Source organism: Methylomonas sp. AM2-LC (assembly GCF_039904985.1).
Classification (GTDB): Bacteria; Pseudomonadota; Gammaproteobacteria; order Methylococcales; family Methylomonadaceae; genus Methylomonas.
In genome coordinates this window covers 1,672,472-1,787,814 of the sequence record NZ_CP157005.1, presented here as the reverse complement: position 1 = coordinate 1,787,814, position 115,343 = coordinate 1,672,472, and the positions used below count along the sequence as shown (strand labels likewise).

Genomic DNA, 115,343 nt, shown 5'->3' with positions numbered 1-115,343 from the left:
TGTAGATCAACCATAATTTGCGGTTGTGGTGGTATACAAATTCCTTTCAGCAATTTATTTGCGGTTTCTTCTTCAATAACTTGGGCCATATAAATGATGGATGATGCTTACGAAAACTCACTTTCTATTATGTTATAAGTCAGTGAAACTGGAAACCTACGCACATTGGTTGATTCGATATTAAGTATAATTGTTAAATATTATTTTGTATGTGAATTGGCAAGAACTTTACATTTATGCAGACATTTTTTTGTGTCAATTAGGCGTCGCTGAATTCAAGCTTGAATGGACAGTTCTATGCCATTTTTGGGAACAGAGTGGTTCAAGTGATCCGCTTTACTCTTGTACAAACTACTAGCCAATGTCTCGAATCTGATACCGAATTAAAAATCCACGCAATCACTCTGAAAACTGCTAATACACTGTTCAGCTTTAAGGTTATTTACCCCATTCAAGTAGCCTTCATCAGCAATGCGTACCAAATCCAAGGTTTTAACTATGCCCAGTTTATCCATAGCACGCTTGCGATAGAGCTTTACCGTTCGCAACGCAATTCCAATTTCAGCAGCAATTGACGGATTAGTTTGTCCAGCCGCCACGCGCTGGGCAATATCAAGTTCACGTGTTGTCAGGGTCTTAATGCGAGCGGCGAAGAAATATTTCTTTTTATCAAGTATTTGCCGTTCATTGCTAATCTGTAAGGCATTGGTCACGGCAGCCAACAACCTGTCTGTGTCTACGGGTTTAATCAAAAAATCCAGCGCACCCGCATGAAAAGCGCTAACCACTTCCTGTGCACCACTACCTCCGCTCATCAACAACATGGGTGTGTCGTTCAGTTTTGCCAAACGCTGTTGTAATTGCAAACCATCCATTTCTGGCATTCTTACATCACAAAGCACGCAACGTGGACCGGGTAACACGTGTCGATTTTCATTTAATACTTGCAGATAAGTCAACGCTGAGGTGTAAGTTTTGCATGCATAGCCTTCAAATTTAATCAAAGCGGCCAGCGCAGAAAGAATCTCATAATCGTCATCAATGATCACCACCAATCCTAGCGCACAACGTTCTGCAAATTCCAGCTCAAAAGGTGTTAAAAAATGACGACTGGCTTTAGGCATGGTCATATTTATCCTTACGCACAGCGGGTAAATTAAGTACAAAAATTGCACCATTGCCATCCCGCGCCTCCACATTGGCAAAACTTAGCTTACCGCCCATCTGCTTTGCTATCCCTATTGAAATTGACAGCCCCACACCTAAGCCATTGACTTTAGTGGTAAAAAAAGGCGTTCCTATTTTAGCCAGCGTCTCAGCAGTCATTCCTGAACCACTATCTTGAATGCGTAACATGGCATGCTCATTTTCATAACTACAAAACACTCTAATCTCTCGTTTTGAAACATGCGATAAAGCCTGAATGGCATTGCGAAATAGATTAAATACAATTTGTGACAGCAGTATAGGGTCGCCATTGATAAGAATAGGTTCAGCAGCACTTGAAAGAATTAAACTGATATTCATTCTTCTTAAATCGGCACTAACCAACTCAGCGACTTCTCTAACCACCCGGTTAACATCGACTGTTTCGTTTCTTACTGGCATGGGGCGAATAAAATCGCGAATCCGATCAATGATCTTATCAGCCCGCTGAGTGTTGTAAATAATTTTTTCAAAACAGTCTACAATCTGGTGTTGTGTAAACCGTCCGGTATGGATACCTCGTTTTGCTAATTGTGCATTGGTCAAAATCGCCGTGAGCGGTTGATTTAACTCATGGCTCAGTGAAGCTGACAACTCACCTAAACTGCGTTGACGATCAAGTTGCGCAATCTGCAAACCCAGACGCTGATTTTCTTCATCTCTCGCCAATTCCGCCGCTGCTTTAACTTCACGCCGCATGGAACGATCCAAAGCCAAACCTATATAACTAAAATGGCTTACCACTGCGGCCAGCAAGCTGCTCATCATCACCAAGTTAGCTATAAGCCCTTCTTGATAAACAACAGCATCACCCGTCTTACCTATCAAAAAACACACCCGGATTAATAGTACTATTGCAACAAGTACAAACACCCGTCCTATCCATAATGCATTTTCACTCTTTTCATTACGTCCGATACGCCAGACTAATGAAACTAGATAAAAAAGCAAAGCAGATACAACAACACTGTTAAATTGCGCACGTAGCACATAGTTTTCTAAAATATAATGCAGCCAATAAACGATCAGACTGTAAACGACTACAGCAAGTAGCATTAGATTTAAAGGTATGGGCTTATCGATATCAAGTCGAAAAGTTTGGATGCGGAAGAGTTGGGCTATGAAAAACATTACTGAACTGACAAAAACAGTGACCCAGTTAGGAATAATGCCATTGAGTGCCCCCAGAATCATACTACTACCCACCAGTACCCCCCCGCCGCACCAATAGGCAACTTGGACGTTACGGAGTTTTGACAAGACTATCCAGGTAAAACTTGGCAGTAATAGATATAAGGTGCCTACAATCAAAAAAGCAGTTCGTGAATCAAAGATGTACATGGATTAACAAAAAATAAATTAAGTAAACACTTGCTGCGTTTTTTTGCATCAGAGAGTATAAAAACAAGACTATTTAATCAATTTACCTTGAGAAGCTGTAGCTTGAGGGTTTTTTAAAAGCCACATTTCTGTATTTCAGAAATCATTTTATTTCAAAATTTGCTTGCCATTATTACTTATCCCTCCCAACTTGGGAACCTGTTTTGGCACATAATTTAGGGCTGTTAATTATTTACCAGTAAGCTTTGTTGCAAACTCAGCATTAATACAATTTTGAGAGTCTTGAATAGTATTTTCATGGCATTTCTGAACTATTTGTTGCGCTTCAACAGTATGGTTAAGATACCAATTTACATCCGTTGGGTTGTCAGCGTCACTCTGGTTTAATCTATTGGCAGTCGCTTCAACATGGTTAGTAGCGTTGCTAGTTATTAAAGTTAGCATACCAACAATCACCAAAACCAAAATAATTAATATGTTTTTTTGGACAGACGTTTTTAGCATTACTGATACCTCTTTACCCTCAGTTATAAATTCCCATATTTTTAACCTGATCTTTCGAAAGGTATTAAAAACAGTTCTTTGATCAATTAAGTATCCACAAAGCCCAGACTAGTCAGTCTGTTATTGGTAAACACCGAGCCCATAGAAACTCTAAACATAGAATTTCAAGCATCCAAGATGTAATACAACTTATAACAAGAATGTTAGTTTTATCTTGAAAAGAAACAATATCCCCATGGGGCAACAGCTGGGATTAGCTCTTGGGGTACGCCTGTGTTGCACAGGCTAAGAGGATGATTTGATTTATGTAGGTACGTGCGTCAATAGCCTTTAATCTAAGAGTTTATTTCATTAGAATCTTGTTTAACTGAAGTGATTTTTAGGGAAATTTTTGACCTAAAAAATCCTTGCGAAAGCCTTGTAGTCAGTTGATTATGTGGAGTAGTGACTAAAATTCTTGCATAAAAGGATTGATAAGGTGTAAGGTTGGCGGAGCAGCATAGAAAAGTGAAATTTAAGTGTGGGGTATAAAGCGAAGCTTTTGTATAAAAAGCATCAGTATTTGTAAAAAACCCACAACAAATTCACATTATTGGTGGTTACTTTATTTAACTGCCGCACTGTGATGTGGAGCGACAGCGCAACGACTCAGCGCCTGTTTATAACTAAAAAAGCCTTACCTAAAGGGTATTACTATGGCAACTTTTCCCATTGATCTAAGCGCTTATCAGCGTATTAGTTTAAATCCAGGCAATCCAACATTAACTGCCGAACAACGCACAGCTTTACAAGCGAATATTCAACTTTGCCGCGATGCTATTGTATTTTTCACTGCGACGGGTGCTGCGCGTGGTGTAGGTGGTCATACCGGCGGCCCCTATGATACCGTACCAGAAGTAGTCATTATGGATGCCTTGTTTCGCGGAGCAGCCGAACAATTCGTACCCATTTTCTTCGACGAAGCTGGACATCGGGTTGCTACTCAATATTTAATGTCTACCCTTAATGGTGACTTACCTGCCGAACGTTTGACTCAATACCGTGCGGCACACTCACACTTACCGGGTCATCCAGAATTAGGCTTTACTCCTGGTGTTAAATTTAGCTCGGGTCGTTTAGGCCATATGTGGCCATATGTTAACGGTGTAGCCATTGCCAACCCTAATAAAATATTGTTTTGTTTAGGTTCGGATGGTTCGCAGCAGGAAGGTAATGATGCAGAAGCTGCCCGCTTGGCAGTTGCACAAAACCTGAATGTTAAACTGATTATCGACGATAACGATGTCACCATAGCTGGACACCCTTCAAAATACTTAGGTGGTTGCTCTACCGCAAAAACGCTGGCGGGACATGGACTAACTGTATTAGAAGGCAATGGCGAAGATATTGATGACCTTTACCAACGCATCGTAACCGCCATCAATACCCCAGGTCCAGTTGCGGTAATCAATCACCGCCCTATGTGTCCTGGCATAGCTGGCCTTGAAGGTTCTACCCACGGCCACGATGTTGTGTCAGTAAAAGTGGCACTGGAGTATCTGGAAGCCAAAGGCAGAACAGAGGCTGTTGAATTTCTTAAGGGCGTTAAAGCACCTAAAAATGACGCAGTTTTCCTTGGTTCCAGTGATAAATGGGATGCAAACCGCAATGTGTTTGGTGATGCTGCTGTGGCTATATTGAGCCGTCTTAGCCCAGCAGAACGTTTGGAAAAAGTTCGGGTAATTGACAGCGATTTGGAAGGTTCTTGTGGTTTAAAGAAAATTCACGATGCTTTCCCAGAAATTTTTATTGCTTCTGGCATCATGGAACGCGGAAATTTCTCAGCTGCTGCCGGTTTTGGTATGGAAAAAGGCAAGCAAGGTATTTTTGGTACCTTTAGTGCGTTTCTGGAAATGACACTTTCCGAAATTACTATGGCCAGATTGAACAATTCCAATGTATTAAGTCATTACTCGCATTCCGGTATTGATGATATGGCAGACAATACCTGTCACTTTGGCTTAAATAACTTTTTCGCCGACAATGGTTTGAGTGATGGTTATGCTACCAATCTGTATTTCCCAGCAGATCCATTGCAAATGAAAGCGTGTCTGGAATCAATATTTTTTGATCCAGGTTTACGCTTTGTGTTTTCCACCCGCTCTAAAGTCCCCACTATTCTGGATAGTAAAGGTCAGGAGTTTTTTGGTGGCGATTACAAATTTGTCCCTGGTAAAGATGAAGTAATCCGCGAAGGTACCCAAGGTTATATTGTTAGCTTCGGTGACGCTTTATATCGCTCATTGGATGCCGTTGAACGTTTAAAACAACAAGGTATCGATGTAGGTCTAATCAATAAACCAACATTGAATGTGGTTGATGAAGAAATGCTGGCTAAAATTGGTAACTCTCCACGCGTGTTAGTGGTTGAAGCATTTAATCGCAAAACCGGATTGGGTAGTCGTATGGGTACTTGGTTATTGGAAAGAGGATATGCGCCTAAATACACTCATATAGGCACACATAAAGAAGGCTGTGGTGGTCTGTGGGAACAATATCCTCACCAAGGAATTGATCCAGAAGGCATTATGGCAAGCTTCTTAAAAGGTTGAGCCTCCTCCTCAACTGAGGGCACAAGGACGTGCCCATTTTTTTATTTATTACCCTGCCTGATACGCATTATTTTGCAGGTATCGAGTCACTAATAATAGCTACATCAAGATAATCAATAGCGGTTTTTATATACGAAGGTCGCAAATGATTATTGTCTTTATAAATAGGCACATTATTTTCTAATAAAAACAAACACTCATCATTTTTACAAAGCTCCGCAATCGGATCAATAGCGATAACATTGGTACGATGGGCTATCTCCAACAATTTATATCTAAGTTGATTTTGTTTATCATCCAGTTTTATTTTGGTAGTCGGAAATTTAACTTGAATTTCATTTATACGCGAACCTGACCAATAGTTTTTCGGATTAAATGATTCACCAGCCGGATTATCAAGTAATAGATAAACCTTTTTATGTGCGCTTAAGTGTAACAAAAAATTCTCTAACGATTTTAACCCAAGATCGGCACCACCCACTTCGTTAAAATAAACTTTATTATCTGCGTTTAAATAATATAAATCCTTATAATCCAGCCCTTCAATAAAATAACAATTCCAACATGCCGTTACCACGACAGACTGTATATCATCGCTTAATATATAGTTTAAACTTTCTTCACGAAATTTGACACACTCACCAAAATCCAACGCGACCTGGCTATAGACATCGGGCATTGGCGGGCAACCTGGTTTTGTAACAAATACGGCAGTTTTACTGCCTTGTTGATGATCATCAAGTAGTTTAACAACTCTGGGAATATATTGTTCCATATGAGAATCACCATACATAACGACTTTTTCATTGCCCGCCATTTTGGTATAAAAGACCTGACTTTCAAACTTAATTGGCATTAAATCACGTTTTGACACCCCTTCATTCGTCGCATTTACTATGGACTCAATGCCACTCTGACTGTTACGGGGCTTTAGATTAAGTTCATAACTTGTTATGCCAAGCAAAAGCAAAGCTACATTACTGACAAACAAGATAACAGATGATTGATACGTGATTTTTTTAAACTTTTTTTCTATAAAAATATACGTAAAATAGGCCAATACGATACTACTAACAATTAACATTAGCCGAAACTGAATATTGAATTGAATTTCAGTTCCAAAAATATGCGCGTAGGCAATTAATGGCCAGTGCCATAAATAGATAGGATAGCTAATTAGCCCAATACTGACTAAGCCTGTATGTCCTAAAACATATTTATTTATCCATGCGTTCTTGCCAGCAGCAATAATAAAAAAAGCACCTAGAGTCGGTAATAATGCCCACCAACCAGGAAACTCCCTGCGTTGATTGATAAAGAAAAAGCCTAAAACTATCAGAAGCAGACCAATACCCGAATACCAATTATTTTTGCTAGTCAGATAGTGGGGTTTGTGGATCGTTATCCAGGCTAATATCCCGCCTATCATCAGCTCCCAAAATCGATTAAAGGGAGAGTAATAGGCAGCTGTACTGTGCTCGGACACTGCGTATAAATTGAACAAAAACGATGCACAAGCAATAATGAGGGTTATAGCCAGAAAATGGAATTTTTTATTCCAAAAAACGCCTAATAATAAGGGCTAAAAGATATAAAATTGTTCTTCAATCGCTAATGACCAAAGATGTAACAATGGTTTTTTATCAGCCTCAGTGTCAAAATACCCCGCTTCTTCCCACAATATAAAGTTAGATATAAACCCTGCCCCTCCAGCAGTATGTTTGTTTAATTGCTTGTACTCATCAGACATCAATACAAACCAACCAAAGGCCAAGCTTATGCCCATTACTAAAATTAAGGCCGGGAAAATTCTGTTTATTCTGCGCGCATAAAACTCTTTATAGCTGAAGTTTTCATTTTCAAAGCTTCTTATTAAAATGCCACTTATTAAAAAGCCTGAGATTACAAAAAAAATATCTACACCAATAAAGCCACCTGGAATAGCGCCAGGAAAAACATGAAAAGCAACCACGGCAAGAACGGCTATGGCTCTTAACCCATCGATATCTGCACGATACTGGTGATGAAACATTGGATTCTCCAATTCCTTAGATTTATGAGCTAATAAACAGCAAAAGACTAAAATGTTAGCAGTTTTACATGAGGCTGAAACTATTATTTTTGATTAGTCTCTTTTAAAAAACCAGAGCTAAGACAAATGCCCTGCTGTACAACATTAATTGTAGCAATCGGCATTCTCATAAACTAAGTAAACATACCTATATTAAACACGAAACTTGCCTTGTTAACATAGCCGCCAGCTAAGCAGACCATAAAAACCTAGTTAACAAGATACGCCGCCAAACGCCTTGGCTGCACAAAAGTGGATCTGTTGCTATAACCCGGCCTTTGCTGCTGGTGCTATTAGTTTTAACGGAACCTCAAATGATAGTCTTGTCAACTATAACGGCAACACGTTAGCCCTAAGCTTAGGTGGTTTGGCATATCAAAACGCGAGTACAAGTGGATGATAAATATCAATTTTTTGACCTAAATGGTAAGTTTTCGGGCTGTAATGCGCCGTATTTTTCTAACAATGTCATCACTCCAACCATTACCTCTTTTTATCCTGCGGCATCACACACCAGAGGCTGAACAATGGTTAATGCTCTTGTTAGGATTATCTGAACTCATGTTAAAGCTGCGTAGCAACAAACTAAACGCTGAACCGATTTCAGCTTAATTTTGCCTCAAATATCAAGCGCCCCATTCATGTTAATTGTCGGGTCCTGGCTTAGTAAATAGGGGTTAATTACTTTAATTTAATCATACTTTCCTGTTAAAAAACCTGTATGCATTTCGTCAATATGCATTTTGGGAGGAGTAGGGTCTGATCTTATGACTTCTGTTAACTGTATTTGCATTGCTTCAAGAAATTGATACCTTCGCCGATAAAGTGCCCGTTTTCTTGCAGGTATGTCCCTTTCATTACGCTTTTCTATCCCCGTACCCATGGAAAAAAAACCACTTTTGTTTCTGAAACCATTCTGTTCCTGCCACATTGAATCATAGATAGCGATTTTTTTTGCTCTGGAAAACCAGTGACTATTTCGATGGGCTTTATCAGAAACGCCAAGGATTTCATTACGATTTAAAATACCACCTACTATTTTCAGCACTTGTATCAGAAAATCCCGAGGACGCATGCCATGAAAATTTTTAGTCAGTTTTTTGTATACATTGGCTCTATCCCTACAATCACCCTGAATGTTACCAACCAGAATCTTCATATTGGCCGCATCGCCAGCAAATATAAACATGACCGTATATATCCGATCAATTCCCCAAAAAAAACTAAGACCTAGCTCCCCTTCCCGTCTCATCCATTCTGGTCGATCAATAATCACGCGCAGTACACCATCACTTTCTTTAAAATACGCAAGTTCCATGCACTCAACAGAGGCTAAATCCAAAAAGGGGATATTTTTAGCAATCAGTCGGTAATGATTTTCAATAGCACTTAGTCTCTCCTCAAGCGTCCAGTACCGATTTAGATAAGGTCGATAAATAAATTCCCGTATTTTAGGTCTCTGAGCAAGTTCACGAAATAATATTGGATTATCTACGGCCTGCAGCCAAAGACTGACGCGAGGAAAAACAGGTAAACAATACAGAACAAATATCCATCGTTGCACAAAATAGATAAATCTATTTTCTGGAAACAGGGCAATGGACTCATGGTAAAGTTTTTTTAGCATTTACGGTGTTGAGTGGTTTTTTGCTAGGCGTACTAACATCATAACTTTCTACCCTATTCAATTTGCAAACCCAATGAAATAAAATGGGATTATTAGGTACTCATGTAAACGCAATGCTATTGTATAAAAGCACAAAGCGCGTAATTTTTTACATCAATGGATAAGCCGATCCCACTGGTCTATAGAATGTATCCTTAAAGGGCTCAACTATCATATTGTCTGCAGTTTCTAAAATGGCATTGTGTGGCGGTAATAATGTAACCAGTAAAGCACCCGGCGAAGTGGCAATAAACGCGCTGGTTCCAAGTAAGGTTAATAATGTACCACCTGGCCTATAGATAAAAATATCGGTTAAATATTGTGTAGTCGTATAGTCATCACACATGACAGGATTAGCATTACCGACCAAGAAAACAAGCAGTAGGTATTTTATTTTCATAAAAAGATTTTGACCGTTAATTTGTTCGTTATAGTTTGTACTACAAAACCGTTAGACTTGTATAGTTAATAATTTGATTACCACAATTTAACTTTAACTACTATACATTTTCGATACAGCCAAATTTTAACGGTTGGACAGTTTTTCTCAGCAAATTCGCGGCAACTGCTCCCCAACCGGCCAATCAATAATACGCCGACCACCAAAAGCAGTCTTCATTTGCACAAACCGCTGTGCGTCCCCTTGTACTGTACCGATTTGCATTGCCTCTTTACCAAGTGGGTGTTGGCGCATGGCCGTTAACAATGGTTGTGCGGCAGCAGCAGAACAGATACAAACTAATTTACCTTCATTAGCGATATACAAGGGGTCTAAACCCAGTATTTCACAAGCTGCTTTAACATCGTTTTTAACAGGAATACAATTTTCGTCAATTAACATCCCTACACCCGATTGTTGCGCTAATTCATTCAAGACTGCTGCCAAACCACCTCGGGTAGGATCGCGTAAACAATAGACATCTGTCTGTGCAGCATCCAACATAACAGACACCAAAGTATGTAAAGGCGCAGAATCCGAACGCAGTTGCGTGCCAAATTGCAGATTTTCTGCGACTAGCCATAACGGCGACACCATGATCACCAATAGAACCACTGAGTAAAATAACACAGCCGGGGTGTGCTCGATTGGCGGAGATAGTAACCCCAAATGGAACAACCCCTACCCCCGTAGTCGTAATAAACACACCATCTGCTTTACCACGTTCAACCACTTTGGTATCGCTTGTAATAATCGGAGTTCCTGTTTGGCGAGCGGCAGCAGCCATACTGATCACTATTTTTTCCAGATCAGCTAAAGGAAATCCCTCTTCCAGAATAAAGCCAGCAGCCAGATAAAGCGGCTTGGCTCCAGACATGGCAATGTCATTCACAGTACCGTAAACAGACAAGCAGCCAATATCGCCACCCGGAAAAAACAGTGGCGAACATCGGTACTTATTACCATACGTCCTTGTTGCGTGGCAAACAATGCCTGATCGTTGGCTTGCCGTAGCTACTCGTTATCAAAATGTTTGACGAACAGACCGTCAATTAACTGTGTCATTGCCCTACCACCAGCACCAGCACCATGACTTAAGTCTATATTACCGCTAGTGATATTTAAGGTTGAAGGGTAGCGATTTTTCACAATCTAATGTCTCTGCACGAAAAAGGGACGATTTATGGCAATCATGCCCAAACCGCGCCATTCAAACTGTGGCCGTACTGCGAAAACTTGGCTCATTAGAGCTTGTGCTTTAAGGTTGCCAGCCGGGGTTACGGCACGGGTATATTCATTCTCCACTTCATTGCGACCACTATTCAATTGACGAATCAGCATCAGCACGGATTGCATGACATCCAGCGGTTCAAAGCCGGCAATCACTATCGGTTTGCCATACCGATTAGCAAACTCTTGGTAAGGTTGACTACCGATGACACTACTCACATGCGAGGGCCCGAGAAAGCCATCAATAGCAATTGGTTGCGGTGCATCGAGAATAGCGTGCGTGGCAGCGGGTGTTAAGACATGATTACAAAATACCGAAAAATTTGTCAGCCTTAATGCTTTGGCCTGTTCTAAGGCGACTGCAGTAGCTGGCGTGGTGGTTTCAAAGCCTATGGCGAAAAAAACAACTTGCTTATGCGGATTTTGACTGGCAATTTTTAAAGCATCTTGAGTAGAATACACCATGCGTATATCCGCCCCTGCTGCTTTAGCTTTGAGCAGGGTGTTACGACCACTGGCTGGCACTCGCATTAAATCAGCGTAGGTACAGAGAATAACCTCGTGTTCCTGTAACAGTTGTAGTGCGTTATCAATGCGTCCGATAGGTAAAACGCGCACCGGACAACCTGGCCCGTGAATGAATTCTACATTGGCTGGCATCATATCCTGCACACCATATCGAAAGATAGCGTGAGTGTGTCCACCACAAAATTCCATTAAACGATATTGGCGTTGTGGATTTACAGTTTGAACAATAGTTTTCGCCAGTTGTTTCGCCAAATCTTGCTGACGAAATTCACTGATGTATTTCATCCCCGGCTTCCAGACCCGCCTCGGCAAATAAAGCCAAGGTTTTTAATGCTTCCTGCTCATCGATTTTTTGTAATGCATAACCGACATGTATCAGCACGTAATCACCTAGCAGCACTTCGTCTAACAAAGCCAGAGAGACTTCTATTTCAACACCTTCTACAGCGGCAATAGCACTATTTTTCTCAATATCGATACTGATAATTTGCGCAGGAATGGCTAGACACATAGTACTTGCCTTAACAGGGCGGCAAATTGGAAATTAAGCATTAGATATCCCTTGTTGCACTCTTTCATCCTCTAGCCATTTTATCCAGTCTTGCATGCCCTCCCCTGTTTTAGCCGACACAGAGATCACTTGTATACTAGGGTTTACTTGCCTTGCAAACTGTATACATTGCTCCACATCGAAATCCAGATAAGGTAATAAATCGATTTTATTCAACAGCATGAGATCTGCTGCATAAAACATATCGGGGTATTTGATGGGTTTATCTTCTCCCTCTGTGACCGAAAGTATCACTACTTTATGTGCCTCGCCTAGATCAAACGCAGAAGGACAGACCAGATTACCGACATTTTCGATAAACAATAGGCTAGCCGTTTGCATTGGCAGTTGTTTCAGAGCAGTCCCCACCCTCTGCGCATCCAGATGGCAGCCTTTACCGGTATTTATTTGCAGGGCTGGAACACCTGTGGCACGAATACGTTCGGCATCACGACTGGTTTGTTGATCGCCCTCAATAACAGCCATATCAACTTGTCCGACTAATCGATGGATAGTTTCCGTCAGTAGAGAAGTTTTACCAGAACCAGGACTAGACACCAAGTTTAAAACCAGCATGGCTCGTTCAGAAAAAAACTGACGGTTTTCTTGAGCATATTGATTATTTTTCGTCAGGATGTCCTGCTCAATTTGCACCATACGTGCCTGAGTTAATCCTGAAACATGTGCATGTTGCGCCAGCGGTGTAAACACATAAGGGTGAACTGGCTGATGATCATCCAGAGCGTGCTCAGCAGAGTGGCTATGTCCTAATGTTCCGCAACCACATACGCTACACATTATTCCACCTCCAACTCTTTGATTCGCATTTATTGACCATTACTCACCTGTAGTTGATGACTGCCACACAGGGGACACAGATCATAGAGCTGTACTATAGCGACTGTCTGTTTGCAGAGCATACACCACGCTTCAGCAGGAATTTGAATAATTTCCAACCGGGCTTTATCGGCCAGTGAACCCTACATAACGACATCAAAACCAAAGCGTAACGCATCAATATCAATACCTGACAAAATGCCTATCTCTAACCAGACAGTTTTGACCTTTTGATAATTTTGTACGGGCGCTTGTTGTTCCAACACCTGTAAAACACTTTCGCACAGAGAGATTTCGTGCATGCCATTTTCTTAAAAGCAATGTGTATGGATTAGCGACCATTGTACACAAAGATAGTCAGCTTTGAACGGTTATCGTGTCAAGCTTGCATTAATTTGTGAACTGCATTACGCATTTTAAAGATTAATAAGCTTAAACATGGCCAAAAATAAAAAAACAACGCAAAAATCGATTTTAAAATTAAAGTTATTTTAACAGCCGCCGATAGTGATAGTGTACCAGCATAAAACTAACATTAAAAATGCTTACTCATTATCATCCTTTATAATTTAAGGGGAAAATTATGTCAATCTCATCCATTGGTTCAGCAAGCCTTGAGACCTATCAGTTTAGTGTCACGACCACGTCTAGCATCTCGATAGAAACTACTAACAGTAGTGCTTCGGGTATTGGTAAGCATGGCCACCATCAAGATAGCAACAGTTTCTTACAAAACGTTTTGCAATCTCTGGGTAGCTTAGGATTAAATTTATCAGCTTTATCCAATAATAGCAGCACAAGCAATAATAATTCTGATAGTGGTTCTAATTCTGTTCAAGGTTTAAACACTTCTTCGACCACCACTACCCCGAACGACGCTCAACAGGCTTTGTATACCTTTTTACATGACTTACATCAAGTTCTAGGGCAGCAAGGCACTCAATCGACCAACAGCTCTACGGGTACTGATAGCGATGGCGATAGTGATAACAGTAGTTCTTCAGTATCTGCTACGTCATCGGCTTATAGCAGTTTTGATAGCAATTTATCCAACCTGATCAGTTCACTCGGTAACAATAGCAATGGTAATAGCAGCAACAGTTCATTGACAACTCTACAAAATGACTTTTCTAACCTTGTGCATGCATTAGGTGGAACAATCAGCAGCACAGCCACTAATGGTTCGTCGGCAACTGATACTACCACCCAAAGTTCAGCACCGGGCAGTATACCTGTCACTTTGCAAAGTTTTTTACAGCAAATTCAATCGGACTTAGCCCAAGGCAATAGCTCTGTATCTGCGACCAATAATATTTTGCAAACACAGGTTTAAAAAAAGTGAGTGGGCACAAAACTGTGCTCACTCAAAACTTGAACCGTAGTTTTGCATCGTTAAATTCATCAGCTTATGTTTCGAATATCAGGCATTCTAAAATGCCTAATCCAATGATATGTAGATATCGGTACTATCGAGCCCAACTAATACAGAATACAATAGCCAACTAAATAATCTGATTAACACATCAGATAACCCAATCGGCTGTCCGGCATTCGGCTACGGGTTGGGGTATCGTTCGATGGCTCTACGCGTCCGGGTCGGTTGCCAACCAACTGTTCAGCCACCAAAAGGAGCAGACCCGAGATGGAATCCAGTTCACCCGTTTGCTTCCGTGTTTTCCTTTGCACCCACTACGATTCATATAGAGCCAATTTCACTTTGCCTGTGGGCTAATTTGAGTCGCCGACACAAAAAAATCGATAATATCCTGACTTCGCTCGGGCCAATGTGAATGGATTTTATCACCTTCACAGTACAACGTTTTTACGCCCCCGGCACACCCTGAATAAGAGGAGCAACCATTTGCGATTTTATCTGGAATAGGATCACATTTATTACAAGCCGCCCACCAACCCACCGCTTGCTGACCATAACCAGGAAACAGGCGATCCTTACTGCTGTGCATAACCATAACCGACAAGGGTTCAGGGCATCTGCGGTCGCGTAAATCATCATATGCAATCCCTGCGGCGCTCGGCGCAATAGCACGTAGGATATGTCGTGTGCCAGTCATAAACGCTAATGCCATCGCCGTAGTCCCTCCATCGGAATGTCCTGTAACATAGACTTGTTTTTTATCAATACACCACTTTTTAGCCATTAAACTGGGAATAGTGCCTAATTCTACGGTAGTGCTGGGTGATAATTCTGGATGATCCGCATAGGCCACGATGAAACCGGCTTGGGTAGCAGGAAAAGTGAACCCAGTTGTTTTTTCTGTTTTAGCCCGATTCGATCCCGCCGGTGAAAATACCAGTAATAGTGGGTGGGCAACGGATGCATCATAATTGGCTGGAGTGCGGACATTGTATTTGATACCGTTTTCGGTTTCTTCGCCATAAGTCTCTCCAGCGTCTCCACTTAGTTGATCAGCTTTGCAAAGACGTTGCAGTATCTCAGGCCGATACACAGCTTGCCCCAATTCTACCGAGTCGCCACTGTGATCCATCAAAAGCATGACAACTATTACTAATATCGGTAACCCTAATAGCACTTTCTGCCAAGAATTAATTCTTAAAAGATAAACCTTTAATTGAGTCATATTCATAGTCATATTCCCCCTAAGTTCGTTTGACTCGCCTGTACCATTCGATCATGCCTCAGGTGAGTGATTGGGCGCTTCTTTATTCGCTAACTTCAGTAATATATAAGCCAGTAACAACAAGCTCCCGATCATCACAATTTGCAGCATATAGCTTTTTCCAGGAACCGATTCCAGACCAACAGAGAACGGAATATGAGTGTCAAGACGCTTATCCTTGTCGACAATAGCGATGTGAGCCAAATAATTCCCAGCACCAAACTGACTAAAATCGACCAAACTATTGAAAGTGCCGTTTTTAACTTTTTTCGGCTGCTGATAAAAAACCCTTTGTCCTTCATGTTCTTTGGTGATTTCGAATTCCACGCTGACATCGCGCAGTCTTTTACCTTCGTAGTCGAACACCAAATTAGTTGGGCCGATTTCGGGAATGATGCTGCAATATTCCCGATTCCCTGACAGAGTCGGGGTATAGGCCGTAAAATGGACTCGTTCAAAACCAACCCTCGTAACGCAAGCATCGGCCTCGTCGGGCGCACCGCGATGCGCTTGGACAATAGTCGGCATTAATCCGACCAAAAAGATAACAGACAGCAGACTCAGCCAGCGAATGCGCTTATAAGCCAACTTATTTAGTTTGTTGATAGAGTTAGACATTGATTTGCTCCCTCTGTGATTATGTTAATTCAGATGGTCGGTTTAGAAATCAAAGGTTTCCACCTCGGAGATTAGAAACAACGGCTCACCACCGCTAGAAATCTCAACGGCATGTTGAGCTGCTTCTTGACCGCCAGATGAATTCAGACAAGCCTTTAATTCATCGATCGATGGAAAATAAACCTCGGCAATCCGATGAAATTGCGCTGCAGATTTGTCTACATTGGAAAGTATCAATGAGGCGACAACTCGTGTTTTGCCAGCCAGCTTTTCGACAGCCATAGGTACATGCTCATCAGCATAACGATGTTCAAAAGTTTTTAAATCTGTTGGCGTAGGGTACATTACGTTTATTTTTCAGATTTCATATGAATATCATATATTTATGTTACTGAGTGTTTATATTAAACAATGAATTAGGCCAATTGTAAAATACCATTTTTCTATAGAATAATAGGTTTTTCCTATTTATAAAAGAAGGCAAGCTGTGGAAATACAACAAATTCGCTATTTTCTGGCCGTCTGCGATAAAGGGTCGTTCACTCGCGCTGCACAATCAACTTATGTGACCCAACCCTCACTGACGCAAGCAATTAAGAAATTGGCGGTGAGCTATTTAGCCGAGACCGCAGGGGATGTCGGTTGACGGCTTTAGGACGTTTGATCGAATCTTCTATACGCGAAATAGTACGTAAGACACAGGCTGTCAAATCAGAGGCTGTGCGTTTCAGCCGCTTAAATACTGTGCCACTTTGCATCGGAGTGATGACGACAATCGTCGCACACCATTTAAGTCCATTCTTCGCTGAATTTCAGCAAGAACGACCACAGATAGAACTGGAATTAGTCGGCGACAGTGAATGCAATCGATTGAATCAACTTGATGAAGATGGCTTGGATTTAGTTATCAGCGCACCAACATCCTTACAGGCAGGGCGTTACCAGTACAAAGTCGGTGTTAGATTTTGTGCAGAAAACGGACATTCAATTTCTATAATTTTTAGGGTATTCAGTGACAAGAAAGTGGCCATTTGTGTGAGGTCGCCAACGGCTGCTTTGTAGCCCTCCATTTTCAGAATCTGGCTTGGCTGACTAGCCGGTTTGGAGAAAGTGACAGTCAAGAATGGGTCCAGGCTGTGTAAAAACGTAAAATCCAAAAACATGGTGGAAAAATAAATCTATTTATCTGATTATTTTTATGTCTGGATGGAGATTTATCTTGCTTGAGAGAATTAAATAACCAGTCAAGTGGTGAATAATTTAATTTTTGTATTATATTTTTACGTTTTTATACAGCCTAGGTCGAACTTTGCCCTTCACTGTAAGATAAAATTGAAACTGATATACTAAATTTCCAGATAGAATATAGTATATAGAATTTACAATTTATTCTTACCCCCACCCTATCTATGCAGCATGCCTTGCAATATAACGTTTTAATGTTTCTGCTGTTAAGTTTAATTCTCCCTGCTTGCTCTAACACTCACAACACTCCAGCAACTGCAACTTTACCCCGTTCTAATACCAATACAGAAACACCATTTAAATTGGGAACTGCCATCAATCTTAGTGGTAGTGAAACAATACAACTTTATGCGACTGAATTTAATAATCTGCCAGGCTGGGAGCTAGATAATCACAATCAGGCTTACAATGCATTCCAACATTCTTGTGCCAGTTGGCAACTACAGGCGAACGATAAAGTGCTTAGCCCTTTATTGCCCTTAGGTCGTTTGGGTGACTGGAAACGGTTGTGTTCAATCAATGTGCCTAAAGGTAAAGAAAAACAATTTTTCGAAACTTGGTTTAAGCCCTTTGCGGTATCTGAGCATAACAATTTTGAAGGTTTATTTACCGGTTATTATCTACCTGAGCTGCACGGTTCATTTCAAAAAAGCCGTCGTTATCATGTTCCCATTTACGGCATACCGCATGATTTAGTCAAGAAGGGTGAAATGGTGGGGCGTATGCAAAATGGCCAGTTGCTGCCTTATTATGACCGTGCCGAAATTTCTGCTGGCGCGTTGCTGGGCAAAAATGCTGAACTTTTATGGGTAGATAATGAAATTGATGCCTTTTTCATGGAAATACAAGGGTCAGGAAAAGTCATTTTGGAGGACGGGCGTGTACAAGCGCTAAGCTTCGCCGCTAAAAATGGTCGTCAATATTATGCAATTGGCCGTTGGCTGGTCGAAAAGGGTTATATCCCTCTCGAACAAATATCCATGCAAAGCATACGCGAGTGGATTATTCATCACCCAGAACAAGCACAAAGCCTGATGCAGAAAAATCAGTCCGTAATTTTTTTTCGTCTCAGTGAGACCTTACCGAACGATGGCCCAGTAGGCAGCATGAATACGCCTTTAACAGCCGGCTACAGTTTGGCTGTGGACAATAGCTTTTTACCTTTAGGTCTACCACTATGGATCGATTTATCACCCATCAGTGGACAGCAACGCATTCAGCGTCTGGTCATGGCCCAAGATACTGGAAGTGCTATAAAAGGACTGATACGCGGGGATGTGTTTTGGGGACAAGGGCTACAAGCTGGCGAAATGGCCGGACAGATGAAATCCACAGGCCGTTTTTTTATGCTGGTACCTAAAAGTTTAGGCTTAAAGTAAGGATTAAACCTTGGTTAACCGTGGCTAAAGCTTTATGGGAAGGCAGATAACTGTAACAATAACGTAACAAACGCTTAGTACAATTCAGGGTCTATTTTGAATTGGAGTTTTTTTATGAGCTATAGTAGCAGTACAGCCTCATCTTTATCGAACACACGCCCGGAACTGGATCATAAGCCCAGCACCATGACTGCTATCCTGTTTGTTGTTATGCTGATTATTGGTATAGGCTTTGCAGCCTTTAGTTTAGTCAGCGACATCACTGACTCAGGTGATAGAGCCATCACCTGGCTGCCTTACTTTTTATTGGGTGTTGCGCTAATAATTGCCTTAGGCTTTGAATTCGTAAACGGTTTTCACGATACCGCCAACGCAGTTGCCACTGTCATATATACCCATTCATTACCCGCTAATTTCGCCGTATTATGGTCTGGATTTTTTAATTTTCTAGGCGTCTTAGTTTCCAGTGGCACCGTTGCTTTTGGCATCATATCCTTACTTCCTGTTGAATTGATTTTACAAGTAGGCTCCAGCGCTGGTTTTGCGATGGTTTTTGCGCTACTAATCGCCGCTATTCTCTGGAATTTAGGTACTTGGTTGCTGGGTTTACCCGCGTCATCTTCACATACCTTAATTGGCTCAATTATCGGCGTGGGTGTTGCGAATGCTTTAATGCATGGCCGTGATGGCACCACAGGCGTAGACTGGGCTCAAGCCACTAAAGTCGGCTACTCTTTACTGCTTTCACCTATGATCGGTTTTGGTTTTGCCGCCTTACTGTTATTGTTACTAAAGGCGTTAGTAAAAAATCGCGAATTATACGAAGAACCCAAAGGCAACACCCCGCCCCCTATCTGGATACGCGGATTACTAATTTTGACCTGTACGGGTGTTTCTTTCGCCCATGGCTCTAATGATGGTCAAAAGGGTATGGGACTTATTATGTTGATTTTAGTAGGTACAGTTCCCATGGCTTACGCCTTAAATCGGGCTATGCCGATTGATCACATGACACAGTTTGCAGCAGTTGCTCATGTTACTCAGGAATCTATATTGAAAAATGTAAGCATTACGGCACCTAGTGACCCACGTAAAGTGCTTTCTGAGTTTGTACGCACCAAAAATTATCAACCGGAAGTGTTAGCAGGACTGGCCAGTATGGTTGGCAATATAGGCGATCAGGTTAAACAGTATGGCAGTTTGGCGCATGTACCGATGGAAGCTGTATCGAATGTTCGGAATGATATGTATCTTGCTTCTGAAACTTTGCGGATTTTTGAAAAAACACAGCCCATCAAATTTGATGACGACACTAAAGCCAACATTAAAGCGTTTAAAAAGGATATAGACGATTCTACTAAATTCATACCCATATGGGTAAAAGTCACCGTTGCCATCGCCTTGGGCTTAGGTACTATGGTAGGCTGGAAAAGAATTGTGGTAACTGTTGGTGAAAAAATAGGTAAAACTCATCTTACTTATGCGCAAGGCGCCTCAGCTGAACTAGTGGCAATGACGACTATTGGTGCTGCTGATATGTTTGGTTTGCCAGTATCAACTACACACGTATTATCATCGGGAGTAGCGGGTGCTATGACCGCTAACAAATCGGGTTTACAACTCAGTACGGTGCGTAACTTAGCGATGGCTTGGGTATTAACATTACCCTCTGCCATGTTGCTATCTGGTTCATTATATTGGTTATTTACCAAAATATTTTAAATTGAACAGCGTTTAGCATAATCACTTACTTAGTGATTCAAAAGCCCGCTTTAACTCAACAATGTTAAAGCGGGCTTTTTTTAGTTTAGAAAATAATATTTAATAAAGAATTTGTCTAACAACTAACATAGTCTAATCAAGTTAAATACATTTTTTCGAAAGCCAACAACCCAGTTATTTTTAATATGGCCAAGTCCAATTATCCACCTCTGGGAGATCTATACCATATTCGTAAGCGTAACTACGACATTCAATTTGAATATCACGCATTTTTTCTTTAACGTGCGCACCCGCGACATGTAAAGCTGGAATGCGATCAATCACGTCAATCACCAGACTAAAGCGATCAATTTCGTTTTGAATTGCCAACTCTAAAGGCGTATTAATACTACCCTTTTCTTTATAGCCCCGCACATGCAAATTCTTATGATTATGACGTCGATAAGCCAAACGGTGTATTAGCCAGGGATAACCATGAAAATTAAATAATATGGGTTTATCCAGTGTAAACAAACTATCGAAATCTTTATCCGATAATCCATGCGGATGTTCGGTTGCAGGCGTCAGCTTGTAAAGATCAACAACATTAATAAAACGAACTTTCAATTGCGGAAAGTGTTCGCGCAAAATCACAACGGCCGCCAAGGCTTCCTTGGTAGGAATATCGCCAGCACTGGCAATCACCAAATCCGGTTCGGAGCCAATATCACTACTCGCCCACTCCCAGATGCCTATACCCTTGGTACAGTGTTTAATGGCGGCATCCATATCCAGATATTGTAAGTGTTTTTGTTTATCACAGACGATGACATTGATGTAATCGGTACTACGTAAACAATGATCACTAACCACCAACAGCGTATTGACATCAGGCGGTAGATAGATACGTGTAACGGCAGGACTTTTATTGACGACCACATCCAGAAAACCGGGGTCCTGATGGGTAAATCCATTATGATCTTGACGCCAAACAGTTGAAGTAATCAATAAATTAAGAGAAGAGACTGCTGACCTCCAGGGTACAGCTTTCGACATTGCCAGCCATTTAGCATGTTGGTTAAACATGGAATCTATGACATGTACAAATGCTTCGTAGGTGGAAAAAAAACCGTGGCGTCCGGTGAGCAAATAGCCTTCCAGCCAGCCTTCTAAAGTATGTTCGGACAGCATTTCCATGACACGACCATCTACAGACAGTTCGCCTCCATCACTATCTTCTGGCAAATAGTCAGCTAACCAGGTTTTTTTACTGACCGTATAAATGGCATCCAGTTTGTTAGACGTATTTTCGTCAGGACCAAATACCCGAAAATTTTGCATATTGGCAGACATAATGTCGCGCAGAAATTTACCTAAGGGTGGCGTATTTTCGGCGCTACTTACGGCAGGCTTTTCCAGAGCTATCTGATATTCACGAAAGTCTGGCATACGTAGAGCCTTGCGCAATCGACCACCATTGGCATGCAAATTGGCACTCATACGCCGTTCCCCCTGGGGAGCCAGTTTTTTAAGTTCTGGAATTAAGCGACCCTGAGCATCAAACAAGGTTTCAGGCTTATAACTTTTTAACCATGTCTCTAATTGTTGCAAATGCTCGGGATGCTCACGTACACCACCAAGCGGTACCTGATGCGCACGCCAGAAACCTTCCACCTTATGTCCATCGACTTCTTTAGGTCCAGTCCAACCTTTAGGTGACCGCAGTACAATCATTGGCCAACGCGGACGGACAGCTTTTCCAGAACTGCGTGCTTCTGTCTGGATCTGCTGAATTTCTAACACACATGCTTCCATCACCTCAGCCATTTTGGCATGCATAGTGAGTATATCACTACCCTCCACAAAATAAGGCTTCCACCCATAGCCCAGAAACAGATGTTCCAGCTCTGTATGACTAATACGTGATAACAAGCTGGGATTATTGATCTTGTAGCCGTTCAAATGCAAAATCGGCAATACTGCTCCATCGCGAAGCGGATTGAGAAATTTATTGGAATGCCAAGAAGTGGCCAGAGGTGCCGTTTCTGCTTCGCCATCCCCCACCACGACAGCAACTATTAAATCGGGGTTATCATAGGCTGCACCAAAAGCATGGGATATACTATAACCCAACTCCCCTCCCTCATGAATTGAGCCAGGTGTTTCCGGTGTGCAGTGACTGCCAATACCACCGGGAAAAGAAAACTCCTTAAAGAAATTAAGCATACCTTCTTTATCTTCACCTTTATTGGGGTAAACTTCGCTGTAAGTTCCCTCCAAATATACCGGTGCCAACACGCCTGGCGCGCCATGCCCAGGACCTGCCAAAAAGATACAATTCAAATCGTATTTATTAATCAGGCGATTAAGATGGATATAAACAAAACTCAAACCAGGACTCGATCCCCAGTGTCCTAGTAATCTGCGTTTTATATGTTCTGGCTGTAAAGGTTCTTCCAGTAATGGGTTATCACGCAAATAGATCATACCGGCTGCCAGATAATTGCAGGCGCGCCAATAAGCATTAATATTTTCCAGTTCCTGAGCTGTGACGGGAAGTACGTTCATAATTAGCATCCTGTTTTAATAGCAAAAACGATTTAGATCAACTTTAGCCAACGGCCTAGTTACTATCAATACACATTAGCACACCTACTTATTTTACTAGCAAATATAAGGTTATTTATTCATAACACGTCTTTAGCAGTGCAATAATCTACTCACTAGTTTTGCTGGGTTGCGAAAAAGCAAAACGACTAGTCAAAGCCATGATAGGCAATGCACACACCACCACCCCTAATAATGTGGTTAAGGTGTTAAAGCTGGCACTGGCATCCCATAGTGTTAATGAACTATTCAAGGAACGATTGGATGGCAACAAAAAGGGAAACATGGAGACAGCCAGCGTTAACACTGTGGCGGTAACAGCAACACTAGCGGCTATAAACGCCCAGTAATAAAGCTGTCGCTTTGCAGAAAAATAAAGTGTAGCTATTGTCGAACTGAACACTAATCCTGGTAACAACCATAACACGGGTAGATGTTCATAATTATCCAGCCACAAACCTTCACTGCGTTTAACAAATTTATGTAGTGGATTTGAATCGGCATTAGTCATTATTTCCGAATTAATATGATAGCCCTCCAGATGCATCAACCATAATCCGGCCAAAGCGAATAGCAGCATAAACGCCACGCCTGCCTTTAAAATCCAAGGTTGACAGTGTTTAGAAATATCTTCACCTACTTTTAGTTGCAGAAAACTGGCTGCATAAAACAGTAATAATGTCAGATTAATTAATGCTACCAATAATGCAAAGGGATTAAGCAAACCCCACACATCTCCCAGAAAAAAAATCCGCATATCACTATCAAGATGAAAAGGAATGCCTTTAAGTAAATTGCCAGCAATAACCCCTAAGATGGCGGTGATTAAAAAGCTACTGACACTGAGAACCTTATCCCAATTGTTCTGCCAAGCGGCTTTGTCACTCGCATCTCTAAATAAAAAACCGACTGGTCTAGGTAGCCAAGCCAATAGCATAATGAGCAACAACCAAGGTAAACAGGAGAAAATCACCGCATAGACTATGGGCCAGGTTGCAAATAATACTGCAATGACCGCCATTAACCAGGCAAGTTGTAATAATGAAGTCGGCGCAACACTGGCAATGGCAACTTTAGCCACCTCAGTATTTTTTCCGAGTAGATACACTAACATACCAACACCCAGATTGATGCCTTCGCATAATACAAAGCCGAGGATGCTTAGTACCAGAACTCCCCAATAAATGATACGTAACGTTTCGTAATCATAATTCATGGATGAACTCCTGATTGCCAATATTCGAATTTTGCATCTGGATCGACTGCCGGATTAGAAAAAATCCTACCGCCAATAAGCCCAAAAAAGCTAGGTATTGTGTAAACAGACTAATGACTAAATCGGGGATCGATAATGACGAGACACTTAAAAAAGTCGGTAACACGCCCGCAATTGCCCAAGGCTGGATACCCGCTTCAGCAATATACCAACCGGCTATACACGCCAGCCAACTTAAAGGAGCTAGATAGACACTTAGTTTTAATGACCACATAACGTACTTACTTTTAGTGTAACTGTTCCATAATGCGACGCTAAATATACCAATATTGAGAATGCCAACCGTCATCATCAGCCAATTTAACCAATGTAATCGGTTGGCTGCAGCAGGCAAACAAAACTTAACTGCATCTGCGATTTGCTGATCGGTAGCTGCTGTCACATGCTCCGTCCAGTGTTTCAGCAATAAGGCATACCCCAGATCGGCATTAAAATGTTGAAAATCCACCTGTAATTGCGGATCGGTTTTCTCGTCGCGCAGTTCTTCTAAAACGGCATAGGCTTTTATGCCATTGCGAATATGCATTTCGATAGAGGGTAATTGTTGGCTAATATCACTACTGTTAAGAGCGGATAGCTTAAGGTTTTGCACTGGAGTACCTAATTCAGGCGTGCTGTCGCCAACACACACCAGTAATGAAGAGACTAATCCGACTAGTGCTGCCAGTTTAAAACTACAACGCGCCACCTGATTATCTGCCTGTTTTAATAACAAACTGGCACTGATTGCCATCACGGTGGCCGCTGCCGTTACATAACAGGCGGAAATGCTATGTAATGCTTTGCTATAAATAATGGGATTATGCAGAAATTGTGAGAGATCAGACAGTTCGATACGAAAGGATTGATAATTGAAAGTGGCACCCACCGGATTTTGCATCCAGGCACTGGCTGTCAGTATGGAAATTGCTGACAAATTAACGGCTAACACGAGTAACCAGGTAGTCATCAGGTGTTGTGATTTGCTCAAGCGTTCCCATCCATACCAGTAGGGGCCACAAAGCAAGCATGTCAAAAAGAATACAGTGAGGATTTCAACCGCTAACGGTAATGCAAACACATCACCGACATAATAGGAAAAATAAGAGCCATGACTGCCAAATTGAAACATCAGAGCTAAACGTGTAACAACACCTAAAGCAAAATTGATGACAAATATCCGCCCCCAAAACCTGCATGCATCGAGATAATAACTTTTAGTCGTGATGACATACAGTGATTCCAGACCAGCCAGCATCAGAGCTAAACCTAATGTCAGAGGGACAAATAAAAAGTGACACATTGCTGTGATGGCAAATTGCCAACGTGACAACTCCACCAGAGTTTCAGAAATCATTATCACCTCTTACATCAATCAGAAAAACCTACAATTATAGGCTCTGACTTACATTTATCATATTTATGTAGTAGATATATTTCCAAACTATCAACACAGAAGGCCGTTAAATATAATATAAACTGGCGCTATAAGCACTGTCGACTGAGTGGAAACACACAACGAAAGCGACTCCCTCTACCTAATTGACTTTCTATTTCCAGCTTGGCTTCGTGCCTGACCAAAACATGCTTAACAATAGCCAAACCTAAACCGGTACCATTTATTTTACGGTTTCGTTTAACTTCTGCCCGATAAAAGCGTTCAGTGATACGCGGAATATCAGTGCTGGATATGCCTTCACCAAAATCTTCGACTTCCAGATTGGCATTAGACCCCTCAGATTTATACCAACGCACTTTAACGGGTTTATCAGCTGGTGAATATTTAAGTGCATTGACCAATAAGTTGGTAAAACCACTGCGCAGCTCTTCTTCATCGCCACGCAGCCTAACATCTGTTTCCAGAGTTAGCTCAACCCGACGTTCGTTGGTTTCTAACAAATCACTCTCTCGGCAAATTTGCTTTAAAAGTTCAGTGATATTAACGCAATCTGATTTTTTGGCTTTGGTTTCCAAGCGTGCCAACAGTAGTAAATCATCTATCAAAGCTTGCATGCGCAGCGCTTGAGTAGACATATTCTGAAATGATCGGAAATACACAGGTGGCAAGTTCTCCATCCCTTGCAAGGTTTCCAGATAACCTTTAATTACTGTTAAAGGTGTACGCAATTCATGGGATACATTCACCACAAAATCAGTACGCATACGTTCTATATTTTTTAGATGGGTAATATCCTGAGCCAGTAATAAACGCAAATTGGCACCATAGGGAACGATACTGATTTGCAAAATCATATTTTCGTTTACCGGCGAGGGAATACTAATTTTCTGAGCGTAGTCGTTCGATTTTAAGAACAGGATAAACAGTGGATTGCGAACCAGATTATCTATGCGATAACCTTTATCAGACTTTTTTAATCCCAACACTTCACGAGCAGCCTTGTTGGTCCAATCAATTTCTCCAAAACTACCCAATACCACTGCTGCATCGGGCAATGCATCGGTAGAGGTACGAAAACGGTCTATCATGCGCGTTAATTTCTTTTTACGCTTTTTATCGATTTTCCGGATTTTTAATACGTGATAATAAATATCCCGCCAAATACCTTTATGCTGATTTTTGTCACCATATGCACCGCGGCTTAACCATTTTTCCAGCTCATCCACATATAGGGTTTGCCGTATCAACAAATAGCTGGTAACCAACAGCAAAAAAAAAGAAAAATGTCCAAAGAAAGCGCCTAAGCTTAAAGCGGGGACCAACAAGAACAACAGCAGACTTATTTCTTTACTCCAACGACCCATCTTTACATCAACCGACTATAGAAAAACGATAACCGAAACCTCTTACTGTTTGGATAAGCTCTTCCCGTCCGTATTCGGCAAGGATTTTTCGTAAGCGGCGAATATGCACATCCACCGTACGTTCTTCAATGTAGACACTGCGCCCCCAAACTTGATCCAGTAAATGGGTGCGACTGTAGACTTTATCGGGGTTAGTCATGAAAAACTGCATCAACCTGAATTCGGTAGGACTGACATCGAGTGTTTGACCGGAAATAGTTAAACGGTGTTGTTCTGCATCAAGCGTCAGATCGCCCACATTTAAATGTCCGGATTCTGATAACTTACCACTTCTGCGCATGACTGCTTTAATGCGAGCAATCATTTCTTTGGGGGAGAACGGCTTGGTGATGTAGTCATCTGCACCAATTTCCAAACCGCGTATTTTGTCTTCCTCTTCGCCACGCGCGGTCAATAGAATAATCGGCATATCTTTGTAACCGGAGTCGTTTTTTAAGCGTCTTGCCAATTCTATACCACTAATACCAGGCAACATCCAGTCCAGAAGGATTAAATCCATCATGTTTTCTGCAAGGGCTTGTTGTGCTTGTTCTGCACTGGAAACCGCCATCACTGACAACCCTGCTTGCTCAAGAGCTAATACCAGCATCTCCCGAATGGCTTCTTCATCTTCTACGACCAGAATATTTAAATTCGACATAATCATTTCGTGTTGGCCCAATCAGATATACAGTATAAAGGCTATATATTACTCCTTTATGACAAAAAGTCGTTCAAAGACCAACACACAATGCATGAATTACGCCTGCAAGCCTATCCTTCGATTAACTGTTTTCAGATTCCAGAAGATAAGTCAGCCACAATGACGACAATTTCTCTTGTACTGTGTTCTGCCGCAAGCGAGCACGCAGATTGTCGAAATCCACATAATCTAAAGCTTGATCCTGGTTATAACAAGAATACATAAAGCTGGCTTCGCCTGTATCTGGATCAACATGCTTACACAGACACTGAGCGCAAACACCTTTCATCATACACTGCATAGGCGAGTTGATAGAACCAATGGCCTCATGCCCTTCTTTTAAATAGGGCTTCAGAACACCATAACGCGCTTCTTTGACAGCAGCCATCATTCTGTCGGAACCAATCACCACCAAATGCTCAACATCTTGCAATTTTAAAGTCGTTTCGCCAAGCTCACCCTTAGCAAAGGCTAACATGGCTTCGACAATATTACCCACAAAGGTTTTATCTTGCGGACGGGTAATAGGTATAGCATCATTACCCGGACGCTTATCAACAGCCCAAACAATGAGATCAGACGCGTCTTCAATGTCTGGCACTTTAAACAAATCTTCACGATTACGGTAACCTGCAAAATAAATCACTTTATTACCCGCCATACGCAAAGCCTTGCCAATAGAAAACAAGACAGCATTACCCAAACCGCCACCTAGCAACAAAATAGTTTGATTGCTTGGAATTTCGGTTGGCGCACCGGTAACCCCCATCACCACCAATGGATCGCCGGCTTTCCAGGTGGAACATAGTCGAGTTGAACTACCCATTTCCAAGGCTATTAATGACACCAGACCTTGCTCTTTATCTACCCACGCCCCCGTTAATGCAATACCTTCAGCCGCTAAAGCCGTACCCTGTATAACGGGTGCCAGCGATTCAAAATTTTGTACCCGGTAGAATTGACCGGGATTAAAGTTTTTGGCTGCAGCAGGTGCCTTAACCACTACTTCGATAATAGTCGATGTTAAACGAGTAACAGAGACAACATGAGCAAGGAAAGTAGCATCCAGATTTTGTTGAAATGCGAGTAGTTGTGCATCACGTTGTACTTGCTGTGAAGCATCCAAATTGGCAAGCTGTCCAGCAAACAACTTAACAATATAAGGATATCCGTCTTTAGCACTGGCCATAGCCTTAACCACATTACCGGCATAGACTGGATGATTATCGCCGTAAAAACTGATATAACGCCCATTACTGTGGTAAGAAGTAAAAGGAGCAGGTTTCCCTACTTTCACTTGCTTTTCATCATCCGTAGCGGTCAATTGCAGTTGGCCATCCGCCCAAATCGGCTCATATCGTTTGTAGAATTTTTGATCCATGACAAACGTACTAGGATGTTCTGACTGGTAGATAGTGTTGGGAGCTGTTCCTGCAGCAACAAATAACCCGCGTAATTTAACTTCAACCTCGTCAGTTTTACGCCATTTACCTTCCTGTTCACTGAGTTTTTCGAAACGTACCGCCTGCAAATGTCCGTATTGATCCTCAATAGCTTCTAAAGGACTCATGCCTTCTGCCAACCAGATACCCTCTGTCAAGGCTTCATGGATTTCTTCATGATTTTGCCGATAAGCAGGTGAGTCTTTAATGCCTTTACGATAAAACAGTGTTACCCCACCCCATTGTTCAAGGAATGGCAAGAAATTGGGTGCTTCGCCAGCTGATGCAGCGCGTTGACGTTCTTGCTCAATAACGCGACCATGCGCCAAAAATTCTTCTAGTATTTCCAGCTCTTCGGTATCGTACCGTTCGCGCACATTGTTTTCGCCATATTGGCTGACCAGCGCATCATATCGATTAACAATTTTACTGACTTGCAAAGGATAATATGCCAATAATTCCGTAGCGGTATCAATAGCTGTTAAACCGCCACCAATAACACCCGCCGGTAATCGCACTTGCAAATTTGCTAGCGAAGAAGCTTTCGCTGCTCCGGTCAATTGCAATCCCATTAAAAAGTCCGATGCTTTACGAATACCCCGAATCAAATTGTTTTTCAGATCAATAACGGTTGGTTTTCCGGCTCCACTCGCAATGGCAATATGATCAAAACCCAAATCCCAAGCCTCATCAATACTGATAGTGCCCCCAAAGCGAACCCCACCGTAACATTTGAAGGCGCTACGACGTAATAAGGTTAGATAAATCACTTTCAAAAAGTTCTTATCCCAACGTACGGTAATGCCATATTCAGCAACACCACCAAAACCCAACATCACCCGTTTATCCAGATCTTCGTATAAACTGCGAAAATCGGCAATCGGCAGTGGCGCATGCTCACTATCTCCGGTTAAGTGCAGGGGTAATGGCTCAATTTTCAGCGCATCGATACCCACTACACCAAAACCTTCGTTTAACAAATAATGCGCTAGTGTGTAGCCAGCTGGCCCCATACCGGCTACCAATACATTTTTACCGTTATAAGGCAGAGCCGTTGAACGTTTGATGTTCAACGGGTTCCAGCGAGTAAGCAGACTGTATATTTCAAAACCCCAGGGCATGAACAATACATCCGTCAACACATTGGTTTCAATTTGTGGAATATTGACCGCTTCGGTTTTTTGGTAAATACAACCGCGCATACAATCATTGCAGATCCGGTGCCCAGTACCTGGACACATGGGATTATCAATAATGATCATGGCCAGCGCGCCAATATTATCACCCTGACGTTTGACCACATGCATCTCAGAAATTTTTTCTTCCAAAGGACAACCCGTCATCAAAGCCCCTAAATGATTGGCCTTGAAGGTTGCGTCTTTTTTGTTTTTAATACCCTTGGAACAGGAATCGTTATTCCGATCATGGCAATAGATACAATGATCTACTTCATATAAAGTCTGACGTTGTGAAAAGCGTTTGTCTGTCAAAGCAAAACCATCGCGTCGACGCTGATGCTCTTTGCCCGCCGCCCAAACTTGATGTGTATCATGATCCAGACTGTCATGTGCCACCAGATTTTCTAAATTGGTTTTGGCAGGAACCTTAAAACTCAACCACTTTTTAACTATGGCTTTTAGTTCTGGCGCATTTTGCGCGGCAAAACTCCAGCGATAGATAATATCTAACACTGCGGCTAGAAAACCAGAAGGTGTTTCATCATCCATACCCAATTCAGCAGCAACCGCCACTTGCCCTCTAAGCAAGCTGACGTCAGCAGCGCTGATTTCAGCCTGTTGTGACAATTGCCATAAAGAGGCCGCTAACTGACTCACCGCCAGTTCTGGATCAGAGACAAACAATTCTTGTTTACCAGTAACCAGTAACAAAGCCTGTAATTGCGCATTTAATGCAGCAATATCCCAACCTTCAATGCTTTGGCCTTTGAAACGCGCAGCCAGTTTGCCAACAATTTCGGTACGGTACACAAAAGTTGCAGAAAACTCACCACGTATGGTTTCGATTTGCTGATCACGATTAGCACTAACATTAAATAACCGTGCCACAAAACTACCCACTAATGGCGCCGTTTTAACCAATACTTCCGAAATTTGCTCAGGAGCCATGCCCTGACCTTGGCAGGCACGATAGTCCGCTATTTCGGCAAACAAGGCTGGATCGTGCTGTTTAACTGACTGATCAAATACCTGTAAAAGATCATTTAAACGTTGCGGATTATAAAGATCGGGGTAAGCAAAACCTGGGATACCCAAGGTCAATTCGCTCTGGCGGTGAGTGTTAAGCTGTTGTGTCATCAAGTTGTTCCGTGAATGTACGCTTGAAGTAGTAAAAAGATAAATTAAAAAATAATAGTCATTGCACAGCGTTAAGCTTAGTCTTACTCGGCTGTATATGCATCAAGCGTGACAGACGTGTTCCGCACATCTTATAGCCTATTGATTTTAAATTATAAAAACTTCGCTGAATAGTTACAAATAAAAAATACTAATAAAGTGCAATACTTTTGTGTTCGGCCAAACAATACCCAACTAATACCTTTAAGGATTAGTTGAGATATTGTATAGGGCTTAAATTGGCTGAGCCTGGGGTTAAGGCAACTCATTCAGAGACTGATCTTTTTTAACCTGCATCAGGTCTTCGCGCTTTAGTCCAAAAGACAAGGCCAGCGCACTACCGATATAAATAGATGAATAAGTACCTTTGACCACACCAATTAACATGGCGATTGCAAAACCATGGATAATTTTGCCACCCAGAAACACCAAGGCCAGCAATGTTAACAGTACCGTAAAGGACACCAGGATAGTACGACTTAATGTTTCATTAACCGCAACGTTAACAATCTCCTCCATAGACTGAATACGACTACCGCGAGTAATTTCACGAATACGATCATAAATTACAATTTTATCATTGGTGGAATATCCAACCAACGCCAAAATGGCTGATAAAACTGTCAAATCGAATTCCCAGCCAAACACTGAAAAGAAACCCATGGTAATCACAGCGTCGTGGAACAAAGCGATAATGGCCGCTACAGAAAGTTTCCATTCAAAACGGATACTGACATAAATCATAACGCCTATAAAGGCAAAAAACATCGCCAAACCACCATCGTCAATCAAGTCTTCACCCACTTGTGGACCCACGAATTCGACTCGACGCATTTCGCCCGGCTGTGCCTGACTACCATTCACAACGCTCAGCACTTTTTCGGTAAGATCTTTCTGACTAATATCTTGCACGGGCTTAAGGCGTAATAATACTTCTTCAGAACTACCAAAATTTTGCAGGTTGGCATCCCCAAAACCTTGCTGTTCCAGAGAACTGCGCATTTTATCCAAATCAACCGCTTGGTTGTAGTGTATCTCGTAGACACTACCACCCGTAAAATCAATGCCCAACTCCAGGCCTTTAACAAAAAATGAAACAATGGAAATTAAAAACAAGCTTCCAGAAAAAATAAAGGCCCATTTTTTTTTGCCAAGAAAATCAATATGTCGAACGGTTGTCATACCCTAAGTCCTGATAATAATTATAGTTTGTTATCGGTATCCGCACAGATCTGGCGATTAGCGATGGAAAGCAATCGAGAAAACAGAATATTGTACTATCTTCTCCAAAAAGCTGGCGTAAAAAGCATCAGCAATGTAAAAACTTCGAATCGCCCCAATAACATGGCGATGATACAAATCCAGGTTTGAAAATCTGTTAACCCCTGATAATTACTTGCCGAAGCCACCATACTCAAGCCTGGACCCGCATTATTAAGGCAAGCAAGCACAGCGCTTAGCGATGAGACAGGATCGAGACCAGAAAATAACAGCGAAAAAGTTAAAGCTACAACTGCTATAAAATACAAAAAGATAAAAGCCAAAACAGAAAAAATAATCTTATTCGCGATGATCAAATTACCCATGCGTATGGGATTAATGGCATGAGGATGCAAAATACTAAACATTTCTCGACCCGCCTGCTTCCAAAGCAACAGGGCACGAAACATTTTGATGCCCCCACCCGTGGAACCTGTACAGGCGGTAATACATGTAAGATACAGCATCCACCAGCTTAAAAAAGGCGGCCAACTGCTAAAATCGGCACTAACAAAACCACCTGAAGTACCAATTGAAATTAAATTAAACGTTACATGCCGAAAGGTACTAAACCAATCCGCATACACATTGTAATAAAGCATATAAAGAAAACAAACCAATACACTACCGACCAACAAACCCAACATGGGTATTGCTTCAGGATCTTGCAGATAGGGCTTTATGCTTTTACGATGCAATGCTTGATAGTGTACAGCAAAATTCATAGCCGAAATCAGCATAAAAACCATTAATACCGCTTCGATGTCAGGCGAGTTGAAATAGGCAATATTAGCATCATGCGTAGATACCCCCCCTAAGCTCATGGTTGATAAGGCATGGCAAATAGCATCAAACCAGCCCATGCCTGCCTGTTTTAAGGCCAACATACAAACAATAGTTAATGCGGCATAAACCAGCCATAACAAACGAGCAGTTTCGTTGATACGCGGCGTAATTTTACTGTCTTTGATGGGGCCAGCAATTTCGACTTTATATAATTGCATTCCACCTATGCCCAGTAAGGGTAGAATGGCCACTGCGAGTACGATAATACCTAAACCCCCTATCCAACTCAGCTCATGCCGCCAAAGATTCAGTGATGGGGCCAGTTGATCCAACCCCACAAATACCGTGGCACCTGTTGTCGTTAAACCCGAAGTGGTTTCAAAAAAGGCATCTGTAAAACTCAGCTCCGGCACCCCCCACAGGAAAGGTAAGGTAGCCGCTGAAGCCATTAATATCCAGAAACAAGGCACTAACAAATAACCATCACGGGTTTTCACATCACCTCGAAAACGCATGGTTAAACCCGCTAGAATACCGCCGCAACCAATATTCAGTGACATTCCGTGCAGAAAATGTTCTGTCATACCATCACCAAAATACAAAGAAGCCGCTATAGGTAATGCATAGGTAAGCCCGAATATCATTAGAATCAGGCCCAGAACAAAGGCGATGGTACAAAAACGTTGCATGGCGAAAGCCTAAAGTAAAACAGGACGTTAATCATGTGGGTATCATAAACCAGCTATTGCTGATAATGACCGTTACATAAATTTCGTTAATTGTAGCAAAAAACTGTCTCTGTCTTAATATCGTTTATAGAAGTGAGGACAATTTTGGAATAAAGCGTTATTTAATAATTAGTACCATCATCCGGCTTTGTCAGCGAATAGACATTTTCTACGTCCGAGTTTTCGGCTAACCAGCTACAAAATGCAGTTCTTTCCGCCTGTGTCCAAACGGTGCGGTTACGATTGTGAGCATCATTATCGTACCAATTAACCACACAACGCTCTAATTGTGACAAACGCAGATCAACTGAACCAATCTGCTGACTTAATTCAACCACTGCCATTTGTAACTGACCAATACTCGAATTAATCTGTTTAAGTTGTTCTAAAACCAAATCATTTACATTTTCAACCATTTGCCCTCCCCTTTAACGATGGCTACCAATAACTTGGCACTATAATGTAGATAGTCTTAACAAAGCAATGTATAAGCTGCACTAGCTAAAATTTACACAGTAATACTTTTAAAAACATACTTTATAATAATCTAAAGCAATAGAGTTGATGGAATCATCACCCCACGTACGCTTGATAACCACTTATCCTGTATAAATTTGGCTGCAATCATTGTTTCTTATCATGATTTTCGGCACTCAACCAAAACCGCAACGATAACACTCTTCTGACGGCTTTTGGTTAGGTGCTGACTGACAAATTCTGATTAACACAAAATATTCAGGCATTTTTCCTGGATAATATGACGATAAAATATAACAACTGGGAACTTCGAAAAACCTGGCTTTTGTGCTTCAGCAGGCTCAACACGAATGGTAAACTATTGATATATTAACACAATAGCTCACAATGTGCCCTTCGAAACAACTTAGGAAAGCCATGTCGAAGGGTGGTTTTTCGAAGCTTCCAACTATGATAATTTTGATTCATAAAGGCTTTATTAATGCTTTACTCCCTTAAATGTAAGCGGTTTTTACCCACATTACTACTCTTGACTTTAGTATCAAAAGTTTCTGCCGACACAGACGTAAAGACCACTAGCCAAACTACACCTTTAAATCATCTGTTGCCGCCAACGAATACCGCCGATGCCAACAACAATGACACCAATAATGACGATAACTCTAAAAATGTATTTGTAACAAATCCGGTTGATGCGTTTGAATTACCTGAAGTAGAAGTGGTAAGCACTACCCCCGTAGGTGCAACCGGTTTGGCTCTGAAAAAAATACCAGGTAATGTGCAATCCGTGGAGGATGAAGAAATTAACCGCCACGAGTCACTATCTGTTTCGGACTTCATGAATCGCCGTATGCAAAGTGTTAATATTAATGACACGCAGAATAATCCTTACCAGCCAGATATTACTTATCGGGGCTTTAATGGCTCACCCTTATTAGGTACCCCCATTGGCATTTCTGCGTATCAAGATGGTGTGCGCATTAACGAAGCTTTTGGAGATACCATCAACTGGGACTTAATTCCACAAATCGCCATTTCCAGCATGGAAATGATGCCTGGCTCCAACCCTATTTTCGGTTTAAATACATTAGGCGGGGCCATGTCTATTAAGACCAAAAGTGGTTTTAGCCACCCTGGATTAAACGCTCAAGCTTATGGCGGCTCTTATGCACGCCAAGGTTATCAAGCAGAGTATGGTGGTTCGCACGGTAATTTCGACTGGTATGTGGCGGGTAATATCTTTCAGGATGCTGGCTGGCGTCCCTACTCGCCCACTAACGTTAACCAAGGTTTTGGCAAAGTGGGTTGGGAAAATGAAAAAACCGACCTTGATTTATCCTTTACATTTGCCAATAACACCCTACACGGCGTTGGCCCTACCCCACAAGCGTCATTACAGCAAAATTGGAGTTCAATTTATACTTCTCCAGATGTTAACCAAAATGCACTCTATTTTGTAACACTCAAAGCCAGCCACAAAATAACGGATGCTTTACAACTTAGTGGCAATACTTATGAGCGTAGCAGTAATTTATTTACTCTAAATAGCAACACCAATAATAACTGTTCTGCTTACACAGCTCTTAACAATCTTCCGCTAAATGCGGCAACAACCTGTACTGATACCAATACAAGCAATCAAGACCCGATTGGGGCTTTTCAAGCCAGCAGAGCCAACCAAAACGGCACTGGCGTCAATCTGCAACTGACCTCTGATTACAAAATTGATAATCATGAAAATCAATTAGTCATTGGCGGTGGCTATAATTACGCTAAAACCCATTACACAGTTGGTTCTCAGACTGCGACCTTTAACTCGGCTTTTTATGAAACAGCCAGCAACGGCCTAAGCAACGACGTTAACATCACTGGTCAAAATGCCTATTCCAACTTGTTTGTCACTGACACATTCTCGGTATTCGACTGGATGCATATCAACTCTTCTGTGAACTGGGCACAAGCCCAAGTCCGCACCTTTGACAGCATCAATGCACCTACCGATACGGCAAATTATTTGGGGAATAATATACATTTTCAGCGCGTGAATCCCTCAGCAGGTCTCACCTTAAATCCGCTTGATGCACTAAAGCTTGATAGCTTTATGAAAGACTTTACAACTTACTTTAATTACAACGAAGGTTTTCGGGCACCAACCACAGTAGAGCTTAGTTGCGCCTCTGCTAGCGCACCGTGTAGCTTACCCAACAGCTTTGTTGCTGATCCACCCACATTAAAACCAGTGGTTTCACACACATTAGAAACGGGTATGCGCGGTAAATTTTCCAAAGCATTAAAATGGAATTTTGCGCTTTATCAGACCATCAACAGTAACGACATTCTTTTTTTGAATCAAACTTCCAGCGGTCAGGGTTATTTTGCCAATGTGGGCACTACACAACGCCAGGGCTTGGAATTGGGACTTAACGGCATCGTGCTGGACAGCCTTAACTGGTATATCAGCTATGGTTATGTCAATGCCACCTACCAATCGTCGACTTCACTCAGCAACGGTTTGACATTAAGTAATGGCAATGCTGCCAGCGATAATGTCTCGCCGGGCAGCCATATCCCCAGTATTCCGCAAAACACGTTTAAGTTCGGTTCTGAATACGAGTTTTTTCATAACTTTTACTTTGGCGGCGATTTACAGTATGTCTCCAGCCAGTATGCACGTGGCGATGATCAGAATTCCTATCCGCAAATACCGGGTTATACTGTCGTCAATCTTAATGGTCGCTATACTCTAACCAAAAATATAGAACTGTTTGCTATGGGGCGCAATATTTTCGATGTACATTATGCATCGGTAGCACAGATGTCGAACAATCTATTTAACAACAATAGTATTAGCCAATTTCAAGGACCGGGCGCACCCGCTACCGGTTATGCCGGTGTGCGCATTCATTGGGATTAATAGCCTCATTATTTAATTAAGTCTCAATGAATCAACAATACCCGATTAGCTATCGAATCCTGATCACCGCCTTATACCTGTTAGCGGTAGCATCTGCGTGGCTAGTTAATCTGCCGACAAAGTGGCCAATGCATGTATCACATTGAAATGGAAAATAAAATCAGGATTGTTCTGGTCGATGATCATGCTGTGGTACGGGCCGGTTTTCGAATGTTGCTAGCCACACAGGATGCTTTTGAAGTGATTGGCGAAGCTTCTCGCGGCGAACAGGCTATACAGCAATATTTGGAACTACAGCCCGATATAATGGTAATGGATTTATCCATGCCAGGTATCGGAGGATTGGAAACCATACGCCGCATCAAGCATCGCGATAATGCGGCATTGATTTTGGTATTCAGCGTCCATCATGAACAAGTTTACGTGCATCGAGCTTTAGCGGCAGGCGCGAAAGGCTACATCACCAAAAATAGTGCACCTGAAATTCTGCCTGAGGCAATTATCGCTATCATGCAGGGCGATAATTATGTGGAGCAAGGCTTAATAAAAACCCAAGGTAAATCAAACACCACAGACAATATGCATGCCATTATCAATGGGTTTTCGCAGCGAGAGTTTGACGTATTCACCCTGCTCGCTCAAGGCTTGAGTGTGCATAAAATTGCTGACGAGTTATGTCTGGGTTACAAAACGGTTGCCAATTATGCCACCCAAATCAAAAAAAAATTGCAAGTGGATAGTTTAATTGCACTAGCGCAGCTAGCCAATGAATGGGGTATTGGACAGCGTTGAATTTATCCGCATAAACTTACACCTCTATTTTAGTCAGGCATACCCTTTGCCGATAATAGTGGGTAACACCAACACTAGACCGTTTCACAAAGTTCATGTTGTAATACACGGCTGTTAAGCCTGTTATGAGGGTCAATCATGAGTGAAGAGTTTGAAGTAAAAGGACCTCACGAAGAAGTTTTAGAAGCCGGAGAGGACCATGAATCGAGTGGTGAAAGCAAAAAATTCAACGCGACTTTAGCCGTAATGACCGCCATTATGGCATCAATTGGTGCCTTACTTTCTTATCAGGCTAATGTCACCTTAGGCGAAGCAATTATCTTCAAAAATGAAGCTTCCATTCTGAAAACCGAAGCCTCTGATCAGTGGAATTTCTTTCAGGCAAAAAGTAGTAAACAAAATATTGCAGAGCTTGCCAGCAAACTAACCACAGGTAAAGATAGGGAGGACAGCCTACAGGATGTGTCTCGCTACGAAGTTGAAAAGGAGAGTATTAAAATAAAAGCTGAAGACATTGAAAAGCGTGCACATGAAGCCGATCAGCTCTCTGAACAATCCTTACACCATCACCATCGCTGGGCTACTGGCACAACCGCATTACAAATTGCTATTTCACTTGCGGCAATAGCGCTATTAACTCGGCGAAAATGGTTAGAATATGTCAGTTTATTTTGCGCCTTGGTGGGTATAGGCTTTGGTGTGTTTGCCTGGCTAGGACTCTAAGAAACTACTTATAAAAAAAACAGGTCACAATTTAGAAATAGATACGTTTATTAAAGATGTAGCAACGCCATGAGGCGCATCACTCTATTTAATACTTCCTAAATTTACATGATCAAAAACTTACACTATAGCGTTACAAAAACAGAAACAATCGGAATTTATACACATGAGTGAAATAGGTAATTTTTTTTGGTTTATTTTGGGTGGTGGCTTTATGGGGCTTGCATGGTGGCTAAGCGGCTTTTTGGCTATTATCACCATTTATGGTATTCCCTGGGCTAAATCCTGCTTCGTGATCGGTTACTTTTCGTTTCTACCGTTCGGAAAAGAAGCCATTAATCGCAAATTACTCACAGAACAAGATGATATTGGCACTGGCAGCCTAGGCAAAGCAGGTAACCTGATATGGTTAATTTTTGCGGGAATCTGGCTGGCATTAGGTCATGTTATGTTTGCTGCTGTGTGTTTTATCTCCATACTGGGCATTCCGTTTGGCATACAGCATTTAAAGCTGGCAGGACTGGCATTGGCACCCATCGGCCAAACTATTGTGGCAAAAGAAGTGGCTGTTGCAGCACGAAATCGTCACGCCCAAACAAAGTTATCTAAATAATAAAGCGTTAGCTGCATTGCAAACGTAACTAACGGGGGGTTAAATAAAGACGTTCCCCCCTGCCAACACTGGAAACAATGCTTTTAAACCTTTTACAATAAATTCGATAGCAATAGAGGCCAATAACAATCCCATCACTCTAGTTACCACATTCATACCGGTATTTCCCATCACTCTCGCAATGCGCTGTGCTGCCATTAAGGCAGTCAACACAATACCCGCCACCGACAAGATGACCGCGCTCATTAACAGATAATGTGCAACAGCTTGTTGACCATGAGCGTATACGATAACGGTACTGATAGCACCGGGACCACTGAGCAAAGGTATAGCCAATGGCACAACAGCTACTGAATCTTTCTCAAATGATTCCGCACGCTCTTCTGGGGTATGTCGCGATCTGTCATCATTGACATGCAACATGGACATACCCATCCATAACACCAGCAATCCCCCTGCCACGCGAAATGCAGCCAGACTAATACCCAAAAAATGCAATATGGGCTCTCCCGCCACTAATGCAATCAATAACACCATAGCGACTGATAGTGCAGTAATTTGAGCAATTCTCCGACGCTCTCTAGGTGATCGCTGCACGGTAAGACTAATAAAAATAGGAATGGCGCCGATAGGATTTACCACTGACACCAGCCCAGCTAACAGCTGTAGATACTCGTTCCAATTTAACATTATTGATTAAGTGTACGTATAAATTTGGCAAAAAATACAGGAATGAATAAACGTCTAGCTATACTTGTTTGATTCACTCTTAACGGCAATATGCTCTAAAAAAATTCCCTATTCAGCACTTAACAATTAGTCTGTATTTAAGCAGAATCGCTCAGTTAGTTTAGGTATTTAAACGGCTCACCCACTGCGAACACAGCGACACTGAGAATAGTGACTTTTATAATTTGTCAAATTCTCTATAAAACAGGAACTTAATATAAATACAAAAGTCATATTAACGGAGATAGTTACTTGTCGGTGCTTGGTTTTTTATGCGCGCCGCACCGACAATTTTTTCCGGCAAAACGACTAGCAGATTACCCCTTCCACTATAAGCACTCTTCTTTAATGCGCCCAGTAACAATGACAGTTACCGTGCAGTGTTTTGCAATTGTTTTAAGCGCTCTGAAACCCGTTGTGCATCTAAAGCAGGATCCACATCATCATCAATGTGCCTAATCACTAACTCAGGATCAACTATAAATGTCCAGCGCTTTGCCATAGTCAGAACCGGCATTTTTACACCATAGGCACTAGTCACTTTAGCCTCTGGATCGGACAACAAAGTAAAGCTGAGTTTATGCTGTTGATGAAACACCTGCAATGCTTTTATTTCATCTGTACTGATACCATATACTTCGGTGTTTTGCTGACGTATAACTTGTAAAGCGTCCCGAAATGCACAGGCCTGAGCTGTACAACCCGGCGTGCCTGCCTTGGGATAAAAGTATAGCACCGTCCAGCCAACACCCTGACGCGAGGCCAAGCTCACTTCAGAACCATCTTGAGCTTTTAATTGGAAATCGGGTGCTGTTTGCCCAACTTGTAAAGGCTCAGCATGTGCCAATGACATAAAAAATAGCCAAACAATAAAAGCGCCAAGAGTTTTATACAGAAAAATATTTTTTTGCATAAGCCACCATGAAAAGGATGAATTAGTATAGCCTACCGCCATGATGAATCGCATTTTCCTTAATGTTTTAATCTTTAAAAAACAAACACACCGACTTTATTTTTTGTGTGATGTCATAAAGCATTAATAAAAACCTGATATTTTACGAATCAGCCTTTTAAATTTAGCAGCAATATTTTTCAAAACAATTTTATGGTATTCATACAATTAATTGCTATTTGAAAATGTTAAGGAATAATAAATTTTTATAGCTCCTGATTTTCGTTGATTACATCATAGAAAAATCAGGCTTAACCACTTTATTTATATGGTTTATACACCCATAGAAGCTGATTTTAGCCTTAAGTTAAAATCTGTGATAGGATAAACCAGCATTAAATAAAAAACCTTTTTAGAGTTGTTTACATTTAGGCAATTAATTTAAGGTAATTAAAAACATTTAAACTTAAAACGTTAGGATTCGTAAATAATGAACATTTTTAAAAAAACCTTGGCTACTGTAGTAATGATGTCTGCTTTAATTTCTACTTCAGCTTTAGCAAATAGCGCTGGAGACGCCAAAGTCCGTGCCGCTGGTGAAACAACTTTAGCCAAAACCGAAGAAGCAGTAAACCTTTTAGAAAAAAACGGTGATAAAGCTGAAATTTTAAAGTTGTTAGGTGAAGTTCGCCAATCACAAAAAGAATTCCGTTATGAGCAAACTGAGCGTTTACGTCAAAAAGCGGGCGACAAATTAAGACTTGCTCATGAAGCATTGACAAAAGACGATAACGCTGATGCGACTTCTAACCTGAAAGCAGCGTTGGATTTTTACAAAGAAATGTTTGTTGTGTACAAAAAAGCACATTAAAAATGTTTACTTTAGTTTTTGATTTATTTTGAAACTAAAGCGTTTGACCAGGGTACTGGTTATTGCGTAACCAGCAAAACACCAGTACCTTTTCAAAAAACATCCCTACCCCAAAATAAAGCATTCAGAGCAGATATTTTCTGCACACTTTAATCTGTAAAGCTTATTAATTTATCAGCCTTTAATTCCCGGCAATAATTTGTACTTCTTTTTTGCTAAGACTAGCGAAAATAATGCATAAACGCAGACAATAATGCTATTCGAAGGTAACATATGCATTTTATGATGCCCTTGCTGCCTAGCTAATGTTTACCCAATTACTCCCCAAAACACAGATTTCCATTCGCGAAAATCTAAGATGGCTTTATATTCTTAGAAACCTGATGTTATTTATCGTCACTTTAACCGTTTTTATAGCCACTAACGGACTGAGCATTGATTTGCCGCAAAATCAGTTATGGATGGCCATTTTCGCCATTTCCATGCTTAATCTCTATACTTGGCTGCGTTTACGCACCTCTGAAGAAGTGACAGAACACGAAATATTTTCACAAATTTGCATGGATGTTCTGGCCTTAGCGTATCTGCTGTATCTGACTGGAGGCGCTTCAAACCCACTTGCCTGGATATTTTTACTACCCTTGATTATTACCGCCATCATGCTTCCACAGGCTTATGCCTGGAATATGGTGATCATCACTTCATGTATTTATACCGTATTAATTACCTACCATATCTCTTTGCCGATTGTTGAGCCGCATATGATGCACGAGCCTATCAGTGAAATGACTCCCGAAATGATCTTACAATCACATCTGATGGATGATCGTCGATATTTTAATTTACATGTTTTGGGCATGTGGTTCGGTTTTGTATTTAGCGCAGGTTTGGTAGCATTTTTTGTGGTTGCTTTATCAAAGACCTTGCGTGAGCGAGAACGTAACCTGGCCGAAGCCCGCGAGAGTGCATTACGGGATGAAAAAATCGTATCATTAGCGACACTAGCCGCTAGTGCAGCCCATGACATGGGTACCCCCCTGGGAACCATTGCTATACTCACTCATGAAATGAGCGAAGAATTGCCTTCTCGGCATTTTCCAGAGATGCATCAGAAACTTATGATTGTGCAGCAACAATTGGATCGCTGCAAACAAGCTTTAGCAGTCATGTCCGCTTCATCGGGCGAAATGCGTGCAGAGTCAGGTAAAGTAATGTTGGTAAGCGAATACATTGATGAAGTTCTCAATCAATGGCGAACCCACAAAGTGTCAACCAAGCTTAAATTATTTATTTCACCAAATGTGAATATTGGTGCCGAAATTATTGCTGAACGCACCATTACCCATTCCATTATTAATATTCTTAATAATGCTGCCGAAGCAACGCCTGCAGACAAAGGTATAGAGTTCCATGTAAATTGGGATGAATGGCAATTAAATTTAGAAATTAAAGACTTTGGTACAGGACTTCCTGATGAGTTGATTGATTTTGCTGGTCATAAACCCGTCAAAAGTAACAAACAAGGCATGGGCGTTGGTTTATTTTTAACCTATACCACTATCAAGCGGATAGGCGGTAAAATAACATTTAGCAATATTGAATCGGGTGGTGCCAGTGTAGCTATCAGCTTGCCACTCTTAACAACGGAGAGTTTAGATGAACACATTAACTATGGATAAGCCTCAATTACTGCTAGTGGATGATGATGTCACCTTTTGTAACGTCCTGAAACAGGCTTTGGAAAAACGTAATTTTCAAGTGGCTATCGCCAATGATGTCAGCACAGCCATACAATTGGCAGAACAGACAGAACCAGAATACGCGGTAATTGATTTGCGCATAGGTTTTGAATCGGGTTTAGAAATGGTTAAAAAACTGATTTCCCTGGATTCCAACACGCAGATAGTTATGCTAACTGGCTTTGCCAGTATCGCCACTGCTGTTGAAGCGATTAAACTGGGCGCCATTCACTACTTAACCAAACCCGCCAATGCCGACGAAATTGTCAATGCATTACATAAGAACGAAGGAGATACCTCGGTTGCGATTAGCGATAACCCTTTATCGGTTAAGCGTCTAGAGTGGGAACATCTGCAAAAAGTGTTAATGCAACACGATGGCAATATTTCGGCCGCGGCCAGAGCATTGAATATGCATCGCCGTACCTTACAGCGTAAACTTGAAAAAAGACCCGTTAGAGAATAAATGTTACTGATTTTTTTATCTTGATCAGCGTTTTAGGTCTGGATCTATAGCTTGCAGGAATTGAGCAACGGATTGCGGGCGATCTTTAGCTTGCAAAGCCATTGCCCAATCCACCGCTTTAAGCAAATATTCTGGATATTTTTTTCTATGCAAGACGGTAGCACTCTGCATTTCATCGTATTTAAGCCTATCTAAAGACGACTGTGGGGCTTTACCATCCATACAGGCACGCATACTAGCACCCACCGAATAAATATCTGTCCAAGGGCCAATTTGCCCATGTGTGTCATATTGTTCGACCGGGGAAAAGCCATTTGTCACGACTTTGGACAGTGGCTTTTGTTTTTGTTGGGAAAAATAACGAATAGCACCAAAATCCAGCAGCAAGGGATTGTTATCCGGGCGAATAAGAATATTGGCAGGCTTAATATCAAGATGTAATAATTTGCGCTGATGCATAAAATCAACACCTGCTAACAAGCGTCGAAATACAGTACACAGAAACACCTCGCTAATTAGCTCGGAGTGTCCGAGCAAAATTTTATCCAACGTAATACCATAATCATAAATCATCACCAAATATACCGTATCATTGGCCTTAAAAAAACTAATTACATCTACGATATTGGGATGCTTTAAAGTAGCCAATACCTTGGCTTCTTCAAAAAACAGACCACGACCCTGCAAAAACAATATTCTGCTGGCGGGATTATTAGGCACCACTAAATTATTCCAGGCACGATGTGCCAGTTTATTCGGCAGATACTCTTTAATCAGCACTTGGGTTTGATCTTTTTGCTGTCTGGCCAAATACACAGAACTGAAACCGCCGCGTGCAAACTCCCGTTCAATGATGTACTGATCTATAATAGTCCCTACTTTGAGATGATAGCTCCGTTTATGATTACTTTCTGATCCTCTGGGTTTTAGCATAGTAATTTAGGCGAATCGCATGTAGGTCATAGCTAAGCAAATGTTGGGATTTAAATGTATGGCAATTCGTTAAGAACTGTTTTGGGTTTACTTCGTTTCAATTTTAAATTAACAAACAACTTTTGATGACTGAAATTCAGTACAAGAGCGCTGTTAGTATATTACTTATTTAGGTGAAAAATGATAAAAAGCATGACGGCTTTTGCAGACGGCGAAATTGCAGTGGATAACTTGGTTATTTTGTGCGAACTTCGCTCTGTCAATCATCGCTATAGCGATATCAGCATCAAACTGCCCGAACGCTTAAAGTATGCAGAAACTGATGTGCGGCGCCTAATTTCTGAAAAATTGAAACGCGGCAAAATAGACTGCACGATTAATTATAAGAAACAAGCCAGTGCGCAGACATTTGCTGTCAACACGGACATTATCGATAAATTATTAGCGGCTACCCGCCAAATTGAGAAAGCAATGTCCAAACCGCGCTCTTTTTCGGCATTGGAAGTGCTGGCATTCCCTGGCGTACAACAGGAAACCGAAACAGACAAACAGCTTATTCAGCAAGCCATTATCAAGATGCTGGAATCGACCCTGGACATTTTACTGAAAACCCGAAGCCGCGAGGGCCAGCAACTGGCTGAATTACTGATAGACCGTAGTCATAAAATGCGGCAACTGATTGAGTCTGCAAGACTACGTATGCCAGAGGTATTGAGCAATGTACGTACTAAACTCACTGCGCGTGTGGCAGAATTGGTCGCCGATCCTAATTTTGAGCGCCTGGAACAGGAATTGGTGTTATTGGCGCACAAAATGGATGTTGATGAAGAATTGGATAGACTGGAAACCCACGTTACTGAACTGTTGCATAGTCTAAAACAAGCCGAGCCTGTGGGGCGACGTTTAGATTTTTTGATGCAAGAGATGAACCGCGAGGCAAATACCTTAGGCTCTAAATCCGCAGACCGGGAAATGACACAGATTTCGATTGAATTGAAAGTATTGATTGAGCAGATGCGGGAGCAGATTCAGAATATTGAATGATGTTTTGAGCTATATAAGACAGTGTACCACTGGCATACTATACTGAGATTTAGTGATGTATTTACACTGGTTAGCTTTATTAACGAAACAGCTACCCGAATAGCGCTGATTTATGATTTAAAGGTATTTATAAGTTAAATGAATAGCATACAACTTTAATGATAGTCGCGAAGGAGCAAATATGGCTATCGATTATCACAATATCATTACCCTTGAACCTGGCAAGTGTGGCGGTAAGCCTTGCATAAGAGGTTTGCGAATTACAGTTTATGATGTGCTTACCTGGTTAGCCGATGGCATAAGCAGGGAAGAAATTATTGATAACTTCCCTGAACTCAATAGCAATGATATTACCGCCAGCTTATTGTTCGCCGCTGACAGAGAACGTCAATCATTGGCTATTAACGCATTATGAAATTGCTGCTGGATGAAAATCTGTCACGACGCATTATTCCATTTATTCAAAATTGCTATCCCGATTCCACACAAATTACGCTAATTGGGATTGAAAGCGTTGATGATCGATAACAAGGACTGTATTGAGATCTTTTAAGTAATATTAGGCACAGACCACATTTAAACGTAACTATTTTCAGCTAGCTTATCAAAAACCACACAGGTGGGGCGACTAGAATGACCTCTATCGGTTGATTTGTCAGACCAAGGACAACACACTGATTATTTTCGTAGTTGAAATTGGTCACCGTACAGATATTTATCGTTAGCCGTTTAAGCTAATTTAACAAGATAGCCTGATTGGATATGACTATGGGATGCTTAGCCGATAAAATAAAAGCTATATATCCTCATTTCTATAACAAAGAGAAAGAGAAAGAGGAAATCATTTTCAGCTTCTGTAGAAAATACATACAAGCTCATGTATTATCGCTTTTCAATTTATGACGTACTTGCTCAATGATTTGATCAAACGATTTATTACTTATGCCGCTTTCTATTCCAACAGTGATAGCTGCCTGTAAAGCTTCTAGCTTACTACGATGATTTTGGTCTTGGCGGATTAAGTCGCGCACATAATCACTTGTATTTGAATAAGCTCCAGTATCTACTTGGGATTGCACCCAATCTTTCATGGGGTCTGGGATAGAAATGTTCATTGTAGCCATAATAAGTTCTCCTATTCCAGGACATAGTCATTGGTTACTTTTCCCACATTTTGGCAATCTTTGCCAATAATTTTTATTGAGCGCAGTAGGATGCAAGATTGGCTGTATTCAAGTTATCACCGTTATGTAGAAAAAGGGATTTATCCAAGAAACTGAGGGAACATAATCCCGCCTGATATTGAGGGTATTGAATTCGATTGATGCGCCGCCCGTTGGTTGGCACATCCTACTAAACTACTCAACTAGCATGGATAGTAAGAATCGAACCGCGACTTAGCCAACTGCCCTCACTCCACCACCAAACGCCTGAAAAACCACTGTTTTATTGCTTCAACCATCAGTAAGTAAACTAATACCATTCCAGATAGCACCAAGAAAAAGAAGGCGGGTGGTACCACAAAACCAAGATAGGTTGCCGCTGGTGTAAACGGTAATAGGATAGCGGTTGCCACCACTGACAGGGCAAAAAAGACTAGCCAGATGTTGGGGGTGCTTTTAAAAGGATTTTTGCGGGTGCGGATAATGAAAATAACCAGTACCTGTGTGGCCATTGATTCGATAAACCAGCCTGTGTGGAAAAGCGCCTGATCGGCATGGAACACTGTTAATAAAATATAAAAGGTCAGGAAGTCGAAAATAGAACTGATAGGCCCTACGGTCAGCATAAAATTGCGGATGAAGTTCATATCCCAATGGCGGGGATGACTTAAATAATCGTCATCGACTCTATCTAGCGGGATAGGTAGTTCGGAAATGTCGTAAAGCAGATTGTTCAGCAGTATTTGCAGAGGTAGCATTGGCAGGAATGGCAAAAATAAAGAAGCTCCTGCCATGCTGAACATATTGCCGAAATTAGAGCTGGTACCCATCATGATATATTTCATGATATTTCCAAAGGTGCGTCGACCTTCCAATACACCCGCGTGAAGTACGCCCAGATCCTGCTCTAAAAGGATCATATCGGCAGCGGCTTTTGCCACATCTACCGCACTGTCCACCGAAATACCCACATCGGCAGAATGCAGCGAAGGCGCGTCGTTGATGCCATCGCCTAAATAACCAACCACATGACCGCGCCGTTTTAAGGCCAAAATAATACGATTTTTCTGTGCTGGAGTTACCCGGCAGAACAAGTTGACTTGCTCTACACGCACCGCTAGCGCCATATCATCCAGCTTTTCGATATCGATACCATTAAGCATGCCGGTAACGGTAACGCCGAGCTTGGCACAAACATGTTGAGTAACCAGTTCGTTATCGCCAGTGATAATTTTGACAGCCACTCTATCGTTGGCCAAGGCAATCAGGGCTTGTCTGGCACTCTCTTTGGGAGGATCGAGAAAGGCGGCAAAACCGGCAAAGACCAGTTCAATTTCATCGCTGAGCACAGCATGACTGTGTTCTTTGCCTACCTGCCGCGAGGCGATGCCTAATACGCGAAAGCCTTCTTTACTGAGTGATTCGAATTGAGTATTGATTTGCTGGCGAATGTCTTCAGTCAAAGCATGAACTTCTGAGCTGCCTGCCGTTTGATAACTAACCGACAAACGCAAAATATCTTCCGGCGCCCCTTTTACTACCAGTAAACGACTGTTGGCGTTATCGATGAGTACCGATACCCGACGACGCTCGAAATCGAAAGACACTTCATCTATTTTCTGCCAGCCAGTCGTGTTTATTTCAGTATGCTCGAGAATCGCATCGTCCAGCGGACTTTTCAGCCCGGTTTCAAAAAAGCTATTGTAATAGGCCAACTCCAATACCTGTTGGCTTTCAGCTCCTAACGGATCCAGATGTCGCTCCAGATGAATACGGGCTTCTGTAAGGGTGCCGGTTTTATCGGTACAGAATACATCCATACTGCCTAAGCTTTGGATAGAACTAAGCCGCTTGACTATCACCTTGTTGGTGGCCATGCGCATAGCACCTCGTGACAGCGTGACAGAGACCACCATCGGCAACAATTCCGGTGTTAACCCAACCGCCAGCGCCACTGCAAACAGAAACGACTCCAACCAGGGCCTGTCTAAAAAAGCATTTACCAGCAGCACGAATAACACCATGATGATGGTTAAACGCATAATCAGAAGACCGAAACGGCGTGTGCCTTCATCAAAATCGCTAATAGGTGCTTTAACCAGTAACGAGTCGGCAATCTCGCCCAGCTCAGTATTTTGCCCAGTTCGGCACATCAGTACTTTAGCTGAACCACTGATGACGGATGTTCCCAATAATACCGAGTTGGTCGCGTTGAGAACGTTTTTCTCTGTTGGTAATTCTCCGACTGTTTTCTCAACCGGATAAGGTTCCCCAGTCAGCAAGGCTTGATTAACAAAGAAATCTTTTGCTTCCAATAAACGGCCATCACAGGGAATCATATTACCTGCACTGAGTAACGCTACATCGCCCTCTACCAAATCGGCAAGCGCAACTTCTACAGATTTACCATCACGCAGAGCCTGTACACGCACACTGACAGACTGCCGCAACTTATCGGCGGCCTGACCGGCGCGATATTCCTGCACGAAATCTAGCGTTACGCTAATAAGGATAATACTGCTGATTACAATGAAGCTGGGAACATCGCCAGTAATAGCTGAAAACACACTGGCAACCAACAGAATAATGACTAACGGGTTGAGAAATTTAGATAAAAATTGCAATAATAACGCCGTTTTATGTTCGGAATGGATTAAATTGGGTCCAAACTTTTGTAATCGGCTTTCTGCATCGTGACTGCTCAATCCTTTCGGCGTGGTCCCCAGCTTTTCTAAAAGCGTTTCCAGGGGAAGCTGCCAAAAGGGGAAATCTATCTTAGGTACTGGTTTACGCATGATGGATTCCTGTATTAAATAACATTAATAATGGCTGTTCACCACCCACTATCAATCCAAACATATCAGACAAATTGAGAGGATGCGTTGTATTGCACGACCTAACAGTCGACATAAAACAGTAATGCATTAAAAGATTTATTGCCAAGTAAAGCGTAACTGACTATAAGTATTGCACAACTGACCTTTCGGTGTTGCCATTATTTTTACCTGATGGAAATGCTGCTTTTGGCAATTTTTTCAATTACAACAAAAAATACTGCATTAATCTTATCAACACGGTGACAATAATTTTCTAAAAATGGTAAATTTAGTGTCACAAACTTTAATGAATTAATTTCCATTACATATGAAAGACAACAAAACTGACAGTATGAAGACAGAGCGAAAAAAGATTTCCGTTGATAAACCCACTTATGATCAGTTAAAGACATTTTCCAGATTAAATGGTTTAAAAATGCGTTTAGTGGTTGAATCTATGGTTAGCCTTGTTTTAGAAGACGAACAACTTAGCGCACGTATCGTTGATATGGCTATAGCCAAAGAAAATGCGGCAATTGATAACTTGGAAAGTTAAGCATTAAATTTCCAACAGGCAGAATGCGAATACCTACATCAGTTTATACGACGCTAATTTAAGCTGGAATAAATCGGGGTTTGGTATTATCGTTTCAGTAAGTTATCACCTAAAAAAGACTGTACATCCTTCGATAACGCTCTCCTGAGTGGCATCGAAGGACTCTAGACGAACAGACTGGGTGAATAGCGGTGATTGAGTATAAAACAGCAAATAATTTTCTGATTATCTATAAGCGAATACCCATAAAAAGTATTCGCTTAACATGGTAAAGATTGGTCTCAATCCAGCGACTTACACCAGCACCCGTTCAATTCCGCCGTGATTAGCCTGATTGATATAGTCTTTCATCCAATTTTTACCTAATATATGCTGCGCCATTTCCACAACAATATAATCCACTTCCAGATTATCAACATCGCCTTTATAGCGTTGTAAACCTTGTACACAGGAAGGACAGGAGGTTAGCATTTTTACCGGGCCTGTATAGCCGTCTTCGCGCAGTTTTTCGGTATTATCCTGAAGCTCGCTAGCTTTTCGGTAGCGTATCTGAGTAGATATATCTGGACGTGCTACGGCTAAGGTCCCCGATTCTCCACAGCAACGATCCGATTTAATGACTGTGCTTCCCATCAAGCTACTCACAGTTTTAATGGCGTCTTGCTGCTTTAAGGGGCTGTGACAAGGATCATGATATACATAAGGGACGCCACTTAAACCATCCAGTTTAATGCCTTTTTCTAACAGGTATTCGTGAATATCGATTAATCGGCAACCGGGAAATATTTTTCCAAACTCATAATCTTGCAGCTGATCCAGACAGGTGCCACAACTGACAATGACAGTTTTAATATCCAGGTAGTTAAGGGTAGTCGCCACCCGATGAAACAATACGCGATTATCGGTCGTGATTTTCTGTGCAGAATCAAATTGTCCGGCAGCGCGCTGAGGGTATCCACAGCACAAATAACCGGGCGGCAATACCGTTTGTACGCCAATTTCATACAACATGGCTTGCGTTGCCAAACCTACTTGCGAAAACAGGCGTTCGGAACCGCAGCCGGGGAAATAAAACACTGCCTCGGAATCGGTACGGGTTTTGTTACGATCACGGATGATAGGAACAATTTGGTTATCTTCTATATCCAGTAAGGCACGAGCAGTTTTACTGGGTAATTTACCAGGCATTTTACGATTGGTAAAATGAATAACTTGTTCGCGTATCCCTGATTTACCGGTAGAGGATGGCGGTTGTGCCAGTTGCGCCCTGCCCCACGGTTTTAACACAACATTGGCAATACGCTGGGCTTTGTAGGCCCATTCAATTAAGGTTAAGCGCATGGCTTTAACCGCATTGGGGCGACTGGTGGTTAAAAAGGCTAACGCCGCATATTTAACCGGATTAAAACTTTGCTTGCCCATTTTGCGCAATAAATTGCGCATATTCATCGACACATCACCAAAGTCTATATCAACCGGACAGGGATTGAAACATTTATGGCACACCGTACAATGATCAGCGACGTCTTCAAACTCTTTCCAATGTGTTATGGAAATACCGCGTCGCGTCTGCTCTTCGTACAAAAAGGCTTCAATCAGCAAGGAAGTCGCCAGAATTTTATTCCGCGGTGAATACAACAAATTAGCTTTGGGTACATGCGTAGAACACACAGGTTTGCATTTGCCACAACGCAAACAATCTTTAACGGAATCGGAAATAGCACCAATATCACTTTGCTGCATAATCAGCGATTCAAACCCCATCAGACTGAATGAGGTGGTATATGCCGTATGCAAGTCGCCGCCTGGCATCAGTTTACCGCGATTAAAACGCCCTTCTGGATCAATACGCTGTTTATAGGCATGAAAACTGGTCAGCTCTTCGGTGGTTAAGAACTCATATTTTGTAATGCCTATACCGTGTTCGCCGGAAATTACGCCACCCAAAGAACGAGCCAATGCCATAATCTGTACTACGGCTGCATGCGCCTCGCTCAGCATTTCGTAATGATCAGAATTGACAGGCAGATTGGTATGCACATTCCCATCACCCGCATGCATATGCATGGCAACAAACACGCGTCCACGTAGAATTTCTTTATGTACAGATTCGATACTTTCAACAACTGGCCGAAAATTATCACCTTCAAAAATTTCCTGCAAAGCTGGCAGCAATTCCTTTTTCCAAGACACTCTAAGCGAATAATCTTGTAATCGATGAAACAGCACAGGGGTACTGGCACGATTGCTTAATTCACCCGTTTGTATACCCAGCCGCGAAAACTCAGCTTCTGCCTGCAATAAAGGCATGTCGAGATGAGTATACAGCCATTGCCAGCGTTCACGTACTGTTGCTATTACATCCAGGGCGCGAGTGCGGCGATCACCTATTAATTCGTTTTTATTGACACTATCTTCGTAAGAGCGTAGCGGTAAATCGCCTGCCAGTAATTGGCTTAAGGCATCGCATAAGCGAATTTTGTTACGTAAAGACAGTTCAACATTAATGCGTTCAATGCCATCACAATAATCACCCATACGTGGTAATGGTATGACCACATCTTCGTTGATTTTAAAGGCGTTGGTATGTTTGGCAATAGCAGCTGTTCGCGCTCTATCCAGCCAGAAAGTTTTACGGGTTTCTGGACTAACTGCGATAAAGCCTTCGGCACTGCGGGCATTACATAAGCGCACCACTTCAGAAGCGGCCATGGCAACCTGGTTTTCGTCATCACCAACAATATCACCAATCAACACCATTTTCGGCCTACCATGGCGTTTGGCTTTGGTGGCATAACCGACCGCTTTTACGTAGCGTTCATCAAGATGCTCTAAACCCGCTAACATAACCCGTTGTGGCCCTTGCTTGGGTAATGCACTTAAATAATCACGAATCTCGACAATGGCAGGCACCGCTTCCCGAACTTGTCCGTAAAACTCCATACAGACGGTACGGGTATGAGCAGGCATTTTATGTAAAATCCAGCGTGCTGAGGTAATAATGCCATCACAGCCTTCTTTTTGAATGCCGGGTAAGCCTCCCAAAAATTTATCGGTAACGTCTTTGCCCAAACCTTCTTTACGAAAATGCTGACCGGGAATCGTCAAGGTTTCTTCGGAGAGTAATTTTTTACCCTCCGCATCGAAACGTTTTAATAAAAAATTAACTTGATCCTGATCGTGTATTTTACCGAGATTGTGATTGAGTCGGATGACTTCCAGCCAATTGCCATCTGGAGTGACCATACGCCAGGATAATAAATTATCAAGCGCCGTCCCCCAAAGTACAGCTTTTTTACCACCGGCATTCATGGCAATATTACCGCCGATACAAGAGGCGTCTGCCGAGGTGGGGTCGCATGCAAATACTAACCCGGCATTATCGGCAACATCCATTACGCGCCGGGTAACGACGCCTGCACCGGTATAGATGGTGGCATAGCGCTCAGTGATACCTGGCAGCGCACTGGCGTAATCTACCGCACCTATATCCAAAAGTTTTTCTGTATTTATTACGGCTGCATACGGCGTGAGTGGCACTGCCCCTCCCGTATAGCCAGTACCGCCGCCACGCGGAATGATGGTTAGCCCTAAACTGATACAATCTCTTACCAGATGCCCAATTTCCTCTTCACTGCTTGGATAAAGTACCACAAACGGGTATTCGACCCGCCAGTCGGTTGCATCGGTTACATGTGAAACCCGTGCAAAGCCATCGAAACAAATATGATCTTTACGCGTATGCTTGCTAAGTTTTGCCAAGGCTTTGCGCCGCATAGCACGGGTGTTCTCAAAATGTGTTTCAAAGGCATTGACGGCTTGATGTGCCGCTTCAATTAGAATGGCTACCCGACTAGCGCGATCAGAGTTTTGGTTTTCAAGTTCGGCATGACGTTTTTTCATTTGCTTGAGGCGATGACGGAGTGCTTCCAGCAAAGCCAAGCGACGCTTGCGATTTTCCAGCAAGTCATCTTCCAGATAAGGATTACGTTGTACTGCCCAGATATCGCCTAACACCTCGTAAAGCATACGGGATGATCGACCGGTAACACGTTCATCGTGCAGGGAATCAAGTATTTGCCAGTTTTCTTCGCCTAGTAAACGTATAACAATTTCACGATCTGAAAATGAGGTATAGTTGTAAGGAATTTCTCGCAAGCGTGCTGGTGTATCAACACTATTAGGCAGGTTTAGGCTATCCAGGGACATCCGATTTAGTAAAGTAATTAATAATTGGTTTGATTGTACCACTGCGGGATTTTTGAAAAAACCCTAAACAAATAAGCGCCAACACAAACAGCCTTATTAGCGGTTCAACCACTCCATATAGAGCTGTACACCTTGCTCTACACTTTTAAATACATGCCGACAACCCTTTGCACGTAAATTGTCTAAATTGGCTTCAGTAAAGCTTTGATAACATCCAAGAAGATGCGGAGGAAAAGGAATATATTCGATATGTCCGCGTTGATGATAACGAATAACGGCGTTGGCAACGTCGTTAAAGGTCTGACTGCGACCAGTTCCGGTGTTAAAGATACCAGAAACCTGTGGATTATCTAAAAACCAGAGATTAATATCCACCACATCACCAACATAGATAAAGTCGCGGCGCTGTTCGCCATTGCTATAGCCATCGCACCCTTCAAACAAACGCAAAGCATCTGCTTGCTTGATTTGATTATTGAGATGAAACGCTACGCTGGCCATGCTACCTTTATGATCCTCTCGCGGACCATAAACATTAAAATAGCGTAACCCAACAACTTGCGAGGTGAAGTGCTGAGTGTGTCTTCGAATATATTGATCGAATTGAAACTTGGAATAGCCGTAAACATTTAATGGGCTTTCATACTCCAAGCCTTCTTTAAATTGCAAATCTGCGCCATAAACAGCAGCGCTAGATGCATAAATAAAGGGTATTTCATGTTGTTGACAATAATGAAACAGAATTTTACTGTATTCATAATTGTTTTCCATCATATAGCGGCCATCCCATTCGGTAGTGCTGGAGCAAGCACCCTGATGAAAAATAGCTTTTATACTGTCATGCTGGAAAACGCCTTGCTGGATACATTCCAGAAAACGACTTCTATCCATATAATCAGCAATACGTGCTTCGACCAAATTACGAAACTTGCGGCCATTTTGCAGATTATCAACAACCAATATATCATCGTAACCACGTGCATTCAGTCCTAAGACCAAATTACTGCCGATAAAACCAGCACCACCGGTTACGATGATCATAACAACTTATTCAGCAACAATTTTGATAGTCAAAGTTGCAACAACGTCGGTATGCAGATTGATATCAATATCGTAACTACCTATGTGACGAATAACACCTTTAGGTAAACGTACTTGATGTTTTTCGACTTTTACACCGGCAGCGCTTATAGCATCTGCAATGTTTTGAGTACCTACAGAACCGAACAAACGACCTTCGTCTCCAGTTTTGTGAGTGATCACCACATTCAGCTTGCTTAATGCTTCGCCATGCGCAGTAGCTGCCGCTAATTTTTCCGCCGCTTGTTTTTCCAGTTCGGCACGACGCTCTTCAAATTCGCGAATTTTTTTAGGTGTAGCAGGAACTGCTTTACCTTGCGGAATTAGATAGTTTCTGCCGTAACCCGCTTTAATGGTTACTTTATCGCCCAGATTTCCCAGGTTTGCTGTTTTTTCAAGAAGAATAACATCCATCTTTAATATACCTCGTAATCGACTTTTGTCGAATAATCAGGAGCTTATGCCCCATTGGGTTTGAATTTATTTCGTAAGTTTATCCACGTATCGATCAGACCGCAGATAGCAATCAGCGCCATGAATTTCAGGCTGAAAAACAACACCATATAAAAAATAAGTAGCCAATACTGACCACCTTTCAGTGTTGAAATCAAACTATGCAACACTGCCGAACCGAGGGATGCATAAAACACTATAAGCACCACCAGTATATTCCAGCACAATTCCAAATCTGCAATATAGCTTACAGCTATCATAAGCACTGTCGCTATAGCCAGGTAGGTATTACCTTTCAAAGCCAAAAATTCTGCTTTAAAACCACCTGGGTTATATAGATTGGATTGCCACAATCTTGCCAGAAACAAACCCAGTAACAAACTGAATACAGCTCCGGCAGACATCATACCTGTCATATAGGGGGCAAAAGCATCCGCAGAATGCTGCAACACATCCGCTGGCAAATCCGGTTGGTTTTGCAGTAGTAATGAAAGCATTACTTTAAATACTTCACTCCAAAACTTTGCCGGCTCCGGTTGATACAGGTAAAAACCGATGACTGCCACAATGCCTAACAGCACAGCAATTTCCAATGCCAATACTAATTGCCTGCTTTCCCGTAACACTATGGCTATTAACCATATGGGTAACCAGACCATCAGCCCTATTAGCAAACCATAGACTAAGGCAACTTGAAAACTACCCAGTATAACGATACTTAATACCGCAACCGCAACTGAGCTGCCCAACAGTACATACAAGCCTTGGCGACTGCCCAACCGTAAGGTTACCAACGCTATGGTCGCTGAACTTACTACACTTAGCGGAGGTAAAATCAACGTTAACAGTGCCAGTGTTGATGCAACGAGAATCGCCTGCATCCGGCCTTTCATGATGTAGGCCGACAGAAACTGCATGATTTATCTCCGCTTTTTAATTATTTATGCGCGTCGCAAAAAGGCAACAAAGCAATATAGCGTGCATGTTTTATCGCAGACGTTAATTGTCTTTGATATTTTGCACTGGTGCCAGTAATGCGGCTAGGAATGATTTTGCCTGTTTCGGTGACGTACTCGCTTAACAGATCAAGATCTTTATAATCGATTACAAGTGCATCTTCGCCACTAAAGCGGCAACCTTTTTTACGTCTGATATTATTTCGTGCCATTAGAATTCTCTGCTATCTATGTTGATTATTCGGAAGCATCCACGATGACATCTGCTTCGTCAGAAACAATGGCATCCACTTCGACTTCTTCTTCGACTTCTTCTATGTCTTCTTTTACACGGCTAGATGATTTTTGACCATCGTTACCGCTAATAGCAATAGCTGAAGGTGCAGTAACTGCTTCTTTTTTAACCAGAGTCAGACTACGCAGAATGGCATCGTTAAAGCGAAAACCGCTTTCCAGCTCTTCTAAAGTGTTTTGATCACATTCAATATTCATCAAAACATAATGCGCTTTATGGATTTTTTTGATGGGATACGCCAAATGTCTACGGCCCCAATCTTCCAAACGGTGAATTTTACCAGCCGCATCTTCTACGGTGGATTTATAACGTTCTATCATGGCAGGTACCTGAGCGCTTTGATCAGGATGTACCAAGAAGACGATTTCATAATGACGCATGATTTCTCCTTTCGGTTAAAATAGCTTCCCACCAACAGGCAGTGAAGCAAGGATTTGAGGCTTGTCACCCCAAAAAACTCACCATTATAATAAGCATCTATTTATATTGCAATGAAATATTGCGATTGGGGCTTAAAACTGCCAGCAGGGATATTAAGCAGAGCTAGAAACTAACAATGCGATTACGATCAGTTAAGCAACTGATGAATAGCTTAACCATTATGCGGAATTTGCAAAACACCGCCGATTTTGACATTACCATCGCTCATATTATTAGCCAGACGCAAAGCACGCATAGAGATACCATATTGCTGGGCTATGCCAGACAAGGTTTCGCCACGATTTACCACATGCCGCGACTTATTAGACTCCATTGATTTTGCCGATAACGCTGCAATCTGCAACCCAGCTTTTTTATCGTCTATCTTCAGATCCTCAGATAACACGGCCAAACGGTTAATTTTACCCGCCTTGGAAAGTTGTGCTAATAAGGTATTAGCTGGAGCGTATTGTTTAAAATGCGCCATAATGCCACTAAAAACAGCGCTTGCCATTTTTTCTTGATAAATACGGCTATTCAAATGATCTTCTTCTTCAGGGTTAGAGATAAAAGCAGTTTCCACTAAAATAGAGGGAATATCTTGCGACTTTAGCACCACAAAACCCGCTTTTTGTACTGACGACCTATGTACATGACCCACCAACCTTACATTTTTAAGTACCTTGTTACCCACATTTTGACTAGCTTCTTTGGCCGCTGATTTTGACAAATCCTGCAACACAGAGGCAAGGGTTTCATTTTTTTCTGACCCTCCATTGCCAGCGTCGTTATCTACAGCGTTTTCACTGTCCGCCAACCACCTTGCTCCAGCACTGGAAGCACCTTTATTGGCTAAAGTATAGACAGAGGCACCATGCGCACTGCTATCATTAAAAGCATCCGCATGAATAGAAACAAACAAATCCGCTTTACCAGCATGAGCAATATTAACGCGCTCGTGTAAATTAACGAAATAATCCCCTTTGCGTATCATCAAGGCTTTCATACCGGGCTGACTATTTACCAAACTTTCCAGACGTTTGGCAATTTCGAAAACCACATCCTTTTCTTGGGTGCCATTTCCACCTTCTGCTCCCACATCTTTGCCACCATGCCCAGCATCTATGGCAACCACAATATCTCGTCCTTTAAGCTTTGGATCAGGTAAATTTACTCGCTTAGACGCATGCTCTTCAGGTTCTTTCTGCTTGGCTTTTTTAACCATCACATCAGGCGACGCATGCTCAGGAATTTTAATTTTTTCCGCTTTAGCCAAAGGCTTTTCTTTGCTTAGCACATTAAATTGTAATTCACTGCCATTTTCTTTTTTAATTTGATTGTCAGAGGCTTCAACTTTTTCTTTTAACTGGATGACGATGCGCAAATCTTTGCCATTATTATGCTCACCCATTTTAAGCTTTTCAAAGAAGGGATGATCAACTGGAGGCTGTATCAAGTGATGAGCCAGATGGGTATCCAGAAAATCAATCACCAACCGATCAGGATTTGACATTACAAAATAGCGATGATGTGACATTGCCGACAACTGAAACACAAGGCTGCCATTCGACTGATTTCCATAAGTCACCCTATTTAATAGCGCATGCTCAGCATGCGCCTTTATAGGTGCAACCCATAGAAATAGCATAGAAAAATATTTAAAGAACCGCAGCATAGTTATACATGCATTCCATTAGTGAGAATGTTGTTTTAATTATAGCAATATGTTGTTGTTTTTACAGCCCTGTTGTATTTTATTTTTTAAATTTGCCTCTAAAACAATAATCTCTGCCAACCTACTGTCAGACTCATGATATTGCAAATGAATTTCTACGTCAGCCACAGGCAAAAATCCCAAGCCTCGTTGCGGCCATTCTATAAAACACAAAGCGTTTTGCTGCAGATAATCATCCATCCCTATCCATTCCAATTCTTCAGGAGAGCTTAATCGATATAAATCAAAATGAAACAAACTACGATCACCTAATTGATATTCTTCAACCAGACTATAGGTAGGACTTCTGACCACTTGCTGGTAACCCGCTGCTCGTAACAAACCACGCATTAAAGTGGTTTTGCCAGTACCTAGCTCACCGTACATAAATACAAGTGCTTTGGAGGGTAATACCCGCCAAAGTACAGAGCCTAAGTTTTCTGTCTCTTGAGCGTTATGTAAATGGAATTGCAAAATGACTTGTCCTGACTGGATAAACTTAGACTGGAACCAGACGCACGACCTTGTGCATCTGAATCAATCACTGAGAGATTGTAATATAACTACTACACATCCAGACAAAAAATCCATGCTGACTAGCTGAATTACTTATTTGGAAAACTTTAAAACACTGCTGTTCGACCTGATTAGGTCGAACAGCAGAAATAATTACTCTGCGCTTTGCATTGTTGGCACAGATCAAATCTAAACATATGTTCTGAAACGATTAAAAGATGAAAAACTGAAATCATCTTCGCAAAATTCTAACCACCTATTCTTTGTTAAGAATAGTCGCTAATTGCTTGGCAGGAACATAGCCCGGCAACAAATTACCTTTTTCGGTAATAATCATTGGCGTACCATTCATACCAAAATCTTCACCTAACTGCATATGCTCATTAATCGGATTTTCGCAATTTTTAGCCTCTAGAGTTTCGCCTTTTTTGGCCGCTGTTAAAGCTTTTTGCTTATCGGAAGCACACCATACTGATATCGCTTTTTTATAGGAATCGGAACCTTTACCGGCCCTGGGGAAAAACAGATAACGTACAGTAATACCTTGCTCCATGTACTGATCCATCTCTGAATGCAATTTACGGCAATAACCGCAATCAATATCCGTAAAAACAGAGACTTGATGCTTACTATTTTCGGGTTTAAAAACAATCATTTTATCAACACCCACTCGATCAAGCGCATGCTTACGCACATCACTCAACTTGCTTTCAGTGATGTTTTTCTTGGCAACTGCGTCAATCATCTGCCCTTGCATCAAATATTTGCCATCGTCAGAAACATAGTAGATAGATGCACCTACAGAAACTTCATATAAACCAGGGATTTCAGATGGCTTAATAGATTCAACCTTACTATCTGGAATAAAACTATTTATGGTTTTTTTAATGGCTGCATCATCAGCTGATACTGTAGCACCGAAAAGCGCTAACATAATCATTGCCAAAATTTGGGTAAGAATTTTCATAAAAGTATCTCTGATTGATTAAGAAATAATGTGTAAGACTACAGTGCAGAATATTTGTTCATTACTAAGATTGAAATAGTTTGCCAATATCAAGGTACATAGCAAACAGCATCAAACTTAACAACAAAAACATGCCTAATTGCTGAAAGACCATCTGTATTTTTTCAGATACAGGACTACCTTTTACTGCTTCCAACGCAAAAAACAATAAATGTCCGCCATCCAAAACGGGGATAGGAAGTAGGTTTAACACTCCCAAACTCACACTAACCAGTCCCAAGAATTTTAAAAACGCAGTCATACCCATATCTGCAGATTGCCCTGCATACTGAGCAATACTGATAGGTCCACTCAAATTTTGTACCGATGCTGCGCCAACAAACATTTTTCCCATCATTTTCAGGGTACTCAGCATATAAAAACCGGTTTTTTCAAATGCCGTAGGCACTGCCTCCCAAGGTGAGAGTGAATGCGTTACGCGCAAGCTATCCAATAAATCCTTAGGCACATCAACACCTGCACCAATTTTACCAACAGCCTTTCCTTTTACCTCTTCCTTACGTGGGGTAATTGTTAACTGTAACTGCCTGTCATTACGTTCAATCAGTAGATTAATAGCCGTATCTGGTCGAGCTTGCACATAATCAACCCATTGCTGCCAATCTTTTAGCGGTATTTCATCAGCACTCAGTAATAAATCACCTGTCTGCAGTCCGGCTTGTTTTGCCACGCCCTCTTCTAGCAGTTTGCCAATAATTGGTTTGATAATGGGCATCCAGGGTTTTAAACCTAGTTTATTTTGCAAAGTTTCGGGATTCTGTACATCTTCATCACTTATCGCCAGCACATGGATACGCTGATCGCCGTCAACCGTTTTAACTGCCACGGCAAGCTCGTGTTCACCACTAATAGCCAGTGAATATAATGTATCTAAAGTGTCCATCCAGGTGGGTGTTAGCTTTTGATTAATGCTAAGAATTTCATCCCGCTCATTAAAGCCCGCTTGCTCAGCCAAAGTACCCGCTTCTATGCTGCCGACTATCGGTCTAATACCGTCTTCGCCAAGTACCAAAACGGTCCAAAACAGTATCACTGCTAATAACAGATTAAAAACAGGTCCTGCAGCGACTATGGCTGTCCTGGCCCATAACGACTGTCGATTAAAGGCAAAAGGTAAATCCTCTGCAGCAACTTGACCTTCGCGCTCATCAACCATTTTTACATAGCCGCCTAAGGGGATAGCGGAAATGACAAATTCAGTATCAGTGGGTGACTTTTGTCTGATCAATAATTTTTTTCCAAAACCAACAGAAAAACACAGCACTTTCACACCCATTTTACGTGCCACCCAAAAATGCCCAAACTCATGAAAAGTAACCAAAATGGCTATGGCAATGATGAAGTAAAAAAGTGAGTGCAAACTTTCCATCAGTTAGCCAACTCCGCAATGACTTTTAAGGCAACGGCTCTGGCTTCCTGATCAGCTTGTAATATTAAGGCCAAATTCTCTGCGCTATCTGCCCTGAATTGCGCCATACTTCGTTCAATAATGGTGGCTATGTCCACAAAACGTACTTTCTCATCCAAAAACGCCTGCACTGCAATCTCGTTGGCGGCATTAAGTACCGTAGGCATAATTCCACCCGCTTTAATAGCCTCATATGCCAAACGCAAACAGGGAAAACGCTGTAAATCAGGCTCTTCAAAATCCATATGCGCTACTTCAAATATATTTAGTGGCGCTACACCGGAATCAAAGCGCTCCGGCCAAGCCATTGCATAAGCTATCGGTGTACGCATATCCGGATTACCCATCTGTGCCAATACGGATCCATCCACATAGTCCACCATAGAGTGAATAATACTTTGCGGATGAATAACCACTTGAATATCATCTGGCGACATATTGAACAACAAACAGGCTTCTATCAGCTCTAACCCCTTATTCATCATGGTTGCTGAATCAACCGAAATTTTCCGCCCCATATCCCATTTGGGATGTGCAACAGCTTGCTCGGGTGTCACTGTTGCCAAATCTGCGATAGGCGTTTTTCGGAAAGGTCCACCAGAAGCGGTTAATAAAATACGACGCGCTTGTTTAGCAACCTGCCCGGTAGTATAGCCAGCAGGCATACATTGAAAAATTGCGTTATGTTCACTATCGATGGGTAATAAAACGGCACCTGAGTCTGTTACTGCTTGCAGAAAAATCTGACCAGACATCACTAGGGCTTCTTTATTCGCCAATAAAATGGTTTTTCCCGCTTTCGCCGCAGCCAAGGTTGGCAACAAACCAGCTGCCCCCACTATAGCCGCCATAACTGCGTCAACATTATTTAGGGTTGCCACTTGTTCCAAGGCCTGTGAACCTGATAATACTTTTATATCCGCAACAGAAGATCCCGCAATTTTTTGTTTAAATTCTTCCGCTTTACTTTCGGTTACTACAACCGCATATTCGGGATGAAAGCTTAGACATTGCTCGAAAAGTACATCGATATTAGCATTAGCTGTTAAGGCAATCACTTTATATTGATCTGGATGTCTACTAACCACATCCAGAGTACTGACGCCAATAGACCCGGTAGCACCGAGAATGCAAAGACCCTTCATGCAAACACACTCCGTCCAATTAATACGATACCTGCATAAAAAAACGGAGTTGCAGCAATCAGGCTATCAATTCTATCTAGAATTCCACCATGACCTGGCAATAGACTACCGCTATCTTTAACACCTTTTTGTCTTTTTACCAGACTAAAAAACAAATCTCCGTAGATGGAAACCAGCACGGTTAGTACCGATAACATTAACAGATCCACCGACATTAACACGGCTATCTTTGATTCGTCAGTTTCAAGGGGGGCTAAACCATAATATAAACGCAAACAAATTGCACAGACTACAGCAGACGCCAGAGCACCATACATGCCCTGTACGGTTTTGCCAGGGCTAATTTCTGGAGACAGTTTATCTTTGCCCCATTTTTTGCCAGCAAAATAAGCACTAATATCCGCAGCCCAAATCAGCAATAGAAAATACAACACCATACTGGAGCCATAATAAGCACGCAATTTAACCATAAACATCCAAGCTGACAATAATACCAACCAGCCTACAAAACTTTTAAAACGCGGCTTAAATTCGATATTTAATAGTTGTGATTCCGCTTTTCTGATCAGAATCATAGCCAATAACCAAAACAGAACAGGTGCTATCACCAACCATTCCAGAGCATCCGAATAATCTTTGACTTCAGGCCACTCTAAAACTTCGCCAACATACTCCAAAAATACAGTCCAAAAAGTGACGCCTAACATAGGCAACACCAATATCAACAGAAAAAATAAGCGTTTAGACAGTTTTTCAACGCCTGTTAAAGCTAACCACTCCCAGGCTGCACCCAAAATAATTATGGCAATAAACAAGGAAAAATAGTTGACTGGTAGTTCGAATACTGCCAGAACGACAACAGTTGCTAAGACTATTGCGGTTAAGATGCGTTTTATTAACATATTTGATTTTCTAATTATTATATTAAATACAGAGACTAGGCATTTTTAATCCCGACCATTTGTTCACCGGTATGCCCAAAGCGCCGTTGTCGGCTTTTAAAACTTTTAATGGCATGTTCCAATTGATTCCTATCAAAATCTGGCCACAGTTTGTCAGTAAAATAAAACTCGGTGTAGGCCAATTGCCATAACAAGAAATTACTAATGCGCTCTTCGCCACCGGATCGAATAAATAGATCGGGTTCTGGCAAGTTTGCCGTCACCAGATTTTCATCGATTAATTGCTCGGTTATTGCTTGCGCAGCTAATTCACCTTTTTCTACAGCAGCGGCTATTTTTGCAACTGCCTGAGTAATATCCCAACGGCCACCATAATTTGCAGCTATCACCAAGGTTAAGCCGGTGTTATTTTGCGTTTGAGCTTCTCCAAGACGAATTTTTTCCTGCAATTTCTCTGGAAAAGCGCTTTTATCACCGATAATTCGCAAGCGTATATTATTTTTATCCAGCGTATCCACCTCAGCTTGCAATGTTGTCATAAATAACTCCATTAACAAACTGACCTCGTCTTTAGGGCGTCGCCAGTTTTCGCTGCTAAACGCAAATAACGATAACACTTCGATATTCTTCTGAGCGCAATATTCAACTATTTTTCTTACCGCTTTAACACCGGCATAATGACCCATAATGCGGGGCATAAGTCGTTTTTGCGCCCAACGACCGTTGCCATCCATAATGATGGCAATGTGCCGTGGGTCAACGCCGTTGACTTCGTTAGTATTATCATGCGTTGCAGGCATATTCTCTCTCAATTACATGGACAACAAATCAGCTTCTTTTTCTTCAAGATATTTTTCAACTTCCTTAATATACTGATCAGTCAATTTTTGAATTTTTTCTTCAGCCTGGCGTGCATCGTCTTCAGAGATTACTTTATCTTTTAAAGCATCTTTTATAGAGGCGTTGGCATCACGACGAATATTTCTGATCGCCACGCGTCCTTGTTCTGCTTCGTTCTTAACCACTTTAACCAGATCACGACGGCGCTCTTCAGTCAGAGCGGGTAAGGGTAAGCGTATCACAGTACCCTGTGTTGCTGGATTTAATCCAAGCCCGGAAGACATAATGGCTTTTTCAATAGCCTGTATCATACCTTTTTCCCAGGGTACCACTTTCAAGGTTCTTGAGTCTTCTACCGATACATTGGCTACCTGTGATAAAGGTGATTCTGTACCATAATAGGTGACTGTAATTTGATCAAGCAAACTGGGATGCGCCCGACCTGTTCTGATTTTGGTAAATGCTTTTTGCAGTGCTTCTATACTTTTTAACATCCGCATTGAAGCATCTTGTTGTATATCATTGATCATTCTATGTTTCTCTCGATAAGGGAACCGATATCTTCACCGCGCATCAACCGCATAACGGCTCCCGGTTCAAAAATATTCATTACCCGCATAGGTAAATTATTTTCCCGACATAAAACCAGTGCAGTGGTATCCATCACATTCAGTCGCTGGTCAATCGCTTCATCATAGGTTAAACGCGGATAAAAAATGGCATCTGGATCTTTATGTGGATCGGCAGAATACACGCCTTTTACCTTAGTCGCTTTAATCATGAGTTCAGCATCTATTTCTATAGCGCGCAAACTCGCTGCGGTATCCGTGGTAAAAAATGGATTGCCAGTACCCGCAGCAAAAATGGTGACTCTGCCCTTTTCCAAATGTCTAACTGCACGACGGCGAATATAGTCTTCACATACTTGATTGATTTTAAGTGCCGTCATGACACGCACTGGTTGACCCAAAAACTCCAGTGCATCCTGCATAGCCAAGGCATTAATCACTGTCGCCAACATGCCCATTTGGTCCCCGGTCACCCGATTCAATCCTTCAGATGCTTTTTCGGCACCACGTAGAATATTTCCACCACCAATGACCAAACCTACCTGAATACCTGCATCACATAAGTCTTTAACTTCATGAGCCAATCGTTGCACAATATCAGGATCAATACTGCCACCCTGATCACTCATCAACGCTTCACCGCTCAATTTAAGTAAAATTCTCTGACAAATTGTCTGACTCATAATCAAATATATCCGCTATTAAATAGGTTGAAGCAACGTTTTAAGTAACTATTCAGCAGCCTGAATATCTAGCAATTTCAAAAAAAATTCCGTTATTGCCATACCCAGATACTCTGATATTTATTTATTCAAGTGTACTACTGAACAGTTACTTTCCTAAATCAAAAAAACCCGGCATTACCAGATTTTTCTGAGCATTAACCTCTTACTTGCGCCATCACTTCTTCAGCAAAGTTTTCTTCTTTTTTCTCAATACCTTCTCCAACTTCGAAGCGAGCAAAACGAGTAACACTATTACCTTTTGAAGTTAATAATTTACCGACAGTCATGCTATCGTCTTTAATGAAAGGCTGACCCAGTAAGGTCACTTCGGCCAAAAACTTTGTGATGCGGCCACCGATCATTTTTTCGACGATTTCTGCTGGCTTACCACTTTCCAAAGCTTGAGCTGCGAATATTTCTTTTTCTTTGGCAATGATTTCTGCTGAAACCTGACTATCAGAGATATATTCTGGTTTAGCAGCTGCGATATGCATAGCAATATCTTTACCCAGCACGCTATCATTTTTGCTCAATTCAACAATTACACCAATTTTGCTGCCATGCAGATAAAATGCTTGGCCACCATCAGTGCTGGTGTATTTTATAAAACGTCTAACTGTAATATTTTCACCCAGTTTCGCAATCAGTGCCCGACGAGTTTCATCAACGGTTGAGCCATTTGCCAACACTAATGCTTGTAACTGCTCTTCATCAGCCACATCCGTTGTTAATAACGCATTGGTAATGTCATTTACAAAACCAACAAAATCATCGCCTTTTGCTACGAAATCGGTTTCTGAGTTGACATCCACCAATACGACAGTTTTGCCATCTTCAGAAATTTTTGCACCAATGATACCTTCAGCTGCGATACGTCCAGATTTTTTATCTGCTTTTGCCAAACCTGATTTACGCATATTTTCGATAGCCAACTCCATATCACCGTTAGCTTCCACCAAGGCTTTTTTACATTCCATCATCCCTGAACTGGTTCGTTCACGTAATTCCTTCACCATTGCCGCACTAATAGTCATCGTTATTTCCTCAAGTTTATTAACTAAAAAAACGCCTCACAAAGGAGGCGTTTAAAATTCTTACAATTCTGTCATTATCGGGCAGGCACACTGCTACCCGATATACGGGTACCGGAACTTACTCAGCTACAGTAACTTCTTCAACAAAGTCATCCGCTTTAACAGCTGCATCCATTCGCAATGCTTTCGACTCCAGCACCGCTTCACAAACGCTCTGGCAATATAGAGATACTGCACGAATTGAGTCGTCGTTACCAGGGATTACATAATCAATTTTTTCAGGTGAGTTATTAGAATCAACCACACCTACGACAGGAATACCGAGTTTTTTTGCTTCCATGATGGCATTTTTTTCATAGCCAACATCCAGTACAAAAATAACATCTGGTGTACCACGCATATCTTTAATTCCACCTAGGCTGCGCTCAAGCTTTTCCAGCTCACGTTCCATGCCCAAAGCTTCTTTTTTGCTAAAACGCTGATATAAAGTACCATCTGTTTTCATCGCTTCCAGCTCTTTCAGGCGATTGATAGATTTTTTGATGGTTTTAAAATTGGTGAGCATGCCGCCTAACCAACGATGGTTGACATAAGGCATACCACAACGTTTCGCTTCTTCAGCAACCGTTTTACGTGCTGCTTTTTTAGTTCCAACAAACAAAATTGTACCTTTGTTGGCGGTCATTTGACCGAGGTAATTCATCGCGTCGTTGAACAAAGGAAGGGTTTGTTCCAAATCAATGATATGGATTTTATTACGAGCACCAAACAGATAAGGAGCCATTTTTGGGTTCCAATAACGAGTTTGATGTCCAAAATGCACACCGGCTTCCAACATTTGACGCATTGACACTGCTGCCATTTATTTCTCCTAAGATTTTGCCGAATTTTTCGGCTTTGGGTTACGCCTCCGAACTGTCCCGACAGGTGACCAGACTCCATAAAGGAGACCAGCACCCCACCTATCGTGTCGACAGACGTGAGTATTTAATTACTAGTGGACTTAACTTTATACCACGAATACGATTTCACAACAAGCTCGAATCTGTTAGACTGAGAGATCAACGCGCTTGTCGTTACTAAAATCAGCGCATAGACTTAACATTTTTAATTCAACTTCTGACGCACAAAAAATGAGTATTGTCATTAAAACCGCAGACGAAATCGCCAAAATGCGCATTGCCGGAAAGCTGGCTGCGGAAGTTTTGGAAATGATTGCTCCTTATGTACAAGTGGGAATAAGCACCGACGAACTGGATACGATTTGTCACGATTATATTGTTAATATTCAACAAGCTATTCCTGCACCCTTAAATTACAGGGGTTTTCCAAAGTCGATTTGCACTTCGATAAACCATCAGATTTGTCACGGCATTCCCAGTGAGAAAAAATTGAAAAGTGGTGACATCGTTAATGTGGATATTACGGTTATTAAAGATGGCTATCATGGCGATACCAGCAAAATGTTTTGTGTAGGGAATGTTTCTACACATGCGCAAAGATTAGTGGATGTTACTCGCGAGGCTTTGTTTCTCGGAATAGAAGAAATCAAACCCGGCGCACATTTCGGGGATATTGGTCACGCCATTCAAAAATTTGCGGAAAGCAATCGTTATTCTGTCGTTCAGGAATTCTGTGGTCATGGCATAGGCAAAAAGTTTCATGAAGAGCCGCACGTTATGCACTTTGGCAAACCTGGCGAAGGCGCTCGCATTGAACCTGGCATGATTTTTACTATTGAGCCCATGCTGAATCTGGGCAAACGTCACATGAAAATACTAAATGATGGCTGGACGGCTGTCACAAAAGACCGTAGCTTGTCCGCTCAATGGGAGCACACCATACTGGCAACCGAAAACGGTTATGAAATACTCACCTTACGCTCAGAAGAACAGTGAGCATAGCCTTGTCTCCCGACACCCCAGTTTTAAGCTGTTTCGAGCAGACCAACCCAATTGCTCAATTTAAACATTTAATCAATGTTCAAACCCAAACACTAAAGCGGCACTTTAACCCTAATCAGTCAGTCAGCACCTTGCTGAATGCCAAATCCAAATTCATCGATAAGCTACTGGAGTGTTGCTGGCAACACTTTCTAGGCACACATGCGCATTCTTTGGCGCTCGTAGCCACTGGCGGTTATGGGCGCAATGAATTGTTTCCGCATTCCGATATTGATATTCTGATTATCGCCACCGCTGACGACAAAGAACACTATCAGGACCAACTGGCTAATTTTAGCCGCTTTCTTTGGGATATCGGCCTAAAACCCGGACAATCGGTGCGGAGCTTAGAGGAATGCCTGGAAGTTGCCGCTGAAGATCAAACCATATTTACTTGCTTACTGGAAATGCGGCTAATCACTGGTAACAAATCCTCGTTTGATGCCTTAAAATTGCAACTAAACACTCGCCAGTTATGGCCGTCCGAACAATTTTTTCTAGCTAAGATAGCAGAACAAGAACAGCGATACCAAAAATACCACGACACAGCATACAATCTTGAACCCAATATCAAAGAAGGTCCTGGTGGCTTACGCGATTTACAAATCATTTCCTGGGTCTTTAAACGTCACTACAATTCCTCTACGCTTCGCGAATTAATTAAATATGGTTATTTACCCAAGTCAGAATACGATAACCTGATTACGGCTCGCGACATTCTATGGCGGTTGCGCTATGCATTACATACCTTAACCAAACGCTGTGAAGACCGCTTGCTTTTCGATTATCAGCGTGAGCTGGCTAAACAATTTGGCTATTGCAATGCCGATCAGCAACCTGATGTTGAAAATTTTATGCAATTTTATTTCAAAACAGTCGTTGATATTGAGCGTCTGAATGAAATGTTACTGCAATTGCTAAACGAAAAGCTGGTCAGTAAAAAAATCAATCTAAAACCAATACCGATTAACAGCCATTTTGCATCTATCGACGGCTATATTGAAGCAGTTAACAAAGAAGTTTTTTCTGAGGACCCGTTGGCATTATTGGAAATATTTCTACTGGTCCAACAAATTCCGTCACTTAAAGGCATACGCGCCAGCACAGTGCGCTTGATCCGGAAAAATATTCACCGCATTGATGCAGCTTTTAGAGCAGATAAACAAGCTAATCGGCTGTTCCTAAAAATATTACAACAGCCGCGTGGTATTACCCATGAATTAAAACGCATGAATCGCTATGGTGTTCTGGCTGCATATTTACCGGATTTCGCCAATATCGTGGCGCGTATGCAATATGATTTGTTCCATATTTATACCGTAGATGAACACACGCTGATATTAATCAGAAACTTGCGCCGTTTCTCGCTGGAAAAGCATAGCCAAGAATTCCCCTATTGCAGTAAGGTTTTTTTATTACTTCCGAAACCAGAATTATTATATATAGCGGCACTTTTCCATGATATCGCCAAAGGTCGTGGTGGCGATCATTCGCAACTGGGCAGCCATATTGCTTACGACTTCTGTGTTCAGCACGACTTACCAGTTCAAGATTGCAAACTGGTATCTTGGCTGGTCGGCAGCCACCTGTTAATGTCTATGACTGCTCAACGCAAAGACATTAGCGACCCAGAAGTCATCCATACTTTCGCTCTTCAAGTCGGTAGTATCGAATACTTAAATTACCTGTATCTACTAACAGTGGCTGATATACGCGCCACCAATCCCAGTCTGTGGAACTCTTGGAAAGATACTTTACTGAAAGAATTACACATTGCCACGCATAATGCCTTGCATCGTGGCTTACATAATCCTATTGCCCGTTCTGAACGCTTGCTGGATAACATTAAAGAGGCAAAACAAGAATTATTTAAACTGGGTATTTCAGAAGCTGTACTGGAAAAGTCCTGGCAACATTTAAGTGAAGATTATTTTTTACGCTATTCCGCAGACGAAATTGCCTGGCATACGGTTGCCATAGCCGCGTCTGAAGACTGTAATTTACCCTTGGTACTGTTGCGACCACAAACTCATCGAAAAAGTGCTGAAATTTTTGTCTATGCGCACAATGAAACCGGTATTTTTTCCATCTGTACCTCCAGCATAGATCAATTAGGCTTAACCATTCTGGATGCCCGCATTATTACCAGCGCCGACCAATATGTTTTAAACAGCTTTCAAGTTTTGCAGCAATCTGGCGAAGCCATTAAAGATTTATATCAGGAAATCCATATCTGTACCTCGTTACGTCAGAATCTACTCAGCAAACAAGCCATTAAAAATCCAAAGAATATTCACAAACAATCCAGACAAGCAAGACATTTTCCTATCCCAACTTGCTTGACGTATTTGGAGGATGCTTTTAATCGCTACACGATTATTGAATTAGTTGCCACCGACCGCGCGGGACTATTATCCAAGATTGGCAGTGCTTTTACTGAACTGGATATACAATTACACGATGCAAAAATAACCACTATTGGCAGTCGTGCCGAAGATATGTTTTATGTAACAGACCTCAGTTCTCGCCCTATTATCGATGAAGAACGTAAAGAATATATTCAAAAGCGAATACTAGAGCTATTAAATGAGGAAGCCTGATTGAGGGCAAATCATTTCTGATAGTTAGACCAATCTATCATCACAGCGACAGCCTTATAGTCCGTCAACAGCGCAGCGCATAACGGCAAACTGCATTCAAGTCGAGCAACAAGACAGAAGGCGATTGCACCCTATGAAAATAAACGCTGTTTGATTACACGTTATGGATTAATGTAAAAGTCAGAATCCAAATCTGACAATTTAGAAAACCAGTTGCAATCTAATCGTATAACGAAAGACAAGGCGCCCCTTAAGCACCATATTTACAAATGGCAGCTTACTCATGAATGGCTAGCAGTCGATTCCAGCATGCTAAGTAGATTATAGGTATATATACGAATTGTTGTTTTTGGTGAAGTGTTATAGTTTTTCAAGTGTTCAAATGACGGTGCGTTTTTTACCCATGAATGGCTACCGTCGACTCTAAGCGACGATCCGCCTGACTTTACCGATGGCAGAAAATCAGCCAAATTCAGACAGTTAAATTTCTTAATATAATCAGTCAATGTCATTCTGCCTGTGTTTATGTTCAATGCGTGTATTTTATTAAAAATATTATGGTTAACTAGATAGCTACCATCTACAATGCCTTAAACAGCTATCGAGAATACGTTGGATGAATTTAAATGACTGCCATACAAAATTAGGTGTTTTTTATCGCTATAGTTTGGCAATCATTCTTTTCTCTATTGCACTAGCAATCAGGCTACAGATTTTACCGATTGAAACAGGTCATGTTTTTATCACATTTTACCCGCTGATTGTTGTTGTTTTCTACCTATGTGTTATTGGTCCTGGAATATTTACGATTGTACTTTCTGCCATCGGTGCTTATCATCGCAACAAGCTTATGATTTGTTGACGGAGGCATTGAATGAATATCGAATTGCTTTAAGTAATTTTCCAGCAAGAGTTGTTATCCATAAATCAGCAAATTTTTCTAATGAGGAAATAGAAGGACTTAGCCAAGCAACAAAAGCGTTAAGAATCCATAGTGTTGATTTTGTTACTGTAATGGATTCAAAGATAAGATTGTTCAGAGATGGCAAGTATCCACCATTTAGAGGTACATTTGTTCATTTTGACGAAACTCGACATCTACTATATTCGCGGGGCTCAGTTTGGTATTACAAAACCTATCCAGGTCTTTATGTTCCTCAACCGATAGAGTTGCGTATTGTAAGGTCTGAAGAATCGCCTAGCTTTATTGCAAAAGAGATTCTTGATTTAACTAAAATGAATTGGAACAATACCCAGTTCGATGGCAAGTATCCAGTAACTATTGGTTGTGCTTGAAAAGTTGGCGAGATTATGAAATATTTGACTGAGCACGATCAGCCTCAAATTAGATATGGATATTATATGTAGCTGATCATTGATGGAAAGATTAATCAGGTACTACCGATCTCGATATTTTTTGAGGGGGGAAAAATTTGCGCTTACCTTGAAACCGAACTAAAGGCACACCAGGAACGTGACCCAGACATCAGTATTCAACTGCAAGCAGATAAAGTAGCCATATTTGAATCCGTTGCCAAGGTAATGGCGAGCGCTCAGCGCTCGGGGGTGGGAAAGTTATCGTTTGTGACTGTCGAACAGTAAGGTTAAATTTCCAAATTAATGCTCATTACGTCATTACGAACATTGCATGCTTTGGCTAACCCTACTACTGAAAGGTACCCATAGAAAAAGATTGTGAGAGTTACAGCAATACCCTGGAATTAAGGAAAATTTGCCCGGCAAAAGCAACCCTTAAAGTCAAAGAACATTTGAGAAATACTCATACGATTGCAACTGGTCAATACTTACAAACCGACATCGACAATGCATTCCGATTACTAGCTTAGCAATCCTTTTTGTTTAATAAGTGATAAGGCTGCAATGGTCGTTGCATCTTTTATCACACCATCCACAATCATTTTTTCGACCTCAGCGATTTTAAACGCTTTCGCAACAAGATCTTTTTCTGTCTGATCTCGCTCACACTCAACCTGAGCATCGCTGATATCGGTTGCCAAAAAAACATGATAACCTTGTGTGCAGAAACCATAGGCCAGAAATAAATGTCCTACATAGGTTAGCGTTTGCGCGCACAAGCCTGTTTCTTCATGCAATTCACCTGCGGCAACTTCATGAGGTTCTGCATCGTTATTATTCTCCCACGATCCCTGAGGAAGCTCCCAATAACGCGCCTCCACCGGATACCTGTACTGCTCTACAAGATAAATCACACCATTGTGAATTGGCGCAATCACAACAAAATCGGGCTTTTCTACTACCCCGTATATTCCCGTAGCACCACTCGTCCGACGAATTCTGTCCTCACGAACCCGCATCCAGCGATTTTCATACACCGATTTTCGATCAATACAAATGATATCCTTACTATTCATATCTTCCCCTCGTTATAAAAAAGAATACATCATTTATTGTGCTACAAAAAACAACCTTAACGTGCTATTCCCAGAGCTAGAAAGCCGCATCCATCATCAATTAAAGCACTTTGACATAGTGTAAAAAATCACCCATATTTTCCAGTCGAGTATCGAATAATTGGCTATTGGCTACCGACGGCAATAACGTAGTACCTGTGGCGACTATATGACCTATTCCGGCATTTCTCGCTGATTTTAGACCGGCTACAGAATCCTCAACAACAATAACCCTATTTGGTGTTATGCCAAGACGAGACGCTGCTTTTATATAGATATCTGGCTCTGGCTTACCAGAGAAAGTCCCGTCATCATACACAATATGATTCCAATCAAACCATCTATCAAGCGACAATGCTTCGTAGAAAAAACGCACATTTATCTCACCAGAGGCTGTAGCAATAGCAATTGGAATTCCGGCATGCTTAAGCGAAGATAAAAGCTCGGGGACACGAGGAGGAAGACTGAATTCTGCCCCTTTTTCGATGCATATACTGCGGTATTTTGACTCTTTTAATTCTGATAAAGCGGCGAGTTCCTGATCATCAACTTGCCTTTCCAACAAAGCGCAAAAGATGTCTCGGTTTGTTCGTCCATGCATAAAATGCGATATCTCTTCTGATGTCCAAATTCGCGAAGACAGCTTTTGTATCGTTGCAGACCAAGCCTCTTCATGCCATGCCGAATCAAGTAAAAGCACACCATTGAAATCAAAAATGACTGCTTTATACAAAGTATTATTGATGCATAAGGCCATAAAAATGGGTACCCAAAAAAGTCAATAGCTAAGTATATTTCACAGCATGCTATCAAACATAGTTTTCATCAAGCTAGGTTTTTTGAAAGAATAGGCATTCTACTGGATAAAACCCTTAAACATAAAAAAAGCGTACCTCCGGGCAGAGGCACGCTTTTTATGGGTAAAACAGAAAATTTACAGTAAGTAAACGAAGACAAACAGTCCCAACCAAACCACGTCAACAAAGTGCCAGTACCAGGCTGCAGCTTCGAACGCAAAATGATTTTCTGGTGTGAAATGCCCTTTCCAACTTCTGAATAATACCACCGATAAAATGATGGCACCGATACAGACATGCAGACCATGAAAGCCAGTCAGCATAAAAAAGGTAGAACCATAAATACCGGTACCTAAAGTTAAACCCATTTCATGATACGCTTCATAATATTCTGTTGCTTGACAAGCCACGAACAAAAAGCCCAGCGCAACAGTAGCAATTAAGCCTTTAATCAGTTGCGGTCTGTTTTTCGCCAATAAGCCATGATGCGCCCAGGTACAAGTAACACCACTGGATAACAACAGCAAGGTATTTAAGAATGGTAAACCAAAAGCGCCCATTGGCTCAAAATCACCACCCACTTTACCGGGACCATTGGTTGGCCATACAGCCTGAAACGCTGGCCACAATGTATCATGGGTAGAACGACCAGGACCGCTTAAGGCACCCGTTTCACCCAACCAGGAAACAGACAGGTTCCGGGTGTACCAAAGTGCACCAAAAAACACTGCAAAAAACATGATTTCTGAAAAAATAAACCACATCATGGCCATCCGATACGAAATACCAACGCCATGGTTATACATGCCAGATTCACTTTCATTCGCTTGCAAGGCAAACCAAGCACCCAGCATCACTATAAAAACGACAAATCCGGTCAGCATCATGCCAGACCCAATTGATGAACCATTTAAATGATTTGCAAAACCAATCAGCATAAACATTAGACCAGCGGTAGCTAGCACCGGCCATACTGCCTTATGCGGGATATAATAACCTATGTTTGTAGACATGCCCTTCCCCTTTGTTAATTTTCAATAATATTTGTTCTGTCAAAAAAAGTGTATGACAAGGTAATAGTTTTATAACGCTCAGGCAATTTTGGGTTTACCACGAACCGAACCGGCATGGTTTTTTCTTCTTTACCCGCAAATGTTTGGGTTGTAAAACAAAAACATTGCACTTTTTTAAAAAATTCTTCTGCCAACCCCGGCGAAATACTGGGAATAGCCTGAGCTTTTAGTGCTTGATCTGTATTATTTTTAGCATAAAAATTTACCGTGTAATATTGACCAGGATGCACTTTCAAACTATTGGTTTCGGCACGAAAAGTTAAAGGTGTTGATTCGTTAACCGAAGTAATAAATTCAACCCTAATCTCCCGACTTTCATCCACAGCAAACACTTCTTCGCTATTGGTAGCCGATTCTAGTTTAATATTTTGCCCAGTTAGGTCGCAAAGTACATCGTAGAGTGGTACTAAAGCATAACCAAAACCAAACATTAATACCGCCAAAATCAGCAACTTTTTTGCCAGTTTGGTATTTTTTTGCTGCAGATCTTCACTCATTGCGACATTGCCTTTAATACGGCAAACACGTAAATGGTAGCAGCGACTATCACCAAAATTATAGCGGTCAGAATATTCTTTTTCTTTATATCCATTATCTCACCCACCCCCCGGCCTTTTATTTAACCGAGGGGTTATTAATTGACTTCCAGCCGAAATTAAACGTGCTCGGTTGGGATAACTTCAGGCGGTGTAGTAAAGGTATGATACGGAAGTGGTGATGGCAAAGTCCATTCCAGACTGTGCTTACTTGCATCTTCCCATACTTCATCTGTTACTTTTTCGCCAGTTCCGCCTTTGATGGTATCAATAACAATCCATACAAATATCAATTGACTAAAGCCATACATAAATGCGCCGATACTCGACACCATATTCCAATCCGCAAATTGGATAGCATAATCAGGTATCCGACGTGGCATACCTGCTAAACCCAGAAAATGTTGTGGAAAGAACAAAATATTCACGGATACCACTGACAACCAAAAATGCAATCTACCGATTCTTTCGTTGTACATGTGTCCAGTCCATTTCGGCAACCAAAAATAACCAGCGGCCATCAAAATGAAAATGGAAGCAGGTACTAGAGTGTAATGAAAATGGGCAACAATAAAATAAGTATCATGATATTGGAAATCAACAGGTGCAACAGACATCATTAAACCTGTGAAACCACCCATAGTAAACAGTACCACAAAGGCAATTGAAAACAGCATAGGCGTTTCAAAAGTCATGGCACCTTTCCACATAGTTGCTGTCCAGTTAAATACCTTTACACCTGTTGGTATAGCAATCAGCATGGTAGCGTACATAAAGTACAACTCACCCGCGATGGGCAAACCAACGGTAAACATGTGATGCGCCCACACAATGAAAGACAGGAAAGCAATAGCACCTGTTGCATAAACCATAGACGCATAACCAAACAACGGTTTACGCGCAAATACTGGAATAATGGTAGAAGCAACACCAAAGGTTGGCAGAATCATTACATACACTTCTGGATGACCAAAGAACCAAAAAATATGTTGATACAGAACCGGATCACCACCACCTGCAGCATCAAAGAAGCTGGTGTCAAAGAAACGGTCGGTCAATAACATGGTTACGGCACCAGCAAACACCGGCATAATGGCAATCAACAAAAACGCAGTAATTAACCAAGTCCAGACGAACAAAGGCATTTTCATCAATGTCATGCCAGGAGCACGCATATTGAAAATAGTCGCGATAATATTGATAGCCCCCATAATGGAAGACACACCCAACAAATGGACAGCGAAAACAGCAAAAGGAAACGCTTTGCCAGTTTGCATCACCAAAGGTGGATAGAAAGTCCAGCCAGCGGAGGGCGCACCACCTTCCATAAACAAGGTGCTGGCAATCAGTAAAATACCCGCCACCAACATCCAAAAGCTCATGTTATTCATGCGTGGCAGCGCCATATCGGGCGCACCAATCATCAAAGGTATCTGCCAGTTTGCCAGCCCAACAAAAGCAGGCATAACCGCTCCAAATACCATAACCAGCGCATGCATGGTGGTCATTGAATTGAAAAAATTAGGATCAACAAACTGTAATCCCGGTTCAAATAATTCGGCACGGATAATCAATGCCATGGTACCGCCGACAAAAAACATCACCAGTGCAAAAAACAGATACAAAGTACCTATATCTTTGTGATTAGTGGTAATAATCCAGCGCAAAATACCTTTTTCCGGGCCATGGTGTTCATGGTCGTGTTCATGATCGTGATGATCATCATGCTCAGCTACGACAGCAGACATACTCTATACCTCAACAATAATTAGAAAAATCGTACAATGAGAAAGTACTTGGCTTATTCATCGTCGTCCCATTTAGGCGTAATTTTGTTGGGTTGAATTTCATCACCCACATTATTACCCAGCTCCGGTGCATTTCTGATATAGGTAAGCAATTCTGCTAACTGATTATCAGGCAATTTACGGAATGCTGGCATTTTACTGGTTCCTGCCTGAACAAAGCCTATCAACTGATCCATACTGCCAGTTACTTTAGCACTACCACGTAATGCAGGATACCAGCCAGAGATGCCCTTACCATCAATTTGATGACAGGCCACACAATTTTTAATATAGACGGAAGCACCGTTGGTCATTAATACCGAACGCTCTTCATCACTTAAGTCTGGGGCTTTATTCTGATTATCCAGCGTTGATTTTACCCATTTATCATAATCAGGCTGCTCCATAGCAATGACTACAATCGGCATAAAGCCATGATCTCGGCCACATAACTCGGTACATTGACCACGATAGGTACCGGCTTTATCGACTGATGTCCAGGCCTCGTTAACAAATCCTGGATTTGCATCTTTTTTCCAACCTAAATCAGGCACCCACCAAGAGTGAATAACATCCTGACTGGTAAACAGAAAACGAATTTTCTTTTTAACAGGTACTACCAAAGGCTTGTCAACACTTAACAAATAAGGCTTTTCAGCAGAATCAGATTTACGCGGATCATTATTCTTAATACGGTGCCCAATTTCACTGACTTCGTCCAGATGGCTTTCAAAATGAACACCACTATCCAGATATTCGTAATCCCAATACCATTGTTTTCCGGTGACTTTAATAGTCATGTCGGATTCCTGGGTTTTATCCAGATCTACTAAGGCCTTAGTGGCAGGTATCGCCATACCAATCAGAATCAGAGTAGGAATAATTGTCCAGATAATTTCAACTTTAGTATTTTCGTGAAATTGTGCTGCAACATGCCCTTTTGATTTACGGTGATGTATGATCGAGTAAAACATGGTGCCAAATACAGCGACGCCAATAAACACACAAATCCACAAAATAAGCATATGCAAGTCATAAATTTCATGACTAAGCGTTGTCTCGCCACGCATAAGGTTGAGTGTATAGTCAGCATGCGCAGTATTCAGGCTTAACACCATTAACACCAAACATACGAACAGTTGCTTTGTTTTTTTCACGGAGCAGCCTCCCGATAGTAGTTATAAACTTGTATGCGTTATATTTTTTTGTAATTTTAGCGTCCAAAGCAGTAGACAACAATTTCCATTTACAATAATTATCACAAATTAACTGGGCAATTCTAACCTATGACACAACTCTAAACCAGAAGAGCTTTAACAGTTTTTTAAGGTACACATAAAAAAGGCCTGCGAACATGACTGCCCGCAAGCCTTTTAACACCCTCTAAGGCTTATTCGAACATTATTTTAACGCATCTGAATAGGCTTTATCGAATGTTGGAATATGATTATCCAACCAGCCTTTAACCAATTGACCTACATCTTCAGTCACTTCCGCTTCACCCGCGTGAAATTTTTTCTGTAAATCGGCACAAATACCAATTAAAGCAACATGTTCTGCTTTGTGGCGATCATAACCACCAAATCCTTTGGCGATCATTTCTTTTTCTTCATGAGCAAAATGATCAACTACATAAGCAATTAAAGCATCCAGTGAGGCACCAATAGTCGCGCGAGCTGCACCACCCGTTGCTTCATCGTAAAGTTTATTAAGTAAACCAAATAAAGTTTTGTGCTCATCATCAGCAAAGCCAACTCCGGTACCGTATTGTGCTTCTGTCCAAGTAATTAAGGCCATAACATATCTCCCGTTTGTATTATTATAGTGGAGATTGCATTGTCGTCTGCTTAAGCTGTTTAATTTTGATCTAAATCAATTTTTTTTCAGATACACATCTCAAATTTACTGGCTAGCACATCGAAATCGGCAACAACCATATGCGGCATCTCGGCTAACAACGGCACATGTAAACATCCGCGTAAATACTCAACATTTGCTTGATAATCTACCCTATCAGGAATTATTTCCACCGCCACCCAACCTGCACACTCTACTCCTGCTGCCTGCACTGCTTGCAAGGTTAAACGAGCATGATTGATACATCCTAACCGTATACCAACCACAATAATGACTGGCAATCGCAGAATCTGAGCCAGTCTGGCATTATCCAGAGACTGACTTAAAGGCGAAAACCAGCCCCCGGCACCCTCAACCAGAATCCTATCTACCTGACTTTGCATGGTTTCGTAGCTTGATAAGATGCGGCTTTCTTCAACCATTACTTCACCACAAGCGATATGCGGAGAGAGGGGTAATTCAAACGCATAAGGGTTAATTTGCTGATAGGTAAAGGGCAGAGTAGCATATTGTTGCAGCATTAAAGCATCATTATTTTCCCAATGTCCTGACCGCCACTCACAGCCAGCAGCTACAGGCTTCATACCTGCAACATTAAAACCTTGCTGACTAAAATGTCGCATCAATGCCACTGTTACCCAGGTTTTTCCAATATCAGTATCTGTTCCTGTAATAAAAAAACTGGATGCCATGTTTTTATACCCTGGCCCGAACAAAAATAATCTCGTAAGTAGCCAGCAGCGCTCCAGTTGACATAGCGCGTTCGTAATTCGCTATCATCTGCTGTAAATGAGAGCGAGAAGTGAGCTTTCTGTTTCTACCGCTAGAAACATTATGCGCACCAATGGCTTTTAATTCTTGCATTAAAGCCAACACCGACGGATATAAACTTTGATAACTGATGCATTCATATTCAATCGACACAAAACCTGATTCTTGTAAAAACTCAACGATTTGCGTGGAAGTATAAAAACTATTGACATGCGCGTAGTCATCAACTGCTGCCCAAGCAGTTTTTAACTCCTGCAAAGTAGTGGGGCCAAAGGTACTAAATACCCATTGCCCATCAGGCTTTAGCATACGCTGACAATTCGCAAATACCGCACCTAAATTCTGGCACCATTGCACAGCCAGATTTGAATAAATCTGTTGTATGCTTTGTGCAGAAAAACTAAGATTCTCTGCATCGGCACAGACATAAGCCACTGGACTGATTATGTTTTTCTGCCGACACGTTTGCAACATGGGTAAAGCAATATCCACGGCCAACAAAGCATGTTGGGCACTGTGTTCAGCCATTTTCCGGGTTAAATAACCAGTTCCGCAACCCAAATCCATCACAAGGCCAGATTGGGCTTGCATCGGGTATTTTTGCAGCAAAGTATCGCCTACTTGGCGTTGCAAGCCCGCAAAGGCATCATAGCTTTGTGCCGCCTCAGTAAACGCCTGTTTAATTTTACCTTTATCCAATAGACATTCAGGCTTCATAGTGCCGCCCGTAGCAGTGCCAGCAACTGTTCATTATGGGTAAGAAACGGTACATGCCCTGCATTTTCTATACTATGTAGCTTAATTTGGGGCATTATCTGCTGCAGCGCTTGCAGTGTCGCCTGTGGTATCAATTTATCTTCAGCACCCAAAATGACAATAACAGGGCAATTTATATGCATCAAGGCACTGCGCAAATCACTCTGTTTAAGAATTTGTAAACCAGCCGTAAGCGCCTCAATATCTGGCGATTGAGCTAATTGCAACTGTTGCTTTAATGTTTGCAATAATTGTCTGCAATTTGTCTGACCATAGACCTGTAGTGCTAAAAAACGTTGTTGCGTTACCTGTGCATTAACGGCTAATTGCTCAATAAAAGCATCCAAAATATCCGGAAGTACTCCTGGCCAATCGGCCGTTTGCACAAAGCATGGGTTGCCGGCGAGTATAAACAGCGCATCAACCCGCTGCGGACTACGTTCCGCCATGGCGATTGCCAGTGTAGCCCCCAGAGACCAGCCCAGTACTATGAATTTTTCAACGGGTATTGCTGCCAGCAAAGCCTGACTCATACTATCCAGACTATAGGAAACCAGCTTGTCACTACTTCCGTGTCCTGGCAAATCCACACAAATGACCTGATAGTCTGCGGCTAATTGCTGGGCAAATCCTAACCATACACCTGTATGCATTCCCCAGCCATGAACTAACACCACGGCCTGACCTTGCCCAAAAACTTGTATATTTAGAGTTGTCACCGCACAACCTTAGCCAATACGTCCAATAGGGCATCAACTTGGCTTTCCTGGTGTTGGGCGGAAAACGTGATGCGTAATCGGGCTGTTCCCGCAGGTACCGTAGGTGGGCGAATAGCACTAACCAAAAATCCCAATGCCAGCAATTGCTTACTTATCGCCATTACCCGCTCGCTATCGCCAATTAGTAACGGCTGGATGGGGGTAAAGGAATCCAGCAAAGGCAAGCCTTGCTGCTCGGCGCCGGAGCGAAAGCGCAAGATTAACTGTTGTAATTTCTCACGACGCCAAGTTTCAGTTTGCACTAATTGCAAACTAACCCGACTGGCAGCGGCCACAGCGGGAGGCAAAGCCGTAGTGAACACATAGGTTCTGGCTTTTTGTATTAAAAACTCAATAAGATCATCAGCACCCGCTACAAAGGCTCCAAAGGTACCAAAAGCTTTACCTAAAGTACCCATTAGGATTGGCACATCTTGCTGAGATAAGCCAAAATGTTCGACCACTCCTCCGCCCTGAGCACCCAATACTCCAAACCCATGTGCATCATCGATTAACAAACCGGCTTGATACTGCGCGGCTAAATGTGCTAACTTTTCCAGCGGTGCTAAATCGCCATCCATACTGAACACACCATCGCTCACCAGCAAAGCTTTACTCTGACAAGTGGCTAACTGCGTTTGTAGAGCATCCATATCGGCATGTGCATAGCGCTGCAAACGTGCGCGTGACAATAAGGCACCATCAACCAAGGACGCATGATTGAGCCGGTCGGCAAACAGACTATCGCCACGCCCTAATAAGGCAGAAATAACGCCTAAATTCGCCATATAACCAGTGGAAAACAATAACGCCCTACTACGACCGGTAAAAGCAGCCAACTCTTCTTCCAGAGCGTGATGTGCAGTTGAATGACCACAAATCAAATGGGCAGCGCCACTGCCTACGCCATAGCTATTAACAGCCTGCTGAAAGGCGGCACAAACAGCGGGATGATTAGCCAAGCCTAAATAATCATTGCTGCAAAAATTAAGCAATTGCCGACCGTCAAGATTAAGTACCACGGCTTGTGGCCCCTCTTGTACACAGCGACTACGGTACAAACTTTGTTGCTTTAACTGTTCTAGCGGGTCGGCAAAATTGTAGAAACTATTCTGCATTAGTTATAACTAGAACCACCTGTGTTTAGACCTAACCGTGCAAATAGCTGTTTATCGTGGTTAGTCATGGGATTATCGGTCGTTAATAGTTTTTCACCGTAAAAAATTGAATTAGCACCCGCCAGAAAACATAAAGCCTGCATTTCATCGCTCATTTCTTTACGACCGGCAGACAAGCGTACTCGCGATTCTGGCATCAAAATCCGCGCTACCGCAATTGTTCTGATAAAGACTAAAGGATCGAGTGCATCCAAACCAAATAACGGTGTACCTTCTACTTGTACCAGCATATTGATAGGAACACTTTCTGGGTGTTTAGGCAGATTAGCCAGTTCTTGTAACAGCTTAGCCCTATCCTGTGCAGATTCGCCCATTCCAACAATACCACCGCAACACACATTGATACCGGCATCCCGAACGCGTGCCAGTGTATCCAGTCTATCCTGATAAGTACGCGTGGTAATGACTTCTGAATAGTAGTCTTCCGAAGTATCCAAATTATGATTGTAGTAATCAAGACCACCGTCTTTTAAAGCCTGTGTTTGCGTATCCGTCAACATACCCAAGGTGACGCAAGTTTCCATGCCCAAGGCTTTAACGCCTTGCACCATTTCTACCACGCGTTCAATATCACGATCTTTGGGGCTACGCCAGGCGGCACCCATACAAAACCGCGAAGCACCATCGGCTTTGGCTTGCTGAGCCGCTTTCAATACCGTAGCAACAGGCATTAGAGCTTCTGGGGTTAAATCCGAATCGTAACGGGCGCTTTGTGGGCAATAACCGCAATCTTCTGAGCAGGAGCCGGTTTTAATGCTTAATAAACTACTCACCTGAATTTGATTCGGATCAAAATTCGCCCGATGTACCGTTTGCGCTTTAAATAGCAAATCGTTAAATGGCAAAGCGAACAATGCCTCAACTTCGGATAACTGCCAATCGTGGCGTAAAGAACTATGAATTGTTATCTGTTTCGGGTTAGCATTCATTCTGACCATCTCCAAGCAAATTCAGGCTTAATAGTAGTAAAAACCACTTATCAACCTATTTAATAAAATTTAGTGAACAACTGGCTTAATATTATACAGAACAAATTACTTCCGCCACGTTGTATCTTATGCGAAGACACTGGTTTTGGGGAGTTTGACTTGTGCAAAGACTGTTTTGAGGAGCTACCCCGTAACTTACACTGCTGTTATCGCTGTGCAGAAAGTTTTGATTTTGAGGTAACCGCACCGCAATTATGTGGTCATTGTCTAAGCGAAACACCCGATTTTGACGACACATTGGCTCCATTTTTATATCAAGGCCACATGCGCTATCTGGTGACGCAACTAAAATTTGCCCAGCAATATAAAAACGCGCGTTTATTAGGCAATTTATTAGCGCAACATCTGGCCAGCAACGCGCAGTTTCCGGAATCTATCATCCCCATGCCCTTACATATCAACCGTTATCGGGAACGGCAATTTAATCAGTCCATCGAAATTGCCCGCCATGTATCTAAAAAACTAGCGATTCCTCTAGACCTATCCAGCTGTATCCGGCAACGTGACACGGCCCATCAAACCAGCTTACCTGCCAAACAACGCCATAAAAATATGCACAAGGCTTTCCAGGTAATCAAACCCCTGAATGTACAACATGTAGCCATTCTTGATGATGTGATGACCACAGGAGCCAGCGTAGCCTCGTTAGCCAAAGTTCTAAAACAAAGTGGTATTAGCAGAGTGGACGTGTGGGTTTGTGCCAGGGCTTAAGTCTAAAATAACTTTTCGGTGGATTGTAACAATCCAAAACCATAGCCCTTATGCATTAACGTATAATGCAGCCTTTTTGTAGCTTTAGCTAAACACCATGTCTGCACCCCGTATTGCCTGGGCCCTTACTGGCTCTGGCCACTATATTGAAGAATGTCTTGAGTTTATGCTGACTCTGGATAATGTCGATTTATACCTTAGTCAAGCGGGTGAAGAAGTGCTGAAAATGTATGGTATAGAGCTTAAATCACTTAAAGACACCATACCTGTCTATCGAGACAAAGCAGCCTCTGCACCACCAGTCGGCTTATTTTATAAAGGTTATTATCACACCTTAATTATGGCCCCAACCACCTCTAATACTGTGGCTAAATGCGTGCTGGGCATTGCTGACTCACTGGTTACCAACCTGTATTCTCAAGCAGGCAAATGCCGGATTAACAGCATCGTCTACCCTTGCGATATTGCGCCAACCATGGAAACTACAGCCCCTGGTCACCGTAAAGTAATGGTTTATCCGCGCCCTATCGATTTGGAAGCCACCGCCAAATTACGTCATTTTCCCTACACTCAGGTAGTGGACAGTGTCGATGCATTAAAAATAGCTGTCAATCAACGTCTAACCTCATTGTTATGACAGAAGAGCGCATCCTGTTTTTAACCGGTAAATTAGCCGAAAAACAATTACGCCAAATTCTGGCCGCTATGCAGCCGGAATTTAGCTACAGAGTCTTGGAGATGGGCGTAAAAGTAGCGGCGTTAATGACGACTGAAATGATTGCGCGCCGCCTAAAAGATACATTTGGCGCAACGCGCATGATCATACCGGGCAGGTGCAGAGGTGATCTTGCGGTTTTATCCGAGCAAATTGGCATTCCGGTAGAACGTGGACCTGAAGAAGTAAAAGATTTACCCCTGTATTTTGGTAAAAATGCCCATCACTATGATTTAAATCAGTATCAAACTAAAATTTTTGCCGAAATTGTAGACGCGCCCTTTCTGAGTATCGAAGCCATTTTGGAACGCGCCCACTATTACCAAAGCAATGGTGCCGATGTCATCGACATTGGTTGTCAGCCCGGCGTGCAGTTTCCACATTTAAGCGAAGCGATTAGCAGCTTAAAACAGGCTGGTTTTAAAGTCAGCATCGACTCTCTGGACAGCAGCGACCTGATCGCTGGCGGCAAGGCTGGAGCCGATTATATGCTGAGCCTGACCAGCTCGACCCTATGGGTAGCCGATGAAGTAGCAGCCACACCGATTGTGATTCCTGATCAGCACGGCGATTTAACTTCGCTGGATAAATCCATACAGATTTTACAAGCTAAAAACCGCGCCTTTATTGTCGACCCGATTTTAGACCCCATCCATTTCGGTTTTACCGAATCCATCGTACGTAACCATAATTTTAGGCAACGCTATCCAGACGTTGAAATGATGCTGGGAGTGGGCAATATTACCGAACTGACCCACGCAGACACAGTGGGTATGAATGCCCTGTTGTTAGGCATCTGCTCCGAATTGAACATTAATCATATTTTGGCAACCGAAGTGAGCAAACATGCGTGTCGCGCCATTCGTGAAGCAGACCGTGCACGACGCATCATGTATGCCGCCAAACAACAAAACAGCTTACCCAAACACATCAGTGCAGACTTGCTTACCGTGCATGATACCGCCCCATTCCCCTATAGTCAGGACGAAATAGCTGCTATTGCCGCTGAAATTAAAGACCCCAGCTACCGTATACAGACCAGTAGCAACGGCTTACATGTGTTTAATCGGGATGGTATGCATACCGCTCTAGACCCGTTTGACTTATATCCAAAACTACACGTTGAAAGCGATGGTGGACATGCTTTTTATCTGGGTGTGGAACTGGCACGGGCAGAAATTTCCTGGCAATTGGGCAAACGTTATACGCAAGATCAACGCTTGAATTGGGGCTGTGCGGAACAAACTACCGAGTCTAAAGTGGATTTGCATACCTTTAAGCCAGCGGGGAGTACTTTGAAAAAAAGTAATAAAACAGCCGAGGGTGGAGAGAACCAATAAAACCGCTTACTCAAGAGAAAGAATGAGCAAGTCTATATACCAGGGCGTTTATTGAAAGCTATCAAGGAGACAATTAGTTATGTCTAAATCTAATACCACTATGTACGGTGAAGAGCTAGGTGAAAAACTACTGGAATCTGTTAGACAGATGAAAGATGGAGTCTGGGGAAGAAAAACCGAGTTTTTACTACAAGCGGATGGCAAAATTCGCCGATTGGTAACATTGGCTGATGGCTCTTTAGTGAGAAATGAAATAATGACCTTAGCGTACCAGCACACACATAAATACTAGACCAACTCAGCGCCAATTTTCTAAGCTGCTTGGTGTTTCTGTATGGACAAGGCATTATCGCCTTTTTCACATGCGACGAGCTGCGCAGAAAAATTGATAAAAAGACACATAAAGCGTTTCATATTGACAGGCTTAGTCTAAGCCAAAAAATCAGATTATTGCCCCAATAGGCAAAGAGTTCCGAGGCATGATCTGCACGTATCAAATTTTAGAAATCCAGCTTAAAACGATCGAAAATACAGACAAGAATTTTGATGCAGAAACTAATATTGAAAGAACTTGACGGGGGTGCTGTTTTTCAAAACATAAAGACTAATACCATTTGTCAAAATCTATCACGTCGAAAGGGTTCTGTTTACTGTACACTTTAAAAAAACTTTCAGTTTTTCGCAAAAATTTAAGTTAATTACTATTTTCTCGATGCAAAATAATCATGACGGCAGTTATAAAGCGCTTTTTTCCAATCCTGAATTGGTGCGTGATCTTATTTTAGGTTTTGTGCCAGACGAATGGCTACATTCCCTGGACTACACATCTCTGGAGGCTGTCAATGCCAGCTTTGTTACAGAAGATTTTGCCCAGCGACATGAAGATGTCATTTGGCGAGTAAAAGTGGGTGAACGCTGGGTATATTTGTATGTGCTGATCGAATTCCAAAGTCGTGTAGATAAATACATGGCGTTGCGCATGATGGTGTATATAGGGCTGCTCTATCAGTCATTGATTAAGCAGGGGGAGGTTTTGGCGAATGGGCGCTTGCCGCCTATACTGCCTATCGTGCTCTACAATGGCAAACGGAACTGGACTGCCCCTTTAAATATCCAAGACTTGATAGAAGCTGCTCCTGGCATGATGGAAAAACTCATTCCCAGTGTCGCTTATTATTTGGTAGACGAAAACACTTACGCAGATAGTGATTTGGCATCGCTTAAGAATTTGGTAGCGGCCGTATTCCGCCTGGAACATCCTGTTTCGCCTACGGCGGTACAGGAATTGATCACCAGCTTGCAGTCTTGGCTAATCGACCGTCCGGACTTAAGCCGCATCTTTGCTCGCTGGATACGAAAAACTTTGCTGCGCGATAAAAAATACGCTATTTTAATACCCGAAGTTAATGATTTATTGGAGCTAAAAGTTATGTTGGCAGATAAAATGGAAGAATGGGCGCTTGCTTATAAAGCAGAAGGCAAGGCAGAAGGCAAGGCAGAAGGCGAAATGCTTGCACTGCAAAAAGTATTGGCCAAACGTTTTGGAGCAATTTCCCCGTATATTACAGCCAAAATCGCCAACGCCTCCCTTACAGAAATTGAAATTTGGTTTGATCGGGCGCTGGATGCCAGTCAACTTGAGGATATTTTCGAGCAATAAATTTTTCGATGGCTACCATAAGCTTGCTAATAAACATATGTGTTTTGATTGCATCTTATGGACTTGATGGAAAAGAATCAAATCACTTATCCAACCAAGCAATAATATGATCTTCCAAATCCTCCACTTGCGATTCTTTAATGGCATAGCTGGTAATGGATACGCCAGCATCTTTCACCGACTCAGCAGTACCGCTGATTAACGGATGCCAATCTGGTAAGGGTTTGCCATCGGTTAACAGGCGATAGGCGCAGGTGGCCGGTAGCCAGGTATAAGCAGCAAAATCGTGCTGTTTAAGATCGATACAGTCTGGCACCAGAATAGTGCGGTCCTTATAACGGGTACAGCGGCAGCTTTCCAGATCGATAAATTCACAGACCACTCGCGTAAAAGCAATTTCGCCGGTATCTTCGTCTTCTAGCTTATGTAAACAACATTTGCCACAGTTATCGCATAACGATTCCCATTCTTCTGTGGTCATTTCTGCCAGTGTTTTGCTTTCCCAGAACTTCATCAGCTTATTGTGGTTTTAATTGACGTAACTGAACATGCAAAACCACTCCGGCACCCAATATGGACAAAAATGACGAAATGATTAGCATCAGTAAAAACTCAGAAAAACTTAAAAATAACAGCTGAAAATTGCTGTTGTAGAGGCTGGATAGTTTTTCTACGGGCGATTCGATTAAAAACAACATAATGGTAATCACCACCCAGCCTAAAAAACCCGACAGAAAACCCAGCCAAAAGCCAGTGTATAGAAACGGACGCTGAATAAAGGCCAGCGTGGCACCGACTAGTTTGGAAATAAATACTTCGTTCTGGCGATTCTGTAATTCCAAACGTATGGTATTACCAGTAATAAAGGTAACAGCAAAGCTCAATAAAATAGCTACCAGCGTAACACCCCGACTGGCAATAGTCATAATGGTCTGCAAACGCTCCATCCATTGCATATCCACCTGCACTAACGCCACTTGCGGCATTTGCTTAAATTCGGTTAACAATTTACTCACTTCGTCGTTATTTTCCAGGGTATTTCTGGGCAATACCTGTATCACATTCGGCAACGGATTAGTATCCAAAGCGTTTAGCGCATCGCCAAAACCACTATTTTGTTTAAACTCGTCCATCGCTTGTTTTTTGCTGATGAATTTTACCGATTCTACATTCAGGTTTTGCCGAATCTGGTCGGCCAACTTCTGGCCCACGTTTTCGTTAATGTTATCCATTAAAAATAACGACATCTGGTTAGTGGCTTGCAGATTGCCCGTTAGCTGCTGAATATTGGCAACCACAATATAAAAACCACCTGCCAGTGAAATAGCAACCGTCAACACCAATACCGTCATAGCGGTGGTATACGGCGTTCTACTCAAACGCCCTAAGCTGGAAAACAAACCATGTGCATGGTTCAGCAGATAGGCTTCCAGTTTTTCTTTGATACGGTCGATAAAACCTTTGGCGCGTCTTGCTTTCATATGCCACCCGTTATTAAATGGCCTTTATCCAGGGTTAATACCCGATGCCCAAGGCTATTGATTAACTCGATATCATGCGTGGCGATTAATACCGTAACGCCTACCTGGATAAACTCTTCAAACATGTGCATTACTTCAGCAGACAAATCAGGATCTAGGTTCCCGGTGGGTTCATCCGCCAGGATCAGCTTAGGCTTATTAACAATGGCGCGGGCAATCCCCACACGCTGCTGTTCACCGCCCGACAAAGCCAGCGGATATTTCCATTCTTTGCCCAACAAACTGACTTTGTCCAGTGCTGCCCTCACCCGCCGCGAAATCTCTTGATGACTGACACCACACACAATTAAGGGCAAAGCAACATTATCAAATACGGTTCTGTCATTCAACAGCTTGTAATCTTGAAATATCAGCCCAAGGTTACGGCGCATATAAGGGATACGCCGATCACTAATGCGACTGATATTCTGCCCATCTAAAGAGACAGTACCACGGGTGGTCTGCTCCATCATGGCGATTAACTTTAACAGCGTACTTTTGCCCGCTCCAGAGCGGCCCGTTAAAAAAGCCATCTCACCGCGTTCCAGGTGAAAGCTAACATCCGACAACGCTTCGCCAGCATCGGGATAACGTTTAAAAACGTGCTCGAATCTCAACATAGTTTTAGTCTTTTACAAACAAAGCATCCACAAAAGTTTGTGCGTCGAAATCCTGCAAATCCTCTATCGCTTCACCGACGCCGATAAAACGAATAGGCAAACCCAACTGATTTGCCAGTGCAAAAATAACCCCACCTTTAGCGGTTCCATCCAGTTTGGTTAAGGCAATACCGGTCAAATTTACCGCTTCATTAAACAAACGAGCTTGCGACAAGGCATTTTGACCAGTCCCCGCATCGAGAATCAGTAGTACTTCATGCGGAGCATCGGCATCCAGTTTACCCATGATACGCTTAATTTTTTTAAGTTCTTCCATCAAATTGGATTTGGTATGCAATCTACCGGCTGTGTCAGCTATCAATACATCAATGCCTTTGGCTTTAGCCGATTGTAAGGCATCAAAAATTACCGAGGCCGAATCAGCACCCGATTGCTGCGCAACCACCTGTACATTATTTCTTTCACCCCAAGTTTGTAATTGTTCAACCGCAGCCGCACGGAAGGTATCACCCGCAGCCAGCATGACGCTATGGCCTTGTGCTTGCAGTCGGTGCGCCAGTTTACCAATAGAGGTGGTTTTTCCTGCACCATTGACACCCACTACCAGTATCACAAACGGATTATCCTGTTTAGGGATTTGTAAGGGTAAACTGCTGGGTTGTAACATTTCATACAGATTCTGTTTCAGGGCTAGACTAAGCGCGGCTCCATCTTTCAGTTGATCGCGTTCCAGACTTTCAGTCAGTTTTTTGATGATATTATTAGTGGTTTCCATCCCAATATCAGCTGTTAATAAACTGGTTTCTACTTCTTCCAGTAAATCACGAGTTACTGCGTTTTGTCCAAACGCCAAACTGTTTAACACCGCCCCCAAACCACCACGGGTTTTTTTCAACTGGGTTTTCAGTCTTAAAAACAGTGACTCAGGCTCAACGGCGGTAAAATTTTCTGCGGATACAATTGTTTCTAAAGGTTGTGCAATACTCTCATCAAGCAACTGTTCGGCTAATGGAGTCTGCACCTCAGTAGCCGGTAAGCTGTATTTACTGTAAAAATAAATGCCCAGCAACGGTAGCATTAATAAAGCGGCAAAAGCGTTATGGGCAATGGCTGTCCACAAAGGTAGCGAATATTTAATATTGAGAATACCCAGCACAATTTGCAGCAGCAACAGCACGCTGAGCAGAGTGCCTGATCGACGCACGGCAGGAGGATATTTTTGGTCTGTTGCCACCAGCATCAGCAAAAACAATAAGATAAAACTGACTGCCGCACCCAGTCTATGCAGGGTGTGAGCAGCTAATTGTGCAGCACTATCAAGGATAGAGGCATCGCCAACCACTAAGCCATGCAATAAGTTTAAAGCGCCTTCATAATCAGCCGTGGGCCACCAACTGCCATTACAGCGCGGAAAATCGCTACAAGCCAACGCAGCGTAATTGGAACTAACCCAGCCACCTAAGACTATTTGCAGGATTAAAATCAATATGGCAAAGCGAGTAAACCATACAGGACCAGCGCTTATTAAGCGTGGCACACTATCCACTTGCCCACGTAGATAAGTCCAGCTTAATAACCAAAAAGTCATAAAACCCAACAACATATGTGCAGTCACGACAATCGGCATAACTTTAAGATTAACCGTCCACATACCCAACGCCGCTTGTGCAACCACCAACAGCAACAAACTGATTGCCAGTTTGCGCTGCGCGGGTTGCCCCCAACCCAAGGGTAGCAGTGCAAGTACTATCAGACCCAAGCCACCCGCCAGATAGCGGTGTGTCATTTCTTTCCAGGCTTTGCCAGTATCAAGCGGTGCAGCAGGAAAGCTTAGTTCAGCGGCATTTTTAAATTGTGCGCTGTCGTCCACTATTGCCTGTCCGTAGCAACCGGGCCAATCTGGACAGCCCAAGCCAGCATTCGACAATCTGACATATGCACCGAAGATAATCACCACCAGCGCCAATAGCGCGCCAAAAAACGTTATTTTTTTAAACATGTTTCTAACCGATTTGAGAAATTCTTAATAATTTACTGATGTCGCTTTTAACTTTATATGCATCATAGCCTGATGGGTATTTCATCATCAGGTTACCCAACGGATCCATTAACAGCAACATACCCTCCGCTAACGGTGTAGCGAGTACGGAATTGACTTTTTCTTGCAAGGCGGGTGATAACACCATTTTTAACAAATGGCCATCTGCTTGCCACTCTGCATTAAATACGGGGTGATCGGTTTTACTGTACAGAGCAGCAACGCGTCTAACTCTGGAAATATCTTTGCCAAGCATCAAACTAATTTGCTGAGTTTTATATAGTGCCTCCACACAAACTTCATGGCAAGCCGATTCGGGCAACAGATTGATCAGCACCCAATGTCCGGATAATTCTTTTATATTATCTGCTGAAAATTGATCATACCCAGTAAAATCTCTTATCTCAGAAGTTAGAGGCGGCGTAATTAAATCGCCATTACTTTTGCCTAAAGTCAGCATTTCTGGATTGCTAGCAAAATACCAGGCAATTCCAAACGGTATGATAGACATTGCAAATATCACTAAAATGGTGATTTTATTTTTTTTATGTTGACTATTCACTTCAATTTTCTACTACTGATCCAAATAAACAAACCGGTTAAGGCCAAGGCTAAACCGAACCATTGTACTGCATAGGCCAGATGTTTTTCAGGCGAGATAATGGCACTAATTTTCCATTGCCGTTTATAACCCTCGCTGGCCTCTGCATCCAATTCTATCTGGAAATTATATAAGCCATAAGCCAATTTAGCTGCTAATACTTCACTATCAACCACTTGCACTAATGCAGGCCAACTATTGGTTGGAATTTCTGCACCTTTTAATTTAATGCCTACTGCTGGAAACTGGTTAATGCGACCATTAATTTCTGATACTGCTGTGTTAATTTCAACTGCGGGTAAATGGCTACGCTCTGCACCCAAAGGCAACCAGCCACGATTTACTAGAACAGCTCGATTACTGTTATCAATTAAAAACGGCGTTAATACATAATAGCCGGGCTTTCCGTCTTGCATCTGGTTATCAATTAAAAACTGGTGCCCAACATCATAATGACCGTGCACTTGCACTTTCAGGTAACGACTAACGGCCAAATCTATAACAGATTGTTGATTCAAGTTTATAACAGTCTCATCAGCCATGGCTTGTTGTTGTTTTTCCAGAAATTGGCGTTTCTGCTCAGACCTATCCAACTGCCAAAAGCCTAAACTGCATAACAGCACCAATAACACTATATAGACACTAATACCCAGTAGCGATAATCGTAATTCTCGATTTGCAATCAACAGCTTCATATATTTCTCAGTTTATTAATCACTAAATTTATTGGCAAGATAGCGCGTATAGTTGAGAATGGCTGTACTTTTTTGGTTTTTAATGTAGTCATAGTTATGAAAATTCTCGTTATTATTGTTTTTATTGCCATTTTGGGCAGTTTAGGCTCGGCTTTATATCATCTGGTTAAACACCCAGATGGCGATGAGTCTGGTAAAACCGCTAAGATGCTGACAGTACGCATAAGCCTGTCACTGGTTTTGTTTATTTTATTATTTATTGCCTTTGCTAGTGGATTATTTCAACCCCAAGGACTTGGTGCTAGGATTGAACATATTCGAAGTGAAAAAGCGGCGGGTCCTCAACCCTAAACAGCGACGCCCATAATAAAACAGATAAATCGGTATGTTACGGGTTATTTATAAAATAAATGGGGTCGGATTGAGTTATATATAATTCATTGTTTTTAAAGGATTAAAAAAATATTTCACACTGACAAAATTGATTTTTTGATTATTTGGTACGGAAAATTAGTGATCGGACGAAATCATCATAGATATGTTTTGTCTCTGACAAATGCGATATAGGAGTAACCAAAATAACTTCTCCATTATCAATCTGTTTTGCTTGCTTAAACGAAAACGAAGTCCTAATATTAACCATTGTTATCTTTCCAACTTGGTCTTTACTAATAGATTGCCAAGCCTGCGATTCACCAAGTCTTAGCAATTTTGCTGATCTAGGGGGCTTAGGTGCTTCAGCTTCATCGACTTGTATGTGAATTTCGAAGTTAATGCACGCATCCATTTTCTGATCTAGAAAAATTGTGAACCCATGGAAAGGTGCATTTTGGTCTACTCCATCCCATCCTGTGTAACCGCCTGGAATTTTTACAGTGAATGCATAGTCTTCATTTATGATTAATCCTTGGAATGAATTACCTATTTTCGGTCTAGAAATTGTTGCATGGGAACAGTCAACAACTTTGGATTGTTGAGAATCTGATGATTGTGCTTGCGTAGGTACAAATATCCAAAATACATAAAACAAAATGATTACATTTATTTTCATTCTCATCCCCTAAAATTCAATTTCGCAGTCTTCAATTGCTTTTAGAAGCTCTATATATCTTGCCGCCAACTCGTTAGAATCAATGGGCTCGGAATCAATTTTATATAAGATTTAGACCAAGCTTATAGTTTGGCTGCGGTTAAAAACCTATCCAGTGCATTGGCAAACTGTTGCACATCCTTGTTACTCATAGCAGCCGCTCCGCCACTCACCTGACCGGCATTGCGCATTTCTTCCATAAAATTGCGCATTGCCAATACTTCACCGATATTTTGTTTGGTATACGTCATACCTCTCGGATTAAGTGCATGGGCTTGTTGCTCGATAACTTTTGCTGCTAGTGGTATATCGCCAGTAATCACCAGATCACCCGCTGTTAAATGTTGCACGATATAATCATCCGCCACATCAAAACCGCCACTAACGCGTATCATTTGGATATATTTGCCTGGGGGTGTGGCAACAAATTGATTAGCTACCAACACCAGCAGCAGTTGTTTTTTTTGCGCTACCCGAAACAAGACAGTTTTAATCAAATTGGGACAGGCATCTGCATCTACCCAAATTTTCATTGGTTTTTATTGACTTTAGGTACGCGTGCGTACCAGCCATAATACAAGATAAAAGCAACCAAAAACACCAGATAGCCAGACCATAAAATATCCGACACAAAATGTCCTCCTGAGGTCATGCGCGTAAACCCCATTGTCCATGCCAAACCCAAGGTCAGTAAAAAATAGGCGATACGGTAATTTTGCGCCAGAAAATACAAGGCAAAAAACGCATAACCCACCGAACAATGTCCACACACAAAAGATTTATCCGGTGTATCGCCAATCTGTATAGGTGGAATGTATTGATATTCACCGCCAAATTGGGTGATATGCATGGGTCTGGGTCTGCCCCAGTGATCTTTAAAAATTAAATTTACGACTAAACCCGGCCCAATGGCGATTACCAGCACAATATACAAAGCTTGTCTACGAAAGCGCAGACTGGGTGCAAAAAAATAACTGATCAGAAATACGCTAAAAGCGGCGATACCCGCTGCCACGGTAAAGGGGAAAGCGTAATCAAACAAAATTTGCCATAACCACCAGTGTCGCTCTGGCCAAACATCAGCACTATTTTCCGGATGGTAAAAGTGAGCAGCTGCTTTTATATCCAGATCAGTAAACCAAAACAGCAGGGTTGTGGCTATCGCTAGTAACATCCAAACCAATAGTTCTAGCTGAGCGCGTTGTAGTAATTTCATTGTGATTCCTCGAAAACGGGATGCTGTTCAGGGCTGGGCCAGTGCTGCAAATTCTCCCCAACTGACAGGTAAAAAGGTGAGCTGACCTGCTTAGGATTCGCAACTTCGGCCACGAATCGATAATTTTGGAAAGCGCTTTTAATCTCGGCAGGTACTGGATGATCATTATCGCTGATAATTAACGCATTGCCGCCCAGAAAGGATTGTGGCCCCCGCCAGACTTCGTATTGGGATACCACTGCACCATCGGCTTCATAACGGAAAACCTTGGGGTGATCCGGCAAATAAAAGGCCATTTCACTGGCCAGATTACGATGCCCCAAAGCCAAAATAAAACTGTTATCGGTTAGCGGCATAAACTGCTGACGCTGAATCTGGATATTTACAGCCAATTCTTGCCAATGCCCAAAACGTCTCAGCGGATTAAATTTACTTTCTTGCAAGTGGAATATCGATAACAAAACAGGTAATAAATAGGTCACGGCAACCAATATCAAGCCAAAGCTTAAAGCAAATTCCTGTATTTTTTTCCAACGCCCGGTTTGCCAGATTCCCGCCAATAAAATTAAAGCGGTAAAATAAAACGGCATCGGCCAGTTACCTTGCACTTTTTGCTTAAAACTTAGTAATAAAACCCCTAACACCAGTAGCGGCCCGAACAAGAACAAAAACTGTGATTCGGCAGTCAGGCGTTTAAAATTTAGAAAATATTGCACACTCATTACGATAACCAGACCGAACAGCACAGGCGAAATCAACAATAATTGCTGGAATACATAGTTATAAATATTGTGCCAGTCAAATGCAAAGCCACTAGCTGTCGATGGTGTAAAGTGACTTTTAATATGTCCAAACATCACCCAATCATGCTGCTTATTCCACAGTAAAAGTGGCAAGGCTGCCAGTAACATGGGTAGTAAAAAACACAAAAACTCTTTTTTTAACCATTGATAGCGCTGTTTATCCAAAAAAATAAACACTAGCACTAATAAGGGCAAGGCAATGGCTACCTGTTTACTGAGTAACGCCATTGCGCCCGCACAACCTGCCCACCACCAGGCACGAGCATGGTGAGCAAAAATGCCCTGCTGTAAATAATACACACACATCATCCAGAAGCAGTATAGCGGCGGATCAATAGTCATAAAGATATTAGCCAACACATTATTAGGCGTAGCTAATAACAGTAATAGGGCAAAACCCGCGGCACGTGTACCATAAAAAGCTTTGGCCGTGGCATAAAAATAAGCAAGAAACACGGTGCTTAACAGTACGGCAGGCAGACGTAATACCGGAGTAAAATCCCCAAGCAACCAAGTAAAGCAGCCAATCAGCCATGCCACCATAGGCGGTTTACTGAAATAACACCAATCCGGCTGGCGTGACCAATCCCAATAATAACTTTCATCCCCAACTAAAACCAAACCACTGCTAAACAAAAAACCGATACGCAATACACATATCAACACCAAAAACAGCAGAATATGGGTATCCAACCAACGTAAAGTTTTATCCAGCATGTGTTTACTCTAATTTTTCCAGATAGTGAATTTGCAACTGCAAACTACGTTGACCGCGAAATTCATTTATATCCAGCTTATACACGGCATTCACTTTCCGGCAACCCAGCCAGTTTTCGGTGTGATCGGCAAAAAAAGCGATGGCATCCAGTAACAGACTACTAAAAGGCAAACGCAACACTAATTTAAGATGCTGGGCACCAACAATACGACACTGCACGACATCAAATATCCCATTAAATGCTGGCTCAGGAAAACCTTGCCCCCAAATGGCAGCCTGTTGCAGCATTTCCGCAAACTCCAGAGTCATATCGCTTTCTTGTAATTCGCCATCGGTATGGATTTGTTGTGCCAAATCCAAGCTTTCCAGCTTGCTGGCGACAGCTTCACCAAATAACAGTGCAAAATGTGGATAGTCAGATAATTTGATACTTAGTCCAGCCGCCATGGCATGACCGCCGAATTTACTCAAAATGTGCGGATGGGCAGCAGCAATATCACTCAGCACATCACGAATATGCACACCATTGATAGAACGTGCAGACCCCTTAATTTCTCCCGATTCTGCTGGCGCAAAAGCAATAACGGGGCGGTGCAAGCGGTCTTTGATACGAGCGGCCAATATACCAATTACACCTTGATGCCAGCTAGCATCGTACATACAAATCCCAGCCAAGCTGTGTTTCTCGTCGATACGCTGCATATCAGCCAACAACAGCATGGCTTCGTTTTTCATCTGCCCTTCAACTTCTTTTCTATCTTGATTCAGAGTATCCAGTTGTTGGGCAATATGCCGCGCAGTCGCAGGGTCATCCGTTAAAAGGCATTGAATACCCAAAGACATATCATCCATACGTCCGGCTGCATTTAGCCTGGGAGCCAAAGCAAATCCCAAATCGCTGGCATATAAACGCGATAAGGAACGCCCTGCAATCTCTGTCAACAATTTCAGGCCAATATGGCATTGCCCGGCACGAATGCGGAGCAATCCTTGATGTACCAAGATACGGTTAACCTGATCCAATGCCACGACATCGGCCACAGTACCCAAAGCCACAAAATCCAATAGCTGTGCAAGATTAGGTTCTAGCTGTTTATTTTTTTCAAACCAGTGCAGTTCTCGGAGTCGAATACGCAAGGCCATTAATACATAAAACATAACCCCAACCCCAGCTATATGGCGACTGGGAAATTTATCATCCACTAAATTTGGATTAACAATGGCATCAGCGGCAGGCAAATCGGCCCCAGGTAAATGATGATCGGTAATCAAGACTTGCATACCGGCTTGTTTAGCGGCTTGCACTCCCTCCAAACTGGAGATACCGTTATCTACGGTGAGAATAATATCGGCATTTTGCTGCTTAACCAGTTCCACAATTTCAGGCGTCAATCCATAACCATAGGTAAAGCGGTTGGGTACTACAAAATTCAGGTTTTGTGCGCCTAACATAGCCAAACCGCGCATAGCTACTGCACAACTGGTAGCACCATCGGCATCAAAGTCTGCCACTATAGTGATGGCTTTTTGGGTTTTGATAGCAATAACCAGATGTTCAACCATGGACTGCATACCCCCCAATAGCCAGGGAGACGGTAGGTTTTGTAAACTGCGTTCCAAATCCTCGGGGTTTTGTACGCCGCGACTGTTGAAAATACGCTGCAATACCGGACTCATTTCTAGCAGATGCGACTTGGCGGAAACGGGTCGCGGCACTATCTGTTTTTTAACGCCTTGCAAATACAGATTAACAGCCATAACTGGAATTACTGGATCTATCTCTCATAAAAAAGCCGGCATTAGCCGGCTAAAACTGCATAATTTTACGCTCACAAAGAGTCCAATATGGCTTTTTTCACTGCATCTAAACTGGCATCAATGGTCACCGGATGCGAATCTTTACATTGCGCAATAGCAATATCGGCATCTTTGATACCATTACCCGTCAGTGTGCAAACAATACGACTACCTTCTGGAATTTTGCCGGACGCCAGATCTTTTAACAAACCTGCTAACGAAGTAGCGGAAGCGGGTTCGCAGAAGATACCTTCATATTGCGACAGCATTTTTTGCGCATGCAAAATTTCTGTATCTGTACAAGCATCAAACCAACCTTTTGATTCTTTCTGTGCATTCCAGGCGAAATCCCAGGACTGCGGGCTACCAATCCGAATGGCGGTAGCAACAGTTTCTGGATTCTCTATCATTTTACCTTGAACAAACGGCGCTGCACCACTTGCTTGATAACCACACATAATAGGTAGTTTTTGCGTCACCGCTTTATGCGTCGCAGAATCGGTAGCATATTCTGTATAGCCTTTCCAATAAGCGGTAATATTACCTGCATTGCCTACTGGTAAACAGTGGTAATCTGGCGCATCGCCCAACTCATCGACAATTTCGAAAGCAGCGGTTTTTTGACCATCAATACGGAATGGGTTAATGGAATTAACAATAGTCACTGGCGCGTGGTCAGCCACTTGCTTAACCAGTTGCATACCGGCATCAAAATTACCATTAATTTGAATAATCTGAGCACCGTACATTAAGGTTTGTGCCAGTTTACCCAACGCAATTTTGCCATCAGGAATTAACACAAAGGCTTTTATGCCTGCACGTACTGCATAGGCAGCAGCAGAAGCAGAGGTGTTGCCCGTAGAAGCACAGATAATGGCTTGACTACCTGCTTCCACCGCTTTGGTAACCGCCATGGTCATACCGCGATCTTTAAAGGAACCGGTAGGATTTAAACCTTCAAACTTGACATAAATATCCACATCTTTACCGATCAGGCGCGGAATATTTTGTAATTGAATCAGTGGTGTCCGCCCTTCACAAAGGCTGATCAGACGGGTATTGGCCGCTACCGGCAAACGGTCTCGATAACGTTCAATTAATCCGGTATAACGTGTTTGTGTTGCCATGTTTTATCCTAAGGTTTCCAGGCGTATGCGATTAATTTTGCCAGTCACGGTGCTTAACGCCTCAATTTCAGTGATGGCGGCATTCATTTCTTTTTCCAGCGTGAGCTGCGTTAACATAATAATGGGTACAGAAGACTCACCGGGTAGCGGTTCTTTCTGAATTAAGGCTTCTATACTAATATGATGCGTTGCCAATATGCGGGTAACATCGGCCAATACCCCTGGTTTATCTTCCGCAGTTAGGCGCAAATAATAGGCTGTTTGAATAGCATCGGCAGGCAGCAGCGGAATATCGACTATTGCATCGGACTGAAAAGCCAGATGCGGTACGCGGTTTTCTGGGTCACTGGTCATGGCTCTAACCACATCGACCAGATCGGCAACCACAGCAGATGCGGTTGGCTCTGCACCCGCACCGGCACCATAATACAAAGTAGGCCCGACAGCATCACCACACACCAGAACCGCATTCATCACACCATCCACATTGGCAATTAGGCGGCGTTTTGGTATTAAGGTAGGGTGTACGCGTAATTCTATGCCCTGTGCTGTTTTGCGAGCAATACCCAGATGTTTGATGCGATAACCCAAAGCTTCTGCATATTCCACATCGGCACGGGTAATTTGGGTAATGCCTTCGGTGAATACTTTATCGAACTGCAAAGGGATACCAAAAGCAATGGAGGCCAGTATGGTCAGTTTGTGTCCCGCATCTATACCTTCGACATCAAAAGTAGGATCGGCCTCTGCATAGCCCAAAGCCTGCGCCTCAGCCAGTACATCGGCAAAATCGCGGCCTTTGTCGCGCATTTCGGTCAAAATAAAATTGCCAGTACCATTGATAATGCCAGCCAGCCATTTAATCTGATTACCGCTTAAACCCTCGCGGATGGCTTTGATAATGGGAATACCCCCTGCCACAGCCGCTTCAAACAATACCATCACCCCTTTTTTGCTGGCTTCGGCAAAGATTTCGTTACCGTGTAGGGCAATCAGGGCTTTATTGGCTGTAACAACATGCTTACCATTAGCGATTGCAGTCAATACCAACTGTTTGGCTGGATCATACCCACCCATCAATTCGACTACAACATCAATGTCTGGATCGTTGACAATCTCGAACGGATCGGTAGTTAGTATGATGCCCTGAGTATCACAAATACGTTGCCGTTGTAGATCACGTGCAGAGGCGCAACAAATGACAATTTCTCGTCCTGCCCTGCGCGCAATTTCCTCGGCATTTCTTTTTAGTACATTAACTGTACCACCGCCGACGGTCCCTAATCCCAAAATGCCTATTTTTACCGGTTTCAAACCCGACTCCTAGCAATAAACCCAAATTCAGGCATTATACTACGTTGTCTTTCTTCAGCATATTACGGATGCTGCGCAAGGCTTGCCGGGTTCTGTGTTCGTTTTCAATTAAACTGAAGCGTATATGATCATCACCCAGCTTTCCAAAACCGATACCCGGCGATACCGCTACCTTGGCATCAATAATCAATTTTTTGGCAAACTCAATAGAACCCATCTCTCGATAAGCTTCTGGAATAGGCGCCCAGACAAACATAGTGGCTTTGGGTTTTTCCACTGCCCAACCCATGGCATTTAAGCCATCACACAACACATCGCGGCGCACTCGATACATTTCGCAAATTTCTTTAACGCAATCTTGTGGGCCTTCCAGCGCAGTAATGGCCGCTACTTGAATGGGTGTAAAAGTACCGTAATCCATATAAGACTTAATGCGTGTCAGTGCAGAAACCAAGGTGGGATTACCGCACATAAAACCTACCCGCCAACCGGGCATATTATAGCTTTTGGATAAGGAGAAAAATTCAACAGCAATGTCTTTGGCACCCGGCACTTGCAGAATAGAGGGTGCTACATAACCATCAAAAACGATGTCCGCGTAGGCAATATCGTGCACAATCCAAATATTTTGTTCTTTACAAACTGCGACTACTTTTTCGAAAAAATCCAGTTCCACACATTGGCTGGTGGGATTGCCAGGAAAATTAAGAATCAGCATTTTGGGTTTGGGCCAGCATTCGGCGATGGCATTATTCAATTCCTGAAAGAAATCGGTACCCGGCGTCATGGGCACGTGGCGTAAATCTGCACCCGCAATCACCACCCCGTAAGGATGAATAGGATAGGCAGGATTTGGCACCAGCACCACATCGCCAGGACCCAGGGTTGCCAACGCCAAATGCGACAAGCCTTCTTTGGAACCTATAGTGACAATGGCTTCGGTATTAAAGTCCAGATCAACGTCAAAGCGATTTTTATACCAACTACAGATGGCTTTACGTAAACGTGGTATCCCCTTGGAAACAGAGTAACGATGAGTATCTCCACGCTCGGCAACCTCCACCATTTTTTGCACGATATGTGGCGGTGTCGGCTGATCGGGATTACCCATGCCAAAATCAATAATATCCTCACCATCCGCTCGGGCTTTGGCTTTTAACTCGTTAACAATATTGAAAACATAAGGAGGCAGACGACTGATACGGTGAAATTCTTCCATTAGGCTCTTGTGTCGGTTTTAAGTAATAAGTAGAACAGGTTAAAAACTTGGGCTAGCTGAGCAGTAGCGATAAGAAATTAGGCAGACCATTTTCATCTGACATACTTAGCACCTGCCCTAATGGACCAAGGCGGACTTTTAAACAACTTCTAACAAAAATGCGCTAAGGTACTGGTGTTACAGACCATTGTCAATTTCAAGCGCTGAGATTTTGGCAAATAATTGTCAAAAAAAGCAATTTATTGTTGCGCAACAGCCTTATCAGTTGCCGTTGCTTGGGCTTGAGACTGTTGATTAAGATAGGATCCACCCACTAAAAAAACCAATACCAGCAAATAAATAACAGCTGCAATAGTTTTTACTTTCTTGCTTGCATCAGTTGCTTTGTGTTCGGTCATGTCCTGATTCTCGTTCGGTAAATATAATGAGAATTGTAATGCATGTGATGACTGCTTGCATAACTTTGCAGCGACAATTAACCCAGCATTAATTACCCTGCTTAATTGATGGAATGCTTATTTTGTGAGCCAGCATCCACATTACAGCTTTACAGTCCAAAAGACCTATAATGTAAAATAATATACGTTATAATTTTTTATAAATACCCAGCGCAGGGTGGGTTAGCTAGGCTGTAGAGTTACCTCCTAACGCGGGTACATTCTATAAAAGTTTACCTTTACTCTGAATCGTTACCCAATTTTTAACTTACCCTGTACATAAAAAGTTACTTACCGCCTAACCTCTTAATTAAATCCAGCATCGAATCAAACGCATCCATGTTCATCATTACAAAAGAAGTCTATTTCTGTTACGGCCACCGGTTGATGAATCATCCCGGCAAATGCCGCAATCTGCATGGACACAGTGTTAAAGCCAGCATTTCCATCAAACAAGAAACGCTGAACGAGCAAGGTATGGTGTGCGATTTTGCCGATGTCAAAGAGTGCGTAGATGGTTTTATTAATAAAATACTGGACCATAACTTTCTGCTACACAAGGACGACCCCATCATCCCCGCACTGCTTGCCCAAAACGAACAGTTTTTAGCCATAGACGAACACCCAACAGCTGAAGTACTCAGCAAAATGATCTATCAGCATGTTAAGCAGCAAGGTTTTAATGTAGATCAGGTAGTACTTTGGGAAACTGCCAGCGCTTGCGCCTGTTACCGGGAAGATTAAAATGAGTCAGTTCCGGCCCATAAATACCTCTTTATGTCTGGAAAAAATCTGTGAATCCAATTATCAGAAGCTGTTTACCCTGATACCGAATTTACGCTCGTTCGACAAAATAGCCATCGGCCATACCCAGAACAAACCAGCCTTGTATCTGTATGTACTGGAACGCAACCCCTATACCCTGACTATTGAATTAAATCATTGCTTTAGCCATAACTTATCAGAGTTAATTGAGCCTGGAGTAAAAATACGCATTTATCTGGATGCACAACTGGCGGAAGTAATCCGCGATCACGAACATCCAGCCGTTGAACACGTCTATAAAACCCCCGCCTACCTGCGTGAAATCCGCGACTATAAATGGCGGCTAAATTATTTTCTGGATAAATGGCTGGATCACTGCTTAAAGATTAATTATCGGTTTGAAAATGAGCTGGTTGCAGAGGATGGTTAAAGCGTATTATTAATTTATTCTGCTGCGGAAAGTGATTTGTGTTTGATCAAATGATGGAATTTGCATGCAAGATTGCTGGAATCCATCTTTAACGATATGCACTACACCATCACGTACAATACTATTTGAATTCATCCTTCTTCTACTGATTTTGCAAGTTTCCGTATCAAAGACTCTTGATAGTATATTCCTTGAGCTTGCATGGCTTTGACATTATCCAAAAATGATATAATCAAACCTTGCTGTTTTGCTTTAAGCAGAATACCTAGTGTACCCGTTACATTTAATCCCAAATATTCAGCCATATTTCGACCGATTTTTTCATCAATGATTACCCAATCCGCTTGATATTGACAAGCCATATCCAATGTATGCTTTTCGCCTTTATCCAGCTCCAATAAAATACTTGTATGCTTAATTGGACTTGATTTCACGGGTTTTATCCAGTCTAAATCATGAAGTTTCGGTACAAAAATGGGACCACAGTACACTCATCAATAACTTCTGTGACCAGATAAATTTCACGAATAATCTTGGCAATAAATGCAAGCAGTTAATACTGCTCAACGCTATGACCGGGGTTGTATTCGAAAATACAATCATAGTAATGCGGTTTCACGCGCGAAGTCATCCGAGGTATCTTCTAGTAACGTGGCGCCCGCAGAAAAAGCAATATGTAAAAAAGCCACGCGACCAATACCTAACCATGCTGCTGCCGAACCAGAGGAAAGCTTGCCTTCTTTAAACAAATTGATAGCCGCTTGTTTTTTTATATAATCGGCAAAGCATTCTGCATCTAAATGTAGCCCAAGTAGTATTTCTGGCGGACAATCGATAATGACTGTTTGTTGCATATATTGGCCCCGGCAAAACAATGATTAACTTAATAATAGCTAAAGTTATTCTAGCATTTTAATGAGACCAAGGCTTCCAAACACCACAAGATGAAAGAACTTAAACATGTGCGTATAAAATGACTAAAGGAAATGTTGAGATGAATGATGTACCGTTTGAATTGATCCACAGCAGTAGTTATAGCTTTGCTGACTTCAACCATCCCAACGCAGTAGTGAACAATTGAAAACGCTACTGTCCGCAGAGATTATTGGCGTATTAGAGAACCGAGCATATACAGCACGAAAAGTTGAAGACATAACAGGTAATGCCGCAGCTGATTTTTCTCGAAATGCAAGAAAAACTAGATCGATATACCATTGATAGGCTAATAACGATTCTTAGTCACATTGATCAAGAATATATGCAGGTTACAGTTCACTGACATCCGGAAGGAACAGTTATTCCGTACCATTTATAGTCGCTAATTTTCCCCATTTTATCAAAATATAGAAATTAGCATGAGCTTAAAGACACCCATTAAAAAGATATTAGATTTTGATTACACCTGATCAAAAACTCTGGTTTCAAGCCACACCCCACGCGGGGCGCGACCTTTCCCATCGTTTGCTACAACCAGTGCGGGTGTTTCAATCCACGCGCCCACGCGGGGCGCGACCTCTGCCGACTCTTAATAGCACTTTTATCGTTGTTTCAATCCACGCGCCCACGCGGGGCGCGACTTTATACGTTAATAATACTGTTGGCAACAGTTGTTTCAATCCACGCGCCCACGCGGGGCGCGACTTATACGTTAATAATACTGTTGGCAACAGTTTGTTTCAATCCACGCGCCCACGCGGGGCGCGACGAGCGGGAGCAGCAAGAGCGCCCGAGGGCGACGTTTCAATCCACGCGCCCACGCGGGGCGCGACATGATAGACCGCCGATACCGGCGGAGAGAACAGTTTCAATCCACGCGCCCACGCGGGGCGCGACAGTCTTGATTACACTGATTTTCAACTTTTTATGTTTCAATCCACGCGCCCACGCGGGGCGCGACGGTAACGACCCGCATCAGTTGCTCGCTTTTTTAGTTTCAATCCACGCGCCCACGCGGGGCGCGACGCATACCAACGCAGTATCGAGGCTCCGTCGCTCGTTTCAATCCACGCGCCCACGCGGGGCGCGACGATATCGTCGGTGCTGTTGGCGGCGACTTGCTGTTTCAATCCACGCGCCCACGCGGGGCGCGACTTTTGGGGCGCAGAAAATTTACCCACTAACAGGTTTCAATCCACGCGCCCACGCGGGGCGCGACGTAAAAGGACATTTTGCTGCACAGATCGGTAAGTTTCAATCCACGCGCCCACGCGGGGCGCGACGCTCATGGTAAATACATTCGCTAAAGGCCTTGGTTTCAATCCACGCGCCCACGCGGGGCGCGACCTGATTTTACATGCATGGCGATCAGTATTGCATGTTTCAATCCACGCGCCCACGCGGGGCGCGACTGTAAAAAATGCGCTGAAAAACATTTTGACGCTGTTTCAATCCACGCGCCCACGCGGGGCGCGACTGGGCGTGTGAGTTTTTAGAGCGCCTAGGTGATGTTTCAATCCACGCGCCCACGCGGGGCGCGACAATTCATAACTTTCCGACTCGGCGGGTTCCGAGTTTCAATCCACGCGCCCACGCGGGGCGCGACTTTTCGCCAGTTTGCTTGTCTTTCCATCGCTCTGTTTCAATCCACGCGCCCACGCGGGGCGCGACATTAAGAAATGCGCATTTAATCGAACTGACTGTGTTTCAATCCACGCGCCCACGCGGGGCGCGACCTTTCTCAAAATCAAATTCATCGGACGAATCAGTTTCAATCCACGCGCCCACGCGGGGCGCGACACGTTTACGCGTTGCGTCTTACTATGCAACTTACGTTTCAATCCACGCGCCCACGCGGGGCGCGACTTACGTCTCCCGATTCGCGTTTACAACGTACTGTTTCAATCCACGCGCCCACGCGGGGCGCGACATGTTTTTTGTATTCCTGGCAATAATCACACACGTTTCAATCCACGCGCCCACGCGGGGCGCGACGAGACAAGATGTGTCTGTTTGCGCGAAGTACAGTTTCAATCCACGCGCCCACGCGGGGCGCGACAAAGGCAACAGGATTAGAGTCTCAGTCGCTAAGTTTCAATCCACGCGCCCACGCGGGGCGCGACCTAAAAGGTCAGATTAAAAAGACAGTGGTGTATGTTTCAATCCACGCGCCCACGCGGGGCGCGACGGCTGTTGGCGGAGTAACAGCGCGTCACATAGGTTTCAATCCACGCGCCCACGCGGGGCGCGACTCTGATGATTTCGACCAAGATATCCCATTTTAGTTTCAATCCACGCGCCCACGCGGGGCGCGACAATCAGCATGCTTTCCGCTTATTAATATCCAGCGTTTCAATCCACGCGCCCACGCGGGGCGCGACGCTAAAAATATGCCGTATCAGTCTGTGTATTGGGTTTCAATCCACGCGCCCACGCGGGGCGCGACCACGTTAAGCATAAAAGCTGCAGCAACCTGTGGTTTCAATCCACGCGCCCACGCGGGGCGCGACATCATACTGATTTTGATCTTGATGCATTAATTGTTTCAATCCACGCGCCCACGCGGGGCGCGACGTGATGGTTTGGCGTAATTGGCTGGAATATACGTTTCAATCCACGCGCCCACGCGGGGCGCGACGCGTAAACCCTGAAATTATACGTTCAGGAAAAGTTTCAATCCACGCGCCCACGCGGGGCGCGACTTTCACATGAGTGCCGTGTTGTTCATCCTGGAGTTTCAATCCACGCGCCCACGCGGGGCGCGACTCGAAGAAATTTGCTTGCTCGGCATACGTCATTGTTTCAATCCACGCGCCCACGCGGGGCGCGACCTGATGTCATTAATAAGATGTTCGTATCGTCTAGTTTCAATCCACGCGCCCACGCGGGGCGCGACATGATTTAATCTGGATGGTTAGATCGTTAGGCGGTTTCAATCCACGCGCCCACGCGGGGCGCGACGCGTTTGCCCATTTGGGTGAGCAGGCGATCCTGTTTCAATCCACGCGCCCACGCGGGGCGCGACCATAGGCGTGTCTTTCAGCCACATTAATAGCAGTTTCAATCCACGCGCCCACGCGGGGCGCGACTCCAGTCCCAAGGGCATTTATCCCAGAGACGGGTTTCAATCCACGCGCCCACGCGGGGCGCGACGCGGTCAGTTGTCCACGGGAACGCGTACATCACGTTTCAATCCACGCGCCCACGCGGGGCGCGACGTCGTCATTTTCCTTGGGGTGTACCAGGGATGGTGTTTCAATCCACGCGCCCACGCGGGGCGCGACGACTTGGTTTAGCATAATTAGCTGGGATATATGTTTCAATCCACGCGCCCACGCGGGGCGCGACCTTTTACAATCGCGGATATTGCAAAACTGCTAGTTTCAATCCACGCGCCCACGCGGGGCGCGACTTGGTTTAAATGCGGTATTGGCAAAGGGTCGATGTTTCAATCCACGCGCCCACGCGGGGCGCGACATTAAATTGTGTTGACAAATAGATTAATCCGTGTTTCAATCCACGCGCCCACGCGGGGCGCGACTCCCAGATACAATATCGCGCCTGACTTGCTCAGTTTCAATCCACGCGCCCACGCGGGGCGCGACTGGCCAAAAAGGTTTCAGAAGAGATTTGGGCTGTTTCAATCCACGCGCCCACGCGGGGCGCGACATTGTTCAAATAAATGATAAAATAAAATTATTTGTTTCAATCCACGCGCCCACGCGGGGCGCGACCAGCACCACCTAAAACATTTTGCATAGGTGCAGTTTCAATCCACGCGCCCACGCGGGGCGCGACATGTATCATTAACTGATCAATCGTTTAAGGATGTTTCAATCCACGCGCCCACGCGGGGCGCGACACGCCTACTATGTTGCCTTCGAAAACCGCAGCGTTTCAATCCACGCGCCCACGCGGGGCGCGACTTACAGGCGATAGGGGTGCATCGGCCCAAGGTGTTTCAATCCACGCGCCCACGCGGGGCGCGACCCAGTGACTAAGTGTAGGTTCCTGAACTTCGGGTTTCAATCCACGCGCCCACGCGGGGCGCGACATGGCATGCGTTTGGTTAAAATGACCGTTAAAGTTTCAATCCACGCGCCCACGCGGGGCGCGACAGCATATGCTTAAATCATTGATTATATTAATCGAAATACCAATAAAATGCGAATCAATAAAAACATCTACTTAGAGTATTATAAATAATTTATCAAAAAAATATAAATTGTTTTAATTCAATATCTTATAGCTAACGCGAATTTCTTCTATTTTATGTTAACTTGTGTTTCGCATTACAATAGTAACAAACCGTTTAAATCCAATACTGTTTTAGCCCCTATATGCTCAACTTTTCGTTTCCAATTACTTCCTAAGTAATAAAACCTTAAGCTATCAAATTCATCATCCATTGTGGAAATTAAATCATTTTTTAGTTTTGTCCATTGTGCTATGTCAACTTCAATTTCAAATACTGAGTATTGCACTCTCTGTCCATAAACTAGACATAATTTGGCTATTCTTCGCAAACGTTTCGGTCCGTTTTCGCTTTTAAAGCTGACATCATAAGTCACTAAAACCATCATGTTTAATACCTAAATTATTTCCATAGAAACGGTACATAGCTATCACAATCACCCCGTAAAAAACGCGCTAGAATTTGAGATTGTAGCCAAGGGAGTATTCCAATTGGTACTGTTTCTTCAAACCAAGGATGTAATATAGTATCTTGCTTACGATCTTGCCAAGCGGCTAACAGTGTTTTACGGGGTTCATCTTTTAGCGTTAGCGAACCATTTGGCCATGTTTCAAAATCTTTAACAACCAACTGACGCTTGTTAATCAAAGTCAATACAAATCGATCAATCAATGGCCTAAACTCTTCTGCAATATCTAACGCTAACGAGGGTCTTCCACTTCGCAATTGATGTAAAAAACCGCTGGCAGGATCAAGTCCTGTAGTTTCGAGTGCAGAGCGGCAATCATGAATAAGTAAAGTGTAACAAAATGATAGCAACGCATTTACTGGATCTGAAGGTGGTCTACGTCTTCGAATATCGAACTCGAAATCTTTTTGTCGGATTAAATGATTAAATACTCCAAAATACACTTGTGCAGCCTCTCCTTCCCGCCCCATTAAGGTATCTATAGTTGTACAGTCTGTAATTTGTGTTAAACACCGCGACAACCGTTTTTCAGCAGTTTGCAAATCGAAAAGTACCTTCTTATCAGTAATAGTTTCGCCATGATCACGTAAGTATCTTCTTATTACATAGCGTTGGTTATACAACTTACCTGTTAACATAACTTGGGCGATATTGACGCTACTTTCCGAACTATTCCCAGCTAAATGCTGTGTCCGGCGTAACAATACATTCCCACTGACTGGACCTTCTACCCGTGCCAAAAATTTGCCGAACATATTTAAAAAAGTAATTGTTACGCCATTTTCCGCACAATGCGCCATAAGATATGGAGAAACAGACACCTGCCCAAAACAAACTAAACCTTGTAATTTATGAATGGGTATTCGTGCTATGGTTTCTTTATCCACTTTTAAAACGAGGTTTTCGTTATCTTTATGTAGCCATGAGTTTTGCGTTTGAACATAAATAACATTTCGTAATGGGCGCATGTTTAATCCTTTTTTAATTGTGCTGCCAACCAACTAGAAGCAGACTTCCTAAAACGTTCTGGATGGCACTGGTCGATTAACGAACATCCATTGCATTTTTTTGCTTCGTAAAATGCTTTTGGCGTAACTTTTGATTGCACAATAGCTCTACATGCCAAAATTATTTCTATCGTCAAGTTACGCAATTCAGCATCAAAATGCACGGGGTGTCTCCTTCGTACCTCACCATAGAAAAGTGCACCATCAGTCACATCAACTCCATGCATTTCTTCCAGACAAAGTGCCTGAGCACAAAGCTGCACTTCATCAGCGCGATGCGTTTTAGGCTTACCGCGTTTGTATTCAATTGGATACGGTATTTCTATACCTGCTTCTTGACGATGATATTCCACTACATCGGCAACACCTTCAATACCAAATTCTATATTGGATAAACGCAATGCCCATACGGTACGCACGTCACCCCGCTTTTGTTGATCCGCTAGATTTACTCGCTGATGCAATACCTGTCCTTCTGCGGTAAATTGGTTTTCGATCCAAACGTCTTCCAACTCAATTAATGCAAATTGGCGAGAGCAATATAGATAATGTTGCAAACGTGACAAGTAAATCGGTTCCAAGTTTTGCATCGTTTTCATTACCGGATTCGTGCAATAGAGCTTGACAAATCTAGGGCCTTAGTGATCATGTTGTAGCCCTAGATTTCATCTTTTTAATTTATGTCAACATCACATCTATGATGCTAATACTAGTGTGTTAAAACCCATCAATTATCTCTGGAGACAAATCTTTTAGTTCAGCGATATTGTAACTACCGTCAGCATGTACTACTAATGATGCGTGTACCTTAGCAGAAGAATATTGCCCAGCTTTAGAATTATGTTTCCACCATATGACTTTAAGAACAGCCATTGATCCTTCTGGTCTTGCTGAAGAGGCGTCACCTTCAAATAATTTCGGCAAAACAGTTTTGATTAATTCGGCATCGTTATCACTGAAACCTGTCTTATCAGCCAGTTGAGGTGTGATAGCACCATGAGTAACATAAATCGCGTTATCCACTCGATGTTTCATACCCATGGTATCAGAACCTTTTTTTGTACCATCACCCTCGCTGTTTACGCTTTTGGTAATCTGGGTGCTAGTAATGCTGACAGGCTCAATACTAAACGCCGATTGAATGGTTACAGGGCCTCTAATGGCAATAGAAACGCCAGCAGCATCAGCCTCTTTACCAAATGCGAATACTTGACCAAAAGCTCGGACATCCAACCATTGATCACATACTTTTTTAGAGGTTTGTTCCTTGGTGTTTTTCTTTGGATTAAACGCATCTTTTCCAAGTCCTATCGGCGCATCCGCTTCTGCTCTTGCTTTAAGACTGATCATTCCATCCGTTTTTTTCTCGTCAGATTGTACAAAAATGGGATAACCCGCTGTTTGTAATCGATCACGAATTTTACGTTTTAAACAAACATCGGTAATTTCTCCAAAACCGTCATAATCAGTACGGGGACGATTGCCATTGAGTGGATCACCATTAGGGTTAGCATTGTTAACGCTGAAGATAATCGCAAAATCTATTTTGTGGCTTAATACACTCATTCGGTATCTCCTTGTAATGGTGTTTGGTCTGTGGATTCGGTTTCGGTTTTACTTCTTAGTTTTTGACGCTGACAGTGATAACCTAATAAAAACTCGCCTGATAACATTTCTTTACGACTAAAGTCATCGTGTTTAAACAGCGTTAGAATGGCATCCATTTCTTTCAATTGATTGGTTAAAAATCCAGCTCTTGATACACGCAAACGCTGCATATAGGGTTGTAACGCTAATTCAATCGTCCGCCAAGTTTCAAAAGGCCGATCAGCAAAACGTTGCATTAATCGTGCAGCAGTCGTAGAACGATTTTCACCACCTAAACTCAATGCTACCTCCTCTATGCGTTCTGCGATTGCTAACAACCGCCCATAGAGGTA

At 42.5% G+C, this 115,343-nt stretch carries 112 protein-coding genes, 1 pseudogene and 1 CRISPR repeat array (2 of these 114 running past the window's edge); of the genes and pseudogenes, 30 read left to right on the top strand and 83 right to left on the bottom strand.

Annotated features, from left to right (window positions below; genetic code table 11):
- The 4 genes from ABH008_RS08085 to ABH008_RS08070 all read right to left on the bottom strand — a co-directional run.
- Positions 1–89: the beginning of an HDOD domain-containing protein gene (locus ABH008_RS08085; protein ID WP_347989344.1), read on the bottom strand. Its footprint begins 781 nt before the window's first position; only the first 89 of its 870 coding nucleotides appear in the window; the start codon lies at positions 87–89; the stop codon falls past the left edge of the window.
- A 294-nt stretch (positions 90–383) separates the two neighbouring features.
- Positions 384–1,130: a response regulator gene (locus ABH008_RS08080; RefSeq protein ID WP_347989343.1), complete on the bottom strand. Its 747-nt coding sequence runs from the start codon at positions 1,128–1,130 to the stop codon at positions 384–386.
- Entirely contained in the window at positions 1,117–2,547 is a 1,431-nt protein-coding gene (locus tag ABH008_RS08075; protein WP_347989342.1) for an ATP-binding protein, read from the bottom strand. Before ABH008_RS08075 ends, ABH008_RS08080 begins: the two co-directional genes overlap by 14 nt.
- Positions 2,548–2,775: 228 nt before the next feature.
- The gene (locus tag ABH008_RS08070; protein ID WP_347989341.1) at positions 2,776–3,051 is read right to left on the bottom strand and encodes an EexN family lipoprotein; all 276 of its coding nucleotides are present in this window, start codon (positions 3,049–3,051) and stop codon (positions 2,776–2,778) included.
- A gap of 695 nt (positions 3,052–3,746) precedes the next feature.
- On the opposite strand from ABH008_RS08070, the gene ABH008_RS08065 reads away from it, so the two are divergent.
- Complete coding sequence (locus ABH008_RS08065) at positions 3,747–5,642, top strand: transketolase C-terminal domain-containing protein (protein ID WP_347989340.1); 1,896 nt, start codon at positions 3,747–3,749, stop codon at positions 5,640–5,642.
- Between the two features lie 67 nt (positions 5,643–5,709).
- Here ABH008_RS08065 and ABH008_RS08060 read toward each other — a convergent pair whose 3' ends face one another.
- From ABH008_RS08060 to hypA, 11 genes and pseudogenes are all read right to left on the bottom strand, one after another.
- Positions 5,710–6,726 carry an SGNH hydrolase domain-containing protein gene (locus ABH008_RS08060; protein WP_347989339.1) on the bottom strand — a complete coding sequence of 339 codons (1,017 nt, stop codon included), beginning with the start codon at positions 6,724–6,726 and terminating at the stop codon, positions 5,710–5,712.
- 498 nt (positions 6,727–7,224) lie between these two features.
- On the bottom strand, positions 7,225–7,674 hold the full coding sequence (locus ABH008_RS08055) for an acyltransferase (protein WP_347989338.1): 450 nt from the start codon (positions 7,672–7,674) through the stop codon (positions 7,225–7,227).
- Between the two features lie 730 nt (positions 7,675–8,404).
- On the bottom strand, positions 8,405–9,340 hold the full coding sequence (locus tag ABH008_RS08050; protein WP_347989337.1) for a DUF535 family protein: 936 nt from the start codon (positions 9,338–9,340) through the stop codon (positions 8,405–8,407).
- Between the two features lie 148 nt (positions 9,341–9,488).
- Positions 9,489–9,779, bottom strand: a complete 291-nt coding sequence (locus ABH008_RS08045; protein WP_347989336.1) for a hypothetical protein — start codon at positions 9,777–9,779, stop codon at positions 9,489–9,491.
- 147 nt (positions 9,780–9,926) lie between these two features.
- A complete protein-coding gene (locus ABH008_RS08040; protein WP_347989962.1) occupies positions 9,927–10,364 on the bottom strand; it encodes an AIR synthase-related protein in 438 nt (145 codons plus the stop codon).
- Positions 10,246–10,728: an AIR synthase related protein gene (locus ABH008_RS08035; RefSeq protein ID WP_347989335.1), complete on the bottom strand. Its 483-nt coding sequence runs from the start codon at positions 10,726–10,728 to the stop codon at positions 10,246–10,248. Before ABH008_RS08035 ends, ABH008_RS08040 begins: the two co-directional genes overlap by 119 nt.
- 104 nt (positions 10,729–10,832) lie before the next feature.
- Positions 10,833–10,967 (bottom strand): hypothetical protein, encoded by a 135-nt coding sequence (locus tag ABH008_RS08030; RefSeq protein ID WP_347989334.1) that lies wholly within the window; start codon positions 10,965–10,967, stop codon positions 10,833–10,835.
- A gap of 3 nt (positions 10,968–10,970) precedes the next feature.
- Positions 10,971–11,861: a hydrogenase formation protein HypD gene (gene hypD, locus ABH008_RS08025; RefSeq protein WP_347989333.1), complete on the bottom strand. Its 891-nt coding sequence runs from the start codon at positions 11,859–11,861 to the stop codon at positions 10,971–10,973.
- A complete protein-coding gene (locus ABH008_RS08020; protein ID WP_347989332.1) occupies positions 11,845–12,087 on the bottom strand; it encodes a HypC/HybG/HupF family hydrogenase formation chaperone in 243 nt (80 codons plus the stop codon). The genes hypD and ABH008_RS08020 overlap by 17 nt, the downstream gene beginning before the upstream one ends.
- 33 nt (positions 12,088–12,120) lie before the next feature.
- Positions 12,121–12,924 (bottom strand): hydrogenase nickel incorporation protein HypB, encoded by an 804-nt coding sequence (gene hypB / locus ABH008_RS08015; protein ID WP_347989331.1) that lies wholly within the window; start codon positions 12,922–12,924, stop codon positions 12,121–12,123.
- A gap of 29 nt (positions 12,925–12,953) precedes the next feature.
- A pseudogene (gene hypA, locus ABH008_RS08010) lies at positions 12,954–13,265 on the bottom strand (hydrogenase maturation nickel metallochaperone HypA).
- A gap of 281 nt (positions 13,266–13,546) precedes the next feature.
- Here hypA and ABH008_RS08005 point away from each other — a divergent pair.
- Positions 13,547–14,296, top strand: coding sequence for a hypothetical protein (locus tag ABH008_RS08005; protein ID WP_347989330.1), 750 nt, complete (start codon positions 13,547–13,549; stop codon positions 14,294–14,296).
- A 379-nt stretch (positions 14,297–14,675) separates the two neighbouring features.
- On the opposite strand, the gene ABH008_RS08000 is transcribed toward ABH008_RS08005, so the two are convergent.
- The 3 genes from ABH008_RS08000 to ABH008_RS07990 are packed head-to-tail and all read right to left on the bottom strand — an operon-like array spanning position 14,676 to position 16,565.
- Complete coding sequence (locus tag ABH008_RS08000; protein ID WP_347989329.1) at positions 14,676–15,569, bottom strand: poly(3-hydroxybutyrate) depolymerase; 894 nt, start codon at positions 15,567–15,569, stop codon at positions 14,676–14,678.
- Positions 15,570–15,614: 45 nt separating this feature from the next.
- Complete coding sequence (locus tag ABH008_RS07995; RefSeq protein ID WP_347989328.1) at positions 15,615–16,220, bottom strand: hypothetical protein; 606 nt, start codon at positions 16,218–16,220, stop codon at positions 15,615–15,617.
- A 42-nt stretch (positions 16,221–16,262) separates the two neighbouring features.
- Positions 16,263–16,565, bottom strand: coding sequence for an EthD family reductase (locus tag ABH008_RS07990; protein ID WP_347989327.1), 303 nt, complete (start codon positions 16,563–16,565; stop codon positions 16,263–16,265).
- 142 nt (positions 16,566–16,707) lie between these two features.
- Between ABH008_RS07990 and ABH008_RS07985 the strand changes: the two genes are divergently transcribed.
- From ABH008_RS07985 to ABH008_RS07970, 4 genes are all read left to right on the top strand, one after another.
- Positions 16,708–16,866 carry a LysR family transcriptional regulator gene (locus ABH008_RS07985; RefSeq protein WP_347989326.1) on the top strand — a complete coding sequence of 53 codons (159 nt, stop codon included), beginning with the start codon at positions 16,708–16,710 and terminating at the stop codon, positions 16,864–16,866.
- Complete coding sequence (locus ABH008_RS07980) at positions 16,863–17,282, top strand: LysR substrate-binding domain-containing protein (RefSeq protein ID WP_347989325.1); 420 nt, start codon at positions 16,863–16,865, stop codon at positions 17,280–17,282. Before ABH008_RS07985 ends, ABH008_RS07980 begins: the two co-directional genes overlap by 4 nt.
- Before the next feature lie 359 nt (positions 17,283–17,641).
- On the top strand, positions 17,642–18,844 hold the full coding sequence (locus tag ABH008_RS07975; RefSeq protein ID WP_347989324.1) for an MltA domain-containing protein: 1,203 nt from the start codon (positions 17,642–17,644) through the stop codon (positions 18,842–18,844).
- A gap of 114 nt (positions 18,845–18,958) precedes the next feature.
- Complete coding sequence (locus tag ABH008_RS07970) at positions 18,959–20,566, top strand: inorganic phosphate transporter (RefSeq protein WP_347989323.1); 1,608 nt, start codon at positions 18,959–18,961, stop codon at positions 20,564–20,566.
- A 180-nt stretch (positions 20,567–20,746) separates the two neighbouring features.
- Here the strand turns inward: ABH008_RS07970 and ABH008_RS07965 are convergent, their stop codons facing one another.
- From ABH008_RS07965 to ABH008_RS07925, 9 genes are all read right to left on the bottom strand, one after another.
- Entirely contained in the window at positions 20,747–23,113 is a 2,367-nt protein-coding gene (locus ABH008_RS07965; protein ID WP_347989322.1) for a phosphoketolase family protein, read from the bottom strand.
- 148 nt (positions 23,114–23,261) lie between these two features.
- Complete coding sequence (gene cydB, locus ABH008_RS07960; protein ID WP_347989321.1) at positions 23,262–24,368, bottom strand: cytochrome d ubiquinol oxidase subunit II; 1,107 nt, start codon at positions 24,366–24,368, stop codon at positions 23,262–23,264.
- On the bottom strand, positions 24,358–25,764 hold the full coding sequence (locus ABH008_RS07955; protein WP_347989320.1) for a cytochrome ubiquinol oxidase subunit I: 1,407 nt from the start codon (positions 25,762–25,764) through the stop codon (positions 24,358–24,360). The genes cydB and ABH008_RS07955 overlap by 11 nt, the downstream gene beginning before the upstream one ends.
- Before the next feature lie 128 nt (positions 25,765–25,892).
- Entirely contained in the window at positions 25,893–27,170 is a 1,278-nt protein-coding gene (phoR, locus tag ABH008_RS07950) for a phosphate regulon sensor histidine kinase PhoR (protein ID WP_347989319.1), read from the bottom strand.
- 7 nt (positions 27,171–27,177) lie between these two features.
- A complete protein-coding gene (gene phoB / locus ABH008_RS07945; RefSeq protein WP_347989318.1) occupies positions 27,178–27,870 on the bottom strand; it encodes a phosphate regulon transcriptional regulator PhoB in 693 nt (230 codons plus the stop codon).
- 124 nt (positions 27,871–27,994) lie between these two features.
- Positions 27,995–31,669, bottom strand: a complete 3,675-nt coding sequence (locus ABH008_RS07940; protein ID WP_347989317.1) for a pyridine nucleotide-disulfide oxidoreductase — start codon at positions 31,667–31,669, stop codon at positions 27,995–27,997.
- Between the two features lie 294 nt (positions 31,670–31,963).
- A complete protein-coding gene (secF, locus tag ABH008_RS07935) occupies positions 31,964–32,890 on the bottom strand; it encodes a protein translocase subunit SecF (RefSeq protein ID WP_347989316.1) in 927 nt (308 codons plus the stop codon).
- Between the two features lie 95 nt (positions 32,891–32,985).
- Entirely contained in the window at positions 32,986–34,443 is a 1,458-nt protein-coding gene (locus ABH008_RS07930) for a potassium transporter TrkG (RefSeq protein WP_347989315.1), read from the bottom strand.
- A gap of 161 nt (positions 34,444–34,604) precedes the next feature.
- Positions 34,605–34,898 carry a hypothetical protein gene (locus ABH008_RS07925; protein WP_347989314.1) on the bottom strand — a complete coding sequence of 98 codons (294 nt, stop codon included), beginning with the start codon at positions 34,896–34,898 and terminating at the stop codon, positions 34,605–34,607.
- A gap of 542 nt (positions 34,899–35,440) precedes the next feature.
- Between ABH008_RS07925 and ABH008_RS07920 the strand changes: the two genes are divergently transcribed.
- The 4 genes from ABH008_RS07920 (at position 35,441) to ABH008_RS07905 (ending at position 40,001) form a co-directional block, all read left to right on the top strand.
- The gene (locus ABH008_RS07920; RefSeq protein ID WP_347989313.1) at positions 35,441–37,873 is read left to right on the top strand and encodes a TonB-dependent receptor; all 2,433 of its coding nucleotides are present in this window, start codon (positions 35,441–35,443) and stop codon (positions 37,871–37,873) included.
- Between the two features lie 147 nt (positions 37,874–38,020).
- The gene (locus tag ABH008_RS07915; RefSeq protein WP_347989961.1) at positions 38,021–38,665 is read left to right on the top strand and encodes a response regulator transcription factor; all 645 of its coding nucleotides are present in this window, start codon (positions 38,021–38,023) and stop codon (positions 38,663–38,665) included.
- A 138-nt stretch (positions 38,666–38,803) separates the two neighbouring features.
- On the top strand, positions 38,804–39,388 hold the full coding sequence (locus ABH008_RS07910) for a DUF4337 domain-containing protein (protein WP_347989312.1): 585 nt from the start codon (positions 38,804–38,806) through the stop codon (positions 39,386–39,388).
- 166 nt (positions 39,389–39,554) lie between these two features.
- Positions 39,555–40,001, top strand: coding sequence for a YccF domain-containing protein (locus ABH008_RS07905; protein WP_347989311.1), 447 nt, complete (start codon positions 39,555–39,557; stop codon positions 39,999–40,001).
- A gap of 39 nt (positions 40,002–40,040) precedes the next feature.
- Here ABH008_RS07905 and ABH008_RS07900 read toward each other — a convergent pair whose 3' ends face one another.
- The gene (locus ABH008_RS07900; protein ID WP_347989310.1) at positions 40,041–40,691 is read right to left on the bottom strand and encodes a YchE family NAAT transporter; all 651 of its coding nucleotides are present in this window, start codon (positions 40,689–40,691) and stop codon (positions 40,041–40,043) included.
- Positions 40,692–41,100: 409 nt separating this feature from the next.
- Positions 41,101–41,643, bottom strand: coding sequence for a peroxiredoxin (locus tag ABH008_RS07895; RefSeq protein WP_347989309.1), 543 nt, complete (start codon positions 41,641–41,643; stop codon positions 41,101–41,103).
- A 469-nt stretch (positions 41,644–42,112) separates the two neighbouring features.
- Between ABH008_RS07895 and ABH008_RS07890 the strand changes: the two genes are divergently transcribed.
- The 3 genes from ABH008_RS07890 (at position 42,113) to ABH008_RS07880 (ending at position 44,698) form a co-directional block, all read left to right on the top strand.
- A complete protein-coding gene (locus ABH008_RS07890; RefSeq protein ID WP_347989308.1) occupies positions 42,113–42,493 on the top strand; it encodes a hypothetical protein in 381 nt (126 codons plus the stop codon).
- 305 nt (positions 42,494–42,798) lie between these two features.
- Positions 42,799–44,172, top strand: a complete 1,374-nt coding sequence (locus tag ABH008_RS07885) for an ATP-binding protein (RefSeq protein ID WP_347989307.1) — start codon at positions 42,799–42,801, stop codon at positions 44,170–44,172.
- Positions 44,150–44,698 carry a response regulator transcription factor gene (locus ABH008_RS07880; protein WP_347989306.1) on the top strand — a complete coding sequence of 183 codons (549 nt, stop codon included), beginning with the start codon at positions 44,150–44,152 and terminating at the stop codon, positions 44,696–44,698. The genes ABH008_RS07885 and ABH008_RS07880 overlap by 23 nt, the downstream gene beginning before the upstream one ends.
- A 24-nt stretch (positions 44,699–44,722) precedes the next feature.
- Here the strand turns inward: ABH008_RS07880 and ABH008_RS07875 are convergent, their stop codons facing one another.
- A complete protein-coding gene (locus ABH008_RS07875) occupies positions 44,723–45,631 on the bottom strand; it encodes a serine/threonine-protein kinase (RefSeq protein ID WP_347989305.1) in 909 nt (302 codons plus the stop codon).
- A gap of 180 nt (positions 45,632–45,811) precedes the next feature.
- Here ABH008_RS07875 and ABH008_RS07870 point away from each other — a divergent pair, with 180 nt between their 5' ends.
- The 3 genes from ABH008_RS07870 (at position 45,812) to ABH008_RS07860 (ending at position 47,203) form a co-directional block, all read left to right on the top strand.
- On the top strand, positions 45,812–46,675 hold the full coding sequence (locus tag ABH008_RS07870; RefSeq protein ID WP_347989304.1) for a YicC/YloC family endoribonuclease: 864 nt from the start codon (positions 45,812–45,814) through the stop codon (positions 46,673–46,675).
- Positions 46,676–46,856: 181 nt separating this feature from the next.
- On the top strand, positions 46,857–47,090 hold the full coding sequence (locus ABH008_RS07865; protein ID WP_347989303.1) for a DUF433 domain-containing protein: 234 nt from the start codon (positions 46,857–46,859) through the stop codon (positions 47,088–47,090).
- Positions 47,087–47,203, top strand: coding sequence for a DUF5615 family PIN-like protein (locus tag ABH008_RS07860; RefSeq protein WP_347989302.1), 117 nt, complete (start codon positions 47,087–47,089; stop codon positions 47,201–47,203). Before ABH008_RS07865 ends, ABH008_RS07860 begins: the two co-directional genes overlap by 4 nt.
- A gap of 347 nt (positions 47,204–47,550) precedes the next feature.
- Here the strand turns inward: ABH008_RS07860 and ABH008_RS07855 are convergent, their stop codons facing one another.
- Complete coding sequence (locus ABH008_RS07855) at positions 47,551–47,799, bottom strand: type II toxin-antitoxin system ParD family antitoxin (protein ID WP_347989301.1); 249 nt, start codon at positions 47,797–47,799, stop codon at positions 47,551–47,553.
- A gap of 287 nt (positions 47,800–48,086) precedes the next feature.
- Positions 48,087–50,633, bottom strand: a complete 2,547-nt coding sequence (gene mgtA / locus ABH008_RS07850) for a magnesium-translocating P-type ATPase (RefSeq protein WP_347989300.1) — start codon at positions 50,631–50,633, stop codon at positions 48,087–48,089.
- Between the two features lie 349 nt (positions 50,634–50,982).
- Here mgtA and ABH008_RS07845 point away from each other — a divergent pair, with 349 nt between their 5' ends.
- Positions 50,983–51,210, top strand: coding sequence for a hypothetical protein (locus tag ABH008_RS07845; protein WP_347989299.1), 228 nt, complete (start codon positions 50,983–50,985; stop codon positions 51,208–51,210).
- 294 nt (positions 51,211–51,504) lie between these two features.
- Here ABH008_RS07845 and ABH008_RS07840 read toward each other — a convergent pair whose 3' ends face one another.
- From ABH008_RS07840 to rpsB, 17 genes are all read right to left on the bottom strand, one after another.
- Entirely contained in the window at positions 51,505–55,461 is a 3,957-nt protein-coding gene (locus ABH008_RS07840; protein WP_347989298.1) for an FAD/FMN-binding oxidoreductase, read from the bottom strand.
- Positions 55,462–55,515: 54 nt separating this feature from the next.
- A complete protein-coding gene (gene rfaD, locus ABH008_RS07835; protein WP_347989297.1) occupies positions 55,516–56,460 on the bottom strand; it encodes an ADP-glyceromanno-heptose 6-epimerase in 945 nt (314 codons plus the stop codon).
- Between the two features lie 6 nt (positions 56,461–56,466).
- A complete protein-coding gene (rplI, locus tag ABH008_RS07830; protein WP_347989296.1) occupies positions 56,467–56,913 on the bottom strand; it encodes a 50S ribosomal protein L9 in 447 nt (148 codons plus the stop codon).
- A gap of 44 nt (positions 56,914–56,957) precedes the next feature.
- Complete coding sequence (locus ABH008_RS07825) at positions 56,958–57,869, bottom strand: hypothetical protein (RefSeq protein WP_347989295.1); 912 nt, start codon at positions 57,867–57,869, stop codon at positions 56,958–56,960.
- Positions 57,870–57,889: 20 nt separating this feature from the next.
- The gene (gene rpsR / locus ABH008_RS07820; RefSeq protein ID WP_347989294.1) at positions 57,890–58,120 is read right to left on the bottom strand and encodes a 30S ribosomal protein S18; all 231 of its coding nucleotides are present in this window, start codon (positions 58,118–58,120) and stop codon (positions 57,890–57,892) included.
- 25 nt (positions 58,121–58,145) lie between these two features.
- A complete protein-coding gene (gene rpsF / locus ABH008_RS07815) occupies positions 58,146–58,583 on the bottom strand; it encodes a 30S ribosomal protein S6 (RefSeq protein ID WP_347989293.1) in 438 nt (145 codons plus the stop codon).
- Between the two features lie 212 nt (positions 58,584–58,795).
- On the bottom strand, positions 58,796–60,271 hold the full coding sequence (locus ABH008_RS07810) for an N-acetylmuramoyl-L-alanine amidase (protein WP_347989292.1): 1,476 nt from the start codon (positions 60,269–60,271) through the stop codon (positions 58,796–58,798).
- A gap of 66 nt (positions 60,272–60,337) precedes the next feature.
- Positions 60,338–60,811, bottom strand: a complete 474-nt coding sequence (gene tsaE, locus ABH008_RS07805; protein WP_347989291.1) for a tRNA (adenosine(37)-N6)-threonylcarbamoyltransferase complex ATPase subunit type 1 TsaE — start codon at positions 60,809–60,811, stop codon at positions 60,338–60,340.
- A 298-nt stretch (positions 60,812–61,109) separates the two neighbouring features.
- Positions 61,110–61,820, bottom strand: a complete 711-nt coding sequence (gene dsbC, locus ABH008_RS07800) for a bifunctional protein-disulfide isomerase/oxidoreductase DsbC (RefSeq protein WP_347989290.1) — start codon at positions 61,818–61,820, stop codon at positions 61,110–61,112.
- Between the two features lie 64 nt (positions 61,821–61,884).
- Positions 61,885–63,249, bottom strand: a complete 1,365-nt coding sequence (rseP, locus tag ABH008_RS07795) for an RIP metalloprotease RseP (RefSeq protein ID WP_347989289.1) — start codon at positions 63,247–63,249, stop codon at positions 61,885–61,887.
- Positions 63,249–64,433, bottom strand: coding sequence for a 1-deoxy-D-xylulose-5-phosphate reductoisomerase (gene ispC, locus ABH008_RS07790; protein WP_347989288.1), 1,185 nt, complete (start codon positions 64,431–64,433; stop codon positions 63,249–63,251). The genes rseP and ispC overlap by 1 nt, the downstream gene beginning before the upstream one ends.
- Positions 64,430–65,335: a phosphatidate cytidylyltransferase gene (locus ABH008_RS07785; protein WP_347989287.1), complete on the bottom strand. Its 906-nt coding sequence runs from the start codon at positions 65,333–65,335 to the stop codon at positions 64,430–64,432. Before ABH008_RS07785 ends, ispC begins: the two co-directional genes overlap by 4 nt.
- Positions 65,336–65,370: 35 nt before the next feature.
- Complete coding sequence (locus ABH008_RS07780) at positions 65,371–66,135, bottom strand: isoprenyl transferase (RefSeq protein WP_347989286.1); 765 nt, start codon at positions 66,133–66,135, stop codon at positions 65,371–65,373.
- Between the two features lie 12 nt (positions 66,136–66,147).
- On the bottom strand, positions 66,148–66,705 hold the full coding sequence (gene frr, locus ABH008_RS07775; RefSeq protein WP_347989285.1) for a ribosome recycling factor: 558 nt from the start codon (positions 66,703–66,705) through the stop codon (positions 66,148–66,150).
- Entirely contained in the window at positions 66,702–67,427 is a 726-nt protein-coding gene (gene pyrH / locus ABH008_RS07770) for a UMP kinase (RefSeq protein ID WP_347989284.1), read from the bottom strand. Before pyrH ends, frr begins: the two co-directional genes overlap by 4 nt.
- Before the next feature lie 197 nt (positions 67,428–67,624).
- The gene (gene tsf, locus ABH008_RS07765) at positions 67,625–68,503 is read right to left on the bottom strand and encodes a translation elongation factor Ts (protein ID WP_347989283.1); all 879 of its coding nucleotides are present in this window, start codon (positions 68,501–68,503) and stop codon (positions 67,625–67,627) included.
- 118 nt (positions 68,504–68,621) lie between these two features.
- Positions 68,622–69,365 carry a 30S ribosomal protein S2 gene (rpsB, locus tag ABH008_RS07760; RefSeq protein WP_347989282.1) on the bottom strand — a complete coding sequence of 248 codons (744 nt, stop codon included), beginning with the start codon at positions 69,363–69,365 and terminating at the stop codon, positions 68,622–68,624.
- 271 nt (positions 69,366–69,636) lie between these two features.
- Between rpsB and map the strand changes: the two genes are divergently transcribed.
- The 5 genes from map to ABH008_RS07735 all read left to right on the top strand — a co-directional run bounded on the left by map (position 69,637) and on the right by ABH008_RS07735 (position 74,648).
- On the top strand, positions 69,637–70,401 hold the full coding sequence (gene map, locus ABH008_RS07755; RefSeq protein ID WP_347989281.1) for a type I methionyl aminopeptidase: 765 nt from the start codon (positions 69,637–69,639) through the stop codon (positions 70,399–70,401).
- Positions 70,398–73,046 (top strand): [protein-PII] uridylyltransferase, encoded by a 2,649-nt coding sequence (glnD, locus tag ABH008_RS07750; protein WP_347989280.1) that lies wholly within the window; start codon positions 70,398–70,400, stop codon positions 73,044–73,046. The genes map and glnD overlap by 4 nt, the downstream gene beginning before the upstream one ends.
- Positions 73,047–73,662: 616 nt before the next feature.
- Positions 73,663–73,908, top strand: coding sequence for a hypothetical protein (locus ABH008_RS07745; protein WP_347989279.1), 246 nt, complete (start codon positions 73,663–73,665; stop codon positions 73,906–73,908).
- An 8-nt stretch (positions 73,909–73,916) separates the two neighbouring features.
- Positions 73,917–74,342 (top strand): hypothetical protein, encoded by a 426-nt coding sequence (locus ABH008_RS07740; RefSeq protein ID WP_347989278.1) that lies wholly within the window; start codon positions 73,917–73,919, stop codon positions 74,340–74,342.
- 72 nt (positions 74,343–74,414) lie between these two features.
- Complete coding sequence (locus ABH008_RS07735; protein ID WP_347989960.1) at positions 74,415–74,648, top strand: biopolymer transporter ExbD; 234 nt, start codon at positions 74,415–74,417, stop codon at positions 74,646–74,648.
- 236 nt (positions 74,649–74,884) lie between these two features.
- Here the strand turns inward: ABH008_RS07735 and ABH008_RS07730 are convergent, their stop codons facing one another.
- The 12 genes from ABH008_RS07730 to bioB form a co-directional block, all read right to left on the bottom strand.
- Complete coding sequence (locus ABH008_RS07730) at positions 74,885–75,439, bottom strand: NUDIX hydrolase (protein WP_347989277.1); 555 nt, start codon at positions 75,437–75,439, stop codon at positions 74,885–74,887.
- A gap of 100 nt (positions 75,440–75,539) precedes the next feature.
- Positions 75,540–76,235 carry an HAD family phosphatase gene (locus ABH008_RS07725; protein WP_347989276.1) on the bottom strand — a complete coding sequence of 232 codons (696 nt, stop codon included), beginning with the start codon at positions 76,233–76,235 and terminating at the stop codon, positions 75,540–75,542.
- A 177-nt stretch (positions 76,236–76,412) separates the two neighbouring features.
- Positions 76,413–77,288, bottom strand: coding sequence for a cytochrome c oxidase subunit 3 (locus ABH008_RS07720; RefSeq protein WP_347989275.1), 876 nt, complete (start codon positions 77,286–77,288; stop codon positions 76,413–76,415).
- 14 nt (positions 77,289–77,302) lie between these two features.
- On the bottom strand, positions 77,303–77,845 hold the full coding sequence (locus ABH008_RS07715; RefSeq protein WP_347989274.1) for a cytochrome c oxidase assembly protein: 543 nt from the start codon (positions 77,843–77,845) through the stop codon (positions 77,303–77,305).
- 158 nt (positions 77,846–78,003) lie between these two features.
- A complete protein-coding gene (gene ctaD / locus ABH008_RS07710) occupies positions 78,004–79,632 on the bottom strand; it encodes a cytochrome c oxidase subunit I (RefSeq protein ID WP_347989273.1) in 1,629 nt (542 codons plus the stop codon).
- Between the two features lie 53 nt (positions 79,633–79,685).
- Positions 79,686–80,828 carry a cytochrome c oxidase subunit II gene (gene coxB / locus ABH008_RS07705; RefSeq protein ID WP_347989272.1) on the bottom strand — a complete coding sequence of 381 codons (1,143 nt, stop codon included), beginning with the start codon at positions 80,826–80,828 and terminating at the stop codon, positions 79,686–79,688.
- 244 nt (positions 80,829–81,072) lie between these two features.
- Positions 81,073–81,468 (bottom strand): bacteriohemerythrin, encoded by a 396-nt coding sequence (locus ABH008_RS07700; RefSeq protein ID WP_347989271.1) that lies wholly within the window; start codon positions 81,466–81,468, stop codon positions 81,073–81,075.
- A gap of 86 nt (positions 81,469–81,554) precedes the next feature.
- Positions 81,555–82,220 carry a dethiobiotin synthase gene (gene bioD / locus ABH008_RS07695; RefSeq protein ID WP_347989270.1) on the bottom strand — a complete coding sequence of 222 codons (666 nt, stop codon included), beginning with the start codon at positions 82,218–82,220 and terminating at the stop codon, positions 81,555–81,557.
- Between the two features lie 4 nt (positions 82,221–82,224).
- The gene (gene bioC / locus ABH008_RS07690) at positions 82,225–83,016 is read right to left on the bottom strand and encodes a malonyl-ACP O-methyltransferase BioC (RefSeq protein ID WP_347989269.1); all 792 of its coding nucleotides are present in this window, start codon (positions 83,014–83,016) and stop codon (positions 82,225–82,227) included.
- Entirely contained in the window at positions 83,013–83,774 is a 762-nt protein-coding gene (gene bioH / locus ABH008_RS07685; protein WP_347989268.1) for a pimeloyl-ACP methyl ester esterase BioH, read from the bottom strand. The genes bioC and bioH overlap by 4 nt, the downstream gene beginning before the upstream one ends.
- Entirely contained in the window at positions 83,771–84,931 is a 1,161-nt protein-coding gene (gene bioF, locus ABH008_RS07680) for an 8-amino-7-oxononanoate synthase (RefSeq protein WP_347989267.1), read from the bottom strand. The genes bioH and bioF overlap by 4 nt, the downstream gene beginning before the upstream one ends.
- Positions 84,931–85,920 carry a biotin synthase BioB gene (gene bioB, locus ABH008_RS07675; RefSeq protein WP_347989266.1) on the bottom strand — a complete coding sequence of 330 codons (990 nt, stop codon included), beginning with the start codon at positions 85,918–85,920 and terminating at the stop codon, positions 84,931–84,933. The genes bioF and bioB overlap by 1 nt, the downstream gene beginning before the upstream one ends.
- Positions 85,921–85,992: 72 nt before the next feature.
- Between bioB and ABH008_RS07670 the strand changes: the two genes are divergently transcribed.
- The 5 genes from ABH008_RS07670 (at position 85,993) to ABH008_RS07650 (ending at position 90,406) form a co-directional block, all read left to right on the top strand.
- Positions 85,993–86,691 (top strand): ComF family protein, encoded by a 699-nt coding sequence (locus ABH008_RS07670; RefSeq protein WP_347989265.1) that lies wholly within the window; start codon positions 85,993–85,995, stop codon positions 86,689–86,691.
- A gap of 97 nt (positions 86,692–86,788) precedes the next feature.
- Complete coding sequence (locus ABH008_RS07665) at positions 86,789–87,328, top strand: flavoprotein (protein WP_347989264.1); 540 nt, start codon at positions 86,789–86,791, stop codon at positions 87,326–87,328.
- Positions 87,325–88,746, top strand: a complete 1,422-nt coding sequence (locus ABH008_RS07660) for a DUF6513 domain-containing protein (RefSeq protein ID WP_347989263.1) — start codon at positions 87,325–87,327, stop codon at positions 88,744–88,746. The genes ABH008_RS07665 and ABH008_RS07660 overlap by 4 nt, the downstream gene beginning before the upstream one ends.
- Positions 88,747–88,825: 79 nt before the next feature.
- Complete coding sequence (locus tag ABH008_RS07655) at positions 88,826–89,038, top strand: hypothetical protein (protein WP_347989262.1); 213 nt, start codon at positions 88,826–88,828, stop codon at positions 89,036–89,038.
- A 420-nt stretch (positions 89,039–89,458) separates the two neighbouring features.
- Entirely contained in the window at positions 89,459–90,406 is a 948-nt protein-coding gene (locus tag ABH008_RS07650; protein WP_347989261.1) for an Rpn family recombination-promoting nuclease/putative transposase, read from the top strand.
- Positions 90,407–90,488: 82 nt separating this feature from the next.
- Here ABH008_RS07650 and ABH008_RS07645 read toward each other — a convergent pair whose 3' ends face one another.
- Genes ABH008_RS07645 through ABH008_RS07620 form a run of 6 tightly spaced genes read right to left on the bottom strand, consistent with a single transcriptional unit; the run spans position 90,489 to position 95,880 of the window.
- Positions 90,489–90,920 carry a YcgN family cysteine cluster protein gene (locus tag ABH008_RS07645; protein ID WP_347989260.1) on the bottom strand — a complete coding sequence of 144 codons (432 nt, stop codon included), beginning with the start codon at positions 90,918–90,920 and terminating at the stop codon, positions 90,489–90,491.
- Positions 90,921–90,924: 4 nt separating this feature from the next.
- Positions 90,925–91,887 (bottom strand): permease-like cell division protein FtsX, encoded by a 963-nt coding sequence (gene ftsX, locus ABH008_RS07640; RefSeq protein WP_347989259.1) that lies wholly within the window; start codon positions 91,885–91,887, stop codon positions 90,925–90,927.
- Positions 91,884–92,546, bottom strand: coding sequence for a cell division ATP-binding protein FtsE (gene ftsE, locus ABH008_RS07635; protein WP_347989258.1), 663 nt, complete (start codon positions 92,544–92,546; stop codon positions 91,884–91,886). The genes ftsX and ftsE overlap by 4 nt, the downstream gene beginning before the upstream one ends.
- Positions 92,547–92,550: 4 nt before the next feature.
- Positions 92,551–94,545 (bottom strand): signal recognition particle-docking protein FtsY, encoded by a 1,995-nt coding sequence (gene ftsY, locus ABH008_RS07630; protein WP_347989257.1) that lies wholly within the window; start codon positions 94,543–94,545, stop codon positions 92,551–92,553.
- A gap of 4 nt (positions 94,546–94,549) precedes the next feature.
- The gene (locus ABH008_RS07625; protein ID WP_347989256.1) at positions 94,550–95,146 is read right to left on the bottom strand and encodes a hypothetical protein; all 597 of its coding nucleotides are present in this window, start codon (positions 95,144–95,146) and stop codon (positions 94,550–94,552) included.
- Positions 95,143–95,880 (bottom strand): SURF1 family protein, encoded by a 738-nt coding sequence (locus tag ABH008_RS07620; protein WP_347989255.1) that lies wholly within the window; start codon positions 95,878–95,880, stop codon positions 95,143–95,145. The genes ABH008_RS07625 and ABH008_RS07620 overlap by 4 nt, the downstream gene beginning before the upstream one ends.
- 96 nt (positions 95,881–95,976) lie before the next feature.
- Here ABH008_RS07620 and ABH008_RS07615 point away from each other — a divergent pair, with 96 nt between their 5' ends.
- The gene (locus ABH008_RS07615) at positions 95,977–96,231 is read left to right on the top strand and encodes a twin transmembrane helix small protein (RefSeq protein ID WP_347989254.1); all 255 of its coding nucleotides are present in this window, start codon (positions 95,977–95,979) and stop codon (positions 96,229–96,231) included.
- A 142-nt stretch (positions 96,232–96,373) separates the two neighbouring features.
- On the opposite strand, the gene ABH008_RS07610 is transcribed toward ABH008_RS07615, so the two are convergent.
- The 9 genes from ABH008_RS07610 to ABH008_RS07570 all read right to left on the bottom strand — a co-directional run bounded on the left by ABH008_RS07610 (position 96,374) and on the right by ABH008_RS07570 (position 105,562).
- Positions 96,374–96,931 carry a hypothetical protein gene (locus tag ABH008_RS07610; protein ID WP_347989253.1) on the bottom strand — a complete coding sequence of 186 codons (558 nt, stop codon included), beginning with the start codon at positions 96,929–96,931 and terminating at the stop codon, positions 96,374–96,376.
- Between the two features lie 122 nt (positions 96,932–97,053).
- Positions 97,054–97,503 carry a YaiI/YqxD family protein gene (locus tag ABH008_RS07605; RefSeq protein WP_347989252.1) on the bottom strand — a complete coding sequence of 150 codons (450 nt, stop codon included), beginning with the start codon at positions 97,501–97,503 and terminating at the stop codon, positions 97,054–97,056.
- Positions 97,500–98,186 carry a phosphatase PAP2 family protein gene (locus tag ABH008_RS07600; protein ID WP_347989251.1) on the bottom strand — a complete coding sequence of 229 codons (687 nt, stop codon included), beginning with the start codon at positions 98,184–98,186 and terminating at the stop codon, positions 97,500–97,502. The genes ABH008_RS07605 and ABH008_RS07600 overlap by 4 nt, the downstream gene beginning before the upstream one ends.
- On the bottom strand, positions 98,183–99,706 hold the full coding sequence (locus ABH008_RS07595) for a glycosyltransferase family 39 protein (RefSeq protein WP_347989250.1): 1,524 nt from the start codon (positions 99,704–99,706) through the stop codon (positions 98,183–98,185). Before ABH008_RS07595 ends, ABH008_RS07600 begins: the two co-directional genes overlap by 4 nt.
- A gap of 4 nt (positions 99,707–99,710) precedes the next feature.
- On the bottom strand, positions 99,711–101,465 hold the full coding sequence (recJ, locus tag ABH008_RS07590) for a single-stranded-DNA-specific exonuclease RecJ (RefSeq protein WP_347989249.1): 1,755 nt from the start codon (positions 101,463–101,465) through the stop codon (positions 99,711–99,713).
- Positions 101,466–101,536: 71 nt separating this feature from the next.
- The gene (gene thrC, locus ABH008_RS07585) at positions 101,537–102,631 is read right to left on the bottom strand and encodes a threonine synthase (protein WP_347989248.1); all 1,095 of its coding nucleotides are present in this window, start codon (positions 102,629–102,631) and stop codon (positions 101,537–101,539) included.
- 3 nt (positions 102,632–102,634) lie between these two features.
- Positions 102,635–103,945: a homoserine dehydrogenase gene (locus ABH008_RS07580; protein ID WP_347989247.1), complete on the bottom strand. Its 1,311-nt coding sequence runs from the start codon at positions 103,943–103,945 to the stop codon at positions 102,635–102,637.
- Positions 103,946–103,979: 34 nt separating this feature from the next.
- Entirely contained in the window at positions 103,980–105,164 is a 1,185-nt protein-coding gene (gene alaC, locus ABH008_RS07575; protein ID WP_347989246.1) for an alanine transaminase, read from the bottom strand.
- Between the two features lie 239 nt (positions 105,165–105,403).
- Entirely contained in the window at positions 105,404–105,562 is a 159-nt protein-coding gene (locus ABH008_RS07570; RefSeq protein WP_347989245.1) for a hypothetical protein, read from the bottom strand.
- A 378-nt stretch (positions 105,563–105,940) separates the two neighbouring features.
- On the opposite strand from ABH008_RS07570, the gene ABH008_RS07565 reads away from it, so the two are divergent.
- Entirely contained in the window at positions 105,941–106,345 is a 405-nt protein-coding gene (locus ABH008_RS07565; RefSeq protein WP_347989244.1) for a 6-carboxytetrahydropterin synthase, read from the top strand.
- A 1-nt stretch (position 106,346) separates the two neighbouring features.
- Complete coding sequence (locus tag ABH008_RS07560; protein WP_347989243.1) at positions 106,347–106,796, top strand: DUF1249 domain-containing protein; 450 nt, start codon at positions 106,347–106,349, stop codon at positions 106,794–106,796.
- Positions 106,797–106,927: 131 nt separating this feature from the next.
- Here the strand turns inward: ABH008_RS07560 and ABH008_RS07555 are convergent, their stop codons facing one another.
- From ABH008_RS07555 to cas8c, 7 genes are all read right to left on the bottom strand, one after another.
- Positions 106,928–107,230: a DUF3368 domain-containing protein gene (locus ABH008_RS07555; RefSeq protein WP_347989242.1), complete on the bottom strand. Its 303-nt coding sequence runs from the start codon at positions 107,228–107,230 to the stop codon at positions 106,928–106,930.
- A 165-nt stretch (positions 107,231–107,395) separates the two neighbouring features.
- Positions 107,396–107,650 (bottom strand): UPF0175 family protein, encoded by a 255-nt coding sequence (locus ABH008_RS07550; protein WP_347989241.1) that lies wholly within the window; start codon positions 107,648–107,650, stop codon positions 107,396–107,398.
- 563 nt (positions 107,651–108,213) lie between these two features.
- A CRISPR array of direct repeats spans positions 108,214–111,850; the repeat unit is 32 nt; unit sequence GTTTCAATCCACGCGCCCACGCGGGGCGCGAC.
- 174 nt (positions 111,851–112,024) lie between these two features.
- On the bottom strand, positions 112,025–112,315 hold the full coding sequence (cas2, locus tag ABH008_RS07545) for a CRISPR-associated endonuclease Cas2 (protein WP_347989240.1): 291 nt from the start codon (positions 112,313–112,315) through the stop codon (positions 112,025–112,027).
- A 14-nt stretch (positions 112,316–112,329) separates the two neighbouring features.
- Positions 112,330–113,364 carry a type I-C CRISPR-associated endonuclease Cas1c gene (gene cas1c, locus ABH008_RS07540; RefSeq protein WP_347989239.1) on the bottom strand — a complete coding sequence of 345 codons (1,035 nt, stop codon included), beginning with the start codon at positions 113,362–113,364 and terminating at the stop codon, positions 112,330–112,332.
- Between the two features lie 2 nt (positions 113,365–113,366).
- Positions 113,367–114,002, bottom strand: coding sequence for a CRISPR-associated protein Cas4 (gene cas4, locus ABH008_RS07535; protein WP_347989238.1), 636 nt, complete (start codon positions 114,000–114,002; stop codon positions 113,367–113,369).
- A 118-nt stretch (positions 114,003–114,120) separates the two neighbouring features.
- Positions 114,121–114,969, bottom strand: a complete 849-nt coding sequence (gene cas7c / locus ABH008_RS07530; protein WP_347989237.1) for a type I-C CRISPR-associated protein Cas7/Csd2 — start codon at positions 114,967–114,969, stop codon at positions 114,121–114,123.
- Positions 114,966–115,343: the end of a type I-C CRISPR-associated protein Cas8c/Csd1 gene (cas8c, locus tag ABH008_RS07525; protein WP_347989236.1), read on the bottom strand. The gene runs 1,608 nt beyond the window's last position; only the last 378 of its 1,986 coding nucleotides appear in the window; its start codon lies beyond the right edge, outside the window — the gene reads right to left on this strand; it ends in the stop codon at positions 114,966–114,968. Before cas8c ends, cas7c begins: the two co-directional genes overlap by 4 nt.

What these genes read in the sequence shown, in the direction of transcription:
- ABH008_RS08005 (WP_347989330.1), top strand. Translation starts at nt 13,547, where the DNA reads ATGTCAATCTCATCCATTGGTTCAGCAAGCCTTGAGACCTATCAGTTT.
- cas4 (WP_347989238.1), bottom strand. Translation starts at nt 114,002, where the DNA reads ATGAAAACGATGCAAAACTTGGAACCGATTTACTTGTCACGTTTGCAA.
- ABH008_RS07810 (WP_347989292.1), bottom strand. Translation starts at nt 60,271, where the DNA reads ATGCTATTTCTATGGGTTGCACCTATAAAGGCGCATGCTGAGCATGCG.
- phoB (WP_347989318.1), bottom strand. Translation starts at nt 27,870, where the DNA reads ATGTCGAATTTAAATATTCTGGTCGTAGAAGATGAAGAAGCCATTCGG.
- ABH008_RS07895 (WP_347989309.1), bottom strand. Translation starts at nt 41,643, where the DNA reads ATGCAAAAAAATATTTTTCTGTATAAAACTCTTGGCGCTTTTATTGTT.
- thrC (WP_347989248.1), bottom strand. Translation starts at nt 102,631, where the DNA reads ATGGCAACACAAACACGTTATACCGGATTAATTGAACGTTATCGAGAC.
- ABH008_RS07550 (WP_347989241.1), bottom strand. Translation starts at nt 107,650, where the DNA reads ATGCAACAAACAGTCATTATCGATTGTCCGCCAGAAATACTACTTGGG.
- ABH008_RS07605 (WP_347989252.1), bottom strand. Translation starts at nt 97,503, where the DNA reads ATGAAAATTTGGGTAGATGCAGATGCCTGTCCCAATTTGATTAAAACT.
- ABH008_RS07825 (WP_347989295.1), bottom strand. Translation starts at nt 57,869, where the DNA reads ATGCAGTTTCTGTCGGCCTACATCATGAAAGGCCGGATGCAGGCGATT.
- ABH008_RS08020 (WP_347989332.1), bottom strand. Translation starts at nt 12,087, where the DNA reads ATGTGTCTAGCCATTCCTGCGCAAATTATCAGTATCGATATTGAGAAA.
- cas2 (WP_347989240.1), bottom strand. Translation starts at nt 112,315, where the DNA reads ATGATGGTTTTAGTGACTTATGATGTCAGCTTTAAAAGCGAAAACGGA.
- ABH008_RS07655 (WP_347989262.1), top strand. Translation starts at nt 88,826, where the DNA reads ATGTCTAAATCTAATACCACTATGTACGGTGAAGAGCTAGGTGAAAAA.
- ABH008_RS07660 (WP_347989263.1), top strand. Translation starts at nt 87,325, where the DNA reads ATGACAGAAGAGCGCATCCTGTTTTTAACCGGTAAATTAGCCGAAAAA.
- ABH008_RS07600 (WP_347989251.1), bottom strand. Translation starts at nt 98,186, where the DNA reads ATGAAATTACTACAACGCGCTCAGCTAGAACTATTGGTTTGGATGTTA.
- ABH008_RS07570 (WP_347989245.1), bottom strand. Translation starts at nt 105,562, where the DNA reads ATGACCGAACACAAAGCAACTGATGCAAGCAAGAAAGTAAAAACTATT.
- ctaD (WP_347989273.1), bottom strand. Translation starts at nt 79,632, where the DNA reads ATGTCTGCTGTCGTAGCTGAGCATGATGATCATCACGATCATGAACAC.
- ABH008_RS08050 (WP_347989337.1), bottom strand. Translation starts at nt 9,340, where the DNA reads ATGCTAAAAAAACTTTACCATGAGTCCATTGCCCTGTTTCCAGAAAAT.
- ABH008_RS07845 (WP_347989299.1), top strand. Translation starts at nt 50,983, where the DNA reads ATGAAAGACAACAAAACTGACAGTATGAAGACAGAGCGAAAAAAGATT.
- ABH008_RS08060 (WP_347989339.1), bottom strand. Translation starts at nt 6,726, where the DNA reads ATGTTAATTGTTAGTAGTATCGTATTGGCCTATTTTACGTATATTTTT.
- ABH008_RS08000 (WP_347989329.1), bottom strand. Translation starts at nt 15,569, where the DNA reads ATGAATATGACTCAATTAAAGGTTTATCTTTTAAGAATTAATTCTTGG.
- ABH008_RS07870 (WP_347989304.1), top strand. Translation starts at nt 45,812, where the DNA reads ATGATAAAAAGCATGACGGCTTTTGCAGACGGCGAAATTGCAGTGGAT.
- ABH008_RS07900 (WP_347989310.1), bottom strand. Translation starts at nt 40,691, where the DNA reads ATGTTAAATTGGAACGAGTATCTACAGCTGTTAGCTGGGCTGGTGTCA.
- alaC (WP_347989246.1), bottom strand. Translation starts at nt 105,164, where the DNA reads ATGGAAGAATTTCACCGTATCAGTCGTCTGCCTCCTTATGTTTTCAAT.
- ABH008_RS07745 (WP_347989279.1), top strand. Translation starts at nt 73,663, where the DNA reads ATGAATTTAAATGACTGCCATACAAAATTAGGTGTTTTTTATCGCTAT.
- ABH008_RS08045 (WP_347989336.1), bottom strand. Translation starts at nt 9,779, where the DNA reads ATGAAAATAAAATACCTACTGCTTGTTTTCTTGGTCGGTAATGCTAAT.
- phoR (WP_347989319.1), bottom strand. Translation starts at nt 27,170, where the DNA reads ATGGGTCGTTGGAGTAAAGAAATAAGTCTGCTGTTGTTCTTGTTGGTC.
- frr (WP_347989285.1), bottom strand. Translation starts at nt 66,705, where the DNA reads ATGATCAATGATATACAACAAGATGCTTCAATGCGGATGTTAAAAAGT.
- ABH008_RS08075 (WP_347989342.1), bottom strand. Translation starts at nt 2,547, where the DNA reads ATGTACATCTTTGATTCACGAACTGCTTTTTTGATTGTAGGCACCTTA.
- pyrH (WP_347989284.1), bottom strand. Translation starts at nt 67,427, where the DNA reads ATGAGTCAGACAATTTGTCAGAGAATTTTACTTAAATTGAGCGGTGAA.
- ABH008_RS07910 (WP_347989312.1), top strand. Translation starts at nt 38,804, where the DNA reads ATGAGTGAAGAGTTTGAAGTAAAAGGACCTCACGAAGAAGTTTTAGAA.
- cydB (WP_347989321.1), bottom strand. Translation starts at nt 24,368, where the DNA reads ATGAATTATGATTACGAAACGTTACGTATCATTTATTGGGGAGTTCTG.
- rplI (WP_347989296.1), bottom strand. Translation starts at nt 56,913, where the DNA reads ATGGATGTTATTCTTCTTGAAAAAACAGCAAACCTGGGAAATCTGGGC.
- ABH008_RS07885 (WP_347989307.1), top strand. Translation starts at nt 42,799, where the DNA reads ATGTTTACCCAATTACTCCCCAAAACACAGATTTCCATTCGCGAAAAT.
- bioD (WP_347989270.1), bottom strand. Translation starts at nt 82,220, where the DNA reads ATGGCATCCAGTTTTTTTATTACAGGAACAGATACTGATATTGGAAAA.
- ABH008_RS07560 (WP_347989243.1), top strand. Translation starts at nt 106,347, where the DNA reads ATGAGTCAGTTCCGGCCCATAAATACCTCTTTATGTCTGGAAAAAATC.
- ABH008_RS07890 (WP_347989308.1), top strand. Translation starts at nt 42,113, where the DNA reads ATGAACATTTTTAAAAAAACCTTGGCTACTGTAGTAATGATGTCTGCT.
- ABH008_RS07920 (WP_347989313.1), top strand. Translation starts at nt 35,441, where the DNA reads ATGCTTTACTCCCTTAAATGTAAGCGGTTTTTACCCACATTACTACTC.
- ABH008_RS07565 (WP_347989244.1), top strand. Translation starts at nt 105,941, where the DNA reads ATGTTCATCATTACAAAAGAAGTCTATTTCTGTTACGGCCACCGGTTG.
- ABH008_RS07955 (WP_347989320.1), bottom strand. Translation starts at nt 25,764, where the DNA reads ATGATTTCTGAAACTCTGGTGGAGTTGTCACGTTGGCAATTTGCCATC.
- bioC (WP_347989269.1), bottom strand. Translation starts at nt 83,016, where the DNA reads ATGAAGCCTGAATGTCTATTGGATAAAGGTAAAATTAAACAGGCGTTT.
- mgtA (WP_347989300.1), bottom strand. Translation starts at nt 50,633, where the DNA reads ATGCGTAAACCAGTACCTAAGATAGATTTCCCCTTTTGGCAGCTTCCC.
- ABH008_RS08080 (WP_347989343.1), bottom strand. Translation starts at nt 1,130, where the DNA reads ATGACCATGCCTAAAGCCAGTCGTCATTTTTTAACACCTTTTGAGCTG.
- rseP (WP_347989289.1), bottom strand. Translation starts at nt 63,249, where the DNA reads ATGGAAAGTTTGCACTCACTTTTTTACTTCATCATTGCCATAGCCATT.
- ABH008_RS07970 (WP_347989323.1), top strand. Translation starts at nt 18,959, where the DNA reads ATGAGCTATAGTAGCAGTACAGCCTCATCTTTATCGAACACACGCCCG.
- rpsF (WP_347989293.1), bottom strand. Translation starts at nt 58,583, where the DNA reads ATGCGTCATTATGAAATCGTCTTCTTGGTACATCCTGATCAAAGCGCT.
- ABH008_RS07595 (WP_347989250.1), bottom strand. Translation starts at nt 99,706, where the DNA reads ATGCTGGATAAAACTTTACGTTGGTTGGATACCCATATTCTGCTGTTT.
- ABH008_RS07730 (WP_347989277.1), bottom strand. Translation starts at nt 75,439, where the DNA reads ATGAATAGTAAGGATATCATTTGTATTGATCGAAAATCGGTGTATGAA.
- recJ (WP_347989249.1), bottom strand. Translation starts at nt 101,465, where the DNA reads ATGGCTGTTAATCTGTATTTGCAAGGCGTTAAAAAACAGATAGTGCCG.
- ABH008_RS07880 (WP_347989306.1), top strand. Translation starts at nt 44,150, where the DNA reads ATGAACACATTAACTATGGATAAGCCTCAATTACTGCTAGTGGATGAT.
- ABH008_RS07650 (WP_347989261.1), top strand. Translation starts at nt 89,459, where the DNA reads ATGCAAAATAATCATGACGGCAGTTATAAAGCGCTTTTTTCCAATCCT.
- cas7c (WP_347989237.1), bottom strand. Translation starts at nt 114,969, where the DNA reads ATGAGTGTATTAAGCCACAAAATAGATTTTGCGATTATCTTCAGCGTT.
- hypD (WP_347989333.1), bottom strand. Translation starts at nt 11,861, where the DNA reads ATGAAATACATCAGTGAATTTCGTCAGCAAGATTTGGCGAAACAACTG.
- ABH008_RS07620 (WP_347989255.1), bottom strand. Translation starts at nt 95,880, where the DNA reads ATGAAGCTGTTGATTGCAAATCGAGAATTACGATTATCGCTACTGGGT.
- ABH008_RS07995 (WP_347989328.1), bottom strand. Translation starts at nt 16,220, where the DNA reads ATGTCTAACTCTATCAACAAACTAAATAAGTTGGCTTATAAGCGCATT.
- dsbC (WP_347989290.1), bottom strand. Translation starts at nt 61,820, where the DNA reads ATGAAAATTCTTACCCAAATTTTGGCAATGATTATGTTAGCGCTTTTC.
- rpsB (WP_347989282.1), bottom strand. Translation starts at nt 69,365, where the DNA reads ATGGCAGCAGTGTCAATGCGTCAAATGTTGGAAGCCGGTGTGCATTTT.
- ABH008_RS07915 (WP_347989961.1), top strand. Translation starts at nt 38,021, where the DNA reads ATGGAAAATAAAATCAGGATTGTTCTGGTCGATGATCATGCTGTGGTA.
- ABH008_RS07785 (WP_347989287.1), bottom strand. Translation starts at nt 65,335, where the DNA reads ATGTTAATAAAACGCATCTTAACCGCAATAGTCTTAGCAACTGTTGTC.
- cas1c (WP_347989239.1), bottom strand. Translation starts at nt 113,364, where the DNA reads ATGCGCCCATTACGAAATGTTATTTATGTTCAAACGCAAAACTCATGG.
- ftsY (WP_347989257.1), bottom strand. Translation starts at nt 94,545, where the DNA reads ATGTTTAAAAAAATAACGTTTTTTGGCGCGCTATTGGCGCTGGTGGTG.
- ABH008_RS07700 (WP_347989271.1), bottom strand. Translation starts at nt 81,468, where the DNA reads ATGGCCTTAATTACTTGGACAGAAGCACAATACGGTACCGGAGTTGGC.
- ABH008_RS08055 (WP_347989338.1), bottom strand. Translation starts at nt 7,674, where the DNA reads ATGTTTCATCACCAGTATCGTGCAGATATCGATGGGTTAAGAGCCATA.
- ispC (WP_347989288.1), bottom strand. Translation starts at nt 64,433, where the DNA reads ATGAAGGGTCTTTGCATTCTCGGTGCTACCGGGTCTATTGGCGTCAGT.
- hypB (WP_347989331.1), bottom strand. Translation starts at nt 12,924, where the DNA reads ATGTGTAGCGTATGTGGTTGCGGAACATTAGGACATAGCCACTCTGCT.
- ABH008_RS07930 (WP_347989315.1), bottom strand. Translation starts at nt 34,443, where the DNA reads ATGCAACGTTTTTGTACCATCGCCTTTGTTCTGGGCCTGATTCTAATG.
- ABH008_RS07990 (WP_347989327.1), bottom strand. Translation starts at nt 16,565, where the DNA reads ATGTACCCTACGCCAACAGATTTAAAAACTTTTGAACATCGTTATGCT.
- ABH008_RS07715 (WP_347989274.1), bottom strand. Translation starts at nt 77,845, where the DNA reads ATGAGTGAAGATCTGCAGCAAAAAAATACCAAACTGGCAAAAAAGTTG.
- secF (WP_347989316.1), bottom strand. Translation starts at nt 32,890, where the DNA reads ATGACAACCGTTCGACATATTGATTTTCTTGGCAAAAAAAAATGGGCC.
- map (WP_347989281.1), top strand. Translation starts at nt 69,637, where the DNA reads ATGAGTATTGTCATTAAAACCGCAGACGAAATCGCCAAAATGCGCATT.
- ftsE (WP_347989258.1), bottom strand. Translation starts at nt 92,546, where the DNA reads ATGTTGAGATTCGAGCACGTTTTTAAACGTTATCCCGATGCTGGCGAA.
- ABH008_RS07965 (WP_347989322.1), bottom strand. Translation starts at nt 23,113, where the DNA reads ATGAACGTACTTCCCGTCACAGCTCAGGAACTGGAAAATATTAATGCT.
- ABH008_RS07610 (WP_347989253.1), bottom strand. Translation starts at nt 96,931, where the DNA reads ATGAAAATAAATGTAATCATTTTGTTTTATGTATTTTGGATATTTGTA.
- ABH008_RS07940 (WP_347989317.1), bottom strand. Translation starts at nt 31,669, where the DNA reads ATGACACAACAGCTTAACACTCACCGCCAGAGCGAATTGACCTTGGGT.
- ABH008_RS08065 (WP_347989340.1), top strand. Translation starts at nt 3,747, where the DNA reads ATGGCAACTTTTCCCATTGATCTAAGCGCTTATCAGCGTATTAGTTTA.
- ABH008_RS07875 (WP_347989305.1), bottom strand. Translation starts at nt 45,631, where the DNA reads ATGCTAAAACCCAGAGGATCAGAAAGTAATCATAAACGGAGCTATCAT.
- ABH008_RS07665 (WP_347989264.1), top strand. Translation starts at nt 86,789, where the DNA reads ATGTCTGCACCCCGTATTGCCTGGGCCCTTACTGGCTCTGGCCACTAT.
- ABH008_RS08070 (WP_347989341.1), bottom strand. Translation starts at nt 3,051, where the DNA reads ATGCTAAAAACGTCTGTCCAAAAAAACATATTAATTATTTTGGTTTTG.
- rpsR (WP_347989294.1), bottom strand. Translation starts at nt 58,120, where the DNA reads ATGGCACGAAATAATATCAGACGTAAAAAAGGTTGCCGCTTTAGTGGC.
- bioF (WP_347989267.1), bottom strand. Translation starts at nt 84,931, where the DNA reads ATGCAGAATAGTTTCTACAATTTTGCCGACCCGCTAGAACAGTTAAAG.
- ftsX (WP_347989259.1), bottom strand. Translation starts at nt 91,887, where the DNA reads ATGAAAGCAAGACGCGCCAAAGGTTTTATCGACCGTATCAAAGAAAAA.
- ABH008_RS07720 (WP_347989275.1), bottom strand. Translation starts at nt 77,288, where the DNA reads ATGTCTACAAACATAGGTTATTATATCCCGCATAAGGCAGTATGGCCG.
- ABH008_RS07865 (WP_347989303.1), top strand. Translation starts at nt 46,857, where the DNA reads ATGGCTATCGATTATCACAATATCATTACCCTTGAACCTGGCAAGTGT.
- ABH008_RS07615 (WP_347989254.1), top strand. Translation starts at nt 95,977, where the DNA reads ATGAAAATTCTCGTTATTATTGTTTTTATTGCCATTTTGGGCAGTTTA.
- rfaD (WP_347989297.1), bottom strand. Translation starts at nt 56,460, where the DNA reads ATGATCATCGTAACCGGTGGTGCTGGTTTTATCGGCAGTAATTTGGTC.
- ABH008_RS07905 (WP_347989311.1), top strand. Translation starts at nt 39,555, where the DNA reads ATGAGTGAAATAGGTAATTTTTTTTGGTTTATTTTGGGTGGTGGCTTT.
- tsf (WP_347989283.1), bottom strand. Translation starts at nt 68,503, where the DNA reads ATGACTATTAGTGCGGCAATGGTGAAGGAATTACGTGAACGAACCAGT.
- ABH008_RS07855 (WP_347989301.1), bottom strand. Translation starts at nt 47,799, where the DNA reads ATGGCTACAATGAACATTTCTATCCCAGACCCCATGAAAGATTGGGTG.
- ABH008_RS07780 (WP_347989286.1), bottom strand. Translation starts at nt 66,135, where the DNA reads ATGCCTGCAACGCATGATAATACTAACGAAGTCAACGGCGTTGACCCA.
- bioB (WP_347989266.1), bottom strand. Translation starts at nt 85,920, where the DNA reads ATGAATGCTAACCCGAAACAGATAACAATTCATAGTTCTTTACGCCAC.
- ABH008_RS07860 (WP_347989302.1), top strand. Translation starts at nt 47,087, where the DNA reads ATGAAATTGCTGCTGGATGAAAATCTGTCACGACGCATTATTCCATTT.
- ABH008_RS07645 (WP_347989260.1), bottom strand. Translation starts at nt 90,920, where the DNA reads ATGAAGTTCTGGGAAAGCAAAACACTGGCAGAAATGACCACAGAAGAA.
- ABH008_RS07925 (WP_347989314.1), bottom strand. Translation starts at nt 34,898, where the DNA reads ATGGTTGAAAATGTAAATGATTTGGTTTTAGAACAACTTAAACAGATT.
- ABH008_RS07725 (WP_347989276.1), bottom strand. Translation starts at nt 76,235, where the DNA reads ATGGCCTTATGCATCAATAATACTTTGTATAAAGCAGTCATTTTTGAT.